Here is a 115343-nt window from a genome sequence, read left to right as displayed (position 1 = left end):
GAGCCCACAATGAAAGCAATTAACACCACCTTAATCTGCCTGTTTTGTTGTTCCATGTTATCTTATGGACAAAACATACAAGACATTATAAATCAGGTTGATATCGCCAGACTAACACAAACACTTAGTGAGTTTACTGGAGAACAAACTACTACTGTTGACGGTAATACAGTAACCATTTTAAATAGACAACAAGCTAACAATGGTCTTGCAGGCGATTATTTGGTAGAACAATTTGAAGCCTTAGATAATATAACCATTACAGATCAATCATTTAATACTAATGGACGCAATATTATTGCTACACAATTGGGAAAAACCAATCCAAATAATATCTATATCGTTTGTGCGCATTATGATACAGTAGATGATTATTGTGCAGATGATAATGCTTCTGGTACTGCTGCGGTACTGGAAATAGCAAGAATTTTATCGAAACAATGCCTTGATAATACAATTGTTTATGCACTCTGGGATGAGGAAGAAATTGGATTACGCGGTTCTGCATTTTATGCTAATCAGGCGGCTGCCAATGGAGATAATATTTTAGGTGTTTTAAACATGGATATGATGGGATATGATGGTGATGACCCTGGACAACCAGGTGATAATCAATTTGATATTGATTATAGAAACATAGCAGGTTCTGAGGCCATGAAAGACGATATCGTTGCGGTTTTGAATACTTATACTTTTGATCTTAGTGTTGTTGAGGTTAATCCAGGGACAACAGCAAGTGATCATGCTAGTTTTTGGTTTGCAGGAACGTTTCCAGATGATGCATTTTCGGCTGTTTTGGTTGGTGAGTCTTGGGAAACAAATGACGAAACACCTTTTTATCACACATCTGGAGATAGACTTGCTACTCTAGACATACCTTATTATCACGAAATGGTGAAATTGGTAACGGGTTATATGGTAACTAAAGCCAATCTTGTTGCTGTAGACAATACCGTAACACAATCAATGACAATGTTAACATCTAATCAGTCATCTGCATCTTATCAATGGTATGACTGTGATACTGATATGCCTATTTCGGGAGAAACTAATCAATCATTTACGCCATCATCAAATGGAAATTATGCCGTTGAAGTGATCTCAGGCGCTTGTACTGAGCGCAGTGAATGTCTTTCTTTTAATACACTTGGATTAGACGCTTTCTCGGAAGATGAAATTAATGTGTTTCCCAACCCAGTAAAATCTAACCTTAATATTGATGCTACTCTTGGAGTTCAAGATTTAAACATTAAGTTATATGATTTGTCAGGGAAACTAGTTTTAAATACAGTGTCTTCGGAAGCGTTAACCACGTTAAATGTTAAAGATCTGCCACAAGGTATTTATTTCTTGAATGTGTCGTCTTCTGATAAAACAGGAACTTATAAAATTGTAAAAGAGTAATTTTATTTATTATAAGGGGTTTCATTTATCCATCTAAACCCTCTAGATTTTAGGTTGAAATCATTTAAGTCTTTTCGCTTTAAAATGATTTTAAGAGTATCTCTTAAAAAGATCCCTTTTAATTTAAGGTCATCAGGATTTGAATGCTCATAGGTGAAGTTAAAGTCGTCATACTCTGAAAGTCCTCTGTATAATTTTATCTGCTGAGATGTGGAGTCTACGACAAAATCATAATGATACTTTTTGTCATTCATGGCTTTAACGGTCACTTTATCCTTATACTCTACAATTATATATTTCCAGCGGTTACGATCTGTAATTAATGGAGCAATGGTATCTCCGTTTTTTATAAAGTGTGATGTTTCCCAAATTCCATATAAAAATGGTTTTTCTCGGTTAGGACCTTGTTTTTGTTCGGCTTCATGTCCATAAATACCTACACCTATGATAATGATGCTAAGGACAATAGTCTTTATCCAAAAGATAGCTTTATGGTAGGTTTTATCCTTAACTGGATGGTAATAATTTAAGACTGTCGTACCTCTATTCTTAAAAAACACATTAACAAAACGTTGGCTATCAGTCATGAAAATAACTGTAGCCATAGCTAATAAATGGGAAGAAAGAAGTTTAACAGGAATGTCAAACATAAAGTTCATCATGGCAACATGGGTCATGACTCCCATAATTATGAATGCACCAAGCGTTTGTGTTCGTCGCGGAATAAGGAGAAGAGCTCCTAATACTTCCATGAATCCCGTAAACATATTAAATCCTTCAGAATATCCCATATAGGTCCATGCCAGTCCCATTGGAGAAAAATTACCTAATGGTTCTAATAACCTAATTAAACTGGGTTGCGGAAACTGAAGCTGAAAAATTTTTACCGACCCATACAGAAACATTGAAAGTATAAGTATGATTCTCAAAAGCGCCAGAAACCAATAGAGCAAAGTATTATAGCTTTTTCGTTTTCTGTCCATAAAAGTCCAGAAAACAACAATGAATACAGTTAATATAGCATTCATAAAAAGCGTGATATACGCGTAAGTATTATCACCACTACCTTCACCATTTACGTGATAATTGTAAGTGATATCGAGTATTGATTTCCCAATATATTTAAAGGGAGTCTCAAAAAAAGAACCCGTAAACCTAAAGAAAAGATAAAGAGAGAAGTAAGTAAAAATAAGCCTGAAGACAAGTTTACTCGAAAGACTCCAATATTCTTTATATTCTTGGGTTAACAGCATTTTACTGACTTAACTCTGTAAAATATTTATAAAATAGAGGAATAGTTTCAATACCCTTAAAATAATTCCAAACACCAAAATGCTCGTTAGGAGAATGAATAGCATCACTGTTTAAACCAAAGCCCATTAATATGGTTTTACTTTTTAGTTCTTGTTCAAATAGAGAAACAATAGGAATGCTTCCGCCACTACGTTGTGGGATAGGCGTTTTTCCGAAAGTATCGTTATAAGCCTTTGAAGCCGCTTGATATCCAATACTGTCAATTGGTGTTACATAGCCTTGTCCGCCATGATGAGGTGTTACCTTTACCTTTACGCCATGAGGTGCAATATTTTCAAAATGAGCTTTAAAGAGATTCGTGATGTTTTCCCAGTCTTGATTTGGTACTAATCGCATGGATATTTTAGCGAAAGCCTGACTGGCAATAACCGTTTTTGCACCTTCTCCAATATAACCTCCCCAAATACCATTTACATCTAAGGTTGGTCTAATAGAGTTGCGTTCATTTGTAGAATATCCCTTTTCACCATAAACAGCATCTATATCTAAGGCCTTTTTATAGGCTTCCAATGAGAAAGGCGCTTTGGCCATTTCTGCTCTTTCTTCTTCTGAAAGTTCTTCTACATTATCATAGAAGCCAGGAATGGTAATATGATTATTTTCATCATGCAAGGAGGCAATCATTTTGGTTAACATATTTATTGGATTGGCAACTGCTCCTCCATATAAACCAGAATGTAAATCTCTATTAGGACCTGTAACTTCAACTTCTACATAACTCAAACCACGTAGTCCAGTTGTAATTGATGGTACATCTTGAGCAATCATTCCTGTATCGGAAATCAAAATGACATCATTTTTTAATTTCTCTTGATTGTTTTTTACAAATTTTGAAAGATTAACACTACCAACTTCTTCCTCACCTTCTATCATGAATTTCACATTACACGGCAACTGGTTTGTTGTCGTCATGAATTCCATAGCTTTAACATGCATATACATTTGGCCTTTGTCATCACAAGCGCCACGAGCAAAAATAGCACCATCGGGATGAATATCTGTTTTTTTGATAACAGGTTCGTAAGGTGGAGAGTGCCATAATTCTAAAGGGTCGGCAGGCTGCACATCGTAGTGACCATATACTAAAACCGTAGGTAAATTTTTATCTATTATTTTTTCACCATATACAATAGGAAACCCTTCAGTTTCACAAATTTCAACATGATCACAACCAGCCTTCTCTAGACTTGTTTTTACGGCTTCTGCTGTTTTTATAACATCATCTGCATAGGCAGAATCTGCACTTACAGATGGGATTTTTAGTAGATCAATTAGTTCATTTAAAAACCGATCTTTGTGTTCTTCAATGTAAGATTGAATATGTTGCATTTGTGTCTGTTTTTTAAATTCATCCAAAAGTACAAAAATGAAGACTATTTTTTCCTAATTAAAGTTATTTGAATATTGAAAGTATTGTTTATATTTGCATCCCAATATTTATTGGAAAGTTGCAGGCGTGGTGGAATTGGTAGACACGCTAGACTTAGGATCTAGTGCCGCGAGGTGTGTGAGTTCGAGTCTCACCGCCTGTACATAGTAAAAAAGCCAACTCATTTGAGTTGGCTTTTTTTATTAAGGTAAAAAACATTACTCTAAACATCAAGTTTTTTCATAACTCCAACAATTTTAATGAACTCGCTGTAACCAGACTTTTCCTTTATAATTTGACAGTTTACCAATTCCCATCCGTTTTTACCTAATCGATTGAGGTAGCTATCAAGTTGAGAGCTATACTGATATGTGCCTTCGATAATCTCATATTTAAATGTTGTCATGTTGTTTGAATTTAATTTAAATAGCTAATAATGAAATACTTATCAATAAATATAGTAAAAATCAGCTACCCTTTTTCTCATTAATGAAATAAAAAAACCTCCAAACTTAATCGGAGGTTTTCTAGTCTAATTCAAATTGCTACTAATCTGTATTAAAGTTTAATAAGTTTAGATGTTAACGTTTCACCATTATTATTTTCAATTTTAACAAGATAAATACTCTGTGTTAAATCTGAAATATCATAGGTATCATTTTCGGTGAAATCACCATTAAATGATTTAACCAATTTTCCAGTGATATCAAATATTTGTAAACGACTTAGCGTTTTATTCGTTTTAAATGATGTATTTACTGGGTTAGGATAAATGCTAAATGTATTGATGTTAAAATCATTTGTACCTAAAGTAACGGGAGGATTGTTTCCAAAAATTCTAAATTGCCCAGGCGCTATGGTTACTGTTGAAGCACTATAGGTCGTTGTCCCGTTAACATCCATTAAATCATACCAAGCTCCAGCCGTAGGGAAACTTGTATTTACGGTCTGAGGGACCACATCGAAATTGGCGAGTATCACCACATTTCTTAAGTTAATGGTTGGAATGGTTGTATCAAAAATGTCTATTCTAGGAGTTAAATTACCAGATGTTATAGTATAATCACCTTCAAAGACAGGTTCATTAATTTTTAGATCGATGAGTCTTGCCCAATCATTATAAATTTGATTTCTATTGGTATTGCTCAACCAGTTTTCTGCCCATTGAGGTTGCGGTTTTGTATCTAGTTTACAGTTAGGATTATTAACACTACCATCTGGACAAGTAAATATAGAATTGTCCATACCTAATGCTCCAAAATGCCAAATCATTTTAGGACCAGGAACAGTTAAACTCATAGCACCCAATGCAGACATCCTAGACAAGGCCGTATTTAAATCTCTAACGTTATGTGACCCTGTAGAGTTATTTCCAAAGGTCAAGTTTTTATACATCAATCGTTCTTCATCATGACTTTCAGGATATCCCATAACACGAGGTCCATTAAATTGCGAACGAGATTTATGACCAATACCAGCGATATTATTATTAGAGTTAAAGCCCATAGTTAATTGATTATATGGGTCGGTCATTTTTCCCCACATCATAACCCCTTTGCCTTCACCTAAGCGATAATTAGCCCATTCTTTTTCTTCATTTTCTTGCCCTAAGTGCTCAAAAATAACATAATGATCAGCGTCTAATGCCCACGAATAATCTGCGTATTCTTTTAACACATCAACACGGTCTTGCTGGTAACTGTTAGTACAACCTTCGCTGTTTTCGCAGTTTTGAGTGAACCCTTTGGTTAAATCCCATCGTAAACCATCAATTTTAAATTCTTCAATCCAATGTTTAACGACGCGTTTCGTATAGTCTCTCGTAAGATCGCTTTGGTGATTAAAATCTGAACCAACATTATAACTGTGTTTAGGAACTTCATTAAAATAAGGGTTTTCACTACTTGGTTCTCCCCAACCATCATCATCTGGATCATCCATCCACATACGAACCATTGGATTTCTTCCGAAGGCGTGATTTAAAGCAACATCTAAAATCACAGCAATTCCTCTTTGATGACATAGATCGATAAATTCTTTGAGTTTGTTTTCTGTACCATAATATTTATCTAAGGCCATATGAAATGAGGTGTTGTATCCCCAACTTTCATTACCTTCAAATTCCATAACTGGCATTAGCTGAATGGCATTGATATTTAAATTATCAAAATAGTCTATTCTGTCTATTAAATCTTGGTAATTTCTGTCGATATCAAAATCTCTAACTAAAACCTCATACACTATTAGATCTTCCTCTTTCGGTTTGTTGAAGTTTGTTATTTGCCAGTTATAAGGTGTTTGGCCAGTTTGTAGTACAGTAACCTCTCGTTCCTGTCCAACAGGATATGTTGGTAGGTTGGGATACGTTGATGCTGGAATAAAAGGATCGTCAAAAGGCGAAAGCACCAAAGTAGAGTATGGATCGGCAGTTTTCACTAAAGCGGGAGAATCTGCGATAGGGTTTGTATCAAAAACCCAATATTGATAGGTTTCAATTTGGCCAGGAGTTAAGCCTGTAAGCTCTAACCAGTACTTTCCAGTTCCTGGATCACGTTTCATAACATGAGCGTTGGTTGGTGTGTAGTTATTAAAGCTACCCGCAACTTGTATGAATTCTTTGCCTGGTGCTGTTAAAACCAGTGTGGCTTTTGTTGCATCTGCTCCATAATTTATACCATCTTCAACATTGGCAGGGAGTGCTTGTTCAACAACTGTAGGAACAACAATAACATCAAACTCAGCCGAACTTGATTCTGAAGAAGATAAAGGAGATCCTTCAATTCTAACTGTGCCACTTGTGGTTATATTATTGATAACTCCTTGGTAGGTTGTGAACCCATTTCCTCCTGTTTGAAATACATTGTTATAGTATAATTCGAAAGCGCCAGGTGTTAAATTTCCTTGAAAGTTTAAACTGCTTCTTACGGTTAAGTTGTCGCCAGAATTTACAACAACTATTGAGCTTGTTGGCTGAATAATATTGATGTTTACAATTCCAACTCTTAAAATAAAGTCGTTACAGCCATTATCTTTTAATTCCTGAGAACCATCTTCATTTCTAAAAACAATACCCAGCTGTGTGGCATTGGCCGCTTGTGTAGCATCTAAGCCATAATATGTTTCGGGTGTTATTGTAATACTGTATGTGCCGTCACCGTTATTTGTCATTTGTCCAACCCCATCATCTTGACCCCAGTTTCCGATAACACTAAAGCCGAAGGCATTTGTATCATCTCCAATACCAGAATGCATATAAACTTTGGTAGGATTGCTAAAACCGTTACAGTCGCTATCTGTACTATTAATATCAACTGTGATTGTTATTTCTTGATTGACTTCAAAAGCTCCTGGGTTTAGGGTTATTTGAGCATTAATAGTCAATGAGAATAACACTAAAAATGCACATGTAATTTTTTTCATAGCAAATGATTTTTTTAAAAAAAGGCCATGTTATAACGACACAGCCTTTTTTAATTAACACCTATCTAAGATAGATATATTATTCTAAAGTTATAGTCTTAAGATTAGTATCTATAGTTAATAGATATGTCCCTGTGGTTCCAATAAAAGCAAAGTTAGAATCACCGTCCATAGCATTAACCAAGTTAGAATCAATTGTATATCCATCGTCTTCGTAGAATGGATAGTTACGACCAGATCCCCAATCTGTATTCACAGTAAAGAATCTAAAGTTGTTATTGTCTGCAGTATTTTGCAATGCTACATTACCAGAGTATACGCCATCACTTGAGCATAAAAGTTGAACAGGAGTGTCCCAAGACCAGCCTGCGTCAACTAAACCAGCACCAACACCGTATAATACATCAAATTCACATGTTCCAGTTGCCTGAGGAGCACCTAAAGTAATAGTTTTAGCATTAGTATCAACTTCTAGGTAATATAAACCTGTAGTTCCAATAAATCCGAAATTAGAATCACCATCCATAGCGTTTTCAAAGTCCGAGTCAATTGTATATCCATCATCTTCGTAGAATGGATAGTTACGACCAGATCCCCAATCTGTATTTACAGTAAAGAATCTAAAATTGTTATTATCCATTGTACTCTGGAAAGCAACATTTCCGCCGTAAACACCATTTTCAACACATGGTAATACTACAGGAGTATCCCAAGACCAACCAGCATCTACAACACCAGCTCCTACAAGATATAATTGTTCAAATTCGCAAACTGCAGCCGCTGCTTCTCCTTCTGGAAGTACCATTGTTAAAGATTGTACTGCTGAGAATGTTTCTAAACCACCTGTACCAGCAAATGCTCTTAATCTAAAAGCCACTTGCCCTGTGTTTGGAGCTTCTGTGTCTGGATCATTATCAAGACCAGCCTGAGCTGCATATCCTAACATATCACCAACAGTAATTCCAATTTCGTTTGATGTAGTAGATCCAACCGCAGAAGCATCTGTAAAATCACCTGTAATTGATCTCTGTAATTCGTATGTAAAATTTGTTGGTACACCTGCATCTGCAGATTCCCAAGTAAAACGTTCTGCTAAGTTACCTGCTGTAGCTGGTGTTAATACATATTCTGCTTGAAATGTATTTGAGAACGCAAGTTCAGATTCTTCTGCAATGAAGACAACATCATCTTCAGTTTCACAAGAGTTAAAGCCTAGTAAGGCAATAAATAATAAGGTTAAAAATTTAATATTTTTCATTTTAGTTATGTTTTAGTATCCTTCGTTTTGTTGTAAATTAGTGTTAACTCCTAAGTCTGATGCAGGAAGAGGCATAATATCTCTAAAGGCTTCTGTTGTAACGCCTTGTTGTACATTACCTTTCCATTGCCAGATACCTTGATCAGAGAATTGTCCGAAACGGATTAAGTCTGTTCTTCTATGTGCTTCCCAGAATAACTCGCGAGATCTTTCGTCAAGAATAAAGTCTAACGATAGGTCTCCTTCTGAAATATTACCACTAGTATCTCCGTAAGCTCTTTCTCTTAATTGGTTAATATAACCTGTTGCAGTAGACATACTACCACCTCCACCTCTTAGAGCTGCTTCGGCATACATTAAGTAGGCATCTGCTAATCTAAACATTGGAAAATCAGTGTCTGGGTGATCACCAGTTGAATCTGAACCAGCAACACCGTTTACATCTACATTTCTGAATTTTTCTACGGCAAAACCATTATTGAAAGGAGAGGTATCTAAAATGTCTTTTTCTTGACCATCTGTATAGAATAAAGCTCTACCATCGGCAGAATTTTCTTCTCCTGGAAACTGCTCTACAAAAGTAGGCGTTGTTCTAATACCGAACCATCCACCATTAATTCCGAAATCTGCAGGATTCATAGATCCGCCAACAGGAGCATGCACTAAGAACGTCATTCCACCAAACGATTGTGTGTTCAATCCATCAAAAGTAATAGGGAATATAACTTCTTCTTGAGCTCCATTTGTATTATTATCGGCTAAAAACAACTGATAGTATTCATTACCAGGAATTGAATAACCAGCTCCAATGATGTTGTTTGTATACGTGATTACATCTGTATATCTTGGTGTTCCTGTGTATACTTCTGAGTTAAGATATATTTTAGCTAAAAGCATCCAAACTGCAGCTTGATCGGCACGACCATATTCGTTTTGTCTAGCACCTACAATAGCACCTTCAATGTCTAGTAGTTCCGATTCGATATAATCAAATAAATCTGCACGTTGAATTTGTTCTGGCAAGAACGCACCAATAGGATCTTGTTCTGTAACAAAAGGTACGTTAGCAAATAAGTCCATGGCATGCCAATAACTTAATGCTCTCATAAAACGAGCTTCCGCTCTAAACTCTTGGATGTCTGCTCTTAGTTCGGCATCAACACCTCTAGCATCTAATTTATCATTAGTAGTTTGACGTAAAAACTCGTTAGTCAAGGCTACCTGATAAAAAATTCTGCTATACATAGTTCTGATAAATTCGTTACCAGAAGTCCAAGTTTGAGCATGTAAATCTTTAATTGTTCCGTCATTCCAACCAATAATGGCTTCATCAGTTGTAAGCTCTTGCATTTTCCAATAGAGTCTTAAGTAATTGGAAAAACCTTCATCCAAACCAGCTAAGTCGGGATTTCCGGCAGGTCCATCCTGTCCACTCAATGAAATTCCAGCATACAATTTCGCTAAAAATTGTTTGTAAGCTTCTGGATTTTCGAAAGCGGCATCTCCAGTAAGACGACCATCTTCTGGTTGTAAGTCTAAGTCACTTTCACAAGATTGCATAAAGAGTACAATTGTAAAAGCTGCAAAGACAAATTTTAATGTTCTCATCATAGCTTTGATATATTTATTAGTGTTCATCTTTCTTAAAATGTTAAATTAAGTCCTAATACATATTGTTGTGGTCTTGGATAAAAATTATTATCGATACCATTACCAATTTCAGGATCAAGCCCATCATACTCTGTAATTGTCAACACGTTTGTTGCAGTGAATGAAGCTCTTAGTTTTATCTTTTCAAAAGGAATTAAATATCCAATTGATATGTTGTCTAATTTTACGAAATCTGCTCTCTGGATATATAGATCAGAGAATAAGTTTTGGTTTTGGAAGTTGGTGTCCAATACACTTATATGAGCATTAGGGTAGTAATTACCTGGTGCATTTGTAACCGTTGATGTATTACCTCTATCTGAAGCAACATTATTGTACATGTAGTTTCCAAAACTTCCTCTAAATGTAAAGCTGAAATCAAAGTTTTTATAACTCATATTACTTGTAAAACCAGCATAGGCATCTGGAGTTGCCTTTTTGTATGCTTGTCTATCAGATTCTGTAATTTGATTGTCACCATTCACATCTACATAAGCGCCTTCAATTGGGTTCCCTTGGTTGTCGTATACTTGTCTAAATACGAAGAACGTTGTAGGATCAAAACCAGGTCTCCATAACTGAATGTTGTTACCAACACCACCTGAGATACCTCCTTGAGGAATAAAGAAATCTGGGTCTCCACTAAGGTTAAGATTTGTAATTTCATAATCTTGGAAGGTGATATTGAAACCTAAATCCCAGTTAAAGTTATCAGATTGTGCAACTTTACCGTTTAAACTAAATTCAATACCTCTACTGGTTGTATTACCAACATTAGTAAGTAACAAATCTGAAAGGTTAGAACCTGCGGCTGTAGGGATGGTTGCTAATAAATCTTCAGTTTCTTTGTAATAAGCATCAACAGTACCTGTTAATCTATCGTCAAAGAATCCAAAGTCTAAAGCGACATTATATTGTGTTGTTTCTTCCCATTTCAAGTTTTCGTCAAATTCTTCTGGACGTAAGGTCGCTAAGAATTCATCTCCAATTTGAACAGCAGCATCACCGGTTCCAGGAGTATAGAGTCCTAAAAATGCGTAGTTAAGACCAATTTCTTGCTGACCCGTAACTCCCCAACCAGCTCTAAGTTTTAAGTTTGAAAAGAAGGAATTTTCCATAAAATCTTCGTTAGAAATTTTCCATCCTACCGAAGCTCCTGGGAAACTACTCCAACGGTTATCTTCGCTAAACCTTGAAGAACCATCTCGTCTATAACTTAATGATAATAAGTATTTATCCGAAACATCAAAACTTGCTCTTGCAAAATATGATTCTAAAGAATTTCTATTGATACTTTCCATGCGCTCTACAAATATTCCAGTGTTTCCAGTATCTCTACCTCCAGATCGTCTGTAAAATTCTTGGTAAGCATGTCCAACGGTTAAATCTAAGTTTGTATCTATTGATTCTACATCTTTTTTGTAGTTGAAATAGAAATCTAATGCTGTATTTCTATCTAAACCATTATAGAGGTTCCTAAACGGAAAGGCATTTGGATTTGTTGGACTTGCAGCGCTAAATTGTCGACCATCATTTTCAGAATAATCAAGACCAGCGTTTAAGTTAAATCTTAAACCTTCTAAAAACCAGAGTTTGTAATCTACATTGAAATTAGAAATGAATCTTTTATTCTGTGATCTGTTATCATTATTCTCTAATAAAAATAATGGGTTAGTAGGCGCAAGTGTTTCACCAAAGTATTGAAAGAAACTTCCGTCAGGATTGTAAACAGGTTGCGTAGGATCAAATGCAATTGCAGAACCTATCGCACCACCATCCGCAAAATCATATTCATCAATAACACCTTTAGCGGTTAAGGTTAATTTTAAATCGTTATCTAAGAAACGCTTAACGAATGAGGTGTTAAGTGCATTACGTTCATATAAGCCTCCAGTTAATACACCTTCTTGAGAAGCGTGATTAAAGTTAACTCTGAAATTGAACGTTTCATATCCTTTAGATACAGTTAAATTATGAATGGCTCCAACAGCAGTGGAATAGATTTCATCTTGCCAATTAGTGTTAGAGTTTCCAATGAGGTTAGGGTCAAATCCGTTAGCGGTTTGAGCAATTGCCGTAAATTGATCTGCATTTAGTACATCTACAAAATCGCTAACATCTTGAATGGATGCTTTAAGATCATATTCAAATGTTAGTGGACTATTAGTTCTTCCTTTTTTGGTCGTAATTAAAATCACACCATTTGAAGCTCTAGATCCATAAATAGCCGTTGCTGATGCATCTTTTAAGATAACAAAATCTTCAATATCGTTAGGGTTGATGGCATTTAATTGCCCTCTAACACCTTGAACACCTCTTTGGTCTAAAGGAAGACCATCTACAACAATTAAGGGCGCATTTGTCGCAGAAAGAGAAGCTCCTCCACGAATTCTAATATCAGCACCTTCACCAGGAGCTCCACTATTAGAAGTGACTCTTACACCCGCAGATTTACCTGCAAGTAATTGTTCTGGTGCAACGATTGCTCCTTTGTTAAATTCTTCATCACCTACTTTTTCTACAGCTCCAGTAGCATCTTGCTTCGTTGTAGAACCATAACCAATAAGCACGACTTCATCTAATTGACCTGCGTCTTGAACTAAGGTTGCATTAAGTGGTGATTGTCCTGTATAAGTGATTTCTTTTGTCGTGTATCCCAAGTATGAAAATACTAAGATATCTCCTTGACTGACTGTTATTGAATAATTTCCATCAAAATCAGTCGATGCTCCAGTGGTTGTTCCTTTAACAAGAATGTTAACCCCTGGAAGCGGTAATGCGTTAGCTTCATCCGTTACTGTACCTGTTACCTTGGTTTGGCCAAAGCCAATTATAGGTAGTATAAAAAACAGTACTAATAAGCTATTTAAAAATGTCTTCATAAAATATTTTTAAAGTTAGTTGCTTTAGTTAATTGATTTATATTTTCACTTCTAGGGTTAAATCTATGTAAAATTTGGGTGTTTTTTTTGTTACGCCTTTGTTTTTGGGGTACGCAAACGTTTTCGTGTTGAAAACTTTTCAGATTTTAACAGTAACTAACTTAAAATGGCTAAAAATTATTGAATTTGTAATAAAATAATATCTTTATTGTCAACTTCGGAATTTAAAATAGACAATTTTAATAAGAAACACAAATATTTGTTTAATTTTAAAACTAATTTATTAAACAAAATAGATTAGTTGTAAACAGCTCTAATGAAACGAAAAATAACCCTAAAACAAATAGCAAAAGAATTGGATGTATCTATTTCAACGGTTTCAAAAGCACTAAGAAATAGTATAGAAATAAGCGAAGATACACGACAAAAAGTTCAGGCATTTGCTAAACTCTATAATTATAGACCCAATAATATTGCGTTAAGTTTAAAGAATAGAAAAACAAAAACGATTGGCATTATTATTCCTGAAATTGTCCATTATTTTTTCTCAACCGTAATTACAGGAATTGAGTTGGTTGCCAACAAGAGAGGTTATAACGTTATTGTTGGATTGTCTAATGAATCTTTTGATAAGGAAGTGATTAATATGCAAATGCTCGCCAATGGAAGCATAGATGGTTTTATCTTATCTATTGCCAAAGAAACATTGCAACAACAAGATTATCATCATTTCACTGAAACTATAAACCAAGGAATGCCTATTGTCATGTTTGATCGTGTTGTAAATGAAATTCCCTGCGACAAGGTTATTGTAGATGATATAAAAGGCGCCAAGAAGGCTGTTGAGAAATTGGTGTCTGGCGGTTGTAAAAACATTGCGATTATTACTACTAAAGATTATGTTAGTGTTGGTAAGTTAAGAACGCAAGGATATCTTGAAGCCTTAGAGGATTATAAAATGGAGGCGAAAGCATCTCTAATTTTAAAAATTGAAGATAAATTATTGTCTAATCATCATTTAGATGAATTGGAGTCAGAAATAGAGCAATTATTTAAATCCAACAAATCTATAGATGGCATTTTTGCAGTCAACGAGCTTTATGCCGTTACCGCAATTAAAGTAGCAAGAAAACTGGGTTTGGAAATTCCAAAATCGCTTCAAGTTGTTAGTTTTACTGATGGTGTGCTCTCAAAACATTCAACACCAAGTTTGACAACTGTGAGTCAGCACGGACAAGAAATTGGCGAGAAAGCAGCCGATTTGTTGATTAATAGATTAGAGATCGAAGAGGAAGATGAAGAGGCCGAAGAGATCTACGAAACTGTCGTTATTGAGACGAATCTTATTGAAAGAGAATCGACCAAATGAGAGATTTATCATGGATTAAATAAAAACTTTATTATATTTACACCCTAATCAAAACTTATATTTTCACTTCTACATTTAAGTTTTGATAAGTTTTATCGCTTGTCAATAGTATTAATTTAAACATACTATTATGAAAAAGCGCACGCTAGGTTTCTGGGAAATCTGGAACATGAGTTTCGGTTTCTTAGGGATACAAATGGGTTTTGCCCTCCAAAATGCCAACGCAAGTAGAATTTTACAAATTTTTGGAGCTGATGTTCATGAGTTATCATGGTTTTGGCTAATAGCACCTTTTATGGGGCTTATTGTTCAACCAATAATTGGTCATTACAGCGACAACACTTGGACGAAATTTGGACGTAGAAAACCATTTTTTCTCCTTGGTGCTGTATTAGCTTCAATTGGAATGATATTAATTCCTCAAGCAGATTTTATGATTGCCATTCTTCCAGCACTATGGGTTGGAGCAGGAATGCTGATGATTATGGATGCTTCTTTTAATATAGCCATGGAGCCTTTTCGTGCTTTAGTAGCAGATAATTTATCTGATGAGCAAACGACAAAGGGGTTTAGTATACAAACAGCTTTGATTGGTATAGGAGCAGTTATAGGGTCTTGGCTCCCTTGGATGTTGGCTAATTGGTTTGGAGTTCCTGAAATATCAGATGAAGGTACTGTGCCAGCTAATTTGTTGTGGTCATTTGTTATTGGAGCAATAGTATTAGTTGTGTCTATTTTAATTACCATTTTTACTACAAAAGAATATTCGCCAGAAGAATTAGCTCAGTTTGAAGCGGCTAAAAATCCAGAAGCAATTGATGACAATAGGAAAGAACGAAAGGCTAAGCTCGTTGATATTTTTGAGGATTTTAGAAAAATGCCTGAAACTATGAGACAATTGAGTTGGGTGCAGTTTTTTTCTTGGTTCGCTTTATTTGGGATGTGGGTTTTTGCTGTACCAGCAATAGCTCAGCATATTTATGGTTTGCCTCCTGAAGACTCAAGCAGTGAAACGTATCAACAAGCAGGAAATTGGGTTGGTATTTTATTTGGAATCTACAATGGTATTTCAGCAATATTTGCATTTCTTTTACCTGTTATCGCTAAGAAAATTAGCAGAAAAAAAACACATGCATACTCATTATTTGTAGGTGGTTTAGGGTTGATATTAATTTATTTTATGCCTAACGAGAATTGGTTGATTTTACCAATGGTATGCATTGGTATTGCATGGGCTAGTATTCTATCTATGCCTTATGCTATGCTGGCAGGATCTATTTCAGCAAAAAAGATGGGTGTTTACATGGGTATTTTCAATTTTTTCATTGTGGTTCCACAAATTATAAATGGAATAATTGGAGGGCCACTTGTAAAGTATGCTTATGATAATCAAGCAATTTTTGCATTAATGGTTAGTGGAATAAGTTTTATTCTAGCTGGATTACTATCCTTTAAAATAAAAGATAAAAAAGACATTGTAACAAATGCATAAAAAAGGATTCATATTTGACCTCGATGGGGTTATCGTTGATACCGCAAAGTATCACTTCTTAGCTTGGAAACAATTAGCCAATAGTATTGGTATTGATTTTTCCGAAGCACAAAATGAACAACTTAAAGGTGTAAGCCGAGTACGTTCATTAGAAAAAATATTAGAATGGGGAAATACATCCCTTTCAGAAGATGAATTCATGAGACTCATGGGTTTAAAAAATGATAATTATTTGAATTATATCAATGGTATGGATGAGTCTGAAATCTTACCAGATGTGACAAAAATATTAAATACGCTTATTGAAAAGGAGCAAGGCATTGCTTTAGGTTCGGCAAGTAAAAATGCCAGATCGATATTAACCAAGGTAAATCTGCTTGAAAAATTTCAATCTATTGTTGATGGAAATGATGTGTCTAAGGCAAAACCAGATCCCGAGGTATTTTTAATAGGAGCACAATTATTACAAATTAAACCAGAAGATTGTATTGTGTTTGAAGATTCTGTTGCAGGCATTCAAGCGGCAAATGCTGCTCATATGATTGCCATAGGAATTGGAGAAAATGATGTGCTTCATGAGGCAGATTTTGTATTTAAAAATTTTACCGAAATATCGATAACGTTTATTGAGGATATCATTTCAGGTAAGATTAAAAAAGAACCAAAAAATTTATCAATTGACAACTGATTTATAAACTAAAATGAATAATAATTATATACAACCAGATAACTGGTCAATTATAGAAGAAGGTTTTGATACCGAGCGCGTAAAATCTTCTGAGAGCTTAATGAGTTTAGGGAATGGAGCCATGGGACAACGTGCTAATTTTGAAGAGCACTACTCTGGCGCTACATTTCAAGGGAGTTATGTTGCAGGTGTTTACTATCCTGATAAAACGAGAGTAGGCTGGTGGAAAAATGGGTATCCAGAATACTTTGCAAAAGTATTGAATGCCCCAAACTGGATTGGTATTAATGTAACCATTAATGGTGAGATTTTAGATTTGGCCAATTGCAATAAAATTGATGATTTCCGTAGAGAGCTTAATATGAAAGAAGGATGGTTGTCGCGGAGCTTTAGAGCAACACTGCAAAATTTTGTTGAAATAAAAGTTGAAACCAAACGGTTTTTGAGCTTAGATATTGATGAGGTAGGAGCGATTGAGTATCATGTAACTCCTTTAAATAATGACGCTCAAATTGATTTTTCTCCCTATCTAGATAACGGAATTACTAATGAAGACTCTAATTGGGATGATACATTTTGGGATGTATTAAGCGTGAACCATGACAATGAGCAGGCGTTTATTGTATCTAAAACAATGAAAACACATTTTTATGTGTGTACTGCAATGAAAACACAAGTGGCATTGAATGGTAATGTGCTAAAACAAAATAAAACCATTAGCGATACCATTGATAGAATAGAGTTTACCTACCAAAATCAAGTTACGAAAGGAGATACCATAACACTTACAAAATTTGGAGGTTATACTACCGATAGAAATCATGATAAAAATGAGCTAATTTCAATAGCTAAAAACACGCTTAATAAAGTTTCTGAAATGGGATTTGATGCTCTCCTAGAACAACAAAAATTAGCTTGGGCTAAAATTTGGGATATGGCAGATATTACCATTGAAGGCGATGTAGCAGCACAACAGGGTATTAGATTTAATATCTTTCAATTAAATCAAACTTATCTTGGAAAAGATGCTCGATTAAATATTGGTCCTAAAGGTTTTACCGGAGAAAAATATGGTGGAAGTACCTATTGGGATACCGAGGCCTATTGCATTCCTTTTTACATGGCAACCAAAGATCAAAATGTTGCCAAAAGTTTATTAGAATATCGTTACAATCATTTAGGAAAAGCAGTTGAGAATGCCGAAAAATTAGGCTTTGTTAATGGTGCTGCTTTGTATCCAATGGTAACCATGAATGGCGAAGAATGTCACAATGAGTGGGAAATTACGTTCGAGGAAATTCATAGAAATGGAGCAATTGCCTTTGCAATTTATAATTATCATCGTTTTACAGACGACTATAGTTACATTCCTCAAAAAGGGTTGGAAGTTTTGATAGGTATAGCCAGATTTTGGCACCAGCGCGCAACTTTTTCTGAGGCAAAACAAAGCCATGTTATTCTAGGTGTTACTGGTCCAAATGAATATGAAAATAATGTCAATAATAACTGGTACACAAATTATATCGCAAAATGGTGTATAGATTATGCTATTGAAAACATTGATAAAATTGAAGCCGATTATAATTCTGATTTTACCAGAATTATGAATAAAACTAAGCTGTCTAAAGCCGAAATATCTCAATGGGGAAAAGTAGCAAGTAACATGTACTTTCCGTTTTCCGAAGATAAAAACGTCTATCTGCAGCAAGATGGATTCTTAGATAAAGAATTAATTACGGTCGCCGATTTAGATCGCTCACAACGTCCTATTAATCAGAAATGGTCTTGGGATAGAATTTTACGTTCACCATACATCAAACAAGCTGATATTTTGCAAGGATTCTACTTTTTTGAAGATCATTTTTCGATAGAAGAGTTAGAACGTCATTTTGATTTTTATGAACCTTTTACAGTACATGAAAGTTCATTGTCACCATGTGTGCACAGTATTCAAGCAGCAAAATTAGGTCGTATGGAACAAGCATATGAATTTTATTTACGAACTTCAAGATTGGATTTAGACGACTATAATAAAGAAGTAGAAGAAGGACTTCATATTACATCTATGGCAGGAACGTGGATGAGTATTGTTGAAGGTTTTGGCGGGATGCGTATTGTAGATAACACCTTGTCTTTCGAACCTAAAATACCTGAACAATGGGATGCGTATTCTTTTAAAGTGAACTTTAGAAACCAGATTATAAAAGTCAATGTTTGTAAAGGTCATACCTACTTTGAACTTGAAGGTTATAATGACTTAAATATTCTTGTTAATGGTGAATTGGTAACGATAAGTCCAAATAATATGGTTACTGTGTAAACAAAACGTAACACTTAAACTTTTTAATTATGAAAAAACACATCTATTTATTTTTCTTAGGTATCATTGTTTTAAGTGTGTCTTGTAAAGATTCAACCAAATCAAATAGTGTTGAAAGCGGTACCAAATCAGAGCTTATTAATCAAAATGATATTGATCGGATCGAGCCACCAAACTGGTGGGTAGGTTTTGAGAATGAGCAACTTCAATTATTGGTGAAACATGACAATATTGGAGGATATACACCTAGCATTTCTTATGAAGGTGTGACGATTGAAAAAGTAACTAAAGGAGATATTAGTAACAATTATTTGTTTATTGATTTGCTCATTTCAGAAGATACTAAAGCAGGAACCTTTAATATTAGATTTAACGACGATAAAGGCAATGAGCTTATACACACATATCAACTGAAAACACGTTTAAAACCTGCCGAAGATTTTATTGGTTTTGATAGCAGTGACGCTATTTATCTCATAACACCAGACCGTTTTGCTAATGCGAACCCAAATAATGATACACCAATAGCCAAGGAAGGGCAAGTTGCTTTGTTAGAAAATACCATTGATAGAAGTGATAGTTATGCACGTCATGGAGGTGATATTGAAGGTATAATAACGAACTTAGACTATATTTCAGATTTGGGCTTTACCGCTATTTGGCCACAGCCAATGTTAATCAATGATATGAAAGAAGGCTCATACCATGGTTATGCCATTACAGATTTGTACAAAATAGACCCTAGATTTGGAACCTTAGATGACTATCAAGAGCTATCTAAAAAGCTCAAAGATAAAGGCATGAAACTTATTATGGATCAAATTGCCAATCATTGCGGATTAGAACATTGGTGGATGAAAGACTTACCATTTAAGGATTGGATAAATCTTCAAGAAAATTACGAAAAAAACAAAGATAATTGGGATTGGAGAACAACAACACATTCTAATCATAGACGCACATCTAATCAAGATATCTATGCGGCTCAGCATGACAAAGATGGAAATTCTAAAGGATGGTTTGTGTCGGCAATGCCAGATTTAAATCAGCGTAATCCATTTATGGCAAAGTATATCATTCAAAATAGTATTTGGTGGATAGAAACGGCTCAATTAGATGGTATTCGCCAAGATACATATCCGTATCCCGATAAGGACTTTATGAGTGATTGGGCTGGAGCCATTATGACCGAGTACCCAAATTTTAATATTGTTGGAGAAGAGTGGAGTTATAACCCGTTACTTATTGGTTATTGGCAAGAAGGTGCGAATAACAGAGATGGCTATGATTCTAATTTAAAATCTACAATGGATTTTGCTATGCAAGCCAAAGTTGTTGAAGCCTTAAATGAGGATGAATCTTGGGATAAAGGTTTGGTGAAAATCTATGAAGGCTTAGCAAACGATTTTCATTATGCCAATCCAAAGAGTATCATGATATTCCCAGGAAACCATGATATGAGTCGTATTTTTACACAACTGAAAGGTGATGTTAACAATACAAAAATGGCTGTTGCAACCTATGCCATGATGCCTAGAATTTTACAAATGTATTACGGTACCGAAATTCTTATGGATGATTTTGAGAAGCCAGGAGATCATGGATTAATACGAACAGATTATCCTGGAGGATGGCAAGGTGATTCTGTGAATGCGTTCACAGGAGAAGGCTTGTCTTCACAGCAAAAAGACATGCAGGCCTTCGTTAAAAACCTACTGCATTATAGAAAAAACAGCAAGGCTATTCACGATGGAAAAACAGTTCATTTTTCACCATTTATGGGCACGTACTTTTTATTTCGAACTTTAGGAGATGAAACGGTTGTCTTGATTATCAACAAAAATGAAGAGCCTATAACTATAGATTTAAAGCGTTATGCTGAAATAGGGCTTCAAGGGAAAACACTAAAAAATATCATATCTGGAGATACTTTTGTTTGGGGAGATAATATCGAATTAAGATCCAAGGGTCCACTTTTATTAACTACTAAATTAAAATAGATATGAAAACATTTGTTTTAGCATTTTTATCGGTAGTAATGTGCAACTTAAGCTGCCAATCTCAAAGTAAGAGCCCATCCAAAACAAAGGACGTCTCGTTTGAACAACTTAAAGACGCTGTACTTTATGAAGGTAGTTTATACAGGGCTGAGGCTTTTCCTTCTCAATATATTAAGGCAAGACCTGTTGATGTTTGGCTACCAAAAGATTACTCACCCAAGAAAAAATATGCAGTGCTTTATATGCACGATGGTCAAAATTTATTTGATTCTACAACCACTTGGAATAAGCAAGAATGGAAAGTAGACGATTGGGCATCTAAATTAATGAATAGTAAAAAGACTAGAGATTTTATCGTGGTTGGCGTTCATAATATTCCACAAATAAGATGGATGGATTTATTTCCACAAAAGGCTTTTGAAAGTTTAGATAAAGAAACCATTCAAAAATTGTTTGAAAGAGCAGCTAATGCAAATAAGGATACTAAACTCAGTGGAGATAACTATCTCAAATTTATTGTAGAAGAATTAAAACCTATTATTGATAAAACTTACGCAACTATACCTACACAAGAGCATACGTTTGTAGCGGGTTCCAGTATGGGCGGTCTAATGTCTATGTACGCTATTTCGGAATATCCAGATATTTTTGGAGGTGCTGCTTGTATCTCAACGCATTGGGTTGGAGGTGCACCAGCAGAGTTTAACCCCTTACCTGAAGCTATATTCCAATATATGGAGGCAAATTTACCTTCGTCTAAAAATCACAAGTTATATTTTGATTATGGAAACAAGACTTTAGACCAGTTTTATCCGCAATATGCGCCAAGAGTAGACAAGATTTTAAAACAAAAAGGATATACCAAAACGAATGCTGTTAACCTATTTTTTGATGGTACAGACCACTCAGAAAATTCATGGAACAAACGATTTGATCAACCATTACTATTTTTATTAGGACACTAAATGAAGACATTTTTACTTACATTAATTACCATTTTCTGTGTTGCTATAGGGTTTAGCCAAAACCCTAATCGTCTATTTAAAAGTGCCGAAACACAAGGAACAAGTTTAAAAGTTAATGTGAGTGATGGGTACTATATGATTAAGCCTTTTTCTTCTGAAATTATAGAAACCACATTTGTTCCTCTTGAGGAGTCTTTAAATGAAAATTCACATGCTGTAGTATTAAAACCTGAAACCTCCAATGTTCAAATTACTGAACGAGGTGCCGATGTTTTGCTTAAAACTAATGGACTCTATGTCGTTGTTAAAAAATCACCATTTCAGATTGCATACTATTTCAAGGACAAACATATTATTTCTGAAAAGGCAGGCTATATTAAAAATGACAGTCTAGAAACCATACAATTTGAACTAACTAAAGATGAGGTCTTATATGGTGGAGGCGCACGTGCTCTTGGTATGAATCGCCGTGGTAACCGATTGCAATTGTACAATCGCGCTCATTATGGATATGAGACACATTCAGAATTAATGAATTATACATTGCCAATTGTGATATCGTCCAACAAGTATTTAATCCATTTTGATAATGCTCCAATTGGGTTTTTAGACTTAGATAGTAAAAGTGACAATACCCTGACCTATGAAACCATTTCTGGTCGTAAAACCTATCAAGTTGTTGTTGGTGAAACCTGGTATGATATCGTCGATAATTATACAGATTTAACAGGGAAACAACCAATGTTACCTCGTTGGGCTTTAGGTAATTTCTCAAGCAGATTTGGGTATCATTCTCAAAATGAAGTTATTGAAACCATCGATAAATTTAAAGCTGATAATATTCCTGTAGATGCTATTATTCTTGATTTATATTGGTTTGGGAAAGACATTAAAGGGACCATGGGAAACTTGGCATTTGATCGCGATTCATTTCCAAACCCAAAGCAAATGATTGCCGATTTAAAGGCTAGAAATGTGGAAACCATTCTTATTACAGAGCCTTTTGTATTAACAACATCTAATCGTTGGGATGAAGCGGTTAGAAAAGATATTCTGGCTAAAGATTCTTTAGGACAACCATTTACCTATGATTTTTACTTTGGTAATACAGGTCTAATTGATATCTATAGCAATAAAGGAAAGGAATGGTTTGATGCTATTTATAAAGACTTGTCTCAATTAGGTGTTAGTGGTTTTTGGGGAGATTTAGGAGAACCCGAAGTACACCCATCTGCTTTAATTCATGCTAATGGCACAGCCGACGAAGTTCATAATATCTATGGTCATGATTGGGCAAAATTGGTTTATGAATCTAGCTTAAAAGCCAATCCGAGTTTACGACCATTTGTTTTAATGCGCGCTGGGTATTCAGGCTCACAACGCTATGGTATGATCCCTTGGTCTGGTGATGTGAATAGAACTTGGGGAGGTCTACAATCTCAACCCGAAATAGCACTTCAAATGGGAATGCAAGGGCTAGCATATATGCACAGTGATTTAGGTGGATTTGCAGGTGCTAACCTAGATGATGAATTGTATGTGCGATGGCTTCAATACGGCGTATTTCAACCTATCTATCGCCCGCATGCGCAAGAAGATGTGCCAAGTGAACCGGTATTTAGAAGTGATAAAGTAAAAGCCTTAGCGAAACAGGCCATTGAATTACGGTATAAATTATTACCATACAATTACAATTTGATGTATGAGAATAATCAAACTGGAGCACCTTTGATGCGCCCTTTGTTTTTTGATGAACTGGATAATTTAGATTTATTTACGTATTCAGATGCATACTTATGGGGAAAGGACATCCTTGTGGCTCCAATCTTGAAAGCCGGACAAAAAGAAAAAGAAGTTTATTTTCCGAATGACAATATATGGTTTGATTTTTATACAGATGAGCGAATTGAAGGCGGACAAACAAGAACTGTAGCAACTAAGGAGAATTCTATTCCAACTTATGTGAGAGCAGGAGCTTTTGTTCCGATGACAGAAGCCATAAATAGTACAAAAAATTTAGACTCTAATAAAATTCAGTTGCATTATTTTCATGATGATTCGGTCACACAAAGTAAACGTAAAATGTATTCTGATGATGGTAAATCAACAGATAACATTCAAACAAAAGAGTATGAAATTTTAGAATTTCAGTCTAAAAGAAAAGGGAATAAATTAAGATTTGAACTAAGACATAAAATAAATATCAATTATAAATCTTCAAAACTAATTGTTCTGACAATTCATAATATTATAAAGAAACCCAAAAAAATTAAAATTAATGGGGAAACTGTATTGGTTGGTTGGAATGATGAAACCAAAATGATTACACAACCATTTATTTGGAATACTTCTGAAGAAGAAATAAAAATTGAAATAAAACTAAATAACTAATTCAATGAAAAACGTATTAACTATAGCTCTAATTGCAGTATTGGTCTGGTCTTGTAAAACAGATAAAAAAGATGAGCCTGTACTCATTGAAGACAAAACATCAGAGGATATTTTAGCACCAATTTCCGAAGATATTTTAGAAAGCGCAATAATTTATGAAGCCAATATTCGTCAATATTCACCCGAAGGCACGTTTCAAGAATTCACAAAAGATATCCCAGAGCTTAAAAAATTGGGTGTTAAGATTATTTGGTTAATGCCTGTGTTTCCAATTTCGGAAACGAAGCGAAAAGCAACTGGTGGTCGAGATAGTAAATTTGCTTCAGATTTCCCTGAAGATGAACAAAGCAAATATTTAGGAAGTTATTATGCTGTAACAGATTTCACAAAGATAAATCCAGAATTCGGGACGATAGAGGATTTTAGAGAACTCGTTAATATGGCTCGCAAAAATAGTATGTATGTTATCTTAGACTGGGTTCCTAATCATACAGGATGGGATCACGAATGGCTAAAAACCAATCCTGATTATTATACACAAAATGAAGATGGAGAAGTGATTCACCCAGAAGGGACAGATTGGACAGATGTTGCCGATTTAAACTATGATAATAAATCGATGCGTAAGGACATGCTAGACGATATGAGTTATTGGATTACCAAAGAAGGTGTTGATGGATTTAGATGTGATGTTGCAGGATCGGTACCATTAGATTTTTGGCAAGAAACAATTCCTGAATTACGTAAGCAAAAAGATATTTTTATGCTTGCTGAAGCCTGGGAACCAGAATTAATGAAAGGAAACGACTTGTTTGATATGGCATACGCATGGGATGGTCACCATTTATTGAATAGCTTGGCAAAAGGAGAAAAAAACCTCAAAGATTTTGAGGCCTATACCACCAAGATATTTAAAGACTATGAAACCAATGATATCCTCATGAATTTTGTAACTAATCATGACGAGAATTCCTGGAACGGAACAATTAAAGAGCGCATGGGAGACGCCTCAGAACTCATGACCGTTTTTAGTTATATGCAAAAAGGAATGCCATTAATTTACACAGGCCAAGAGTATGATTTGGCTCACCGACTTAAATTTTTCGAAAAAGATTCTATACCAAAAGTCAAAGGTAAGACATGGCAATTATTAGAAAAGTTAGCCGTACTAAAACAAGAAAATGAGGCGCTACATGGAGGTCGAAATGGAGCTGCCTTTGTGAGTTTAGTGAGTAATAATGAGCATGTGCTAGATATGGTAAGAAAAAAAGGAAAGTCAAAAATTAGATTTATTGGCAACTTTTCTAACAACGAACAAATGTTTAATAGCACAACATCAGGCACATTTGTAGATTTTATGACCGATAGCAACATAGAATTGAAAGCTGGAGAAGCGCTAACACTTCAACCTTGGGAGTATAAAATATTAATACAATAACCTATGAAGCATTTATTTTTGATAGTATGCAGTTTTACGATGATAATTTCTTGTCAAAAAACACCAAAAGAAGCGACAGATGTGAAACCTAAAACACCTTTTGTTTGGGAAGCTGCGAATTTGTATTTTTTGTTGACAGATCGATTTAATAATGGCGATACAGCTAATGATATTAACTTCGAAAGGACTAAAGAAACTGGAAAACTTCGTGGTTTTAAGGGTGGAGATCTTAAAGGGATAACCCAAAAAATAGAGGAAGGTTATTTTACAGATTTAGGTGTTAACGCTATATGGATGACACCAATTGTAGAGCAAATTCATGGAGGGACAGATGAAGGTACAGGTGTAACATATGGTTTTCATGGGTATTGGACAAAAGATTGGACTGCCATTGATCCTAACTACGGGACAAAAGAAGACTTAAAACAACTAGTGAAAGTGGCTCATGATAAAGGCATAAGAATTCTTTTAGATGCTGTAATTAATCATACTGGGCCAGTGACCGAACAAGATCCAGTTTGGCCAAGCGAATGGGTGAGAACCGAACCTCAATGTCAATACACTAATTACGAGAATACAATTACCTGTACTTTGGTAAAGAATTTACCAGACATTAAAACAGAAAGCAACGAAGCCGTTGAATTACCACCTCAGTTAGTAGAAAAATGGAAAGCAGAAGGACGTTACGAAGAGGAAATCGCAGAACTTAACGCGTTTTTCGAAAGAACGGGTTACCCTAGAGCGCCACGCTTTTATATCATGAAATGGCTAACAGATTATATTACCGAATTTGGAATTGATGGTTATAGAGTTGATACTGTAAAACATACCGAAGAATATGTATGGCAAGAGTTTAAAAATGAATGCGATTACGCTTTTAAAACGTGGAAACAAAATCATAAAAACGAGGTACTCGATAGCAACGATTTTTATTTGGTTGGCGAAGTCTATGGCTATGGAATATCTTCTGGAAAAGCTTATGATTTTGGAGATAGAAAAGTAAATTATTTTGATGACGCTTTTACGAGTCTGATTAATTTTGAACTAAAATGGAATGTTGCTCAGCAATCTAAGGAAGAGGTGTTTAAACGTTACTCAGATGAGTTACATACGAATTTAAAAGGCTACGGTATATTAAATTACTTGAGCTCACATGATGACGGACAACCTTTTGACCCAGAGCGAACAAAGGCATACGAAACAGGAACAATGCTCTTGCTTACTCCAGGAACATCTCAAATATATTATGGAGACGAATCGGCTAGAAATTTGGTTGTAGATGGTACAATTGGAGATGCGACCTTGCGCTCAATGATGAATTGGGATGACGTTAAAGAAAATAAAGTGCTAGAACATTGGCAAAAACTAGGACAGTTTAGAGTTAATCATCCTGCTGTTGGTGCAGGAGTGCACCAAATGATTACACAAGAACCTTATGTGTTTTACAGAAGTTTTTCTGACGGAAACTTTAAGGACTTAGTAGTTGTTGGATTAGATTTACCAAAAGGAAATAAAACAATAAATGTTTCTGAAATATATAAAGATGATGATCTGCTTCATGATGCGTACTCTAATCAAGACGTGACCGTGAAGAACGGAACAGTAACTATAGATTCAGAATTTGATATGGTTCTTTTAGAACAGAAATAATAAAGATATGCGAATAATTATCCCTTTAATCTTAACCTGTTTATTATTTTCTTGTAATGCTTTCGACGAGAAAAAAACCTTTGAAGCAGTGTCTTCAAATGGTCAACTTAAATTGAGTTTTAATCTTTCAGAAGAGGGTCAGCCGTATTATTTAGTAATGCGAGATGGTAATGTCATAATTGACACGTCGTATTTAGGTTTTGAGTTTAAAGATGCACCTGCATTTGATAAGAACTTTATTATTAAAAATTCTGAAACAAAAACGAATATAGAAACTTGGCAGATGCCTTGGGGAGAGCAGAAAGATGTTGTTAATAATTACAGGGAATTAAAAATAATGTTGCAAGAAAAAGTGTCTCCCGAGCGATTTCTTAATGTAGTGTTTAGAGTTTATGACGATGGTGTTGGATTTAGATACGAATTTCCAGAACAGGCTAGACTTAAGGCTGTTGAGATTTTAGAAGAACGCACACAATTTAATTTAACTCAAGATTATAAGACGTTTTGGATACCAGGAGATTGGGATATTTATGAGCACTTATACAGTACAACAAAACTTTCTGAAATTGATGCTTTAAAATATGTTGGTCATGTTAACTTGGCGCAGACTTATATTCCAGAAAACGCTGTCAACACACCTGTGACTATGGTTGGTGACGACGGTACACATTTGAGTTTTCATGAAGCAGCTTTAGTCGATTATTCTGGAATGACTTTGAAAGTTGATACAGACAATCTTAGCCTTGAAAGTCATTTAGTCGGTACAGAGAATAAGCCTTATAAAGTGAAGCGTACATTACCTTTTCACACGCCTTGGAGAACCATTCAAATTACAAATAATGCTCCAGATTTAATTGCATCTAATCTTATCGTAAACCTTAATGAACCAAATAAATTAGGAGATGTATCTTGGATTAAACCTATGAAATATACTGGTGTTTGGTGGGAAATGCATTTAGGAAAATCGTCATGGGATTATGGAATGGAAATGATTGATGGTCAATGGGTAGATACAGGGAAGGCTCATGGCAGACATGGAGCAACAACAGAAAATGTAAAACGATTAATAGACTTTTCCGCTCAAAATAACATTAAGGGTGTTTTGGTAGAAGGATGGAATACTGGCTGGGAGCGTTGGATTGGTTTTGAAGATAGAGAAGGTGTTTTTGATTTTGTAACGACTTATCCCGATTATGATATAGATGAAGTGGTGCGCTATGGAAAAGAAAAAGGTGTCTCCATTATTATGCATCATGAATCTTCTGCAGCAACAGAAACCTATACAAAACAGCAGGATGCAGCCTTTGCATTGATGAAAAAATATGGAATGCATGCCGTAAAAACAGGTTATGTAGGTAAAATTCTTCCGAAAGGAGAATATCATCATGGACAATATATGGTCAACCATTATAACAATACTGTTGAAAAAGCTGCTAAGTACGAAGTTGCGATTAATGCTCACGAGCCTATTAAAGCAACAGGTTTAAGACGAACATATCCAAATACCATTTCGCGAGAGGGGCTTCGCGGACAAGAATTTAATGCTTGGGCTCAAGATGGAGGAAATCCTCCTGAACATTTACCAATTGTGGCATTTACAAGGATGCTGGCTGGACCAATAGATTTTACACCTGGAATTTTCAATATAAAATTTGATGAATATAAATCTGAAAACCAAGTTAATACCACTTTAGCGCAACAATTAGCATTGTATGTTGTCATTTATAGTCCCATACAGATGGCAGCAGATTTAGTAGAGCATTATGAAGCCAATCCAGAGCCTATGCAATTTATAAAAGATGTTGGCGTAGATTGGGACGAAACAAGAGTTTTAAATGGAGAAGTTGGTGACTATGTCACAATTGCACGTAAAGAACGTGAAACAGGTAACTGGTTTTTAGGAAGCATAACCGATGAAAACGCTCGAGACATAGACTTGAGTTTTGACTTTTTGGAGCCTAACCAAGAGTATACTGCTACAATTTATAAAGATGGAAAAGATGCACATTGGGATAAAAACCCGCTTGCGATTACTATTGAAACCATTACAGTTAACCAAAATTCTAAATTAAAATTGAAATTGGCGCAAGGAGGTGGTGTAGCGATTAGTATCATGAAAAAGTAACGACCTTGGATCGTCAGTTTGATTTATTTTTTTGGGATATTTAGTCCTAAATGACCATGATAATTTTTACGAATCTAACTTTATAGAGAATAAATCTTACATTTTTAACATAAATTCTTGTAACATTCTGCCACGAGTGAAGTCTTAATTAATAACGATTTAACTATTAATTCGTAACTTTGCATGCAAGAAACAGTTGGTATGAGTGATATAAATGAGAATATAGAATCTCCATTTAAACTTAAGGTTAGTTTTAATAAACTACTTGAGCACTATGAAGAATTGGCAAAAAGTGAAGATGAATTCATTGCTGCTAAGGCTAGACGTGTCCTTAAAACAGCTGAAGGTTACCCTGAATTAAGTGAAGGGTTTAGCGATCCTTCTATCCTAAAAGAAAGAGAAAAAGAAATTAGTATTATTTTACAAGATTCTTTTAGCCCTGTATTGACAAAAAATGAAATCAAAACAGCGTCAGTTCCTTTCCATAACCTTATTTTTAATTCTTCTGAACGTTTTAAAACCATTATAGAAACGGCAGGTGATGATTTTGAATTAGAAATCAAAAACATGCCTAAGGATGATAAGTATATTATTGCATGTACTATTATCTTAGCATTTTGCTATGGTCACAATATTAATTTCAAAAGACCTTTTTATTATGAAATTCCAGATGCCAATGGTATTATGCAATTTTATAAAATATTATATAATGCAGATTTTACAGAAATTATTCCTGCAAAGAACGCACCAAAAATCACACAAGAAGATGTAGATGAATTATTAGATAATTTCGAGAACATGGCCTTGTGGAAGGAGAAGTTTCCACCTAACAGTTATACCTTTAAAGGATTTGTTATCTCTAATATTTTTAATGTTACAGACGATCAATCTATTTCCAATATCAAAACAACATTAATTGGTGAAGATAAAAGGAAAGACGAAGGATTTATGGAAGACTTTCAAGAAGTTTTTCGATCACTATTAGGCCTTAAAGATATTAAGGTTGGATTTTCAATTTATAATGATGAAGAAGATGCATTTGAACGTGTTTATGGCGTTGCTATGAATAGCTTCTTACTTAATAACTTAGAAGTTAATTCATGTAAAAATGCACTCTGTAGTATGTCTTATGAGACCTTACTTAGAGAAAAGAATTTCTATGCCATTTCTGATGTTGATAGGTATTATGAACTTTCAAAAGGTAAAGCACCTCAGTATAAAACATTGAAGGACCAAAATATTAAAAGCGCCATATTAGCTCCAATAGCTAATGATGAAGGTTTAATGGGAATTTTAGAAATAGTATCTGAACAACCTAAAGTTCTGAACAGTATAAATGCTAATAAATTGGTAGATGTTATGCCATTTATTGTATCTGCTGTTGAACGTTCAAAAAATGAAGAACAGAACCTAATTGAAGCTATTATTCAGCAAGAATGTACGTCTATACATCCTAGTGTAAATTGGCGTTTTGAAAAGGAAGCAAGACGATTTATTAAGGATCAACTTAATGGAAATGAACCTAGTTTTAATAAAATTGCTTTTGATAATATCTACCCATTATATGGTCAAATTGATATTAAAGGGTCGTCCAATGCAAGAAATTGGGCTACACAACAGGATTTAACTATTCAGTTGAATGCTATTAAAGCAATAATTGAAAATGCACTAAAAATTGAAAACTTACCAATTTACGAGCAATACTTATATCAAATAAATGATTATTTAGATGGGCTCAATACCCATTTTCAGGTGGATAGTGAGCAGCAAATTTCGGCATTTATACGAAAAGATATTGATCCATTATTAGAGCATTTTAAAAATGATAATGAGTTAAGAGGTCAAGTAAAATCTTACTTTGACAGCATAGACGATAAGGTCAATGTGTTGTATCAACATAGAAAGGATTACGATGATACCATTACTTTAGTAAATAAGGAAATGGCAGCACTTTTAGATAAAAAGCAAATAGATGCTCAGGCTATGTATCCTCATTATTTTGAGCGTTTTAAAACCGATGGCGTTGAGCATAACATGTATATTGGAGAGTCTATTACCAAAGAGGATAGTTTCAACCCAATCTATTTGTATAATTTGAGATTGTGGCAATTGCAGGTGATGTGTGAAATGGAGAATGCCTTTTATCTTATGCAATCTGATTTTCCTGTAAAGTTGGATGTAGCATCGATGGTTTTAGTGTTTAATCAACCTTTGTCTATTAGCTTTAGAATGGATGAAAAACAATTTGATGTAGATGGTACTTATAATGCCAGATATGAAATTGTAAAAAAACGTGTTGATAAGGCTTATATTAAAGGAACTACAGAACGGGTTACTCAAAAAGGAAAGATAAGTATTGTATATTCTCAAAAGCAAGACGAAAGAGAATATTTAAGATATGTGAAATTCTTACAATCTAAAAAGTATTTGGACGACGATGTGGAAATTGTAGAATTACAAGATTTACAGGCGGTTACAGGTTTAAAAGCAATACGTGTAAGTGTACTGTACCACACAGATCAAGACGATAAGTCCTTTTATACTTATGACGATTTAATGAAAGAAATTAAGGCCTAACCACTATTTTATTTAGGTTCAGATTTATTGCCCAGGATGAATTCCTGAGGTCTGAAAAGCAATACCAAAAGCAATTACACTCACAACAATACCTATCATAAAAACTGTGTACGTTTTGCGTAGTAAACTATATTTTCTATTTAAAACGAGACCTAAGAAATATAAATCTTTAGTAAGCGAACTGTAAAGATAATCTCTGTCTTGCATCATTTCGTTCATGGCCCATTCAAACTCATCAAGTTTCATTTTATGAAAGTTTCCGAAGAATAATAAATTAACTTTTTTATCGGCAACATCTTGTTTGTTAAACTTTCCTTGAGTAACGTTTGGTCTTGTGGCTAATACAGATAATACAATAGATGCAACGGTAAACCCAGCAAAAATTACTGTTGGCCAAATGAGGTAGTCGTTTGAAGGGTTATCAAGTTTAGATACTAAATTTGACAATACTAAAGAGATAATAATAGCATTTACAGAAAGCAAAATATTGGCTTTAGTATCGGCAATATCACTTAGAGTGATATGATTTCTTAGCGCTACTCTAAACATGGTTTCAATACCACGTTCTGGTAAATCTAACTTATGTTTTTTAAAACTTAGTTCTGCTTTTTTCTGTTTTAATTTTTCGGTATTTTCCTTAATCTTATTCTGACTTTGTAAAAGGTTAGCTAAGTTTTTTCCTTTTCGTTTTTCCCATTTACTTGCAGCTATGTCTGTATAAAATGTGTGATTGGTTAAAAATGAAATGTTATCATTAACCCAATTAGGTTTGGAAATAAACTTGTCTTGAGTTAATTCCCATTCTTTACGTAATAAAGAGGCAAATTCATCGTAGTTTTTACTAGATACATGAGCACAATCAGCATCTCTTATAATGCTTTCCAATTGGTTTTTTGGCTCATAACCCATTTGTGTAGCTAAAATAATATTAGAAATAAGCTCAATAGTAGTTGCTTCAACCTCTTTAGATTTTAAAAAGTGATCCGCAATTTGTACACTTTCTTTTTCATGACCTTCAATCGTTTTTGTAAATCCAGTATCATGAAACCAAGCTGCAATTACTAGAATGTGTTTTTCATCTTCTGAAAGATTGCTACTTTCAGTAAGCTCTTTTACCTTGGAAACTACACGTTGTGTATGTGCAAGATTATGATAAACAAATTTTGGATCTAAATTTTCATTTAAAAATCCTACAACATACTTTTCAGCTTCGAGAACTAAGGTTTCCATAAAGAGTATTGGTTTATTTAGTAAAAATACTAAACTTTAATTAATGCGCGTTTTGCAGTCTAATTTGTCGAAAATTAATGGATTACTTTCATCAATGGAAATAGACATATCTGCAATTTTTCATGGAATAACGTCGGTTGTTAAAATATATTACAATTGTATTCAATTTTTTATCACATAGATGTTTTTAAAAAATATAATGTAAGTTTACGGACGCTAGCTCTTTAATTTTCCAATTTAACCTCCACCAAATTTAGTGCACAATGAATTTTAGATACTCTAAACATCCCGAACAAGGAAACTTGGTCTTAACAGACTTTAATTGTGCTTCTTTTGAAAAGAGGCTCGGGGTAGGCGATTATTATAAAATTATATGGGCAAAGGATACAGCAATAAATATGGGTATCGATGGTTACTCAATTACACTTGAAAAAAATCAGGTGTTATTTTGTACGCCTTTTAATATGATTCAAATAGAGCCGTTTTCAAAAGGGGCTATTTCAATAATTTTTGACAGGGAATTTTATTGTATTAGAGATCATGACCATGAAGTGTCCTGTAACGGTTTTTTGTTTTTGGGATCTTCTGCTCCAGCCATTGTAGATTTAACCGAAAAGGAACGAAAGAGTTTTGAACTACATTTTATGTTCTTCGAAGAAGAGTTTGAAACCAAAGATCACGTTCAAGGAGAAATGTTACGAGTTTTACTTAAAAGATTACTTATTAAATCGGTAAGACTTTTAAAGAAGACAATTATCGATCCGTCAATGGAACAGTCTAAGGTTGATATAATAAGACAATTTAATTTACTGGTAGAAGCCAACTTTAAAGAAAAACATAAGGTGTCTGATTATGCCAATTTGCTAAATAAATCACCTAAAACAATCTCTAATCTTTTTACAAAATATAATAACAAAACACCTCTACAAGTCATCAATGATCGGATTATACTTGAGGCAAAGAAATTATTATTGCTTTCTGAAAAATCATCTAAAGAGATTGGATACGAATTAGGTTTTTCTGAAGCATCTCATTTTTCAAAATTCTTTAAAAATCAGGTAGGAACATCTCCTATCTACTTCAAGAAAAATACGTTGAACATCTACTAATTATGTTCTATTTGAGGAAAATCGCCATCTATTCAGGTAGAATGTTTAACGTTTAAGGAGGTCCTCATATCTAGTTTTGTGTATCTAAAAAGAGATACATAAATGCCATCAAAAATTGGATCGTTACATGATTACCCTTATATAGGCTTAAGAGCGTATAAAACAGAAGCGTTTACTATTGAAACTAGAGTAGCTTCAGTTTTGATATGGAATATTAACTGTAGTATAAGTTGCTGTATAAATGATCTGGATATGGTTATTCCGGCTAACACTGTTGTTCTCTTAGATGAAGGCTGTACATTTAGCTGTCAAAGCAATGCCATATCTAAACTAAAGTTAATAGAGTTTAATACCGATATTTTTTCACAATCGATATTACTTTCCTGTGGTTATATTAATAAACTAACACGTAAGGACTTTAGAAATCACACACTTCTATTTCTAGAAAACCGAGAAACGAGATTAATAGAAACTATGTTTTCACTCGTAGAACGTGAAATAACAAACCCTTGTATAGACATAGATAAATTGAAGACATCAATGTGTTCTACTTTAAAGACATCGTTGCTCGAGAAATTCGAGGATGATGACAATTACATAAATTATTTTGGAGAATTATTGGGCGCGCAGTTTAATATATTTCATAATGTTTCAGATTACGCTTCGCAATTGGATATTGAACCTAAAACCTTACTCAGGTTGTTTCAAAAAAACAAACTCAAAAATCCAAGTGACATTATTAAGGAAAAACTCTTACTCGAAAGTAAAAAACTAATTGTTTATACAAATAAGAGTATAAGGGAAATTTGTTTTGAAGTAGGGTTTTATGACCCAGCCTATTTCTCTCGGTTTTTTAAAAAACATCTAGGTGTTACAGCAAAAAAATTCAGACAACAATATGCAAAGTGTTAAGTCATAGTGTAATATGGAAAAAAGTGCAACATAATAGGATTTCAATAGGTTAATTTTAACATATTTTATTTATGGATTTAGTAAACGACAATACGATTAAAACATATGAAAATGACAATCAGGATTTGTTCTTTATGCTTCTTAAGAATCAAAAAATAGAAGAAGCTATTAATCGCTATATCGATGACTATCTAGAAGTAAATTATAATAACAAGCAACGTTTCATTCCAAAACAAACTTGGGTTAAATACATAAAGAAAACCATTTTAAATAATGCCACCGAGGTTGTTCAATTTAAAATTGAAAAAGCTAAAACTAAAAATGAAATGTACATGTTTAAGATTTTTATGATTTGCAAAAAAATGAAAGGAACATTCGATTTGACCGAAATTCAAATTGGTAACCTCTGGAATAATAATTACATCAATAAATTACATTTTAAACTTACTAATTACTAACCAAAAACAGATAAAATTATGCTTACAAAAACCTATAAAATATGTTTGCTCATTACCATGATAGCCGTAGTTACATGGTCATGTAAGAACGAAGGTGAAGGATATCAAGACATCTCCTATTTTACTATGAATAGCGCTGGAGATCTAGAACGACCACAAGATTACAGGTCTTGGGTGTATGTTGGGACTCCAGTTACTCCAAATGACATGAATGGAGGGAAAGCAGCTTTTCCAGAATTTCATAATGTCTATATTGATCCCATGAGCTATGACCATTGGAAAGAACATGGAACATGGAGAGAAGGAACAATTTTAGTAAAAGAACTGATAAGTGTTGGAGGCAAGTCTGCTGCAAGTGGTAGTGGTTATTTTATGGGAGAATTCATTGGGTTAGAAGCCACTATTAAAAGCAAAAAACATTTTCCTAACGAACCTGGAAATTGGGCATATTTCAGTTTTACAAATCCCGAGGGAGGAGATTTAGCCAATACAGGTAAAGCCTTTGAGACAAAAATGTGTAATTCGTGCCATAATACAAGTGCTGCAGACGATTTCGTATTTACACAGCACTATCCAATTTTGTCGGCAGCAAAGGCCGTTGGAGCAACAATTACTCCAGAGAATGCATCGGCTCGAATGGCGTCGGCTGAGGCAAAACCTAAAGTTGGAAAATGGGAAGCATCTGCTCCAACACCCGAAAACTTAACATTAGAAATTCCTTTAGGGAAAGCACAATTATTTGCCTATCTGAAATCGGGTAAATATAAAAGCTATACGAACCAAGAAAAAGAACTACATCCATCTTTAGGTCCACATCAAAAATTGGGATTACCAGTTAAAGTGTTTATAAATAACATCCTTGCTGAATCATTAGAAAATGGAAATGAAGAACACCCATTGGGTTCTGTTGTTATAAAGGAAATGTATGATGCCGATGAAAACCCTGCTGGCTGGGCAGTAATGGCTAAAACACACGATAAATCTGATGATGGAAATGGATGGTTTTGGTATGAAGTAACTGATTCCTCAGATGCCGATAAAATTGCCGCTATAGGTAACGGTGTTGAAGGTTGTGTAAGCTGTCATACTATTGGAAAAGATATGGTTAGAACAGCATTTCCATTACAATAATAATTAAAAACTAATTTCAAAAATGACTAAATTAAAGCACATACTAGTAGTAATGATGGTTATGATAATTATAACATCATGCAAAGACAATGACGCCTACGTAAAGGCCACATATTTCACAATGGATTCTAATGGTGAGTTAGTACGCCCTGTAGATTACAGAACTTGGATATATGTAGGAACACCATTAACTCCTAATGATATGAACAATGGCAAGGCGGCCTTCCCAGAGTTCCATAATGTTTACATTGATCCCATGAGTTATAAACATTATAAAAAGACAGGTGTTTGGAGAGAGGGCACGATTCTTATAAAAGAACTGGTTAGTGTAGGTGGTAAATCGGCTGCCAGTGGTAGTGGTTATTTTATGGGTGACTTTATTGGGTTAGAAGCCACTATTAAAAGTAAAGAGCATTTTCCTGATGAGCCTGGGAATTGGGCTTATTTCAGTTTTACCAACCCAACCGAAGGTACTTTAGCAGCCACAGGTAAACCTTTCAAAACAGCGCAATGTAATTCGTGTCATAATACGAGTGCTGCAGATGATTTTGTGTTTACACAACATTATCCAGTGTTAAGAGCAGCGAAAAATGTTGGCGAAGAGGTTACACCAGAAAACACGGCAAAACGTTAATAGCATACATTGGTTTATTGAACTATTTTCATAAATAGTTTTAGTGTCGCCCAAAAGCAGATAATGTGTATGCTTTTGGGCTTTTTTTAAGAGTTGATATATGGTAAAAAAAACAATCGTCCTGGTTTGTATAATGTTTATATGGCATTCAACAAAAGCCCAGGATCATAATATTAAAGAGCCTGGATTAGAATTGGTGCTTTCCGGATTATCTATTTACAATACCGAGACGGCCTTAAGTGATTTTGCAACTGAAATTCATCTTACACATTGGACTACCCATAAATGGGCTTTTGGTGTTGGATATACTTTTGTGTTTGAAGATAATCAAAGAGTTGGTCATGAGATTGCCGCATTGGTAAGTCATAAACCGTGGCCATTTTTAACTGTTAATACTGGGCCAAGTATATCATTGCCAAACTCTCATAAAGATACCGAATTATCGGGCTATTTAGAATCTGAATTTGCATTTACACTTGGAAAAATTCACTTAGGACCAACAGCTGGGGTATTAGTTGGGCAAGACTTTAGGGTTTTTGGTGGTTGGCACTTCAGTTATGAATTTTAAGGAAAAAAGTACAATTTGTTAGGAAAAATAGATACGCCAATTCGCCAAGTCGTACCTTAAATTTGTAGTATTAATAATTTAAAATAAAATCAAATGGAAAATCAAATTGAAAATAATCTAAAACATATTCATTCATTATTAGCTAAAGGTGAGTTTATAGAAGCTATGGAAACGTATTTACACGACGACGTACAATTGCGCGAAGGAAATGGAGAGCCAAAAATTGGAAAAGCATATTGTGTAAAGTTTGAAGATGACTTTATTAATAATGATTTAGAAGAGTTTATAGGTTATGAAGTTGGAAATTATGCTGTAAAGGGAGATCATTCATTCTATGACGCGATAATGACACTAAAACTTAAAGATGGAACGACAATGGTGTCTGAGCAAATTGTAGCTACCGAATGGAAAGATGGTAAAATATATAGAGAAAGATATTACCATTCATAAGGCAAGTTAACAACCATAACATTTACATAAACTTATACACAATGAATGACATTATACTTTATGGAGCAGATTGGTGTCCAGACTGTCGACGAGCCAAATCATATTTAAAAGAAAACAATATTGATTACACCTTTATAGATGTCGATTTGGATAAAGATGCGACGGCCAAAGTAGAGGCAATAAATAATGGAAAACGCATTATTCCAACACTAATCATTAATGAAAAATCGTATACCAATCCTGAAAATGTAGAATTGGCAGCAGTGTTAGGACTAAATGATCAAGGTCATGTACAATTATTTGGAGCAGATTGGTGCCCAGATTGTAGACGTGCTAAACGTTTTTTAAGAGATAATGGTGTTAATTTTCAATTTATAGATGTAGATGTACATGATTGGGCTACTCAAAAAGTTGAAGAGATTAATAATGGAAAACGTATTATTCCAACCATATTAATCGATAATCAACCTTATACAAACCCAGATAATGCAGAGCTCACAAAACTACTTTCCATAAATATGGAAAAGGAACATAAGGTTTTTGATACAATCATTATTGGAGGTGGAGCCGCAGGTCTAACAACTTCAATCTATGGACAACGAGATCGATTTGATACGTTGATTTTAGAAAAATCTACAATTGGAGGGAATGCTTTTTTAACAGAAAAAATTGAAAACTATCCTGGCTTTCAGTCTATATCTGGACCTAAATTAATGGAGAAAATGGAAGAGCAAGCCCAAACGTACGGAGCAGTTATTAAAACAGGGGAAGAAGTTATTGGCATTGAAAAACAAGACAATGTGTTTGAAGTCCAAACAAAAAGCACAACGTACTTAGGGAAAACAGTTGTTTTGTCGACAGGATCTACATATCGAAAGTTAGAAATACCTAATGAAGAGGAATTGATTGGATCTGGAATTCATTTTTGCGCAACATGCGATGGTGCCTTTTATCGAGATAAAGATATCATAGTTATTGGAGGAGGAAATTCGGCACTTGAAGAAGGTATATTTTTGGCTGGATTTTGTAAAAGCGTTAAAATTATTCATAGGTCGGAAGCGTTTAGTGCATCTGAAACCTATATAGAAAAGTTGAAATCAATGGATAATATATCAACTTTTATGAATAAAACAGCGCTCGAATTCACATCAAACGGAAATGATCTTTTTGAAGGTCTAAAGGTGAAGGATAATCTCACCAATGAAATATCAACTATCAAGGCAGATGGTGCGTTTATTTTTATTGGCTTAATCCCAAATACCCAATCGTTTAAAGATGTCGTTGAGTTAGACGAGCGTGGCTTTATAAAAACAACAAATTTAGCTGAAACATCTGTTGAGGGTATTTTTGCTGCCGGAGATTGTAGAGAAGGCGCAATAGCGCAGGTTGCAGCAGCAACAGGAGAAGGTGTGTTAGCCAGTTATGGTATTAGAAACTATTTGAAATAAAAAAGAATGGTGGTCTCAGTCAAAAGGAAAATTCTAATCATTTTAGCTCTTGGTTTTATTGGAATACAATTGTATAGACCTCATAAAAATGATCAATTAGCTGAAACTTTGGATGATTTCTTAATTAAAGAGAAGGCACCAGAAAACGTAAAGAAGCTCATCAAAAATTCGTGTTATAATTGTCATTCTAATGCTACTAATTATTTCTGGTATGATCATATTGCTCCCATAAGTTGGATTGTAGATAATCATATAAAAGAAGGTAAAGAACAGCTTAATTTTTCGACTTGGGCAACATTAGATAGCAGAGATAAACTTGGGGTTATTTCAGAAATTGCCGTGAACATAACAGAGGATAAAATGCCATTGCCATCTTATATTAAAATCCATAGCGATGCCAAATTGTCGGAAAATGAAAAGCAACAAATTTTAGAGTGGCTTTATACTATAGAATAGAACATTTTTATGCACTAAATTATGAACTGGTATTTACCAATTACGATTATTCCAGGATTAGGAATGTTAATCTTGTCTACAACCTCTCAAATGATGACTTTGAGTTCTGAGATTGGCAGCTTGCTGTCTAATAAGTGCTCCTCATATCAACATAAAATTTCTGAACGAAAAATTAAACAACTTGGATTGCTTACAAGAGCTAGTGCCTTGTTGTATCTTGCAACCGGTTGTTATGTGTTGTCTGGTATATTGGGAGTTGTTTTTGAAACCGAAGCGATATTGAGTGTCCCGAGTATAGCACTTTATGTAGGTACAGTATTGGTTTTTGTTGCCATCAGCTTGCTTATTATTTACGCCTTCAAAGCGGTTAAAATAAGAAGAGATCAATTTGAGAATAATCATAACTTAGAGTCTTAATTATTAAGATTAAAGTAACGTAACTTTGTTAAAGAAGAATTATGTAACTTATATGTGCATTGAATTAACATAAAATCATATCGCACAAGACGATGTGCTATACTATGAAACTAAATCTAAAACAGTCATTTATTCAAGAATTACCAGCCGATCCTATTCTAGAAAATTCTAGACGTCAGGTTAAAAATGCTTGTTTTTCGTATGTAACACCAAAGCAGACGAGCGCTCCCAAAATCCTTCATGTTTCAGATGAAATGTCTCAGGCTTTGGGAATTTCTGAGGCAGATATACAGAACGAAACTTTTGCTAATATATTTACAGGGAATAAAGTGCTAACCAATACACAGCCATATGCTATGTGTTATGGTGGTCACCAGTTTGGTAATTGGGCAGGGCAATTGGGAGATGGACGAGCGATTAACTTATTCCAAGTAGAGCATCATAACAAATTATGGACAGTACAGCTTAAAGGCGCAGGTGAAACGCCATATTCTAGATCTGCAGATGGGCTCGCAGTATTGCGGTCTTCTATTAGAGAGTATTTATGTAGCGAGGCCATGCATCATTTGGGAGTGCCTACAACTCGGGCTTTGTCACTAGCATTGTCTGGAGATGAGGTATTACGCGATATGCTATATGATGGCAATTCGGCCTACGAAAAAGGCGCCATAGTATCTCGTATTGCTCCGTCGTTTTTACGTTTCGGAAGTTTCGAAATCTTTGCTGCAAGACAAGATCACGAAACACTTAAAACCTTAACCAATTATACCATAAAACAGCACTTTCCAAACTTAGGAGATCCTTCTAAAGAAACTTATATTCAGTTTTTTTCGGAAGTAGCACAACGTACTCGAGATATGATTATACATTGGCAACGTGTTGGTTTTGTGCATGGTGTAATGAATACAGATAACATGTCTATTCTTGGTTTAACCATAGATTATGGACCTTATGGATGGTTAGAAGGTTTCGATTTTGGATGGACGCCAAATACAACAGATAAACAGCATAAACGATATCGTTATGGTAATCAACCTAATATTGGGCTTTGGAATTTATACCAATTGGCTAATGCATTATTTCCATTAATTGAAGAAGTTGAACCTCTTGAAGCTATTTTAGAACAGTATAAATCCGATTTTGAAAAAAAATCGTTGGCAATGATGAAGACTAAATTAGGTTTAGAGAAACAAGACGACAAAGATGATATATTAGTCCAAGATTTAGAAGATGCTTTAGTATTAAGCGAAACCGATATGACCCTGTTTTTTAGACTTCTAAGCCAATTTAAAAAAGGAGATGCTAAAGGAGGTTTGGACTTGGTAAAGGAGTCATTTTATGTGCCAAATGAAATATCTGATGCTGTGGCTCAGCAATGGCGTGATTGGTTTGAGCGCTACAATTCTAGGTTAATCAAGGAGGTGCTTTCTGACGCCGAAAGGCAGTCTAAAATGAATACCGTAAATCCTAAATACGTGCTCAGAAATTATATGGCGCAATTGGCTATAGATGACGCAAATAAAGGAGATTATGAACAAATTAACGAACTGTTTCAACTTTTAAAAAGACCATATGATGAGCAGCCAAAATACGAGAAATGGTTTGCCAAAAGACCAGATTGGGCGAGACATAAAGTAGGATGTTCTATGTTATCATGTAGTTCGTAATGAGTATTCTAAATCGTATAAAGTTGTTGCCAAAAGGTTATGTAGAGGTTCTTTTTCAAAAGAAAAAATATGGAGTTACAAGAGACGATTTTAATGAAGGGAAAAGTATAAAAGTATATGCAAAAGAGTTAGCTGGTAATGATGTAATCAGCTTAAATTATTATATAACATCGGAGAAAGAATTACTGAAGCCATGCGAAATGCCAAACCAGAAAGTAATTCAGTTTTTAAACAATTTTAAATTAATAGAAGATGAAAGCCATTTGGAATGATCAAATTATAGCAGAGAGTGACGATACTATCGTGATAGAAAACAATCATTATTTTCCACCCGAAAGTATTAAGAAAGAATTTTTTAAATCAAGTGAAACCCATACTACATGTGCTTGGAAAGGAGAAGCATCCTACTATACTTTGGATGTAAACGGAAAAGAAAATAGAGATGCGGCGTGGTATTACCCTGAGGTATCTCAGTTAGCTAAATCTATTAAAGGGTACGTAGCGTTCTGGCGAGGTGTCGAGGTTATTAAGTAATGATTGCAGATGAGAAAATAGGTTTAGGAGGCGGTTGTCATTGGTGTACTGAAGCTGTATTTCAGTCATTGAAAGGTGTTATTTCTGTAGATCAAGGTTATTTGGCCTCAACTGATGAATTTTCGAGTTTTTCTGAAGGCATAATTGTCACTTACGATCCAGATACGATTAACATTAGCTTGTTGATTGAAATACATTTATTAACGCATAAGAGTACCAAAAATCACTCAATGAGGTCGAAATATCGCTCAGCAATTTATACGTTTTCCGAACAGCAAAACACCGAAGTAAATCAGATTTTAACAACATTGAACAAAGAAAGAGATGGTGCGTTAATAACGCTGGTTTTAGAGTTTCTAAAGTTTAAACCATCTAGAGAAGAGATTACCAATTACTATTTTAATAACCCTAAAAAACCATTTTGTGAATCCTTTATAAACCCTAAGTTGATACTGTTGCTTAGGAATTATGCTAATGCCATTAAACAAGACAAATTAGACCATTTAAAAAAGGAGATAACAGCATAAAAAATAATAAATATGAGTAACGAGCGATTAAAAATAGAAAACAAAAAAGGCCATAAGTTACAGGCATATTTGGAGTTGCCAGCCAATCAAAAACCACATTATTTTGCCATTTTTGCACACTGCTTTACATGTAGTAGCGCATTAAACGCAGTAAAAAATATTAGCAGATCTCTTACTAATCATGGCTTTGGAGTTGTAAGATTCGATTTTACCGGTTTAGGACGAAGTGAAGGAGAATTTGCTGAAAGTCATTTTTCTGCCAACGTTGATGATCTCATTGCGGTTAATGATTATCTCGCTAAAAATTATAAAGCGCCTTCATTACTTGTTGGGCATTCACTAGGTGGAGCTGCAGTTTTAGTGGCGGCTTCAAAATTAGATAATATAAAAGCCGTAGCTACTATTGGAGCGCCTTCAACAGTGAGTCATGTAAAACATTTATTTTCTCATGGTATCGAGGAGGTAAAAGAAAAAGGTAAAGTTGAAATTAACATTGGAGGAAGGCCCTTTAAAATTGACGATGAATTTGTCTCTGACTTCGATAAAACCGATCTGCCTTCGATTGTAAAGTCTTTGAGAAAACCACTACTAATCATGCATTCACCTACAGACACCATTGTTGGTATTAAAAATGCAGAACAGTTATATCATAATGCACATCACCCTAAAAGTTTTATAACTTTAGATCATGCAGACCACTTGCTGTCTAACACAAGAGATAGCCTGTATGCTGGTAATCTAATAGGGAGTTGGGTGCAACGTTATTTTGAGCCTGAAGAAAACCTTATGTTAGATACTGATGGAGAACAATTGGTTGCTCATTTGAATCTAAAAGAAAATAATTTTACAACAACAATTCAAACAGCAAAGCACAATTTCATTGCAGATGAACCCGAAAGTGTTGGTGGTGATGATTTTGGACCTTCACCTTATGATTTTCTGAGTGCTGGACTTGCAGCTTGTACTGTAATGACTTTAAAATTATATGCAGAACGTAAGCAATGGGATTTACAAGAAGTGTATGCTCACATAACATATTCTAAGAAGCACAGTGACGATTTAATGTTAGATTTAGAAAAGCCTACAAGAATTGATCATTTATCTAAAAAGTTGACTTTTATTGGTAACTTAGACGATAAGCAAAAACAACGTTTAAAAGAGATTGCTTCAAAATGCCCTGTGCATAAAACACTACAAAATGAAGTGATTATTGACACAGAACTTATTTAATTTAAAACTTTCATCATCAATCAATGACATTAAAACATTCGTATATAGAAACACGACAGCGATTTATAACGTTATGCAGAACACTTAAAACTGAAGATTATTCTGTACAACCAGCTGTTTTTGTTTCACCTCCTAAATGGCATTTGGCCCACAGTACTTGGTTTTTTGAGCAGTTTGTGTTGTCGGCACATAAACCAAATTATAAAGTTTTCGATATAGATTTTGCCTATTTATTTAATAGCTATTATAACAATGCCGGAGAACGCGTATTGAGACCTAATAGAGGTTTAATGACACGACCAACGGTTGATGAAGTGTATCAGTATAGAGCCTATGTTGACCAACAAATGCTTGAGTTTTTGTCTGAAACTATTTCAGAAGGTATCAAAGCAATTATTGAACTAGGCTTACAACATGAACAACAGCATCAGGAGTTGTTTTATTATGATATCAAATATATTTTAGGAAATCAACCAACCTTTCCAACTATTGAGAATGCTATCCGACTTTCAGAAATTGACCAACCAGAAGAATGGCATAAAATAGATGAAGGTATTTATAGCATTGGACATGACGAAGATTCATTTTGCTATGACAATGAGCTTGGTAGACATAAAGTATATCTAAATGAGTTTGAAATCTCTAATCGATTAGTAACTAATGAAGATTATATCAACTTTATAGATGACCAAGGTTATACTAATTTTAATCTATGGCATGCCGAAGGGTGGGATTTTATACAACAACATGGAATTCAAGCACCAGAATATTGGCATAAAGTAGATGGTAAATGGCATCAATACACCTTACAGGGTTTTCAAGAAGTTAATCTTAAAAACCCAGTAAGCCATTTGAGTTTTTATGAAGCATATGCTTTTGCCGAATGGAAACAGATGCGTTTACCAACAGAATTTGAATGGGAAGTGGCATCAAAACAGTTCAACTATGGCGAACTTTGGGAATGGACTAATAGTGCCTACTTACCTTATCCTAATTACTCAAAAGCTCCTGGAGCGATTGGAGAGTATAATGGCAAATTTATGATTAATCAAATGGTGCTTAGAGGTGCTTCGGTAGCAACCGTAAATGGTCATAGCAGACCTACGTATCGCAATTTTTTTCACCCTGAAATGAGATGGCAATTTTCAGGAATAAGACTGGTAAAATAATATGAACAATACCTTTGCAAAAGACATAATAGAAGGACTAACCGCAGAACAAAAACATTTGTCTTCTAAATATTTTTATGATGACAATGGAAGTCGCATATTTCAAGAAATTATGCAGATGCCTGAGTATTATCTGACTGATGCTGAATTTGAAATTTTGTCGCTTCAAGCGCAACAAATAGTTGAAAATTTAGACTTTAATGAGCCTTTTAATATTATCGAATTAGGTGCTGGTGACGGATTTAAAACATTTAAGCTTTTAGAATATTTAGTAAATGAAAACGTCGATTTTAATTATGTTCCTATTGATATATCTCAAGAAGCTATTACGATTTTAACCCAAAAATTAAAGTCGCGATTACCACAACTGTCTATAACACCTAAAATTGGTGATTACTTTGAAATCCTTGATGAAACCTCAAAAACTAATACGCCAAGTTTGCTTTTGTTTTTAGGAAGTAATATTGGTAATTATACCCCAAGTGATACCATTAATTTGCTTAAACTTTTTAATCAAAATATGAGTATTAATGATAAATTACTCATTGGTATGGATTTGAAAAAAAATCCAATTACAATACACAATGCATATTATGACAAAACTGGTGTGACCAAACGTTTTAACCTAAACCTTTTACTTCGAATTAACCGCGAATTTGACGCCGATTTTAAGATCGATGATTTCGATTTTTATTGTCACTATAATCCTTTAAATGGCGAGGTTAGAAGTTATATTGTAAGCTTAAAAACGCAGACAATAGAGATCAAAAAATTGAATACAACTATCGCCTTTGAGCAAAATGAACTTATATGGACAGAGCTTTCAAAAAAATATGCTATTTCAGAAATAGAACAATTGGCTCAAAACACAGACTTTAGTGTTAAAAAACACTTTTTAGATTGCAAGCACTATTTTACCGATAGTCTATGGGAGAAATTATCGTAAGAATCAATATCTTTAAAAATGAAAACCATCCAAATGAAAATCTTCAAGAAATTAATAACATTAGTTGTTGTAGGGGCGCTTTTAAACGCCTGCGCAACATATAAGGCACAATATGATTTCACAAAGACACAGGAGACTGAGATCAGTGAAGACGTAAAAAAGTACTTTAATACCTATCCAGAGGGTAAAGAGATTGATCATACGTTTTACCTAATTGGAGATGCAGGGAACTCTCCAGAGGGAGAATTGTCAGAAAGTTTAAGTGCTTTTAAAAAGGAATTAGAAGGCGCATCGAAAAATAGTACAGCCATTTTCTTAGGCGATAATATTTATCCTAAAGGATTACCTAAAAAAGGAGAAGAATCTAGAGCATTTGCAGAATATCAACTTAATGCACAAACAAGTGTTGTTAAAGATTTTAAAGGAAAAACTATTTTTTTACCAGGGAACCATGATTGGTATAGTGACGGCGTTAAAGGTTTGAAACGCCAAGAGAGATATATTGAAGATAAGTTAGGAAAGAATACATTTTTACCAGAAAACGGATGCCCATTAGAAAAGGTTAATATCTCTGAAGATATTGTTATGATTTTGGTAGATTCTGAATGGTATTTAACCAATTGGGATGACCATCCTACAATTAATGATGACTGCGATATCAAGACACGAAATAAGTTCTTTGATGAATTCGAAAGTTTAATAAAGAAAGCTCGGGGTAAAACTACTATTGTTGCCTTACATCATCCTATATTTACTAATGGTTCACATGGAGGGCAATTTTCATTTGGAAGTCATATGAAGCCAATTCCAATTTTAGGAACCCTTAAAAATATCATTAGAAAAACAGGAGGGGTTACTACTGTAGATGTACAGAATAAATTGTATAACCAACTTAGAAAGCGCATTATCACTTTGTCACAAGAAAATGATAAGACTATTTTTGTTTCAGGACATGAACATAGTTTACAGTATATAGTTCAAGATAATTTACCTCAAATTGTGAGTGGGTCTGGTTCTAAAGTGTCAGCAACTCGAAATGTACAAGGAGGTCAGTTTTCTTATGGAACTCAAGGATATGCTGTACTCGATGTATTTAAAGATGGTTCTTCTTTTGTCCGTTTTATTAAAGCATCAAATGACGAAACTGTTTTTCAAAAGGAAGTACACGCTCCTGAAATAGAAGTAGCAAGTGTTAATTATAATGATAACATTGCTAAACAAGCAACAGCATCAATCTACACTAAAGAGGAAACCACAAAAGGAGGACTCTATAGAGCGCTTTGGGGAAAGCGATATAGAGACGAGTTTAGTCAAAATATTTCTGCACCAACAGTAAACCTTGATACACTTTTTGGAGGTTTAAGACCTACTCGAAAAGGAGGAGGACATCAATCAAAATCTGTTAGACTAGAAGATAAACAAGGTAGGGAATATGTAATGAGAGCACTGCGTAAAAACGCTGTTCAATACTTACAAGCCGTTGCCTTTAAAGATCAATATATTGAAGGACAATTTGATGATACTTATACCGAAAGTTTGCTTCTAGATGTTTTTACTGGATCTCATCCTTATGCACCTTTTACAATAGGAACATTATCTAAAGCAGTGGGTGTATATCACACGAACCCAGTGTTATACTATATTCCGAAACAAGACGCTTTAGGGATGTACAACGAAGAGTTTGGTGATGAGCTGTACATGATTGAAGAACGGGCTTCTGATGGTCATGGAGACAAAGCAATCTTTGGGTTTTCAAATGAATTGATAAGTACAGATGATCTATTAAAAGAACTACATGAAGATGAAGATCATATTTTGGATGAAGCCGCCTATATTAGAGCACGCTTATTCGATATGCTTATTGGAGATTGGGATAGACATGAAGATCAATGGCGTTGGGCCAAATTTAAAGAAAATGGGAAAACAATTTATCGACCAGTACCAAGAGATCGAGATCAAGCCTTTTCAATTATGGCCGATGGAACATTGCTAAGTTTTGCAACAACTGTTGTACCCGCTTTGCGCTTAATGAAGAGTTATGACGAAGAATTAAAAAGCCCTAAATGGTTTAATTTAGAACCCTATCCATTAGATATGGCCTTGATAAATGAATCTGATAGGGAGGTTTGGAATGCTCAAGTGCAACATATTGTTGCCAATCTTACAGATGATGTCATAGATGAGGCGTTTACATATTTTCCTTCGGAAGTTAATCAAGAAACTATTCAGACCATAAAACGGAAATTACAAGGAAGACGATCAAATCTGCAAAAAATATCGGATGAATATTATGAGCACATTAACATGTTTGGACTCATAAAAGGAACAGACAAAGATGATTGGTTTGATATTGAAAGATTACCAAATGGAAATACAAAAGTAACGGCTTATAGAATTAAAAAAGGTGAAAAATCGGATGTCTTTCACGAGCGAACCTATACCTGTGAAGACACCAAAGAGATTTGGATTTATGGTTTGGACGACGACGATGTGTTTAAGGTTTATGGTGAAGGAAATAAACTTATAAATATTAGGCTCATTGGTGGGCAGAATAAGGATAGCTATGATGTTCAAAATGGGAAGCGTGTAAAAATTTACGATTATAAGTCAAAAGAAAGCGAGTTTATTACCAAATATGGTCGCATTAAATTAACCGACGACTACGAAACCAATGTATACGATTATAAAAAATTAAAAAATAGTAGTAATCAATTTATACCAACATTGGGAGCAAACCCTGATGACGGTTTTAAAATTGGATTTTCAAATACGCTTACTAATTATGGATTTGAACGTAATCCATTTACATCTCAACATACGTTTTCGGCGGCTTACTATTTTGCAACAGAAGGATTTGATTTGGGTTATAATGGTGAGTTTGCTAATGTGGTAGGCGATATGAATTTAGGTATACAAGCACATTTTACAAGTCCTAATTATGCGGTTAACTTCTTTGGTCTTGGAAATGAATCTGTAAACCCTGAGGCTGATGAAGATGATGGCTTAGATGTGGATCTTGATTATAACCGTGTCAAAATAAGAACGTTTAAAATTGCGCCTTCATTAATTTGGAGAGGGAGACTAGGTGCTAGTTTTAAAGTTGGTATTAGTTACGAATCTAACGAGGTAGAGCGAACAGAAAACCGCTTTATAGCCTTATTACCTGCTAATAATGCCGTATTTGATAAACAAGATTTTTATGGTATAGAAGCAAAGTACCAATATGCAAATACAGATAATGCCGCTTTTCCAACGTTGGGAATGATGATTGCACTGGAAACGGGATATAAAAATAATGTAAGCACATCAAGTGGTTTTGGTTACATTATTCCGGAGTTAAGTTTCGATTATAAATTGGTGCCAAGTGGTCAACTGGTGTTGGCTACTAAACTTAAAGGACAAATCAACTTAGGTGATGATTTTGAGTTTTATCAAGGTGCCAACTTAGGAGCAAATGAAGGTCTTAGAGGCTACAGAAATGAACGTTTTATAGGAAATAGTGCTTTTGTGCAAAGTACAGATTTAAGACTCAACCTACGTAAGGTCAAAACAGGATTACTTCCATTAAATATTGGGTTTTATGGAGGTGTAGATTATGGTCGCGTATGGCTAGATGGAGAAGATTCAGATCGCTGGAACAATTCTTTTGGAGGCGGTATTTTTGCAAATGCAGCAGATATGATTACAGCTAATCTTTCAGCATTTAATAGTGATGATGGTTTACGTATTGCCTTTAAATTAGGCTTTGGGTTTTAACCATATAGACGTGAAGCCAAAAATTAGATGATAAAAACTTACATGACTTTAAAAGATAAAAACTGATGAAATAGAATTAAAAATAACAAACCTTTAAGAAATTGCTTATACTAAATTGGATAAAATGTAGTTTGCTCTAATGCAAAATCAAACTCTAACAAACCAATGCAATTTCATCAATTTTTAAATCTACCGTTTCATCATTTTCAATGCAAAAAAGAAAAATGGCTTTATATTATAAGCTGTAGTGTGTTCTTTATGCTATTCTTATTAGTGTATCAACCTTTTGGATTAAGCGCAGAAATAGAAAGTGGAGAACACTCACTTCTCCAAATTTTAGCCTTAATTATCTTTTTAAGTACTGTGGTTTTTATTGTGTTATATGTAAGTCAGTTTGTATTGCGAAAACGCTTTCCTAATACCAAGAACAATTTAAAGAGCTTTTTAAAATGGTTTTTAATAGACATTGCTTTAATTGTTCTATTAAGTGCTGCTGTAGAAATTACCTTTGATAATGAAGAGCTAAATTCGGTCAATGCTATATTAGATGAATTGGTTTTTGATGTCTTAATAACGTACCTGGCTTTAGTATTTGTGCTTTTATACCCTGTTTTGGGCTGTTCAATGTATGTCCATTTAAAACAATTGAAAAATGATAAGCAACAATTAAAAACCGATTTAGATGTGGTGACCACACATTATAAAATTGCTTCTGGCAATGAAGAACTCATTAAGATTTTGGACGAGAAGGGCGAATGTAAATTAACAATTCCCTTAAATAACCTCTATGCTATAGAATCTAAAAACCAATATGTGTCTATTAAGTATAAGCGCAATGATGCATTGATAGAACAAAATATAAGAACGAGGTTTTCAAAACTATTGAACGAACTTCAAGATATTCCGTCTATCTTCAAATGCCATCGTTCATTCGCTATAAACTTGATTAATGTTCAAGAGTTAAAATGCATCAATCAAAAGCCTAACGTAATTTTAGATGAAGCAAGTGTGTTAAAAGTTCCAGTATCTAAAACCTATATTAAAGATGTAAAATCTCTGCTCTCTAAGTATTAATTACATAAGAGATAAAGCGCATTAAAAAACAAACAAAATACGTGATGATTAGGTCTTAAATAGTTTTGCACTAGACCTTGTCTTAATCATCAAAATCTTCATGTCTTCGATATCACAAACAGGAAATTTAGAACATAAATTGATAAAATGTCTGACATTATATTTAGTTGAACTCACGATAAATTCCTAAGAAAACGTTAAACTAAAATCATTTCGCACCTAAAAAAGACATTCTACACCTAACTCAATAATACTCTGCACTTCGAGAGTATTTACACCGTTATATTTGGCGAATCTTAATCAAAAAACAACATTTATTTATGAACAAAACACTGATTTTTGGTACGCTACTTATCTCTTGGCTTGGCTTTGCTCAAGAAACATTTACGGTGAGTGGAACGCTTAAAGACCAAGCAAATGGAGAAACTCTTTTGGGAGCTACCATTTTATTAAAAAACACTTCAATAGGCGCTACAACAAACGAATATGGTTTTTATTCGCTAACAGCGCCTAAAGGGAACTATACTTTGGTGATTTCGTATTTAGGATACAAAACTATAGAAAGGCCAATTGTACTAGATCAAAGCACTAAATTTAACATCGAACTTGCAGAAGATGCTGGGCAATTAGATGAGATTGTTATTACAGCAGAAGAGTCTAAAAAAGTAAATCTACGAACACCACAGATGAGTATGGCTAAACTTTCTAGTCAAACCATTAAGCAAATGCCCGCAGTTATGGGCGAAGTAGATGTGATAAAATCCTTACAGATGTTACCTGGTGTTACCAATGCAGGTGAAGGCGCATCTGGATTTAATGTTCGTGGTGGTGCAGAAGACCAAAACTTAGTATTGTTAGACGAAGCCATTATCTACAATGCATCCCATTTATTTGGCTTCTTTTCGGTGTTTAATGCAGATGCTATTAAAGATATTAAACTATATAAAGGCGGTATTCCTGCACGTTTTGGAGGACGCGCTTCCTCTGTTTTGGATATCAGACAGAAGGATGGTAATAGTAAAAACTTCAAACTTTCTGGTGGTATTGGTGCTATTTCTAGTAGACTTACAGTTGAAGGACCAACGTTTAAAGACAAGGGGTCATTTTTACTGGCAGGTCGTGCATCATATGCCAACTTGTTTCTGGCTTTAGCAAACAATAACAATCGCGCTGGGTTCTACGACCTTAATTTAAAAACCAATTATCAGGTTAACGATAAAAACAAATTGTACCTGTCTGGTTACCTCGGAAATGATAGTTTTAAGTTATCTAATTTCTTTACCAATTCTTATGGGAATCTCACAGGGAATTTACGTTGGAACCACATTTTTAACGATAAATTATTTTCGAACTTGTCTTTAATTTATAGTAGGTATAATTATAACCTCGAAATCAATTCAGAAGGCATCGATTGGAAGTCTGATATCAATAATTATAATGTGCGTTATGATTTTGGATATTATATGAACGACAAACTGAAATTTGATTTTGGTGTCAGTGGTATTTACTATAATTTCAATCCAGGACAATTAAATCCATTAAATGAAAGCTCTGGGATTAACCCAATGAAATTGGATGATAAATTTGCTCTAGAAGCTGGAGCTTATGTTAGTTTAGAACATAAAATTTCTGATAAACTTACGGCTCAATATGGATTGCGTTACAGCTACTTTAATCGTATAGGAAAACAAACGTTAAATGAATATACCAACGGACTACCAGTAGTTTACAATTCGCAGTTAGATATTTATGAGCAAGCCGATCCAATTGGAGAGACCGAATATGGTAGAGGAAAGAGTATTGAAACCTTCGGTAATTTTGAACCACGCTTCGCCGTCTCTTATCAACTCAATGAAAATTCATCTATTAAGGCAAGCTATAATCGTATAGCACAATACTTACACCTAATCTCAAATACAACATCGGCGACGCCTCTAGATGTTTGGGCACCAAGTGGAAAATTTTTAAAACCACAAATTGCAGATCAATTCGCTGTTGGATATTTTAGAAATTTTAAAGACAATATGTTTTCTATAGAGGCAGAAGCGTATTATAAAACTATTGATAATCGCGTAGATTATATTGATGGTGCCGATTTGATAGCACAAAATACCATTGAAACGGAAATACTTATTGGTGAATCTAGAGCTTATGGATTAGAATTATTGCTTCGCAAGAATAAAGGTGATTTCACAGGATGGTTGGCCTATACACTTTCAAAATCAGAACAACGTACACCAGGAGGTGCGGCAGGAGGCTTAGGTATTAATAACGGTAACTGGTACAGTACACCTTATGATCGAACACATGATGTGTCGTTTACAGGAAGTTATAAGTTAAATGATAAATGGCGTTTTGGAACTAATTTCGCCTTTCAGACAGGACGACCTGTAACCTACCCAAACGGGCAATTTCAGTATAATGGCTTGTCGGTTGCAACCTATTCTGAACGAAATGCAGATAGACTTCCTGCTTATCATAGGTTGGATATTTCTGCTACGCTTACACCGCGAAAAAATAAAGATAGAAAATGGCAAGGTGAATGGGTGTTTAGTATTTATAATCTCTACAATAGAAGAAATGCTGCTTCCATTTCATTTGGACAAAACACAGATACTAGTGTCAATGAGGCTACACGTACTGCAATTTTTGGCATAATTCCTTCAATATCTTACAACTTTAAATTTTAGAACTATGAACTTTTTTAATGAAAATATCGAACATAGAAATACAAATAGTAATACAAGACATAAAGGCATAGCCTTGATTTTGATAATGATTGGTTTTTTTAATTCGTGTACAGACACGGTGGATGTGAATGTCCCAGATGGCGGTCCAAGATTAGTGGTGGAGGCTTCCATTAACTGGGAAAAGGGAACTTCGGGACAGACACAGACCATTACATTAAGTGAATCTACATCGTATTTTAGTAATAATCCAGATGTTCCTGTTACTGGTGCTTCTGTTGTTGTTACAAAAGATAATGATGGGATGCAGTTTGTTTTTGAAGATCAAAATAATGGTAATTACATCACTACTAATTTTGTACCTGTAGTTGATCAGTCCTATACTTTAGAAATTCTGTATAATGAACAAACTTATACAGCAACAGAAACCCTGATGTCTGTAACAGATATTAATGATGTAGAACAAACAATTGAAGGTGATGGTGATGAGGAAGAAATTCAACTTAAAGTATTTTTTGACGACCCAATCAATATTGATAACTATTATCTGGGTGAATTTAATTCATCTGTAAACCCTTTACTCACATTAACAGCATTAAGCGACCAATTTACTGATGGTAATGAGAACTTTATAGAATTTGATAATGAAGATTTAGTTGCAGAGGCAACCGTTGACATTAGTATTTATGGTACGTCAGAGAGATATTATAATTACATCAATATACTCATTGAGCAATCTGAAGGTGAAGGCGGTGGACCTTTTCAAACAACACCAGTGCAGTTAAAAGGAAATTGTATCAATATTAATAGTCCAGATGAGGAAGTACTAGGGTATTTTAGACTAGGGGAAGTTGTAAAAACGACTTATACTATTCTGTAACCGCAAAAAGAAAAAGTGTTGTAGACTGTCAACTTACCTAATGCATTAGAATAAAAGTTGGCAGTCTAACAACCACAACCAGTAATGGCGAAAAGAAACTAAGCATCTTTAAATACACAAAACTCGAAGTTTTTTTCGCAATAATGTGGTTTGTGTTGCTTTTTAATTAGGTTTAATCTTTAGAAATTCAACAATAAATTATTGTTTAGGTTGTGATGTATCGAAAAAGAATGTAAATTTAGATACTAACCTAGTCAACAAATGAAAAAGCAATTTATTTTATATTCATTTCTATTTTTAACCATTTGTTTATTTGCACAAAAAAAAGATTACAATATTGGTGTTCTTTTAGATAATAGAACAGAAGAAATGGAACCCTTACTCAAAACAATGCAAGATCAAATCATTGCTGTTGTTGGAGAAGATGCAAACATTATATTTTCAAAAGAAAACACTTTAGTCAACGATTATAATTTAAAAACTGCAGAGCAAAATTATAATACGCTATTATCTAATAATACAGATATTATTTTAGCTTTTGGCGTTGTTAATAATGAAATTATAAGTAAACAATCTATTCATAAGAAACCAACTATTTTGTTTGGAGCCGTTAATAGAGATTTTAGTCAAATAGATTTAAATAAAACAACATCCGGAATTAATAATTTCACATATTTAATTGAGTCTGAGTCTTATCAAGAAGACTTTGTGAAGTTTAAAGAACTTACCAACTTTAAAAGATTAGGAATCCTTGTGGAAAATCATATGGTAGACCTTTTACCTTTAAAGAAAACGTTCGATGAATCCTTTAAGTCCTTAGACGCTACCTATGAGTTGATACCTTATGAAACGATATCAGATATTACAACAAACCTTGGTGATGTTGATGCTGTATATTTAGCGAGTGGGTTTTTCCTAAAGGATGATGAAGTAAAATTACTGGCTCAAAACTTTATAACAAATCAACTACCATCTTTTACTTCTAGCGGAATTAAGCAAGTAAAACTAGGTTTAATGGCCACCAATCAATCTGATGATAATTTAGATCAATTTATTAGACGAATAGCACTCTCAGTAGAGGGTTATATAAACGGAACCAATTTGTCTGACATGCCTGTTTTTATAGACTATAATGGTAGGCTAACTTTAAACTTTAATACTGCAGATTTAATTGGAGTTCCTATTAAATATAGCCTCATTAATGATACTGATTTTGTAGGTGAGTTTAGAAATGTTATGTCTGAAAAACAGTATAACTTGGTTGATGTTATTAATACTGTACTTAATGAGAATTTATCGTTACAGTCTATTCAAAAAGATGTCGAGTTGAGTCAACAAGATGTGAAAACGGCTAAGAGTAATTACCTACCAAGTTTAACAGCTGCCGCTAATGGAACTTATACAGATCCTAATCTTGCAGAAATCAGTAATGGACAAAACCCGGAATTTCAAACCGCTGGAAATGTTACTCTACAACAGACTGTGTTCTCCGAAGCAGCTAATGCTTCCATTGCAATTCAAAAAAGCCTAAAGAACGCCCAGCAAGAAAATTTAAATGCAGAACAATTAAATTTAGTATTTGATGCATCTAATGCTTATTTCAATGCTTTAATACTGAAAGCTAACCTGCAAATTCAAGTTAGTAATTTAGAATTGACACGTCGGAATTTACAAATTGCCGAACAAAATTATGAAGTTGGAGAATCTGGAAAATCAGATTTACTGCGTTTTCGCAGTCAAATGGCTCAAAACACTCAAACCATGGTTGAGGCCATCAATCAATTAGAACAAAGTTTTGTGAGTCTAAATCAATTGCTGAATAATCCAGTAAATACTGAAATAGAAATTACAGATGTAGATTTAGATCAGGGATTTTTACAAAATTATAATTATGATAATTTTATAGATGTATTAGATAATCCAAAATTACGGGAGCCATTTATTGATTTTTTAATTCAAGAATCTAAAAACAACGCACCCGAATTAAAGGCTTTAGGTTATAACCTTGATGCTACTGAGCGTAACATACAATTAAATGGCCGAGGTCGTTTTCTGCCTACTATAGGTATTCAGGGGCAATACAATAGAGTCTTTGATAGAAGCGGAGTAGGTAGCACAGCTCCTCCAGGCACTTCTTTTTTAGATGATAACTATAATATTGCTCTTAACGTATCAATTCCAATATTAAATAGCAATCAAACTAACATTAATAGACAAACTGCTATCATTCAAAAAGATCAGTTAATGATTAATAAAGCAAATACAGAGCTGGCCTTGTCTGCGAATATTAGGAACGCCGTTTTAAATGTGATTAATCAAATCTCCAATATAGAGTTATCTAAAGTTTCAGAAGAGACAGCAAAGGAAGCGCTCGATTTAACACAGGCATCTTACTCAAATGGCGCTGTAAACATTGTACAATTAATAGATGCACAAAATAACTATATAGGCGCAAGATTAGCACGAGTTAGTGCAGTGTATAATTATTTAATTAATGCTTTACAAATGGAACGCTTTTTAGGGTACTACTTTTTGCTGAATAGCCAAGCCAAGAATGATGAATTTAACCAACGCTTTTTAGAATATTTAAACACAAGAAATTAGTATTATGATGAAAAATAGAATTAGTATTTACCTCCTTTTATTAACGGTGTTTCTTTCATGTTCTGAAGAAAAAAAGACTGTAGAAAAGTTTGTTCGCCCAGTTAAGTATCAAACTGTAGGTTATTTAGGTGGTGAAAAAATAAGAACTTTTAGTGGAACAGCACAAACGGATAAAATTATTAACCTAAGTTTTAGGAATTCGGGAATTATTACACAATATGATATAAAGCTGGGAAAAAAAGTAAAAAAAGGTGAGTTGTTAGCAAAGCTTGATAATGTGCAATCTCGATTATCATACGAACAAGCATTGACCGACTTAAATAGTGCAGCATCTCAAATGAATACAGCTAAGCTGAGTTTAAATCGCGTACGCTCTTTATACGAAAAAGGAAGTTCTTCATTAAGCGATTTTGAAGCGGCAAAAAATGCTTATAAAACAGCCCAGGAGAGTCACGAATCGGCTAAACGTGGAGTGGCAATACAACAGGAACAGGTTCGTTATGGATATCTCTACGCCCCTGAAGTAGGCGTCATTGCGGCTGTGATGTCTGAAATTGATGAAAATGTAAGTGCAGGCCAAGCCGTTGCAACACTTAATGCAGGGAATGAGATGGAGATTACTTTAGGGATACCAGAAAGTGTTATTAACGGAGTTACAACAGATATGATTGTAGACGTTAGTTTTACATCATTATCAGATAAGAATTTTAAGGCCAAAGTAACCGAAGTTTCACCTGCTGTAGACTCTAATACATCAACATATCCTATTCGCGTTACTGTGACCAATCCAAGTGATGAGATAAAAAGTGGAATGGCCGCTAATGTCACTTTTGATTTTGGAGACCATGAAGCTGACAATACAGTTTTAGTCGTTCCGGCCAATGCTGTAGGGGAAGATAGTAATGGGCGATTTGTGTTTCTTGTGGAAGACGAAGGCGGTGTTACCAAAGTAAAAAAACAACAGGTCACTATAGGTAGTTTAACTGGCGAAGGGTTTGAAATACAGTCTGGATTGAAAGAAGGACAAAAAATCGCTACTGCTGGTTTACAAACATTATTGGATGGACAAGAAGTAAGGCTTCAGTAATTCGAAATAACCAATCAAATGAATTTAGCAAAATTTTCAATAGATAAGAATAGAATTACGTTTATGGTGCTTGGTACCATATTAATTATGGGACTATCAATGTACTCAGGACTGTCTCGAGATAGTATGCCTCCATATACTGTAAGAGTAGCTACAGTAGTATCGCAATTTCCAGGCGCAGGACCAGAACGTGTTGAGCAACTCGTTACAGACAAAATAGAAAAATTAGCACAAGAATTGCCAGAATTAAAAGAGGTAAGTAGTACCTCGCGTTCAGGATTATCTGTGGTTAATGTGACACTTAAGGATGAAGTTACTCCTCAAAAAATGCAATCGGTTTGGGACAGACTCAGACGAAAATTGAATGCCCTACAAGGTTTGCCTCAAGGTGTTAATCCTTCTTTGAACGATGATGGTGTTGGCGATGTATATGGTATTGTAGTAGGAATAACATCAGATGGCTATTCTTATGCAGAAATGAAAACATACGCAGACGATATTAAAGATGCACTCATTAAAATTCCTGATGCTGCTAAAGTTGAAATGGGAGGGGAACAGGAAGAACGCATTTTTGTTGAGTTTGATAATTCTAGATTAAAAGAGTATGGATTATCCGCATCAAAGCTCCAACAATCAATAGCGTCTACAAATATTTTAAACTCTGGAGGGCAGATTAATTTAGGAGATGAACGCATTATTTTAGAACCTACAGGAAATTTTAATTCGGTAGACGACATTAAAAACATGCTCATTTCAGTTGGAAATGATAACGGCTCGCAGTTGGTTAAACTTGGAGATATTACAGCAATTAGTAAAGGGTATATAGATCCGCCAACCCAAAAAATACGTATCAATGGTAAGGACGCTATTTCACTACATATAAACCTAAAAGAGAATGCAAATGTTATTGCTTTAGGGGAAGAGGTTAATAAAGTGGTCAACGAATGGCAACAAAAATTACCAATTGGTCTGGAGTTGACTAGAGTCTCTTCTTTAGATTCATATATAGACGTTAAGGTAAGTGATTTTATTGTTAATTTAATGCAGTCTATCGCTATTGTATTATTGGTAATGCTCATTTTCTTAGGCGTTAGAACAGGGCTTGTTATTGCCAGCCTTATTCCTATTGTAACCATAATGACATTGATGATTATGGGTGTTATTAAGATGGGATTAAATCAGGTTACGCTCGCTGCTCTAATTATGGCTCTTGGAATGTTGGTTGATAACGCCATTGTAGTGGCAGAAACCATAATGGTGAAAATGGAGCAAGGCGTGGATAGAAAAAAAGCGGCTATTGAAGCGTTTTCAGAACTTTGGATGCCACTGCTTATTTCTACCTTAACAACATCTGCGGCCTTTTTAGCATTCTACTTGTCCCCAACAACAATGGGAGATATTGTAGGGCCAATTTTTGTAGTAATTACAATAGCTTTAATGTCTTCTTGGATTATTGCTTTAACCGTAATTACGTTGTTTTGTTATCTCTTTTTGAAAGTGAAGCCAAAAGGAGAACGAAAGCCTAGTATTATTGATCGTGTTATTAATAAGCTAAAAACCTATTATAAGGATTTGATATTAATGGCACTTACCAACAAATGGAAAGTGATTATTGGAATCTTTCTAATCTTTTTTGCGTCCTTATACGGATTTACTAAAATACCATTCATTTTCTTCCCTGATAGTGATCGTAATCTTATTACTATAGATATTAATCTACCCGAAGGGAATAAAATTGAGAGAACTACCGAAGTTGTGAAACGTATTGAAGGTTTTATGTTTGATTCTTTGCGAGTTAATGACTCTAAAACCAAAGGCATTTTAGACTGGTCATCCTATATTGGAGAAGGACCAGAATCTTATGACTTAGGATATTCTCCTGATGAATCGAATTCGAATTATGCACATATTTTAGTTAATACATCTTCGTTTAATGAAAACAATGATGTGGTCGCAAAACTAGACGATTTCACTTTTAACAATTTCCCAAACGCAGATATTAAGGTTGGAGCTCTTGGCGCTGGAGGAGGAGGAACGCCTATAGAAATTAAAATTTCGGGAAGTAACCCAGACGAATTATCTCGAATTGCAGAATCGGTTAAATTAAAACTTTCCAATATTGCAGGGACTAAGAATGTTAAGGATGACTGGGGACCAAAAAGTAAAAAATTCTTGATTGAAATCGATCAAAATCGTGCGCAAACGGCAGGTGTTACAAGCGAAGATATTGCTACGTCTTTACAAACTGTATTGGATGGTTTTCAAACTGGAGAATATCGTGAAGATGATAAATCTATTCCAATTTTGATGCGAAGCGATGAAAGTCAGCAACAGTCTTTAGCCTCATTAGAAACGTTAAATGTATATGCGCAGAATTCAGGAAGAAGTGTTCCTCTGTTACAAGTCGCTTCTATTGTTCCACAATGGCAATACTCTAAAATAAAGCGCTTTGATTTAAGACGAACAATTAATGTAACGAGTGAGCTTCGCGCTGATGGAAATGCTTCGGCAATTACAAATGAAATTACACCATGGCTTGATGAGCAAAAACAAAACTGGGCACAAGATTACGAATATGAATTTGGGGGAGATGCAGAGCAAACAGCCGAAAGTATGGGTTCTATTATAAGTTATTTGCCTATTGCAGGATTTATAATTATTCTTCTTTTGGTTATTCAATTTAATTCTTTCAGAAAAATGAGTATGGTGGTTTTAACCATACCTTTAGGAGTTATTGGGGTTGTAGTAGGCTTGCTAGTTTTTAGAGAGGCGTTCGGGTTTATGCCATTTTTAGGCTTGATTTCGTTAGCAGGAATTGTAATCAATAATGCCATTGTTCTTATAGATCGTATGGAAATAGAACAACGTGATTTAGGGAGAACAGAACACGATGCCGTAATTGCCGCTTGTCTCCAGAGGTTTCGTCCTATTCTGTTAGCTACATTTACAACTGTGCTTGGCTTAATTCCATTGTATATTTCAGGAGGAGAAATGTGGGAAGGAATGGCTATTGGGATTATGGTTGGTTTGTTGTTTGGAACAATAATTACATTACTGTTTATCCCATCTCTATATAGTGCATTATTTAAAGTGGATTACAAAAACTACAAATTCAATGAAACCTTGCTAGATGATTAAAGATTTATATAAGCATAGATTTGAAATTTTCTTCGGAACCCAGTTGTGCATATTATTTGGGTCATTACTGTTTCCTGGTGAGTTTTTTGAAAACATATTAACACCAATATTGTTTTTAGTAAATACAATAGCTGGAATTTTTTTGGTATCCAAAAAGAGAAAACTAATGTGGTTTTTAATTATTCTTTTTGGAATATCATTGGTTGTCTTTGGAAGCAGCATGATGAGCAGGCAGGCCGATTTTGAAGATAATTTTTTAATTAGATTAAGCGTTTATTTTGTTTTTTATATCCTTGTAACCCACCAAATAATACTACAAATTTGGAAAGCTAAACGCGTTAATAATCTTGTTGTTATCGGACTTATGTGCGGCTATATTTCTTTAGGTTTTATTGCTTTTTTCTTATTTACAACCATAGAATTGGTTGAGCCAAATTCTTTTCGGGGCATCGTTATTGATACAACCGACACATCTATGGGACTGGATTCTATCATGTATTTTGCTTATATCACGCTAATGACCATTGGTTATGGTGAAATTGTTCCAGTGACGCCCTTAGCGCAAAAGGCGGCAATCATAACAGGACTTATGGGGCAGTTTTATTTAGTGATTGTTACGGCAATAGTTGTTGGTAAATACATACAACATAATGCCAAATTTGATGATTAGTTAAGGTTGAAACGATAGATGTTTCCTCCCTCGTTTTTAGTTTTTTCATCTGTAATATAGAGCGTATTAGAATCTAGAAAATTTACACCTTCTTTTTGTGAGTCGTGATCAAATTTAATAACTTCAATTGTCCCATTGAAAAAATTATCTAATGTGTAATTTGTCAATTTCCATAGCTTATCATGAGTAAGTAAGACCACAGTTTTGCCATCTTCACTGATATCGGCTGAGGTTACTCTTCGGTGTTTTCCTTTAAGTTTATACTCCGAAATGAATTCGGCTACATGATCTCCAATTGTATTTGGAACTTTTATAAGTTTACATTTTTTATGTCCTTTACTAAATATATAGAACGCATTGTTATAGAGGAAGAAAGATTCAAAATCTTCAGATTCCATATCCTTCGGAAGTGAAAAACTAATCACTTCAGCTTTGGCAGATGTAGACGCGTCCTTGGGGTTTATGACTTTGTAGATTGCAAAGTTCTTTCGCTTTTTCGCATTGTTACCAAAATCACCAATGTAGATATTTCCCTGGCTGTCAGAAGTTAAATCTTCCCAATCAATGTTTTGAATATTCTCAAGATTAATATCCTTGACAATTTTTCCCTTAGTGTTTAATGCATACAAATTATTCTTATTTCCTGCATCTTCAATTACCCATAAAAGATCTGGGTTTTTGGTCATTTCAATTGCTGATGTTTCTTTTAAACTAGAAGGTAAATCGGCAATTACCGATAATTTGCCAGTGCTGCATGAACTTATAAGAAATGCAAAAAGAAGAAAAGTGCTGAATTGTGATGGCATAAGAATTTAATTTCAATTTAAATGTAAAACCTTTTTATCCAGAATCAAAAATCTAAACTCATAAAGATTTTATAAACTTAGTTTTGATGAGATTATTTGAGTATATTTTATACTTTTATGATCTATGCAAAACCCAATAAAAATTGGTCATAGAGGAGCCAAAAATCATAAAGTCGAAAACACATTAGAATCTATAGTGAAAGCATTAGAATTTGATGTTGATGGCATTGAAATTGATGTTCATAAATGTGCCTCTGGTGAATTGGTTGTGTTTCACGACTTCACATTAGATAGAATGACAAACGGTTCGGGAGAGGTCTCTAAACATACACTAAATGAACTGAAAACGCTAAAAGTTAACACGCAGTTTACTATTCCAACTTTAGAGGAAGTTTTAAATACAGTTAACAGAAAATGTATACTCAATATTGAATTAAAAGGAAAAGATACAGCTCTAGAAACATGTAAAGTCATCACTAAATTTGTCAACCAAAAAGGATGGGCAGTTGAGGACTTTATAGTGTCGAGTTTTCAAAAGCATGAACTTGAATCTGTTTTTGATACTAACAGTAATTTGCGTTTGGCTGTTTTAACCAAAGCAAGTGTTGCAGATGCACTAGAATTTGCCCATACGATTAATGCTTACGCCATACACCCAAATTTTGCATTATTAACTCGAGACAATGTAAAAACAGCACAAAATGCAGGTTACAAAGTGATTACTTGGACAGTCAATGACTTTGAAACTATTAAGCGTATGAAATCTTATGGTGTTGATGGTATAATTTCTGATAATCCAGATCGTTTATGAAGTCATATGATGTCATTATAGTTGGTGGTGGAGCGGCAGGTTTTTTTGCTGCGATAAATATTGCCGAACAGAATTCAAAATTAAAAATAGCCATTCTAGAACGCGGAAAAAGCGGACTTCAAAAAGTGAAAATTTCTGGAGGAGGACGCTGTAATGTGACTCATGCCGAATTTTTGCCGTCAGAATTAGTACGCAATTACCCAAGGGGAGAAAAGGAACTATTGGGACCTTTTCACAAATTTATGACTGGAGATACAATTGAGTGGTTCGAGAAGAAAGGCGTAGCACTTAAAATCGAAGAAGATGGTCGTATGTTTCCTATATCAAATTCTTCACAGACGATAGTAGATTGTTTTTTAAATGAAAGTAAAAAGCATCATGTAGATGTACACTATAATCATGCGTTAAAATCCTTAAAAACATATGATGACCACTGGGAATTACATACCTCTCAAGGCGATTTTATTGCACAAAAAGTAATGATGACCACTGGTAGTAATCCAAAAATATGGAAACTCTTAGAACAATTTGAACATACCATCGAACAACCAGTTCCTTCCTTGTTTACCTTCGATATTAAGGATCAGCGTATCGCAGATATTCCTGGAGTAGTTGCCTTAAATACTGAAGTGAAAGTTGTAGATTCTAATTTATGGAGCGAAGGTCCATTGCTAATCACACATGTTGGAATGAGTGCTCCGGCTATTTTAAAACTTTCGGCATTTGGAGCTATTGAGTTGGCTAAACGTGATTATAAATTTCAAATTGAAGTTAATTTTATTAAGAAATCGTATGAAGATTGTTTGTTGTTTTTAATAGAAATGAAACAAAGATCACCAAGGAAAGCTGTGGCCAATTCTGTACAATATGGTTTGCCTAAACGACTTTGGAAACGACTTGTAGAAGCTGTTGGGATTGATAAAACGATGAATTGGTCAGATTGTAGTAAGCCCTTTTTAATAGATTTAGCAAAAGCGTTAACATCTGCCATTTTTGATGTTACTGGAAAAAGCACCTTTAAAGAAGAGTTTGTAACAGCTGGCGGTATTAATCTGAAAGAAGTTAATTTTAAAACCTTTGAAAGTAAACATCATAAAAATCTGTACTTTGCTGGTGAAATTTTAAACATAGATGCAGTAACAGGAGGCTTCAACTTTCAGAATGCATGGACAGGAGCATACATTGCAGCAAAAGCAATAGCACAATCATGAATACCTACATCGTATTATTAAGAGGTATAAATGTTGGAGGGCATAAAAAAGTACCCATGGCCGAGTTACGTGAATTACTTTCGAAATGTGGGTTTAACGCCGTAAAAACATATATCCAAACAGGAAATATTATCCTTCAATCTTCCGAGGATAATCATAACAATGTTGAACAGATGGTCCATCAATCTATTTTAGATCATTTTGGTTTTGATGTTCCAGTAATTGCTAAAACAAGAGATCAGTTAATACAGGTTTTGGATGCTTGTCCTTTTTCAGAAATAAAAAAAGAGCAGTGCTATTTTGTCTTATTGAGTGCACTACCAGAATTAAAATCTCTGAAAGAAGTCGAACACATTTCTTATGATAACGAAGAGTATCAAATAGTTAATGACTGTCTTTATTTTTTTACAGCTGCAGGTTATGGCAAATCTAAGTTTAACATGAACATGTTTGAAAAGAAGTTAGATGTTAGAGCTACTTCCAGAAATTTTAAAACGATGGTAAAACTTATTGATCTTAGTACTGTAGTTTAATTAAACCAGTAACCTAACGACAATTGAAATAACAAAATGGACGTGCCTTCTGTATCGCCTGCATCTTTTTTAATAACATCTGTAAATGCATAATTGGCTCTGAACTGACCAAACCAATTCTTGTTAAAATTGTATGTGGCACCAGCAACAACTCCAGGGATAACAGTCTTTAATCGATCTACTGTTTCTAACTCTTCATTTCGACGTTGCTTTTGATCAAGTGTGATTGCAATTTTAGGTCCTGCCTCAAAACTCCAATGGTCTACGGCATATACTTGAGCGAGAATTGGAATATCTAATATAGTAAAACGTTTTATAGTCTTGCCATCGATAGCACTACCAATTCTAGAGAATTGAGGTTCTACTTGAATACCAAAGTTTAAACCTGTTGGAACTTTAATAATTGCGCCAATATGGAAATCTGCAAGGAAAGACTCGCTGCTTTCAACGTCGCCGTAGTTGTTAGAGAGGTTAAGACCACCATTAATTGCTATATTAAATTGAGAAGTTGATGTATCCTTATCTATAGTATCGTTTTGACCATAGGTACTTGTAGACCAAAATAATATAATAATTAAGACTGAAGTAAAATGTTGCGTTTTCATAATTGTTTGATGTTGTTTTACTAAACATCGTGCTTATTTTAATTTGTCATCATATCCATTTAAAAAATAATATTTATAGCCTTGAAGTTATTATCTTTGTCAGCATAAATTTGGCAAATGACTGTACAAGATTTTATTTCAAAACCATATCTTAAAACTTTAGAAACTGGACGTTTTACTTGGTCATCGCCAAGTAATATTGCTTTAGTCAAATATTGGGGAAAGAAAGAACATCAAATTCCAGAAAACTCGTCACTAAGTTTTACTCTAAATCAGTGTAAAACAATAACCTCACTTAGTTTCTTTAAAAAAGAAACTGATGAAGATTTTTCCTTTGAAATCTATTTAGATGGCGACAAAAAAGAAGATTTTAAACCCAAGATAGAAACGTTCTTTAAGCGCATTGAAGTCTATTTGCCATTTTTGAAGACGTATCATTTTAAAATAGAAACGTCAAATACGTTTCCACATAGTTCAGGTATTGCATCTTCGGCCTCTGGGATGAGTGCCTTAGCATTATGTTTAATGAGTATAGAAAGAGAACTTTTAGAAGACGTCTCAGAGGAATTCTTTAATAAGAAAGCATCATTCTTAGCACGTTTGGGATCTGGAAGTGCTTGCAGGAGTATAGAAGGGCCAATTGTAGTTTGGGGAGCACACGACATAATTAAAGGAAGTAGTGATTTATATGGCGAAAAATATCCCTATGCAGTACACGAAAATTTTGATAATTATCAGGATACTATTTTATTGGTAGATAAAGGAGAGAAGCAAGTAAGTAGTACTGTTGGTCACAATTTAATGCACGGACATCCATTTGCAAATGAACGTTTTCAACAGGCAGCGCAACATATGTCTAGACTTCAAATTACCCTTGAGACAGGAGATTTAGATGCCTTTATCAAGATAGTTGAAAGTGAGGCATTAAGCTTACATGCGATGATGATGACAAGCATGCCATACTTTATTTTAATGAAACCGAATACTTTGGAAATCATCAATAAAATTTGGCATTACAGGAAAGCAACCAACTCTAAGGTGTGTTTTACCCTAGATGCAGGAGCAAACGTTCATGTGTTATATCCTGAAAATGAAAAGGAAAGCGTGCTTCAATTTATTAATAATGAATTGGTTGCATATTGTCAAAACGGACATTATATTAGAGATCAAATTGGATTTGGAGCACAATTAATTTAAAGCCAATGTCAATAATTTACCATGGTCTTAACTATGGATTATAAACCAAATAGTATAATAATACGTATATTTGTTAAAGCCAATTGCTTAAATACATGAAAGGACCTCTTTTTTATTCAAAAATCTTACTGTTTGGAGAGTATGGAATCATTAAAGATTCTAAAGGTTTATCCATTCCATACAATTTTTATAATGGCGCCTTGAAGACCGATGAGAATCCGTCTGAAGAAGCCATCAAATCAAATGAAAGCTTAAAACAATTTGTGTCGTATTTAAAAGACATGGATGATGAATTAGTGACTTTTGATATGACGGCGTTAAATAGAGACGTAGAGGCAGGAATGTATTTTGATTCTTCAATTCCGCAAGGCTATGGCGTTGGAAGTAGTGGCGCGCTAGTGGCAGCGTTTTATGATAAGTATGCCCATAATAAGATTACAGTTTTAGAAAATCTTACACGTGAAAAATTACTAAAACTCAAAGTGATTTTTTCTGAAATGGAGTCGTTTTTCCATGGAAAATCTTCTGGTTTAGATCCATTAAATAGCTACTTAAGTATACCTATTTTAATCAACTCAAAAGATAATATTGAAGCTACAGGGATTCCTGCACAACAGGCAAATGGCAAAGGCGCTGTGTTTTTACTAGACTCTGGAATTATTGGTGAAACAGCACCTATGGTTCGTATTTTTATGGAAAACATGAAGCAAGAAGGATTTAGAAGTATGTTGAAAGATCAATTTATTAAACATACAGATGCTTGTGTTGAAGATTTCTTAAAAGGTGATATTAAGTCATTATTTAAAAACACAAAACAGTTGTCTAAAGTTGTGTTTAATCATTTTAAACCTATGATACCGAAACAATTTCATGAACTCTGGAAAAAGGGAATTGAAACCAATGAATACTACCTTAAACTTTGCGGTTCTGGTGGAGGTGGTTATATCTTAGGTTTTACTGAAGATATTGATCGCGCTAAGCAATCTCTTAAAGATTACAAATTAGAAGTGGTTTATAACTTCTAAAATTCCATTTATGTTTTCTCGTAGACAAAAACATATCTTGCTGAAATTTTTTAGCATGTTTTCTGTCGTTCGCGGTTATAATATTCTCATTGTAGTCATTGCCCAATATTTGACTTCTATTTATATTTTAGCCCATGATAAACCTCTCAAAGAAGTGGTTTTTGATATTAATTTATTGATGCTGGTTTTAGCGTCTGCAGCAACGATTGCGGCAGGTTATATAATTAATAATTTCTATGACTCTGAAAAAGACCTTATTAATAGACCTAATAAATCAAAACTCGATAAATTAGTAAGTCAGAACACAAAGCTTTCGTTTTATTTTGTGCTTAATTTTTCGGCTGTAATTATGGCAAGTTATGTGTCTTTTAAAGCCGTGTTGTTTTTCTCTATCTATATTTTCGGAATCTGGTTTTACTCACATAAATTGAAAAAACTTCCCTTTATAGGCAACTTAACTTCGGCCATATTAACGATTTTACCATTTTTTGCAATTTTCCTGTATTACAAGAACTTCGAATCTGTTATTTTCGTTCATGCCATCTTTTTGTTTTTAATCATTTCTATGCGTGAGTTAACCAAGGATCTCGAAAACATGAAAGGAGATTTATTGTTAGATTACAAAACAATACCTATTGTTTATGGAGAAAATGCTTCAAAAATAATGCTTACCATATTGGTTGTGCTTTCAAGTATACCAATTTATCTGTTACTTCATAGCTATCATGTAGGGCATATGTATTTGTTTTTTTACTTTTCTGTAATTTTACTCTTGGTTTTTCTACTATTGTTATGGAAATCTAAGACTAAAACACATTATTTAATACTTCATAATATTTTGAAATTTATTATTGTGGCTGGTGTGTTCAGTATAGTTTTAATTAATGTAAATGTTGTTTTAAATCGTATCTAATGAATCATACTCTTAAAGTGGCCTTGGCACAAATTTCACCAGTTTGGTTGAATAAAACAGAAACTCTGAAGAAGGTTGAACAAACAATTATTGAAGCTGGCGAGCAAAACGCAGAGCTTATTGTTTTTGGTGAAGGCTTAGTTCCTGGATATCCGTTTTGGTTGGCACTAACAGGTGGAGCAGAATGGAATACAAACGTAAATAAAGAACTACACGCCCATTATGTGAGTAACTCAATTACTATTGAAAAAGGAGACTTAAAGACTATTTGTGAATTAGCAAAACAATATGGTATTGCCATCTATTTGGGCATTATTGAACGTCCGCTTGATAGAGGAGGTCATAGTGTTTATGCATCGTTGGTTTATATTGATAATAGCGGAACTATTCAGTCTGTTCATCGTAAGTTGCAACCAACATATGATGAGCGTTTAACATGGTCTCCAGGTGATGGTAATGGACTACGTGTACATCCTTTAAAAGATTTTACGCTTGGCGGGTTAAATTGTTGGGAGAATTGGATGCCTCTACCTAGAGCAGCACTCTATGGTTTAGGTGAAAATGTTCATATTGCTGTGTGGCCAGGAAGTGATCACAATACGAAAGATATTACGCGATTTATTGCAAGAGAATCCCGTTCGTTTGTGCTTTCCGTATCTAGCTTAATGACTACTGATGATTTTCCAACAGATACGCCAAATTTAGATCAAATTTTAAAGAAGGCTCCTGAAATTTTAGCCAATGGTGGCAGTTGCATTGCAGGACCAGATGGCGAATGGTTAGTAGAGCCCGTCTTACATAAAGAAGGATTAATTTGTCACACATTAGATTTTAACCGTATCTTAGAAGAGCGCCAAAATTTTGATCCTGTTGGGCATTATTCTAGACCAGATGTTACCCAGTTATCAGTAAATCGCGAACGCCAATCTACGGTCTCTTTTAAAGATAAAACATCTTAAGTTGCCAGTGCTATTTTGGTAACTTGTTATTCAAACGCCCAGCTTACTTTTTTTAAACCAGACCAGTTGCTATAAAGGGGTACACCTGCTGTAATGTAAAGCAAATAAATATCATTATTGTGCATACCCATCCCCCAAGTGGCTTGTGTATCATCAAATACACCATAAGACTGCTTTAATGTTGGATTTTCTGGATTGGATACATCAAGAATAGACAAATCACTTCGGCCTGTGTTAACAAAGATAAGTTCGTTGGTAGCGTCAAAGGTCATTTGGTTGGCATGACCAGGACTATTAAACCATAGGTTTCCAAGAGTGTTACAATCCCAAGGATTCCACCATCCAATTAATTCTTCTTGTCCTAACGTTGTAATGTCCCATATTTCAAAACCACAATAATCTACGGCACAATAGGCTAAATTACCGCTAACAATAATGTTATTATAAGCCTTTGGTGTATTTTCGATAGCAGCAAAATTGTGAAAACTTCCAATTTCCATAGGAAACTCTTTATCGGAAATATCAATGATACGAATACCGCCAGCATCATAACATAAGTACATAGTATTTCCTACAACAGTCATACCTCTTGCGTTAGGTATTTGTAAGCCATCTGGATTTTCAACTGGGTAATTTAGATCTGGTGTATAGTTAGATTTTTCTGTAATCTGTTGTGGATTTTCAATATCAAGTATGAATATGCCAAACTCCATGGCGCCTAAGTATGCATAATTGCCTTGCACAGCTACTATGGCACTTCCACCAATTGTTGTATCACTTTCCCAGAGCCCTTCAACAACGGGGTTTGTAGGATTCTCTACGTTTATAATTGCTAACCCAGCTTTTGAACCATTGGCGCCATCAAAAAAATCACCTAACGCGATGTATAGATAATTTCCCTTTTGGACGATATTCATGGCATGAAGCATATAAAGATCCGTAATTGGAACTTGAGCCGCCTGAGTTGGTTCTTGATCGCCATTATCATTTAAAATTAATAATCCACCTCCTTTAGCGACTAAGAACAGAAATGGCCTGTCAAATTCATCATAAACCATAGCTTGTGGTAAAAATGTAGGTATTTCATCTTCCCATTTCAACGTTAATGCTATATCAGTACTTATAGGACCATCATCTGTTGGATTTGTATTTGAATCGTCTGATGAAGAACAGGAGGTAATTATTAAACATACAAAAATTAGAATAAGATGTTTCATAATGCTTTGATTTACAATGATGATAGCAAACAATTTACAAATTTAATACCAAAATAGGTTTTAACTTAAGGTTGAGGTATCTTTGCGCAAAATTTAGTCATTATGAGCAGACAACAAGGACGCGGTGGAAAAGGTAAAACTTCAGGTAGAGGAGGAGATAAATCGGAACATAAAAAATCAGGTAGAGGAGGTGACAAAGGTTTTGTTAGAGGTCAAACGTCTCAAAAGAAAAAAAACTCTACAGGGACAAAGAAGTCCAATCCAGATGAAATTAGATTAAACAAATACATTGCTAATTCTGGTATTTGCTCTCGTAGAGATGCCGATATGCATATTTCGATTGGAAGTGTTACAGTGAATGGAAAAGTAATTACCGAAATGGGTTATAAAGTTAAGCTAGATGATGAGGTGCGCTTTGATGGTGCTCGAATCAATCCAGAAAAGAAGACCTATGTATTGCTTAATAAACCAAAAGGTTTCGCTACAACAACGAGTGAGAGCAAAGGTCGAACTGTTATGGATTTGGTATCAAATGCAACTAATGCACGCATTAAGCCTATTGGGCGATTAGGAAGAAACTCTACAGGTTTGTTACTTTTTACAAATGATGATACTGTTGTTAAGAAATTTACTAATTCTAAAAATGGTGTGTCTAGATTGTTTGAAATAGAGCTCGATAAAAACTTAAAATTTGAAGACTTCAAAAAGATACAGGACGGGTTTAAAATTGAAGGGAAACTGATATCTGTTGAGGAGGTAAGTTATATAGATGGTCAACCTAAGACTAAGATTGGATTAAGGATTAAGAATACTGGAAATTCTATTTTACATACCATTTTTGACTATTTGAAGTATGATATAATAAAGGTAGATTGTGTGCAAATAGGTCACTTAACAAAAAAGGATTTACCACGTGGGCACTGGAAACATTTAACACCGCAGGAGGTAAATACCTTGCAGATGTTATAACTTTTGAAGTTGAATTTTTTCTTTTTTTGTTAGTTTAGAGACGACTAAACCGTAGGAAATATCGAGCCATTCATATAATAAGGTATTTGGAATGGATCCATCCATTATGACTTTACTCCAATGGTTTTTACTGAAATATGAAGGTTCTTGAAGTGAAGCATATTCCGCTCTTAAGTCATCAATGGTTTCTGGAACACATTTTATACTAAAACTAGAAAAAGTGTCAATATCTGTTGCAGTGAACATCTTCCCCATTACCTTAAATACGAGAATATTCTGAAGTTTTGGAAAAGGCAAGGATTCTGTAACACCTTTTTTTGATAGACAATATGTTCGATAGTCTTCTATATTCAACTTTTTACTTTTACTGTATATGTAGAAATTAGGTCGTCACCTATATATAAATGTACATCGTAAAAACCTGTAGTATCAAAAAGATGTTCTAAGGTTAATGATTTTTCATCTATCAATGTCGATGTGGGCTTTATCTTTTTATTGTTGTAACCATTGTCTATTAAAAAACGAATTTTATCAGGATCAACGTCCTGATGAAGTTGGTACTTAAATAGAACAGTGTCATTCTTCTGAATGATATGGTGCATTTTTTTTGGAGTTACATGTTCGGTTAAGTTGGTATAGGCCTTACCATAAATTACTGGTGCAGCCAAAAAATCTTCAAAACTAGGTTGCTCTCCTTCTAATAGTGTCCATTTAAGATCTAAAGGAAAGTGATTTACGGCAAATAACTGAGGATTGGTTAGAAACATACCATCGTTATATTGAAATTTAAATACATTAGTCTCTGGGTTTGGAATTCCGCTAGCCCATGTTGGATCACATAAATACCATTTGCCATTTAGTTGTATCGCATTCCATGAATGATTTGGAGCATTGAGCCTTTCAATATCGGTCATGCTTGTACGCCCAAAACCATGAACAATTTCGCAATCTAAGTTGGCTAATTTAGCAAGCTCCTGCACAATGTAGGCATAGCCCGTACAAATGGTTCGTTTTTGTTTTAAGAGCTTACGAAAGATGACTTTTTTAAAACGGTCATTCCATGCACTAAGTTTAAGACTGTCATTTTTAAATTTATAGCGTTTCCTTTTGTTTTTTAAATAGAGACTATAATCATTAGCTATATTAGTGCATACCCAAAGATAGATGGCTCTAAAACGTTCTACATCTGTATCTAAGTGAGACGTTAGCTTTTGTGTGAGTTGAGGTAAATTATAAAGCCCTTCATCCTTACAAGCCATTGCAGTACTATCTGCTTTTCGAAAATTGATATGATCAAAATCAGATAGTTGGGCATATGATGGCCATGCAACTATGAAGAGCAATACATATAGCCTTGTTTTCATTTAAACAATGCTATGTTTAGTTTTTAGAACGCTTAGATTTGTATGGTTTATCTGTAGATACGGCTCCCATAATTTCTACCAAATCAGACGATAATATTAAATTAATAAACGTCGTTTCTGCATCAATCTTAATTTCTTGTTTTTCATATCCTAAGAAACTAAATATCAAAGTGTCCCCTGGGTTTAATGCCCTCGGAAATGTAAATGCACCATTTTGATCTGTAACAGTACCAACTTTACCGCCTTTAAGCACGATATTAACTCCAAGTAATGGCCCTTTGTCATCGCTAACCTTACCTTTAACGGTTAATTGTTGATCAACAACAGAAGCAGTAACAGCGGCTTGTGTTTGAGCATACACAGGATTGGTGATTAGGGCAGCCATCATCACTATTCCCATGAGACCTAAAGCTTGTGTAATTCTTTTCATCTTTAGTGTTTTCATAATTATATTGTTTTGTTTACATCAAATCTAAACACTCTGTGTTTTACATTAAACTAGTATTGAGTGTGCGTAACACTCTGTTTAGCGAAAATACATTCTCATTGAGTGAAATTTTAATAAAAGTATGAAATCTAGAGTGTTTTAGGAAAAAGTAACTCAACTTTAACGTAAATCAACAGTCTATATTTAATCGAAATTTAATCTTCAATTTTTAAGTATTGACCAAAATAATATACTTTAGATTAAATTATTTTTATAATTTTAACTAGCTATTAATATATTCAAATTTAAAAAAGGGAATGCTATATCTTTAACTGCAACCTACTAGATATACGATTATGAATAAACGAGATAACCTAAAACGCGTTATTGTTGATTTTAAAAAATTAACACCAGAAATTTTAGCTTTATTAGTTGAAAAGTATCCGTATGGATATGATGATGGACATATTATATCGTTTACAAATGCTAATAAGGAAATTGTTGAGGCCGTTGAGGTGACTACCGAAGACACCAAATACTTGGTTAAGGTGAGTACAAAACTTGCGACAACAATGGAAAACTATGATGAAGAGGATTATGAAGCGTTCGATAATGATGACCCAGAAGCGGTTCAAGACCCAAAACATCACGATGATATAACTGATGATGACTAATAGAATGCTTCTTTATATAACTAAAGGCTAAGTAAGAAACCTTAGAATTGAGTTTTAATGAGATTATTTTGTTTCATGTTATGAGGCCAATATTGTTATGTCTTTAACAAAAATAGAGTGGTACACACGACTTAAATTTCACTTAATAATTGCGATCGATTTAATCTAAACCGTCGTGAGGAGCGTATATATTATATCCCACATGTAAGTCATCATGATGATATTACTAAAAGCGCTTTCGGACTTGAGGTGGCAAAATTCCGAAGAAAATAAAACAATTTTCAACGCTCAAAATCTATTAAAATGAAAAGAAAATCAATTGCCAGCCTACTTATTTTATGTTTCCTAACAGTTACCGCAATGTTACCAATGCAAGACACCAGAACTTTCGAAGGTGTCTATGATGGCTATAATGAGAATGGCTATAATTTTATTGGAATTAATACAGACGGAGAACAATTTACAATGACCTTTCAAAAGGTAGATGAATCACTTTTGAAATCGTTTGATTTAAGATCTGAAGTACTTATTGGTTCTAAATTTAGTGGTACATATAAGACACTTATAGAACCTAAACAAGACGAAGATGGTTATGAAGAAGAGGTGGAGATTCATACAATTATAGCCCTAAAAAAACTATAATTTTATTATCGATCTATGATGAGGCCAACTCTTTTGGGTTGGCTTTTTTTATGAAAACTTCCCAAATAAAAACACCATATACAATGACATACTCTAGCGTGATGATCCATAAATTTTCAGACTTATCGGCTTTATTAAGATTGATGTAGGCGAGATAACTTAATATAACTATAAAACTCCATACCACTGGGAATTTGTAGTTTGTGAATAAACCTAAAACTAATAATGTGGCTATATACCAAGGATGTACAGTTGTGCTTAAAAATAAGTAAAATGCAAAGGCAAAAAGCATGTGCTTAATAAGTGTTTTAGTGTCCATTGTTTTTTTATAAAACGCCAAAATCATTACAAACGAAAACACTAAAATTGGCAGTATTTTACCTATAACTGCAATTTCATTATAACCTCTAAACCAATAGCCTATTGTTCTGGCGAGATAATATATGCTTGCATTAAATTCGAATTTTTGAAACCAAAGACCTACTGTTTGGGCGTAGTTGTTTACAAATTCTAGAGAGAAAAAGGGTACAAATAATAGCATTGTAACACCCGCAATTATAGTATAAAACAATAGCAACTTTTTAAAATTAAAAATGGGCGTTGTTGTCGAATCGTTGGAAGATGTTTTATTAAACCACATAAAAAACAAGGGTAAAAACAATAAAGGAATCAATTTAACCGAAATAGATAGAGCAAATACAACTGCAGCCCATTTCCAGCGGTTTTTATGAAGTAAATATAAACCCCAAACGAGGAAGAATATCATAACGCCTTCAAAATGTAAATTACCTGTTAGTTCTATAATAATAAACGGGTTAAGTATATACCAAAAAATATTTTTTACTGGGATGTTTAATCTATCGAGCAAACGCTTTCCAAAGAATAATGTTCCAAAATCGGCCGCAATAATCAAAAGCCGCAAAACGAGTGCCGAACCTAAAACACTATGACCAGAAAAGAGGGCAGCAATTGTAAAGCATAGTTGATTAATTGGTGGATAATTGGTGTAGTGGCTTCCATTGAGTTCTCCCATACCAGCATACAAGGTTTCTGCTTGAGCAACGGGTAGGTCAATTCCTGTTTGAATATACGACTCTGGCGTTGTTAAGTACGGATTGAAACCTTCTAAAATCATACGGCCATCCCAAATAAATCTGTAAAAATCTTGAGACAAATTTGGAATCGCCAGAATAAAAACGGCACGACTTAAAAAAGCTAACCACGTTAAGAACTTTAACTGGTTTTTTGAGTATTTCAGAAGTAGAATAAAAGCCAGCCATAGCAAGCAATATAACACTATAAGTTTTGTATAGTTTGTTCTAACGAGATCGTATGCAAATAATAGATAAAGACATAAGCTAACAAAAGCAAGCACTAATGGAATCTTATACGCCTTCCAGAATTGCATTACACTTTAGATGTTAGAGATTTAAAAAAGACATAACCAAACCCAACAAATAACATAAGGTGAAAAGGAAATAATCCAAAATCACCACCTTGATCACCAACTACAAATGCGTAGTATAAACCAAATCCAAAGTAGAGCATAAGAAGGCCTTCTACTGCGACATTTAGTGATAGCTTTTTACGCAAATATTTATTGCCCTTCCAAGAATCTTTAATGGTACTAATATTAAATTTAGGTGTTCTTACAAATTCACTTCTTTTACCCATATGGCCTTCTAGAACAGCAATAGAATTGTGAAGAGAGAAGCCCATTGCTATTGAAAAAAATGTAAAGAACATACCAATATAACCAAAGAACCTTTTAAACCCGCTACCATAAATTTGTTTGTACATAAACCAATAACAAATAAAGAAGATTACGGTACTCATCACGAAGAAACTCATGAAATAAAAATAGAACCTCAGGTGTGCATATTCGTTTTTAATGTATAGCATTGGAATACTTAACACAGCAACTATAAATACATTTAAAAACATGGTACTGTTTAATAAATGAAGTAAGCCATGCACTTTGGTTTTTGTAGATATATTTTTAGACTTTATTACACGCCAGAGCATCTTTCTAAAATTCTCAGCACCACCTTTATTCCAGCGAAATTGCTGAGAACGGGCAGCACTAATAACCACAGGTAACTCTGCAGGTGTTTCAACATCTTCAAGATATTTAAATTTCCAGTTTTTAAGTTGGGCTCTATAGCTTAAATCTAAATCTTCAGTTAAGGTGTCACCTTCCCAATTTCCAGCATCGATAATACATGCTTTACGCCATACACCAGCAGTTCCATTAAAATTTATAAAATGACCTTTACTGTTTCGTCCCACTTGTTCTAAGGTGAAATGTGCATCTAAAGCAAAAGCCTGAATTTTGGTAAGAATAGAATAGTCTCTATTAATATGTCCCCATCGTGTCTGAACGACACCAATCTCTGGTTCCTTAAAATAAGGAATTGTACGTTTTAACCAGTTTTTCTTTGGAAGGAAATCGGCATCAAAAATGGCAATAAATTCGCCTTTAGCAATTTCTAAACCCTCTTTAAGAGCTCCTGCCTTGAATCCTGTTCTATCGGTTCTAGTAATATGCTTAATATCTAAACCTGTAGTCTTTAATTTCTCAATTTGGGCTCGTGTAGATTTAACAGTTTCGTCTGTAGAATCATCAAGTACTTGTATTTCTAGTTTATCTTTTGGATAATCAATAAGTGCAATATTGTCTAGAAGACGTTCCATAACATACATCTCATTATAAACGGGCAATTGTATGGTTACCAAAGGGACTTCATTAGGATTTGACAAATCAAAAGTCTCACAATCCGTATCTACTTTCTTTGATGATAAATAATTAAAGAGCAAATTAAGTTGTGCCAAGGCATACATAAAAATTAGTATGATAGCAATGGTATAAATGACAATTATAGTCGTTTCAAGAATCATTTTTTAAAACTGTATTTAAAAATCCAACCAAGAATTTTAACGCCTGCAAATATAGCACCTTTTACCGTACCTGAAACTTTTGAGACACCTATTCTATTTCTGTAATTTACAGGGATTTCTGTATAACTTAATTTTTTACGTAATGCCTTTAGTTGCATCTCAACTGTCCATCCGTAAGTTTTGTCTTCCATATTGAGTTCTAGGAGCTTACTATATTTAATGGCTCTAAAAGGACCTAGATCTGAAAATTTAGCTCTAAACAATAGCATCATAAGCGTTGTAGCTAACCAATTTCCAAAGATTTGAGGTAATGTCATTGATCCTTTTTCTCGTAATTTTTTTACACGAGCTCCAATAACAAAATCGATATTGTTATCTATAATAGGTGCAACTATTTTGGTTAACTCTTCAGGATAATCGCTGTAATCGCCATCTAAAAACACCACAATATCAGGTTGATTAGAGGTCTTGAGTTGAGCGATATAATCCATTCCTTTTAAACAGGCGTAGCCATAACCTCTTTTGTCCTCGCTAAGTACTGTTGCTCCAGCATTTTTCGCATTAATTTCAGTGTCATCGTTAGAGTTATTGCTTACCACAATTACCTCACTTACAATGTCTGGAACATCCTGTATAACATGTGCAATAGAATCTGCCTCATTATATGCAGGAATAATCACTTTGATATTGGTCATTGAAGATCTTTTAATCTGTTTTCTTTTCTAAATGAGCGATAATCTGTCCATTCCTTGATTTTTTTTCCCGCGGAAAATTTAACGGCAGAGATTAACTTCTCGTTTTTATACATGAGGCAATATCCGTTTTTTATATTATTTTCTAACTGACATTTATGATTTATTTTTTCATTAGAATCATAAAACAACCACCATTTGTTTTTCTTTCCATTAACATAATGACCTTCGCTTTTAATGGTTCCGTTAAATCGGTATTCTTTCCAATATTTAATTCTTTGACCTTTACCATAATGGCCTTCATCTTTTAACTTTCCATTGGTATGGTAAAATTTCCAATATTTAATTTTTTTATTATTGGCATAATGACCTTCACTTTCTAATCGACCATTGTTATGGTAGAATTTCCAGAAATCCACTTTTTGATTGTTATTAACCCATCCTTCAGAAGCTAAAGTTCCATTGTCAAAATAATTTTTCTGATAGTCTCTTTGGGCATAACAACTAAGGCTAAAAAAAACGAGAAATAAGATGGTTATGTGTTTCATGTGCTTAGAATTATTTTTGATTAACCAAATCCATAAGGTCAACATCATTTCCTAATAATACCTCAGTCGGATTAATTCTCCCTTTCATACTATCATTCTCTAATTTTAATACACCTCTTGGGCAAACAGCAGAACAAATTCCACATCCAACGCAACTTGAGCGTACAATATTCTCTCCTTTTTGAGCATAATGTCTTACATCTATTCCCATTTCACAACTGTTAGAACAATTTCCGCAAGAAATACATTGCCCACCATTAGTTGTAATTCGAAATTTAGAAAATAAACGTTGTTGGAATCCAAGAATTGCAGCCATTGGGCATCCAAAACGACACCAAGAACGACTTCCTAAAATTGGATAAAAACCTGTTCCAATAACTCCTGAAAAAATAGAACCAATATAAATACCATAAGCCGATCTTAAATTTCCTGCTTTTACATAAAATACGTTTTCATTAGTACCTGTTAGATGCATAGTGATTAATATAGCTATTACAGCAAATAAACCTATGGCACCATATTTCGCATCTTTGCCTAATTCTTGTCTTTTAAAAAGCATAACTCCTGCAAATACAACAGTCAAAAAGCCAATAACCAAAGCAATGAAAACACCTCTTGTTAACCAAAAGTCATTACTATCATAGCCTAAATAGGTGTAAACCATAGCTGTTGTCATGACTACAGAAAACACCAAAACAAGATGAATTAGCCAACGTTCCAATTTCCAAGCAGACATTTTTTTAGAGGATAATTGTCTAAATGAATCTCCTGCAGTTTCTGCCAGTCCACCACATCCACAAACCCAAGAGCAATACCAACGTTTTCCAAATTTATAAGTTAAAATTGGGGTGATAACAAATATGGAAATAATCCCAAATAAGATTAAGGCTAAACCAATACTTCCGTTTGATAAGAAGCCATTTACAGACCATTCGTCAAAAATATAATAGTTAAGCGGCCATACACTCTTTAAATCGTAGTATGGTAAGTCGTTATTCATAACATACATAAACTCCGGAATCAAAAAGGCAAAGCCTAATTGAAAGAACATCACAGAAACCGTACGTATTTGTTGATAGCGATTATGTCTGTATTTCAAGATAAATTTATAGCCAAATGCTAAAATAGCTACAGTATATAATGCTCCATATACAAACCATTGGCTTGCGTTTCTGCCGCTTAACAACTGACTTAATGGGTCAAATAAACTAACCAAGCCTGTGTTGTTTGCATGGTCCTTAGTTGCAGTATCTAAACCTAAATATTGTGGGTAAAAGTAAAGTACAATATAAAAGGTTGTTAGAATAACACCTACAATCCAGCCCCAAACACCTCGAGAAGAAATAGATTTAAACCAAACACCATCATTTTTAATACCTTCAAGTTTGGTTAAATAAGCATCTCTAGAATAGACTACTATTCCTATGGTTATTAAACCTAAAGCTAGTGTCAAGAACACGCCTTTATTAGGGAAATTTGTATTAAAAAGGGCCAATGCTAAAATAAATAGCCCAATGATGCCTATCGCTAATGCTACTTTTTGTTTTGTTGAAATATTAATGGCATCAGGTTTAGCTAATGACATACTATGATTTAATTTATTGCTCATGATTATGCGGTTTGTAGTTGGTTATTATAAGCCGATAGGACTTCGGTTTCATAATGGCTGTAAAATTCTGGGTCGAAATTGGCTTCAGAAAGATGGTTTATAACATAATCAACATCTCTATTTTCGGTAAGCCATGTGTCAAAAGTTTCATGTCGCATTCGTATTCCGAACGTGTTAATACCCACGAATTGGTTTGTAGAGATGTCGTATTCAATGGTAATGCACTTTGTGTCGTCGGCATGTCTCCAATGAAAATGAGCATGACCTTCTTTTGGTTTTGAGAACACCCAGCCGTAAGTTTGATATTCAATATCTAAAAATTTAGCCGAATTAAACCAGTGTCCTGGTTTGTATTGAATGCGATTTCCACAAATGGTTTGTGCTAATGTTTCTCCCATCATACGTCCTGTGTACCAAACGGCTTCAATAGGTCTTCGGTTTCCTATGGCTTCATGTTGTTCAGCGCAATCGCCAATGGCATAAACATCAGGCACATTAGTTTCTAAGTATCGATTAACTTTTACACCTCTCCCAGTTTCAATGTTCGATGATTTTATAAAGTCAATATTTGGTGATACACCTGCTGTTAATCCTACAACATCACATGCAATTTCCTCTCCAGTTTCTTCAATAATAACAGACTTAACTTTGCCGTTACTGTCACTTTTGATTTCTTTTAGATTAGTAGACAGTCTTAAATCTATATGATGGTTTTTAATATGTCTATTAATCATGACGCTTTCTCCTTCTGGTAACACGCCATTCCAAAAACTTGATTCGCGTACTAAAAATGTAACAGGAATATTTCTAGAATTTAACATTTCAGCAAGTTCGATACCAATGAGACCTCCACCAACAATAACAGCTCTTTTGCATACTTTGTTGTTTGGTGCATAGGCTTCTAAGTTTTCTAAATCTTGTTTATGGTACATGCCCATAACACCATCTAGATCTTGTCCTGGCCATCCAAATTTATTTGGTTTACTTCCTGTTGCTATCACTAATTTGTCATAGGTAAGGAGGTCACCATCATCAAGAGCTAGTGTTTTTTTATCGGTGTCTATATGTTGCACAAAGGCTTTACGAAGGTCTATGCGATTCTTTTTCCAAAACCAATCTTCATAGGGTTGCGTATGCTCAAACTTCATATGACCCATATAAATATACATGAGGGCCGTACGCGAGAAAAAATAATCTGTTTCCCCAGAAACTATTGTGATTTTTTTGTCGGAAAGTTTTCTAATATGCCTTGCTAAAGTAACACCAGAAATTCCATTTCCTATAATAACGATATGCTCCATAATTTTTTGGTTGTTATGACGATTCTGTCGTTACTAAAGATAAGAACTTAATCCTGCTTTCTAATTTATATCTGTTTTAAATTAAAGTCATCTTGTAAGGTTTTCTTCAAAAGTTAGACGCAGAAATTTTTTTAAAATCCTTGTAAGTAAAGGGTTTTTAAACGACTTAGCGATTGTAAAATTTTTAATTTAAGATAATCGAATCATGAAATATAAATTAGTTATTCTATCGTTTTTTGCGAGTTTAAACTTTGGTTTTTCTCAAAGTACTTCAGAATTTTTTAAAGCTGCAGATGCATTTTTTAAAACAAATGTTTCAAACGGAAAAGTGGCTTATTCTAAAATTAATAATAATAAAGAAGCCTTAAATACCTTGGCGACACTAGCCGAAACGGTTTCGGTATCAAAAAATGATGCTAAAACCTATCAAGCCTTTTGGATTAATGCTTATAATATTTCGGTAATTAAAGGTATTATAGATAATTACCCGATAAAATCGCCATTAGATAAAAAGGGTTTCTTCGATAAAACCAAATATAAAATTGCAGGTGAAACTATTACACTTAATGACATCGAAAATAAAAAGCTAAGAGCTCAATTTGGTGATGCACGCTTTCACTTTGTTCTTGTATGTGGAGCTGTTGGTTGTCCGCCATTAATTAATAAAGCATACCTGCCAAATACATTAGAAGCGCAGTTGCAAAAACAGACCGAAATAGCACTTAACAATTCTAGCTTTATTAAGGTTAAAAAAAATAAAGTTGAACTTTCAGAAATTTTCAAATGGTATAAAGAGGATTTCGTTAAAAAAGGAACTGAAATAGACTATATAAACACTTTTAGAACCGATAAAATTGCACCTAAATCTAAGGTGTCATATTACACCTATAATTGGAATTTAAACAAACAATAAAAAGAAAAATAAACAACCAAAAAAAATTGAAATGAAAAAAATAATCACATTAATAGCCATTGTAAGTATTGCGTTTTCTGGATTTGCTCAAGACGATCAGGATGCCGAAAAAAGTGTAATTCAAGAATATACACCTTCAAAATTATTAAATAAAGGACAATGGGATATTAAATGGTTTAATAACCTTTATACACAAACCGAAAGTACATTTTCTAATGGAGAAGAACCTAGACAGACGTTCTTTACATCAACATTAGATGTTTTTACTGGTATTTCTGAGCAGAGTAACTTTAATGTTGGACTACTATTGGAATTTCGTTCTAATGTTATTAACGATAGAAGTGCTTTAGATGTATTCTCATTTGACGGTGAACGAGGTACTGCACGTTCTGGTTTTACATCGTTTGCACCAGCAATTAAGTTTAATCCAATAAAAAGTGTGAGCAATTTTACAATTCAAACCGCTTTCCATATTCCTTTGGTAGATAATGAAACTGAAGACAATGTGTTTTTAGATCAGAAAGGATTTATATTTCAAAATAGATTTTTCTATGATTACACATTTCCTGGAGATAAATGGCAAATATTTACAGAGTTAAACACCGAGTATAACTTTGGTAAAAAAGAAGATAGCTTTGCTAATAATAGTTTGAATTTAACACCAGGCGTGTTTTTGAGTTACTTCCCAAGTCAGAAATTCACAATTTTAGGATTAGTGCAGCATTCGCAACGAATTGATACAGGTAATGATTTTGAGCAAGATTTCACAGCTGTTGGAGGAGGTGCCAAATATCAATTAAGTAAAGTTTTAAACATCGAAACCTTATATACCAACTTTGTTCGAGGAAATAATACAGGTCTCGGACAAACATTTAACATAGGCTTAAGAGCATTATTCTAGTCTTTAGCATTAAATTAGGAGTCTAAATTAAATCTTATGACACTATTTAGACTTCTAATTTTACTATGTATTGTTACTTCATGTAGCGCTCAGCCCGAAAAAATTAACGGTTTGAGTTTTGTAGCTTCACCCATTCCCATAGACGAAACCCATACAAAACCTGTGGTTAATGTAGGTGCTAATTATGCAGCTATTATGCCTTTTGGTTTTATCCGAAATTTAGGACACCCAGAGATTGTTCATAACACAGATAGACAATGGTTTGGTGAAACAAGATCTGGAGCCAAACAGTATATAGAGCAACTTAGGAAGAAACACATCAAAATAATGATTAAACCCCAAATTTGGGTTTGGCGCGGTGAATTTACTGGCTATATTAAAATGTCTAATGAAGCCGATTGGAAAACACTTGAAGAATCGTATTCCAAGTTTATACTAGAATATGCCCATTTAGCAAATGAAACAAAGGCAGAAATCTTTTGTATAGGTACAGAACTGGAAAACTTTGTGAAAGAACGACCAAATTATTGGCATAATCTCATTAAAAAAATCAAAACCATTTATAAAGGAAAGTTAACCTATGCCGCAAATTGGGATGAGTTTAAACGTACACCATTTTGGGGAGAGCTCGATTATATAGGTGTAGATGCTTATTTTCCAGTAAGTGATAAGAAAACACCAACTATCGAAGATTGTAAAGCGGGTTGGCAAAAACATAAAACAACTATCAAATCACTTTCAGAAACACATGCTAAACCTATTTTGTTTACTGAATATGGCTATCGAAGTATGGACTTTACAGGAAAAGAACCATGGGAAAGTGATCATACCATAAAATCGTTAAACTTTGAAGGACAAACCAATGCGACTCAAGCATTGTTTGAAGAATTCTGGAGCGAAGAATGGTTTGCCGGAGGTTTTATTTGGAAATGGTTTCATAATTATGAAGAGAGTGGTGGAGAAAAAGACAACCAATTCACACCTCAAAATAAACCCGTTGAAACGGTATTGCAAACATTTTATAAAACCGAATAAAAACACAAAAATTTACGTAAGGAAATGTGATGTAACCGACCAAAGAGTCTAACAACTATCACATGAAAACAGTAATCACTTTACTACTATTATTCGCTTCTACCTTAGCCTTTACTCAAGAAGCTACAGTAGCCGATTTAAAAGTACAAGGACATAAAAAATTGAAGGCGTCTTTTGTCAAAAAAATCTCAAATATAAAAGCAGGTTCAAAACTGGATTCTTTGGCTATTGAAGCCGATATTAAACTATTGAAACGTCTGCCATCAATTGCACATGCTTACTATCAAGTTTTTCCCGCAGATGAAGAAAATACATATAACGTATTTTATAATATTGAAGAGAATTTTACAATTATCCCATCTGCAAATGTCTATACCACAAATGATGATGAATTCGCGTATCGCTTAGGTTTATATGAGTTTAATCTCTTTGGTCAGAATATGACGTTTGGTGGATTTTACCAAAAGGATATTTACGACTCATATGCCTTAAATTTTAGAGCACCTTATTTGTTTTCGAGACAATTTGGACTAGCTGTTAACTACCAAAATTTAACAACACAAGAACCCGTGTTTTTTGATAATACAACATCAGATTATAAATACAATAATGAGTCTATAGAGTTTTTAGCATTGTTTCAGCTTAATTTTAATAACCGATTCGAGTTTGGATTAAACTATTTTACCGAAGATTATGAATATAAATCTGGTGCTACTAGTCCAAACGTGCCTCAAGAATTACGAGTGCATAAGTTGCTCTATAAACTAATTTATGAGTACAATAACTTAAACTACGATTATCAATACGTTGAAGGGTTTAGAAGCATTTTTAATTTTCAGTATGTTACTTCGAGAAATGAAGCACAGCTACCTGCCTTCTTAATAGGGTGGAATGATTTTCAATATTTTAAGCGCTTTGGTAATAAAGGAAATTGGGCGAGTAGATTACGTTTAGGTTTAGCAACCAATAACGACACACCTTTTGCTCCTTTTTCAGTAGATAATAATTTAAATGTTAGAGGCGTTGGGAATACTATTGATAGAGGTACTGCTGCTATCGTACTGAATACAGAATATCGTCATACACTCTATGAAAAAGACTGGTTTTCATTACAAGGAAATGCATTTATTGATGCCGGAAGTTGGCGTAATCCAGGAGGAGACTTTGGTGATTTTAGCGATTCACAAAATATACGCGTCTATCCGGGACTTGGTGTAAGATTTATTCATAAGAAAATCTTCAATGCTATTTTTAGGATTGATTATGGATTTGGAGTGACCAGCGACGCAACTCAAGGATTGGTTTTCGGAATTGGACAGTATTTTTAGTTTTATCACTATATTTGTGTTTATAATACACAAAATGTAATGGGGCTAAGTCAAGATATCAAAGTTGCAGTAGATGCTGTAGTTTTTGGTTACGAATCTAAAGGAAATTTATCTGTTTTATTAATTAAGAGAGGTGTAGACCCTTACAAAAACTCATGGGCTTTACCCGGTGGATTAGTATTGGAAAACGAATCTTTAGAAGCAGCTGTAAAGCGAGAGCTCAAGGAAGAAACAGGTGTTAAGATTGACTATTTAGAGCAGTTATATACGTTCGGAAAACCAAAACGAGATCCTCGAAATAGGGTCGTATCTGTAAGTTACTTTGCATTGGTTAAGCCAAATCACTTTAAGATTAAAGCCGACACCGATGCCGATGAAGCACAATGGTTTCCAGTTAGCAAACTTCCTAAGCTAGCCTTTGATCATAAAACAATATTTAATACTGCCGAAAAACGCTTAAAAGGAAAACTACTCTATCAACCTATTGGTTTTGATTTACTAAATGCCGAATTCCCCTTTTCAGATTTAGAACATTTGTATGCTACTATCCTTGGACGTGATATTGATAGAAGGAATTTTAGAAAAAAAATTAAGAGCTTTGGTTTTGTAGAAGAAACCAATAAAATGCACCAAGAAGGAAGCGGCAGACCTGCCAAACTTTTTAAATTCAATAAGAAAAAATATGATGCCTTAGTGGATGATGGTTTCCACTTTGATATTAAGTTTGTGTAATTTTTACACAAAATATTTTGTCGATTCACTTATTCCTTTTACATTTGTGTAAAATTGACGCAAATGATTTTAAATTTAGATCCTTTATTTACTCCTTTAGGACAAAAAAATGCTATTGAGTTTGATAGTTTTACGTTTTCTGGTGGAGAACCTCATATTAAAATTCAATCAGATTTGACTGAAATTAATGAGGTATTCATAACCACACGTATTCAGTCGTTTAATGATCTCGGATTTCTACTCATTACAGTTGATGCACTAAGACAAATTGCAGTGAAAAACATTCATTTGTTTTTGCCCTATATGCCTGGAGCTCGCCAAGATCGTGTCATGATTCCTGGTGAATCATTATCAGTTAAGGTATATGCAGACTTAATTAATGGCTTAAACCTAGAATCTGTTACTGTGTTTGATCCGCATTCTGAAGTTACTCCGGCTTTACTTAATAATTGTAAAGTGCTTAGTAATCATGAGTTTATAAAGTATGTAATTAAGGACATTGATACCGAAGTTATTTTAGTTTCTCCAGATGGAGGAGCATTAAAGAAAATTTATAAGGTATCAGAGTTTTTGGGTGGTTTAACGGTTGTAGAGTGCTCTAAAAAGCGAAATGTGAAAAATGGAAAACTCGAAGGTTTTAAAGTCTATAAGGATGATTTAAAAGGGCAACCTTGTTTAATTGTTGATGATATTTGTGATGGCGGCGGGACATTTGTTGGCTTGGCAAAAGCACTAAAAAAAACAAATGCAGGTGATTTATATTTAGCTGTTAGTCATGGGATTTTTAATAAAGGTACTCAGTTACTAAACGAACACTTTACTAAAATATACAGCACAAATAGCTTTAAGGATTTGAATGAAGAAACCGTCGAGCAACTTAAATTAAAAACACTATTGTGATGGCTTTAATAGTTAACAAACCTTATAGTAGTGGGCCTTATTCGGTTGTCGATTTTATTGCAGGCGGACATATGTTTTATTACATCTATGAATTTGTGTTAACCATTTTAGATCGAAAATATCTAAAACTAGAACCTCATATTATTGAAAACCGTTGGATGGATGATTTTGATATTAATCGCCTCAAAGACATGAGATCTAATCTAGTGTCATATGCTATTAACGAAAGAGGATATATGATGTTTTCAATTGGTGATGAAAACTATATGGGACGACTTACGAATAACGATACTCTGGTGTTCAGCGTGCAGGGTAAACAAGGATTATTTAGTAGATGTTATAGCTTAAAGCCAGAACAGAAAGGCTCATTAGAAAGTAATTCATGGCGGCATCAAAATGGTAGGAAATTTACATTGTAAATAGGATCCTATTGCCATGAGGATTATCAAATTTATAATAGAAAATAAAAATGAAAACAAGAACATTATATAGACCTATTGGAGAAAAAGAATTAATTCTTATTTCTGACAGTAACTTTACTAGATTTCCACCTAGATTGGAGTGGCAACCTATATTTTATCCTGTTTTAAATGAGGCTTATGCTAGTGAAATTGCATCGCAATGGAATACTAAAGATGAGTTTGGCAATTACCTTGGTTTTGTCACAGCGTTTGATATTTCCGAAGCAGAGTTTTTAAAATATAAAGTGGAAAATGTAGGCGGTAAAATTCATAACGAATTATGGGTGCCTGCTGAAGATTTGGAAACCTTTAATCAAGCAATTATTGGTTCCATAAAAATCACTAAAGTTTTTGTTGGATACCAATTTAAAAATTCAGAGCACCAAATTGTGAATGAATTTTTAGAAAAATTAAAAGAAGCATAACTAATGATAATTCAGGTTCAAAGAGGTGATATCACCAAAATAAAAGTTGATGCTATCGTCAATGCGGCAAATTCATCCTTGTTAGGAGGCGGTGGAGTAGATGGTGCCATTCATCGTATTGGCGGTCCAGAGATTTTTGATGAATGTCGAGATATAAGAAATCGACAAGGGAACTGTAAAACAGGTGAAGCAGTCATGACAACAGCAGGAAATTTACCCGCTCAAAAAGTGATACATACAGTTGGTCCTGTTTATAATGGAGGGAAACGTTTAGGGCAAGAAAAACAGGCTTTGGCAAATTGTTATATCAATAGTTTGAAACTCGCCGAAATGAACAACTTAAAATCAATTGCGTTTCCAAATATTAGTACAGGGATTTATAGATTCCCAAAAGATTTGGCCGCAAATATTGCTATTGAAACAGTATCAAACTTTAAAAGTGAGATTGTTGAAGAGGTAATTTTTGTATGCTTTGACGAAGAGAATTATAACATTTATAAAGCAAAATTAAAATGAAACTTAATATAAAACCATATATAGAACAACAAAAAGTATGGCCCAAAACAGGACATCATATTATGGCTCAGTATGATGAGTCTGAAATTATAGTATATCAATCTTATAGACCTGAAATTGGAAACTTTGCAAGCGACAATAACTATTTTGGAGGTGCTTTTAGCCTAAATAGAATGACATGGATTAAACCAAATTTTCTTTGGATGATGTATCGAAATGGATGGGCAACTAAAGAAGGACAGGAAACAGTTTTGGCAATTCATTTAAGGCGAGATGCTTTTGAGCGTTATCTCAACCAAGCCGTGTATTCTAGCTATCAATCAGATTTATATGAAACACGAGAACATTGGCAAGAAGAAGTGCAAAATTCATCAATTCGCTTGCAATGGGATCCAGATCACGATCCTTATGGCGCTAAGCTGGAGCGCAGAGCAATCCAAATAGGAATACGAGGAAATGAGGTAAAACAATACGCAAAAGATGATATTCTCGAAATAGAAGACATCACACCTTTTGTAAAGGAACAGTATAACCATGTTTTAAATAATCAACTTGATAAACTAATGGTTCCAGAGGAACACCCATTAATTTTAGACAGCGAGAGTTTAAAACAACAATTACGATTACAATGAAAACCAATACAATACATTCAGCATTATTTGGCTTAGCTGTTGGAGATGCACTAGGTGTCCCAGTCGAATTTAAAGACAGAGATTACTTAAAGCAATTTCCAGTAGTAGATATGATGGAGTATGGTTCGCATCACCAACCTAAAGGAACCTGGAGCGACGATAGCTCTTTGGCTTTTTGTCTGGCAGAGAGTTTATGTAAAAGATATGATATTAATGATATTGGTCAAAAATTTGTACAATGGGCTAAAGAAGAATTATGGACACCTCACGGACGTGTTTTTGATATTGGTATTTCTACTGATCGCGCCATCTATGCTATTGAAACAGGAACAAAACCAATACTTGCTGGTGGTTCGTCGGAAATGGATAATGGTAATGGGTCTCTTATGAGAATTTTACCTTTATTATTTTACATTAAAGACCTTAATATTGAAAAGCGATTCGATATTATTAAAGATGTGTCATCTATCACACATGCTCATATAAGAGCGGTTTTGGCTTGTTTTATTTATCTTGAATATGCGCGTCATATTTTGAATGGAAGTGATAAATGGAACGCCTATGCAGAAATGCAAAAGAGCGTTACTCACTTTCTAAATACAAATGCGATTTGTTCTCAAATAGAAATGGACAAGTTTCACAAAATTCTTGAACTTCAAATAGGAAAGTATGAACCTCAAGTTTTGCATAAATTGGAGGAAAGTGAAATCAGTTCTAGTGGGTATGTCTTGGATAGTTTAGAAGCTAGTTTATGGTGTATATTGACGTCAAATTCGTATAAAGAAACAGTTTTAAAAGCGGTTAATTTAGGAAGAGATACAGATACAACTGGAGCCATAGCAGGTGGACTAGCAGGCTTAATATATGGTTATGAAGCCATACCAGAAAAATGGTTAAACGTTATATCACGAAAAGAAGATATTATTCGACTTTGTGATAGATTATATAAAACATTATGAAATTAACAATACATGGCTATTCTACAGCATTATTTGCAACTTGGTACTTCATTGAAGAACTCGGGTTACTACTTGATGCTGGAGATGGACTCACATCTAATTTACTCGGTAAAACAGGAAAGATTAAACATGTTTTTATCTCTCATGCCGACCGAGATCATTTGGGAGGGTTATTGCAATACAATCAGTTGTTTTCGCATAGAAGGCCTCATATCTATTATCCAAAAGATGCCAATTCGTTTAGGTTTCTAGAAGACTTTACAGGACGTTTTGATCCACATACTTCCGGAACGATTTGGACACCACTTGAGGATGAGCAAATGATTGATATTAAAACGAATTATAAGGTTCAAGGGTTTGAAAATAAACACATTGATGTGCCAGGGCAACTCAAAAGTTTGTCTTATAAAGTCATAGAAACCAAAAACAAACTGAAACCAGAATTCGCTAAGCTGTCTTCTCACGATATTGTGGCTTTGAAGAAAGAAAAAGGAGATGGTTACATCAATGAACAGTTGCAAAAAAATGTGTTAATCTATTCGGCAGATACGCCCGTTTTTGACTATTCGAAATTTGATAACTGCGACGTTTTAATTCATGAAGCCACGTTTTTGAAAAAGGATGAACTAGAAAAAGGAAACGATAGAAACAAGCATAGTTCTTTAGAAGACGTGATGGAAATGGTCGCTAATATTTCAGTAGGACAATTAATTTTAGGGCATTTTTCGTCGCGATATGATAGCTCTGAAATAGATAAGAGTATTAAGAAACTCATTGCACATTACAACATTAAGATACCTGTGTTTAGAATACCAATTGGTGAAGTGTCGCGCGATATCTTAAACGGAAATCCATTAAACTAATGAACGACAAAGAGAAAAAACATATGAGTAAATTTTTGAGTTTGGTATTAAGACACAAACCAAAGTACATCAATTTAGAGTTGGATGAAAATGGATGGGCCGAAGTAGATGAATTGATTGAAAAAGCAAAGAGCAGACATATGCATTTTTCTTTCGATGAGCTTATTGAAGTTGTGACAACAAACGATAAACAACGATTTTCGTTTAATCCAAACAACACTAAAATAAGAGCCAATCAAGGGCATACTGTAAAAACAGTCGATTTAAAATTTGAACCAAAACAGCCACCTGAGTTTTTATATCATGGCACTGTTGGTAAATTCTTGGAGTCCATAAAAACATCAGGTTTAGATAAAAGACGTCGTCAACACGTGCATTTAAGTGAAGAAAGAGAAACAGCAATCAAAGTGGGAAGTCGAAGAGGTGTACCAATAATTTTAAGCATAAGAGCTTTAGAAATGCATAGAAAAGGTTATGAGTTTTACTGCTCAGAAAATAAGGTGTGGTTAACAGATCATGTACCTACTGAGTTTATAGAATACAATTTAAGTAGCTGCCCTAATTGTAAGGATAGTATTGAATATTCACCTATTTCAGATGTTTTCATGAAAGTTAAATTTAAGGACAAATCGGAAAAAAAGGTTTATAAAAAAAGGTGTGAAAACTGTGGAACTAATTTGGTTATGAATAAATATACTAGGAATCATTTAGCGTATTCTAACTATAGTAATTGGGAATTAGATTAAAAATGAAAAAAATAGAATTAGACCCGCACATCTTTTTAGTTGACGATTTTCTGTCAGCAAAAGAATGCTCAGATTTTATCGAAAAGTCTGAATTGCAGACCTTTGAAGAAGCCAAAATTAACATGGGCGGCAATCAGGTGATGATGAAAGGTGTTCGTAATAATGATAGGTTATTGTTCTTTGATGACAATTTAGCCCAAGAATTATGGTCAAAATTAAAACCTTTTGTGCCTAGTTCTTTTGGTGCAAGTAAAGCTATTGGGCTTAATGAAATGTTCAGGATTTATAGATATGAACCTGGACAACGTTTTAAAATGCATCGCGATGGAAGTTATGAGCGCAATGAAACCGAGTTTAGTATTCTATCTTTTTTAATTTATTTGAATGACGATTTTGAAGGAGGAGAAACTGAGTTTAGGAAAATTACAACAGTGAAACCAAAAACAGGAATGGCTTTGGTGTTTCATCATCCTGTACGACACGAAGGAAAAGAAATAATATCTGGGACAAAGTATGTGCTAAGGACTGATGTTATGTATAAATTAGAGAAATTATGAGAGCTATAACAAACATAATAAATGAAGGGTTAACAAGAGCACGCAGAAATAACATCACGTTTTTAACTGGGGCAGGTGTGTCTTCGGCAAGTGGCATACCTACATATAGAGGCGCTGACGGCATTTGGGTAAAGGGAACAAAGTTTTATAAACCAGAATCTTTTGGTACGTTCAAACATTTTTCAAACAATGCAGATGAGGTTTGGCAGTATACTTTTTTTAGAAAAAAAATGTTTGCAGAAGCTAAACCGAATGAGGCACATTTTAGTTTGGTGTCTATAGAGAAGGAACTCAAAGAGCGGTTTCATTTGATTACGCAGAATATAGATAATTTGCATCAAAGGGCTGGGTCAAAAAACATGTATGAAATTCATGGTAACCTCAGAGAAATGCGATGTTCTGATGAATGTTCTAAAGAGGTATATGATATTCCTCGTGAAATTCCGTTAAAAGACCATGAAGAAGATTTAACCTATGATGAAAAAGCCCTATTGGTTTGCCCTAGATGTGGAGAGGTGACAAGACCAAATATTTTGTGGTTTGATGAGTATTATAATGAACGAAATTTTAAAGTAGATACCACCTTAAGAATTGCAAAGAATACGAGTCTTTTAATGATATTAGGAAGCTCAGGAGCAACAAATCTTCCCAATGCTTTAGTGAGGCAAACCTTGCAATATGGAGGATCTGTTATTGATGTGAATTTGGAAGACAATGTTTTTACAGAGCACTTTAAAGATAAAAAACAATACTATTCATATAGAGGTTCGGTTGCAGAATTTTTGGACCTTTTTGAGAAACAAATAAAAATAAATGAAACAATATAGAACACTTGCCATAGGCGATATACACGGCGGATTAAAAGCCTTAAAACAACTTTTAGAACGCTTAGAATTAACGGCAGACGACAAACTAATTTTCTTAGGTGATTATGTTGACGGTTGGAGCGAATCTGCTCAAGTGATTAGCTACTTAATAGAATTGTCTAAAACCAACACATGCATATTCATTAAAGGAAATCATGATGCCTGGTGCGAGCAATGGCTGGCGTCAGGAATTGAAAATCAGGTATGGGTTTTTCATGGCGGAAAGGAAACTATGGAGAGTTATGAAGGGTTTTCTGATGAAGAAAAGCAAGAGCACCTTAACTTTTTTGAACGTATGGAATACTATCATATTGATTCTCATAACCGCTTGTTTGTGCATGCTGGTTTTACATCAATGCATGGTGTAGAGCAAGAAGTACATCCTGAGAATTTGTATTTTGATCGTACACTTTGGGAAACGGCATTAACGATGGATAAAACTATTTCGAGAGATTCAGAATTGTTTCCAAAGCGCCTTAAACATTATCACGAAATTTATATTGGTCATACGCCAACCATTCGTTTTGGTAGTGACCAACCAATCCATGTTGTTAACCTTTGGAATGTTGATACAGGCGCTGCATTTGATGGAAAATTATCTGCATTAGATTTAGAAACCAAAGCAGTTTTCCAAAGTGATGTTGTGATGTCATTATATCCCAATGAAAGCGGGAGAAATGCGAGTCCGTATCGCATTATAAAAGACAAACGTTTAGATAGAAATAGTTAGGCATGAGTACCATACAATATATAATTGGCGATGCAACAGAACCTATAGGAGCAGGCAATAAAATTATTGTACATGTGTGTAATGATATTGGTGGTTGGGGAAAAGGATTTGTGATGGCTATTTCTAAAAAATGGAGAACACCTGAGGTATCTTATAGAAAGTGGTACGCCTCCCGAGAGTTTTTTGAATTAGGAGAAGTACAATTTGTAAAAGTTGAACCACAGGTGTGGATTGCAAATCTTATTGGTCAACATAAAATTAGAAAGGATGAAGATGGAAATCCACCCATACGATATGAGGCCATCCTTATGGGGCTTCATAAAGTTGTAGAAGAAGCTGAAGATTTAAACGCTTCCGTTCATATGCCGAGAATAGGATGTGGTTTGGCAGGTGGAACATGGGATAAAATCGAGCCTTTAATAGAGAAAACATTACTTAAGAATAATATAGAAACAAAAGTTTACGACTTATAAATAGACATGAAGTATTCAAGAGAAAGTATTTCAAAACAGTATGATTCTGGAGAAATCTTGAAGTTCCTTTTGTTTTGGGGGCATCAACCAAGCAAGGATGGAGGCATTACGAGTAGCTGTTTAAGTCAGTGGTGGGTGTCTAGCTTTACCGATAATAAGTTTCAATACAAAACAGCCGAACATTATATGATGGCAGAAAAAGCACGACTTTTTGAAGATAAGGATGTGTTAGAAAAAATTCTTCTATCAGATCACCCACATGAGGCTAAAAAGTTAGGCCGACAAGTTAAGGGTTTTGACGTTTCAGTGTGGAATCAGCATAAGTATGAATTTGTGAAACAAGGTAATTATTATAAGTTTTCTCAAAATCAAGAATTAAAAAACTTTCTCATAAAAACAAGAAAACGAATATTAGTTGAGGCCAGTCCTATTGATAAAATTTGGGGAATCGGGTTGTCCTCAAATCATAATGATACTCAGAATCCAAATTTGTGGAGAGGCGAAAACTTACTGGGTTTTGCGCTTATGGAAGTGAGAGATCAATTGTAATAATTCTGAAAAACAGTAAAACATTATGATATACTACGGAACAGATGAATTGCCTTTAAAAGAAAGGAACTGTGATTACTATTTCTTAGCTGGCAGTATAGATTACAATGCATCAAACCCTTGGCGAGAATCCTTAATAAAAAAAGCTAAAGCATCAATTCACTTTTTTGATCCTACCAGACGAGATCATGATAGTTTAAGTCATGCTGAAATGCAGAATCACATACATTGGGAGTTAGAGGCTTTGGAGTTATCAGATACCATTGTTTTACATTTTTTACGAACTGCTAAATCACCAATCTCGTTAGTAGAACTTGGGTTATACGCTAGGTCTGGAAAACTTATTGTTGTATGTCCTAATACATTTTATCAAAGACGATATATAGAAGTCCTTTGCAAAAAGTATAGCATTGTACTATGCAATAGTCTTAATGAAGTTATAGTTTAAATTTGCGTAAATATTACGCAAATTATTTGGCTGGCGATTTGTATAAATGTATATTTGTGTAATAATTACGCAAATTAATATCATTATGAATCCATTATTATATACAGACGGTTATAAAGTTGATCACAGAAGACAATATCCAGAAGGTACCACTTTGGTATATTCTAACTGGACACCGCGAAAAAGTCGTATTGAAGGTGTTAATGAAGTGACCTTTTTTGGACTTCAATACTTTATTAAGAAGTACATGATAGACGACTTCAATACTAATTTTTTTAACCAGCCTAAAGAGGTTATTTGCAAACGCTATTCAAGACGCATCAACAATTACCTTGGTCCAAATCAAGTTGGTATTGCACATATTGAAGCGCTACACGATTTAGGTTACTTGCCAATGGTAATTAAAGCCCTTCCAGAGGGTGTACAGGTGCCTATTCGTGTTCCAATGGTGACTATGTACAACACAAAACCCGAGTTTTTCTGGCTGACTAATTATTTTGAAACCTTATTATCCACAACACTTTGGATGCCTTGTAATTCGGCTACCATTGCAAAACAATATAGAAACATACTAGACCACTATGCTCAAGAAACATCGTCTGTACCTGAGTTTGTGGATTGGCAAGGTCATGATTTTTCTATGCGTGGCATGGCTGGTCTAGAAGCTGCTGTTCTTTCTGCATCTGGACATTTATTGAGCTTTACTGGAACAGATACCATACCAACCATTGATTTTCTTGAAACGTATTATAATGCAAATTCAGATACTGAATTAATTGGAGGTTCTGTGGCTGCAACCGAACATTCAGTGATGTGTATGGGGACTAATTCTGGAGAAGAGGAAACCTTCAAACGTTTAATAACAGAAGTGTATCCAAATGGAATTGTGTCTATTGTATCTGATACCTGGGATTTATGGAAAGTCTTAACAGAGTACCTTCCAAATCTTAAAAACGAAGTGTTGCAAAGAGAAGGAAAAGTGGTGATTAGACCAGATTCTGGTGATCCTGTAGATATTATATGCGGAAATGAGAATGGCAAGACTTCCGAAGAGAAAAAAGGTGTTATAGAATTACTTTGGGATATTTTTGGAGGCACTATAAATGCTAAAGGCTATAAAGAACTCGATGCACATATTGGTGCTATTTATGGCGATAGTATCACCTTAGATAGAGCTACTCAAATTTGTGAAAGATTAAAACAAAAGGGGTTTGCATCTACAAATGTTGTTCTGGGTATTGGTTCATTTACTTATCAATACAATACGCGAGATACGTTCGGATTTGCAATGAAAGCAACCTACGGAGAAGTGAATGAAGAGGGTCGTGAGATCTATAAAGATCCTATTACAGATGATGGTACAAAGAAATCGGCTAAAGGTTTAATTAAAATTGAAAAACAAAATGGAAACTACATTCTTAAAGATCAAGTTTCTTGGAATGAAGAACGACAAGGAGAACTCAGAGAAGTGTTTCGTGATGGATCACTGGTGATTGATGAAAATTTAAGCGATATTAGAAAACGAATGAAATCTTAGCAAATATGCTTTTTGTAGTAAGCAAATAAATCATCTGCTGAGGCACCAAACCACTTTTTGACATATATCGTCCAGAAGTGATATTGTAATTTCCAGATGCCATGTTTTCGATAGAGTCGTGCTGAGGTTTCTATTTTTTTATTGATAACTACAAATTCTTTACGCTCATACAGTTCATTAATGAGGATGTTATCTTCATAAATGATATAATTTTCATCATAACCACCAATTTCATTATACAATGCTCTTGTAATAAACTGGCTTTGATCTCCTCCACGACAGGCTCTCCATTTAAATTGAGTAAGCCAGCTGGCCAATCGTAACCACCAATGGTTACTATCAAATTTTAGTCTAAAACACCCAGCATTATTTCCATTATTAACTTCGTTAATAATAAATTGATCATAACGATTTGGAGGAAACGAATCTGCATGTAGAAAATACAAAATAGAACCTCTTGCGACCTTAGCGCCAGCATTCATTTGCCGCGCTCTACCTTTAGACGAAGACAGCAGTTTAACATTTAAATCTAAAGATGTAATAATGTCTTGTGAACCATCAGTACTTCCACCATCAACAACAATGATTTCTGAAATGTTCTGCAAAGAGGCATTGTCTATTAAATGAAAAAGGAGTTTTTTAATAGTGTCAGCTTCATTCAGAACAGGAATTATAATAGAGATATTATTCATTTAAATTCCAGTTATAGGCTTTATAACTTTTTTTAGCTTTATCTGAAATGGTCACTGTCGAATATTGGTTTAAGAAGTCAATTAACGTGCTGCCATCACTTTTAAAATCACCTCCATACCATTTAAATATTCTTGAAAGTTTTATGGCATTTTCACTAAGCTCGTTTTTAGAAGTATCACTTAGAAATCCTCTTGTTAGCAAATCTAAATCGGCCTCCAAGTCTTTTTCGGTAAACGCTTTATTGTATAAACGCGGACAGGACACTGCAGCGCAAACTAGCGCAAAGTGAATTCTAGGTTCATCCATTTTACGAATAATTCTATGCTCAACATCATTTAACGTATACCATTTTTCTCCTATTCTAATAAAACGATGACTCCAAGGTCCTTTAATGTCTTTAATGCTCTTAATTGGGTAATTATCTAAGATGAGTTTTATGGTATAAGCGTTGTATACATTAATCCAATAGGCTAGGGTTTCGTCTTTACTCCAAGACTCTTGAGGAGGTAAATCTGAAAGCAAATTAAGATATCCATTAAATTTGGTTTTATCGGCTTGGAATCCTTTATAATCAACATTGCCTTGATTGGACACGTGCGCTTGTAGTAATTCATTCCAAACGGCATGATCAACTTTAGCTCTTATTCCATTAGTATCGTTAGTCATAGGATCTTCTAACACAACAGGAGTGGCTACAATGTTTTCATTAGCAGTTGTATCGGGGGTTTCGTCTATGGTATCTTCAGTGTTTTCTATAATCTCAATTTCTGTTTCAGTTTCAGTTTCAGTTTCAATTTCTGTTGTAGGTTCAACCATGGCTGTCTCTTTTTTTGTAGTGTTAGAAGTGGCCGTTTTTGTAGAGCAACAACCATAAATGTTAATCACTATAGCTAATACTAATATATATTTTATGCTGTTCATATTAAAATTTTTAATTGACATAATAAACACTCGAGATTGTTGCTAATTTTTAGTTTTAAGTGGATATAATTCTTGTTGTAAAAAATCTTTAGGAAATTGCTCATCACCTTTAAAGCCAAGTTCTATATCACGTCCACTATGCGGAACATAATCCGTTTTAAAAATATAATCCCAAATACTTAAGGTTAGTCCGTAGTTAACGCCAAACCTAACATGTTTTGGAAGTTCTTTTGCGTGATGCCAAATATGCATCTTTGGATTGTTAAAAATATATTTGAAGATACCATAATCCCAACCGAGGTTAGCGTGGTTGAGATGTCCAATGGCAATAGCAAAGAAATAGACAATAGCCACATCTTGAGCGCTATAATTTGCGATAATTGCTAAAGGAATATAGCGAATAGAATTATATACAACAGGTTCCATCCAATGGTAACGTAGGTGCGCCGCAAATCCCATTTCTTTGACACTATGATGGACTTTATGAAAATTCCAAAGCCAAGGAATACGATGTAGTAAGCGATGCGTATTCCATTGAACAAAGTCATTTACCAAAAAGAAAATAAGTAATCCTAACCACTTTGGTAAGTCATTAGAATCAAACAATTGAAAGTTTGAAAGTGAAAGACCTATGGCGCCCAGTATGTCATTAAAAAATTCGGCAGCGGTATTTGATAAGGCAATTAGAACAATTAAATTGAGAAGGAAAAAGTTGAAAAACATGTAAAAGGTGTCTAACCAAAAATCCTTTCTAAATATACCTTGTTGTTTTCGCCAAGGAAATGCAATTTCTAAAACCCAAACAAGCAGGGAAATAATAATTAGTCCATAAAAATAGTTATCCCAATTGTTTTGAAGAAGAATTTCATTTTTAAGGTAATTCCAATATCCTGAATAGGAATTTGATATAATATCAATGTACTTTTCGATAGGCCAAAATTATGTGAGTGTTTCTAACATTTTAAATAATAAACCACTAACAATTGCTGCCATTGGAAGGGTTAGCAACCAAGATAATAATATTTTACCAATCATTTTATAATCTGCTTTTTTAGTAATCGTTCCAATACCAAAAATAGAACCGACAGAAACATGCGTTGTAGATACAGGTAACCCATGTACACTAGCTGTTGTAACTAATAAACCTGTGACCATATTTGCTGTAAACCCTTGTCCTGAGTTCATAGGTGTGATTTTTTTACTCATTGTTATCCCAACTTTTTTAGAATTAATTAGTCCACCAACTGCCATTACAATAGCAATGATAATCATGCTCCATTTGATATCAATGGCATTGATAATTAATAATAAACCAACAATTTTTGGCGTGTCATTTAAACCTCTAGCAAAGCTTACAATACCAGCACTTAGATAATGCAAACTGTCCAATACCTTTTGCGAACTTAACCCTAGAATCTGTCCGTTATAGGTCTCTATTTTATTTTGAATGGTCGCTTCAATCGTCTTTTTTGTTTTTAAGGTTGCCACATTATCCATGTTGAACGAAGCTATAGAGGCTGTTTCTTTTTCATGAATATTCAAGCTGGTTTTTTTTGTAATACCAAGACGTTTTCTGAAATATCTAAAAATGAGGTAAGCGATTAAACTTATAATGGCTGCCATGAGCGGACTTACAATTAGAGGCATTAAAAATGTACCTCCAAGTTTTTCAAAGTTAAACTGTGAGCCAACAGCCATAACGCCTGCGCCAAATAAAGCGCCTACCAAGCTGTGCGTTGTTGAAATAGGCATGCCAATTTTTGTAGCAATAAATACAGTTAAAGCAGCACCAAAAGCAATTGAGATAGCAAAAATAGGCATAGTTATCAATTCATTAGGAACGAGTCCTTTTCCCGAAAAGTTCTTTACAAGTTCATTGGCTAAGAAAATAGCGGCAACCGAACCTGAAAAGGTAGTGATTGTAGCCCAATTTATAGCTTTTTTAAAATTGGTTGTTCCACTTCCAAAAAGTGTAGCCACACCTTTGAAATTATCATTGGCGCCATTACTATAGGCTAAAAAACATGCTGAAATAAATAATAAGATAAGTATCATAAGGCGAGATTTGTTGTGGTTTTGACGAATTTTAAAACAACTACTTACGTTGTTTTTTACATTTTATAGATTTTTTTTCATCCTTGATGTAACCTTTTTGTAATTTATAGGTCTTCATACCAAACAACCATCAAAATAGATTGAAAAAGCTAACTGACGAAGAATTAATGCTCGATGTTTCTAGAGGAAATTTAGATGCTATGGCTCATATTTTTGAACGCTATAATAAAAGGCTATATAATTTTTTCTATCAAATGATTAAGGATAAAGATGTTTGTGAAGATATGACGCAGACCGTATTTTATAAAGTTATGCGTTATCGATCTTCATATAAAGGAGGGCAATTTGTGTCATGGATTTTTAAGATTGCAAGAAATGTATTTTCAGACCAATATCAAAAATCTAAAAAAACCTTAAACAATGAAAATCTAGAGCTTATAGCTCATAAAAATGGAGAAAGTAAGGAAGAGAGGAATGACGATGTTGCCCATTTACACAATGCTTTAAATACATTAAATAGTCAGGATAGAGAGCTTATTGTTTTAAATCGATTTCAAGGTATAAAATATGATAAGATCGCAGAGATTGTCGGAAGTAGTGAAGGCGCTGTAAAAGTGAAAGTTCACCGTATTATGAAAAAATTAAAAACCGTTTATTTAGAAACCATATAACCATGGATTGTAAAGATATTGAACAACAGATAGTAGATTATTTAGATGGACAATTGCCTGTCGAAACATCGCAAAAAATTAAGAGCCACATAACTACATGTGATGATTGCCAAGTTGTTTATAAAGAAACAAAGTCACTCTTCTTAGCTTTTAGCAAGGTTGAAGAAGAACAACCAAGTGATAACTTACGTCACGAATTTTACAAACTCTTAGAAGAAGAAAAACAGCTTCAGAATGACAAGGTAGTAGAGCTTTCAAAACCAGAGAAGGATTTTCCATGGAAACAAGCCTTTCAAATTGCTGCGTCTATTTTATTTATGATTGGAGGGTACTTGTTGGGAAGCCACAATAGTAAACAAATGGCCAGCCATGAAATATCGGCCTTGCAAAAACAAACAATCGAGTTAAGAGAAGATATGATGTTAGCGATGATTGAAAATCAATCACCAAGCAAACGTATCCAAGCTGTAAATTTTACTGAAAGTTTTGTAAAACCAGATACTAAAATATTAGAAGCCTTAATACAACGTATGGAATACGATGGAAATATGAATGTGCGATTGGCTGCAGCAGAAGCATTATCAGAATTTCCAGAATCGTCAATTGTAAAAGATGCGTTCATTGCGGCTCTAACAACCCAGAAAGACCCAAGTTTACAAATTGCAATTATTCAATTTTTGGTAAAAATTCAGGAGAAGCGCGCAATAGCTCCTATGCAACAATTATTAGAGCATTCGGATACGCCAGATTTTGTAAAAGAGCAAGTAAACAGTGGTATTTCTCAAATTATTTAAATGAATCAATTAAAAAATAACAAATGAAACGAACAGGAATTATATTAAATGTTATAGCATTATTAAGCTTTGTTTTTACATATGCTCAAGAAGACTATACAAAAAGTTTGAATGGTATTACTAAAGTGAAAATTGAAACAAACACTAAGGTGAAAATCATTGTAGGATCTTCTAATGAATTAAAATTTAGCAAATACGAATTAGACAATCTTGATCATGATCATGACAATTGCGACCACGAACACGATGCTGGAGGCTTTAATGAAAAAGAAAATGATAGAGCTAAAGGATTAAAACCAGTTTATGCTGGAGGGACTGATAATACCGGATTTGGGATGTCTATTGAACAAGAAGGAAATGTGCTTCGCATCAAAGATTTAAAAACATGGATGCAACGAAGCGGATTGCAAATTTATTTACCTAAAACAATGGACATTCATTTAGATTGTGGTAATATGGGAAGAGCAGTAATTAAAGGATTTTCTTCAGAAATTGAGGTGAATACGAATATAGGAAACATTGATCTTATAGATGTTACCGGTCCAATTACGGCTCATACAAATACAGGAACTATTGACGTCGATTTTGCTAGTGTCAATCAATCTTCTCCAATTACTTTAAGTAGTTCTACAGGCGTAGTAGATGTATCGCTTCCTGCAAACACAAAGGCAGATTTAGAATTGCGTTCAACAATGGGATCTGTCTATACCGATTTTGATTTACAAAAACCTTCTGAAGATGATATGAAGGTTGTTGGAGCCAATAGAAAAATAGAAAGTAAACTCAATAATGGAGGCGTAAAAATTGTATTGAGATCATCTACTGGAAATGTGTATTTAAGAAAAAAATAATCAAATGAAAAAACTAATTATACTAGCATTGTTGAGTGTAACAACACTCCATGCGCAACGAAATGTTGAAGCGAAAGAACGCTTATCAAAAAACCAAGATGTGTATCTTAACCTTAAGTTTGCTCAAGATATAAGAGTAGAACACGGCAACACTGATGACGTTTTAATAAAAGCTTCAGTAATTATAGACGACGGTAAAGGTAATGACGCTTTCAGTATTAAAACAGAAAATACGGCTGGGCAATTGAAATTGTATTCTGATTTTGGAGATTATTTCAAAAAGAAATGGGATGATAAGAACAGACATGATTACAATAGTACTACAGAGATTAATTATGTTGTCATAATTCCGAAAAACATCAACCTAAAAATTAAAAGTATTTCAGGAAGTGTATATATGGATAATTATGATGGTGATTTGGTTACCGATTTAATTTCTGGAGATGTCACCATAAAAAAATATAATGGTGAATTGCGTTTAAAAACAATAAGTGGAGCATTAGATGTTACAGTAAATAAGGCACAATTAAATGCAAAGTCACTTACAGGAACCATATACTCTAACCTAAATTTTGAAGCTAATACAGATAAGAAGTATCATGGAGCACATAATAAAGTGTCAAAACAAATAAATGGAGGAACACTTCCTTTAGAAATGGAAACCATTTCTGGAAATATTTATATTCGAAAGGGATAGGAATAAAACCTAATAAAAAAAGGCTTTACAATTTGTAAAGCCTTTTTTTATTATAAATCTGTAATTAACGCTTTAAATAGAGTAATCATATCGGGTTCAGCTTTTGCTGCCATGGCAATAATTTCGCCAATATCAACAGGTTTAAGATTATCTGGATCACACTCATCAGTTAATACAGAAATTGCTGCTGCTTTAATATTTAAATGATTGGCGACTATAATTTCAGGCACAGTACTCATACCTACAGCATCTGCACCTATAATTTTAAGCATTCGATACTCGGCTCTTGTTTCTAATTGAGGTCCAACAACACTTGCATAAACACCTTCGTGTAGTTTAATATTATGATGCGTCGCAATCGCTTTAAACTTTGCGTTGATTTCAAGGTTGTAAGGTGCACTCATGTCGGCGAAACGTTCACCTAATTCTTCAACACCTTTAAATGCTAATGGAGAACTTCCCTGTAAATTAATGTGGTCGTCAATAAGCATTAATTCTCCTTTTTTGAATTCTAAATTAATCGCACCTGATGCATTAGAAACTAACAAGGTTTTTATGCCAAGTTTTTCCATAACACGAACAGGGTAAGTAACATCTTGAAGAGAATAGCCTTCATAAACATGGAAACGACCTTGCATTACAACAACCTTTTTTCCTGCGAGCCATCCATAAATTAGTTTTCCTTTATGGAATTCTACTGTGGCTGTTGGAAAGTTTGGTATATGGTTATAACTTACTTCTTGAATGATATCAATTTCATCGGTTAATAATCCAAGACCTGTTCCTAGAATGATTCCAATTTCAGGATTGTCAAACCCTTTTGATTTTAAATAATCTGAAGATTCGGTAATATATTTAATCATGAGTATTATAAAATTGTTTAAGTTGATGGTAATGTTTCATATCATCAAAAGTATCAATATCATTTAATTCTTTTAGTAAATGGACATTACCATTTTGTAAATCTTTTAGCGTGTCTTGACGAACAGTTTCAGTACCCCAATCTTTATTTTTAAAGAGTTTTGGATACATTTTTTTTAAGCCTAGTAAATAATATCCACCATCTTCGGCAGGACCAATAACCACGTCATGATAATCTAACGCAGATGATGCCTCTGCTATGACGCGTTCGTTTAAATCTAATAAATCGCTCCCAATAATAATAACTTTCTTATAACCTAAATTTAAAAGTTCATTAAAAGCATTAAGCATACGCATACCAAGATCACTGCCATTTTGAAGTTTTTTGTTAAAAAAATCATTACTCCAAATATCATTGTAATTAATGCTCTCAGAATAAAAAACATAACGATCAGCTTCAGTTTTTTTAGCAATATTAACTGTATGCTGAAGGAGGTATTTATAAATATCCAAAGCCGATTGATCACCTAATGTTTTGGCCAATCGTGTTTTACATTTGCCTAATTCTGGGTTTCTGGTAAATATTATTAATGCGCTTTCAGTCATTAGTTTTCGGATATACTTTTTTTCCTTTTTTTAACCACTTACCCCAAAAAGGAGAACAAACATGTACACTATCTGTTGTGGCATTTTTTGTGTTGTAAACATCAAAACTGTTGTTCTTCCATTCTATGATACCACCAAAAAGGTTTTTCACGTTGGTATATCCAGCTTTTTTTAACTTATTAGCTATAACTTCAGACCTTACACCCAATGTACAATACACAACTATGGCTTCATCCTTATTAGGAATTTGCTTTTCAACTGTACTTAGTTTAAATGTGTCATATCCAACATAAATAGCATTTTTAAGATGACTTACATTAAACTCATCCTGTTCTCTTGCATCTAAAACTATAGCATTGGTTTTAGGCATAGCCAATTCTTGTACTGAAATATACGGGATGTTATTTTTGTTATAGCGCTTCAACAAATCATCAATAGTTTCTTGAGCGCCTACAAAGGGCATCATGAAACATAATGCAATGAAAAATAAATATGTTTTTTTCATAAATTACGAAGCTACTTTAATTAATAAATTCTGTTTATTTAATTAGCAACAGCCTCCACCATCGTAATGAAAAGTAGACTCACTAATAAAAATATCTTGTCTTCCAAGTTTAGCAAGATCAGACGCTGTTTTATCACAAATTGCTAAAGGCTGATTCTTTAAAAGAACATGACCTTTCTTGTCGTCGAAATAATCGTCTTTACCAAAATAGATAGCTGCTTTTCCAGTAAAAATGCAAGGGCCATCCTCTGGCATTGGATCTTTAATTGCAGCAACTTCTATAGATTCTATATAGATTAATTCATCGGTTGGATAGTCTTCTGGGTTTAAAATTCTATAAGGCTTACGCGCTCTAATTTCAATAGTACCAAAACCTACATCTGTTAACGCTTTTACATAATCTGCAATAGGAAGGCTTCCACTTAAACACAACGCACGCAAGCGGTCGTCATTTCTAAGTGTTTCATTCATTGGTTGCTCACAAGTAGGGTCGCTCATTACCAATCTTCCGTGAGGTTTTAATACACGATACATTTCTTCAATGGCTAGTTTTAAATCTTCTGCTTTAAAAATATTAAAAAGGCAATTTTGAGCAGCCACATCAATACTGTTGTCTTCTACAGGGAGATTAAGGGCATCTCCTTTTTTAAGATCTACATATTCACTTTTAAACCAACTATTTTGTTCTTCGGCAATTTTAAAGTTTTCACGTGAGGCTTCTAACATTTCATCAACAACGTCAACGCCAATTACCCCATGTTTTTGTCGATTAAAATAAGAGAATTGTAACAACTCCATACCACCTCCAACACCAACATAGAGCATTTTTGGGTTATTAGATAAATCTCTTGCATGCACAGTACTACCACAACCATAGTTCATTTCTTGCATAATTCTCGGGATTTTTAATCCTGGTAATTCCCAAATAGGGTTTGTTGTACAACATAATCCAACATCTGGAGTCAAAGCTGCTTCTTTATAAACGTCGTGCGTGGTTTCTAGGTAACTCATAATTCAATTGTATTTTTATTGGGTATTAATCCCAAATTGTATTTATAATTATTTAATCGCTTTTTCTTCGTTAAAAAAGAGCGATATTTTAGTAAGTAAAAGGTTTGATGTTTTTAGAATGAATAAGGAGATCCTTTATTAAAATAAGTGTCTCTACTTAATATTGAAATAAAATGTATTGAAGTGTTATAGATCTTCTTTTCTACTGAAATATACGTATTCAAAAGCTGCTTAATCCATACTGAAATAGCTCTGAAATTATCAATTACAGCTTTTATATCTGAAACGGTATCAATGTCTGACAAGGCTTCTAAATAAGACAATTGTATGTCTTGTAAAAGGACTAATCTTGAAATACTTCGATGTAATCGAGACGTCTGCCATGGTAATTTTAAAAAGGTCTCGGTATTATAATGAGATTGTTTTAATCCCATTAAGTAGAATCCACCGTCTTTTGAAGGACCTAAAACTATATCATTTTGCTCTAAGGCATGTACTGCCTGAAAGATGTGATTTGTTTGTAAATATGGAGTGTCGTTGCCTATAGTAATAACGGCATCAAATCCCTTTTTATACACCGACTCAATAGCATTGGTAAAGCGTTCACCAAATGTTGAGCCCACTTGATTTTTTTCAGAAGAATGAAAATAAGGTAAGCCAGAGCGCTGTACAATCTTTAATGTTTGAGCGTTTAGCGCATCAAATAAAGTTTCCGAAGATTGAAACGGTTTTTTAACGGCTTCAAATTCGGCAGTATTTGCAAAGATTAATATGGCTGTTTTAGTATTCATATATTATGCTACCACACCTTGACAGCTACTTCCTGCACCAGCAGTGCAACCATAGCAATGTTGAGAAATTACAATGTTCCGACCTTCTAATAATTCTTCGTTAAATTCTGAAATATGCTTGGCCTTACTATTTACGGGCAATTCTAGCATTTGATTAAAATCACAATCATATAAATAACCATCCCAACTTACCGAAAGTGTATTGGTACACATAACATTGGCAACAGCTGAAGGGTTGTAAGCATCAACAAGTTGATACATATAATCTTCATAGTTTTCTGAAGCAATTAAATAATCAAGAAATCTTGAAATAGGTAAATTCGTAATGGCAAATAAATTATGAAATTGAATGCCAAAATCTTCCATTAAGGCTTTTTTGAAATCTTTTTCCATGGCCATTTGGTCACCAGGTAAGAATGCACCAGAAGGATTATAAACTAAATCTAGTCGTAAATCGCTGTCAGGCATACCATAACCAACGGCATTTAATTCTTGCAATGCTTTTATCGATTTGTCAAAAACACCATCACCACGTTGTTTGTCTGTTTTTCCACGTGTCCAATGTGGCATAGAACTCACAACATGAACATTGTGTTTTTTAAAGAAATCAGGTAAGTCGTAATATTTTTTATTGGCACGAATGATTGTTAAATTAGATCGTACAATAAAATCTTTAATACCAACTTTAGCAGCTTCTTCTACGAACCATCTAAAATCTGGGTTCATCTCAGGAGCACCTCCAGTTAAATCTAAAGTATGAGCTCCAGAATTTTTTATGACGTTTAAGCATTGTTGCATGGTCTCACGCGTCATTATTTCTTTACGATCTGGTCCAGCATCAACATGACAATGTTCGCAAACTTGATTACACATATAACCAACGTTAATCTGTAAAATTTCAAGTTTTTTAGCTTTTAAAGGAAACTGACTTGTTTCTGAAATTTTATCTTTAAATGTAGGTAACTCTCCATTTTGGAAAATTCCATTAGACAAAATTTCTAACTGTCTATTACTTTGCGCTAGGTCGCTTCCTTTCTTTTTTAAGGATTGGGTTTTTAATTTCGTCATCTGCAATTAGCCGTCTAGTTTATTTACTTTATTCATCATTTGCACACCATGTACAAGAGTTGCGCCACTTTTAATCGCAGCTCCAACATGAATGGCTTCCATCATTTCTTCTTTTGTAACACCTCTTTGCAAGCCATCTTTTGTATAGGCGTCAATACAATATGGGCATTGCTCTGTATGAGCAACAGCTAGGGCAATCAAAGACTTTTCGCGAGCTGAGAGTGCACCTTCTTCAAAAACTTTTCCGTAATATTCAAAGAATTTATTACCTAATTCTTCGCTCCACTCTGTGATTTTTCCAAATTTCCTTAAATCTGCTGGATCGTAATATGTTTTTGACATGTTATAAAATTTCAAAGGGTTATTGTACTGTACTTAAAAATAGATGCCGAATTTTAGTCGCTATTAATTATCAAACTTAACAGAAAATTTAGCAGAATGCTAATTTATTTTTGAAGACCACATCTAAATATGGTTTACTCTAAAAAAGTCTTACTTTTAGAGCCTCCTTTTAATTAGAAAATGAAGAACTGGATTGCATTATTATCAGTGTTTAAAGAGCGACAAGAGCCCATTGCTTTGGTAACCGTTACTAAGTGCTTAGGGTCAACACCTTGTGAGGTTGGTTCTCGAATGATTATTACCAAGGATAATGTTGTTCATGGTACTATAGGAGGTGGGAAATTGGAGTTCTTGGCTATCGATGAAGCCATTAATGCTCTACGCGAGAATAAAATTATCGAATCGAGTTACACCTTAGGGCCTGAGTTTGAACAATGCTGTGGAGGAAAAGTTGAATTTATTATAGAACCTATGAATCAATCACCAGAATTATTTTTATTTGGAGCAGGACATATTGGACATGAAATTGCCAAGATATTAGTAGATACACCTTTTGAAGTTCATCTTATTGATTCGCGACATAATTGGTTTGAGCATTCAACTTTGGATAAAAGTATTCATCTAAAACAAGTTAATATTGACGATTTCAAGACGTTTAGAGATGTAGTAAAATGGGGAAAGAATTGTTATGTATTAATATTAACACATGATCATTCTATAGATTTTGAGATTATTGCTATGGCTTTGCAACATAAAACAAAGTTTTTGGGCTTAATAGGTAGTAAAACTAAACGTGTTCGCTTCAATAATATGCTTATTAAAGATATGAATATAAAAGAAGGTATGAGTAATGTGGTGTGCCCAATAGGATTACAAGTTGGAGGTAATACACCTAAAGAAATAGCAATAAGTGTTGCTGCTCAGTTATTACAAGTGCATTACAACAATGAGTAATAATATCATTTTGTAATGCACTCGTACTATATTACTTCAATTTTGCACGCCTGTCTTTTAAAATTTTCGCAAACGATCGCGTTCTAATCTCATCTAAAGTTAAACCTGTAGCCAAAACTTCATCTATAGAAATAGCGCCGCTATTTAAAGCCTTTAAAAAGTAATTTAAGAGACCTTGTCCCGTCGCTGCATCGTCAAATGTATCACCAATTAATGTGGCTTGAGCTGCTTTTTCGACGAAGGTTTTTAAACGTAAAACGGCATCATCATAGCTTTCTAGAAAAAAGGCATAAACAGCTGTATATCGCATTGGTAATTGCGCTGGGTTTAAATCCCAACCTTGGTATAAACCTTTGTATAGAGAATGACGAATATGTCCATAACCCTTAAGCCAAGCACGATGCACAACGTCTTTGTTTTCTTGCTCTTGTTCTTCGCTTAAGTCACCACGATGAGGTCCAATAGGCATTGTGTTAGTAGCGCCATCAGATAACCATATTCCTGTATGGGCTAAGGCTACTTTAGTGGTGTAATGTGCATAATCACAAACGTCATGATCCATCTCCTGGTAAGATGCAGTAATATTGTTAGAAGCTGTGTAATCATAAGTTCCAAAGTGGGTGGCAATACATCTACCCTTGCTAGCAGCGATAAATCTAAATAACGGATTTGTTCCATTATGATCCATAATGGACTGCGTGGTTTCTACCATCATTTCCATTTTTAGAGTGCCAGATTCTAAGTTAAAAACACCCTCTATAACTTCAAAAAAGGAAACTAAGGCTATGATTTGCTCAGGAATAGTCACTTTAGGCAACATCACCACAAAATTATCTGGTAGTTTTCCGTTAGTTTTAGTAAGTAGTGTTGTTAAGAATAAATCGAGTGTTCTTTGGCCACGGTGTTTTAATTCTTCAGTGAATGGTTTGATACGTATACCAATAAATGGCGAAAGCGTGTTGTCTTTCATACCTTGTGCGACTTGCTCAGCTGCAAAAATAGCAGTTTCATCTTCTTCTTTATCAGAACGATTTCCAAAGCCATCTTCAAAATCAATTCTGAAATCTTCAACACCTTCACGCTCTAACTTAGCAATAACCTTCTGATAGATTCTATATGAAAATCCAGCAGGATGTTGTTTTAATTCATCTGGCGTTAATCCTTCTAGTTTTTTAATGAGTTTTTCTTGCTTTTTAGCCTTTGAAGGCAATTTTTTATTTCCTTTTAACTTAAAGGCTTTTCCAAATTCGATAAAATTAGGAGCATAATGCAATAGTGAATTTAAAGCAATACTACCCAGAACCTGAGTGGTGTTAGACTTAAAAAGATTTGCGCCACCATAAACTGTATGAATGGGCTGCCTGTCTTCTCTATCACCACGATAAATATTATTAAATGTCAGGTTAGCTGTTTTTAAATCGTCAAAAATATGTGCTTTTTTATCTTCTGAAATACTTAAATTCATAATAAATGTTTAATACTAACTCCCTCTGTAAGTTGAATACCCAAAAGGATTAATTAATAATGGAATATGATAATGACTACCATCGGTAACTTCAAATTGTATTGAAGCCTCAGGATAAAAGCCATTTTGATTATTGTTTTTATAATAGTTACCTGTGTTAAAGGTCATCGTATAAATGCCAGGAATTAAAAATCTACCAGGTGGTAACACATCTGAAATACGACCATCATTGTTAGTGATACCTATACTCATAGGTTTCCATTGATTATCACGTAAACCTTTTAGCGCGATGAGCATATGGCTTGCAGGAATACCAATAGATGTATCTAAGGCGTGTGTTGTTAAATGACTCGTTAAATTAGCATTCTGAGGAACACTTTCTATAAGTTTCGCCAAACGAATTGCTGTGATTTTATGTTGTTCATTCATTGCAACATAAATTTCATCATCCGGCTTATGATCCAATCTCGCATTTATGATGGCTAACATTTCTTCGGCAGATTTTCCACTAGCGCTTACTATGAAAATATATCCATACTTGTTTTCATAATCTTCATTAGCTTTAGCCAATGCTTCAATGACGTCTAAACTAGCTTCAGATACTTTAGATTGTTCGTTTCCAGCCCAAGCTGAAGTGTGCGCAAATTTTTCTTTTAAACTGTCTATATTTCCAATTTTTGGATGACCAGTAAAGGCTTCTTTAAAATCATCTATAGAACAGTGGTTGTACCAAATTGAAGCCGCTGTTTCAATAAGTTCATTTTCCGAAGAAAAGGGTCTGCTTTGGAGCATTTTATTAACCCAAGTTTTAGAAACGCAACATTGTTCTAGTTTAGAAAATGCTTCCTGATCTGAAAGTGAATTAAGTTGATTTAGTGTTATCATAATCTTTATTTTGGTGCGCCTTGATTGATCCAACAATTTATCATATCGCGTTCTTCTTGTGTCATACCAGTTTGATTGTTGTTAAACGGCATATTTTTACTCACTACTACACGTTGGAAGATTTTGTCTCGCAAACTATAAATCTGTTCAGCTGTATCATATTTTACACCATTAGGCGCTACTTTCCAAACGGCATCTGTTGGGTTTGATGAATGGCAAGTAGTACACCTGTTGTTAATAATAGTTTGAACTTCTGTAAAGGAAACAATTTCTTGGCAGTTTTCATACTTTGGAGGTGTTGGAGCGGTCATAAAGGCAACGCCAAACAAAATAACTACTGCAATTGGCATGATCCAAACAGAAAGCTCCCCCTTTTCTCTAAGATTTAAATAATGTTTTACGCCAGCAGTTCCTAGGGTGATGCCAATAAGCACGATCCATTGATAAGTGTTTCCAAAAGTACTGGGAAAATGATTGCTAATCATTACAAACAATACAGGAAGTGTAAAGTAATTATTAGTATAAGAACGTAGAAATGCCGCTTTACCATCAGCAGGATTGGGCATTTGTCCTTTTTTCGCAGCAGCCACCATGCGTTTCTGTCCGGGAATAATGACAAAAAATACGTTTGCTGCCATCAAAGTTCCAAGAAAAGCTCCAAAATGAATATATGCTGCACGACCACTAAATACTTGTGCATAAAACCATGCAAACAAAAATACCAATGCTGTTATTGCCAAAGTAAATACGACCTTATTATTGCTAAGTCGTTTACAAATTTGATCATATAATATCCAGCCAATAATTAAAGAACTAATGCTAATTATTATCGCTGTAGATGGTAAAATATCTAATACTTCTGGATCAATTAAATACGAGGTTGCATTAAAATAATAGACGATAGAGAGTAAACAAAATCCAGATAACCAAGTAAAGTAAGCCTCATATTTAAACCAGTGCAAGTGCTTAGGTATTTTTTTAGGAGCCAATTTGTATTTTTCAACATAATAAAAACCGCCACCATGAACAGCCCAAAGATTACCGGCTAACTCGTCTCTTACATTTTCTGTTCTATTCAAGGCATTTTCTAAGAATACAAAATAAAAA

The 115343-nt window shown here is 34.2% G+C and carries 105 protein-coding genes, 1 tRNA gene and 1 pseudogene (1 of these 107 cut by a window edge); 73 read left to right on the top strand and 34 right to left on the bottom strand.

Going from position 1 to position 115343, the window contains the following annotated elements:
* The first annotated feature begins 9 nt into the window (after positions 1-9).
* The gene (locus Q0787_RS02350; RefSeq protein ID WP_298900606.1) at positions 10-1404 is read left to right on the top strand and encodes a M28 family peptidase; all 1395 of its coding nucleotides are present in this window, start codon (positions 10-12) and stop codon (positions 1402-1404) included.
* A gap of 2 nt (positions 1405-1406) precedes the next feature.
* On the opposite strand, the gene Q0787_RS02345 is transcribed toward Q0787_RS02350, so the two are convergent.
* Positions 1407-2657 carry a DoxX family protein gene (locus Q0787_RS02345; protein ID WP_298900605.1) on the bottom strand — a complete coding sequence of 417 codons (1251 nt, stop codon included), beginning with the start codon at positions 2655-2657 and terminating at the stop codon, positions 1407-1409.
* A gap of 1 nt (position 2658) precedes the next feature.
* On the bottom strand, positions 2659-4047 hold the full coding sequence (locus tag Q0787_RS02340) for a dipeptidase (RefSeq protein WP_298900604.1): 1389 nt from the start codon (positions 4045-4047) through the stop codon (positions 2659-2661).
* Positions 4048-4168: 121 nt separating this feature from the next.
* Between Q0787_RS02340 and Q0787_RS02335 the strand changes: the two genes are divergently transcribed.
* A tRNA-Leu gene (locus Q0787_RS02335) sits at positions 4169-4250 on the top strand.
* A 60-nt stretch (positions 4251-4310) separates the two neighbouring features.
* Here Q0787_RS02335 and Q0787_RS02330 read toward each other — a convergent pair.
* The 5 genes from Q0787_RS02330 to Q0787_RS02310 form a co-directional block, all read right to left on the bottom strand.
* Positions 4311-4493, bottom strand: a complete 183-nt coding sequence (locus Q0787_RS02330) for a DUF4177 domain-containing protein (protein WP_298900602.1) — start codon at positions 4491-4493, stop codon at positions 4311-4313.
* 152 nt (positions 4494-4645) lie between these two features.
* Positions 4646-7507 carry an alpha-amylase family glycosyl hydrolase gene (locus Q0787_RS02325; protein ID WP_298900601.1) on the bottom strand — a complete coding sequence of 954 codons (2862 nt, stop codon included), beginning with the start codon at positions 7505-7507 and terminating at the stop codon, positions 4646-4648.
* A gap of 79 nt (positions 7508-7586) precedes the next feature.
* Positions 7587-8765 (bottom strand): SusE domain-containing protein, encoded by a 1179-nt coding sequence (locus Q0787_RS02320; protein WP_298900600.1) that lies wholly within the window; start codon positions 8763-8765, stop codon positions 7587-7589.
* Between the two features lie 12 nt (positions 8766-8777).
* Positions 8778-10376 carry a RagB/SusD family nutrient uptake outer membrane protein gene (locus tag Q0787_RS02315; protein ID WP_298901512.1) on the bottom strand — a complete coding sequence of 533 codons (1599 nt, stop codon included), beginning with the start codon at positions 10374-10376 and terminating at the stop codon, positions 8778-8780.
* Between the two features lie 32 nt (positions 10377-10408).
* Positions 10409-13297, bottom strand: a complete 2889-nt coding sequence (locus Q0787_RS02310) for a SusC/RagA family TonB-linked outer membrane protein (protein ID WP_298900599.1) — start codon at positions 13295-13297, stop codon at positions 10409-10411.
* Positions 13298-13613: 316 nt separating this feature from the next.
* Between Q0787_RS02310 and Q0787_RS02305 the strand changes: the two genes are divergently transcribed.
* From Q0787_RS02305 to Q0787_RS02255, 11 genes are all read left to right on the top strand, one after another.
* Complete coding sequence (locus Q0787_RS02305; protein ID WP_298900598.1) at positions 13614-14666, top strand: LacI family DNA-binding transcriptional regulator; 1053 nt, start codon at positions 13614-13616, stop codon at positions 14664-14666.
* 130 nt (positions 14667-14796) lie between these two features.
* A complete protein-coding gene (locus tag Q0787_RS02300) occupies positions 14797-16158 on the top strand; it encodes an MFS transporter (RefSeq protein WP_298900597.1) in 1362 nt (453 codons plus the stop codon).
* Complete coding sequence (pgmB, locus tag Q0787_RS02295; protein ID WP_298900596.1) at positions 16151-16846, top strand: beta-phosphoglucomutase; 696 nt, start codon at positions 16151-16153, stop codon at positions 16844-16846. Before Q0787_RS02300 ends, pgmB begins: the two co-directional genes overlap by 8 nt.
* Positions 16847-16859: 13 nt before the next feature.
* Positions 16860-19166, top strand: coding sequence for a glycoside hydrolase family 65 protein (locus Q0787_RS02290; protein ID WP_298900595.1), 2307 nt, complete (start codon positions 16860-16862; stop codon positions 19164-19166).
* A gap of 29 nt (positions 19167-19195) precedes the next feature.
* Positions 19196-21166 (top strand): glycoside hydrolase family 13 protein, encoded by a 1971-nt coding sequence (locus Q0787_RS02285; protein ID WP_298900594.1) that lies wholly within the window; start codon positions 19196-19198, stop codon positions 21164-21166.
* A 2-nt stretch (positions 21167-21168) separates the two neighbouring features.
* Positions 21169-22131, top strand: a complete 963-nt coding sequence (locus tag Q0787_RS02280; protein WP_298900593.1) for an alpha/beta hydrolase-fold protein — start codon at positions 21169-21171, stop codon at positions 22129-22131.
* Positions 22132-24522, top strand: a complete 2391-nt coding sequence (locus tag Q0787_RS02275) for a TIM-barrel domain-containing protein (protein ID WP_298900592.1) — start codon at positions 22132-22134, stop codon at positions 24520-24522.
* Between the two features lie 4 nt (positions 24523-24526).
* The gene (locus Q0787_RS02270) at positions 24527-25960 is read left to right on the top strand and encodes an alpha-amylase family glycosyl hydrolase (protein WP_298900591.1); all 1434 of its coding nucleotides are present in this window, start codon (positions 24527-24529) and stop codon (positions 25958-25960) included.
* Between the two features lie 3 nt (positions 25961-25963).
* Positions 25964-27610, top strand: a complete 1647-nt coding sequence (locus Q0787_RS02265) for an alpha-amylase family glycosyl hydrolase (protein ID WP_298900590.1) — start codon at positions 25964-25966, stop codon at positions 27608-27610.
* A gap of 7 nt (positions 27611-27617) precedes the next feature.
* On the top strand, positions 27618-29735 hold the full coding sequence (locus Q0787_RS02260) for a glycoside hydrolase family 97 protein (RefSeq protein WP_298900589.1): 2118 nt from the start codon (positions 27618-27620) through the stop codon (positions 29733-29735).
* A 183-nt stretch (positions 29736-29918) separates the two neighbouring features.
* A complete protein-coding gene (locus Q0787_RS02255) occupies positions 29919-32312 on the top strand; it encodes a GAF domain-containing protein (protein ID WP_298900588.1) in 2394 nt (797 codons plus the stop codon).
* A 24-nt stretch (positions 32313-32336) separates the two neighbouring features.
* Here the strand turns inward: Q0787_RS02255 and Q0787_RS02250 are convergent, their stop codons facing one another.
* Positions 32337-33542, bottom strand: a complete 1206-nt coding sequence (locus Q0787_RS02250) for a Pycsar system effector family protein (RefSeq protein ID WP_298900587.1) — start codon at positions 33540-33542, stop codon at positions 32337-32339.
* 263 nt (positions 33543-33805) lie between these two features.
* Here Q0787_RS02250 and Q0787_RS02245 point away from each other — a divergent pair, with 263 nt between their 5' ends.
* The 25 genes from Q0787_RS02245 to Q0787_RS02125 all read left to right on the top strand — a co-directional run bounded on the left by Q0787_RS02245 (position 33806) and on the right by Q0787_RS02125 (position 63094).
* The gene (locus Q0787_RS02245; RefSeq protein ID WP_298900585.1) at positions 33806-34651 is read left to right on the top strand and encodes a helix-turn-helix transcriptional regulator; all 846 of its coding nucleotides are present in this window, start codon (positions 33806-33808) and stop codon (positions 34649-34651) included.
* 102 nt (positions 34652-34753) lie between these two features.
* Positions 34754-35563: a helix-turn-helix transcriptional regulator gene (locus Q0787_RS02240; protein WP_298900583.1), complete on the top strand. Its 810-nt coding sequence runs from the start codon at positions 34754-34756 to the stop codon at positions 35561-35563.
* A gap of 71 nt (positions 35564-35634) precedes the next feature.
* Complete coding sequence (locus Q0787_RS02235; RefSeq protein WP_298900581.1) at positions 35635-36021, top strand: hypothetical protein; 387 nt, start codon at positions 35635-35637, stop codon at positions 36019-36021.
* An 18-nt stretch (positions 36022-36039) separates the two neighbouring features.
* Positions 36040-37152, top strand: coding sequence for a cytochrome P460 family protein (locus Q0787_RS02230; RefSeq protein WP_298900580.1), 1113 nt, complete (start codon positions 36040-36042; stop codon positions 37150-37152).
* Between the two features lie 22 nt (positions 37153-37174).
* Positions 37175-37786, top strand: a complete 612-nt coding sequence (locus Q0787_RS02225) for a cytochrome P460 family protein (RefSeq protein ID WP_298900579.1) — start codon at positions 37175-37177, stop codon at positions 37784-37786.
* Positions 37787-37886: 100 nt separating this feature from the next.
* Positions 37887-38354, top strand: coding sequence for a hypothetical protein (locus Q0787_RS02220; RefSeq protein WP_298900578.1), 468 nt, complete (start codon positions 37887-37889; stop codon positions 38352-38354).
* A 93-nt stretch (positions 38355-38447) separates the two neighbouring features.
* Positions 38448-38804 carry a hypothetical protein gene (locus tag Q0787_RS02215; protein WP_298900577.1) on the top strand — a complete coding sequence of 119 codons (357 nt, stop codon included), beginning with the start codon at positions 38448-38450 and terminating at the stop codon, positions 38802-38804.
* A 41-nt stretch (positions 38805-38845) separates the two neighbouring features.
* A complete protein-coding gene (locus Q0787_RS02210; protein ID WP_298900576.1) occupies positions 38846-40252 on the top strand; it encodes an FAD-dependent oxidoreductase in 1407 nt (468 codons plus the stop codon).
* 6 nt (positions 40253-40258) lie between these two features.
* On the top strand, positions 40259-40708 hold the full coding sequence (locus Q0787_RS02205) for a heme-binding domain-containing protein (RefSeq protein WP_298900575.1): 450 nt from the start codon (positions 40259-40261) through the stop codon (positions 40706-40708).
* 21 nt (positions 40709-40729) lie between these two features.
* Positions 40730-41125 carry a hypothetical protein gene (locus Q0787_RS02200; RefSeq protein WP_298900574.1) on the top strand — a complete coding sequence of 132 codons (396 nt, stop codon included), beginning with the start codon at positions 40730-40732 and terminating at the stop codon, positions 41123-41125.
* A 104-nt stretch (positions 41126-41229) separates the two neighbouring features.
* Positions 41230-42792, top strand: a complete 1563-nt coding sequence (locus Q0787_RS02195) for a YdiU family protein (protein ID WP_298900573.1) — start codon at positions 41230-41232, stop codon at positions 42790-42792.
* A complete protein-coding gene (locus tag Q0787_RS02190; RefSeq protein ID WP_298900572.1) occupies positions 42792-43064 on the top strand; it encodes a peptide methionine sulfoxide reductase in 273 nt (90 codons plus the stop codon). Before Q0787_RS02195 ends, Q0787_RS02190 begins: the two co-directional genes overlap by 1 nt.
* Entirely contained in the window at positions 43045-43326 is a 282-nt protein-coding gene (locus Q0787_RS02185; RefSeq protein WP_298900571.1) for a DUF427 domain-containing protein, read from the top strand. Before Q0787_RS02190 ends, Q0787_RS02185 begins: the two co-directional genes overlap by 20 nt.
* Positions 43326-43853, top strand: coding sequence for a peptide-methionine (S)-S-oxide reductase (locus Q0787_RS02180; RefSeq protein WP_298900570.1), 528 nt, complete (start codon positions 43326-43328; stop codon positions 43851-43853). Before Q0787_RS02185 ends, Q0787_RS02180 begins: the two co-directional genes overlap by 1 nt.
* 12 nt (positions 43854-43865) lie before the next feature.
* Positions 43866-45083, top strand: coding sequence for a bifunctional alpha/beta hydrolase/OsmC family protein (locus Q0787_RS02175; RefSeq protein ID WP_298900569.1), 1218 nt, complete (start codon positions 43866-43868; stop codon positions 45081-45083).
* Positions 45084-45106: 23 nt separating this feature from the next.
* The gene (gene egtB / locus Q0787_RS02170) at positions 45107-46252 is read left to right on the top strand and encodes an ergothioneine biosynthesis protein EgtB (RefSeq protein ID WP_298900568.1); all 1146 of its coding nucleotides are present in this window, start codon (positions 45107-45109) and stop codon (positions 46250-46252) included.
* Between the two features lies 1 nt (position 46253).
* Positions 46254-47198, top strand: coding sequence for an L-histidine N(alpha)-methyltransferase (locus tag Q0787_RS02165; protein WP_298900567.1), 945 nt, complete (start codon positions 46254-46256; stop codon positions 47196-47198).
* A gap of 33 nt (positions 47199-47231) precedes the next feature.
* Entirely contained in the window at positions 47232-50954 is a 3723-nt protein-coding gene (locus tag Q0787_RS02160) for a metallophosphoesterase (protein ID WP_298900565.1), read from the top strand.
* Positions 50955-51212: 258 nt separating this feature from the next.
* Complete coding sequence (locus Q0787_RS02155; RefSeq protein WP_298900564.1) at positions 51213-52028, top strand: LytTR family DNA-binding domain-containing protein; 816 nt, start codon at positions 51213-51215, stop codon at positions 52026-52028.
* Between the two features lie 320 nt (positions 52029-52348).
* The gene (locus Q0787_RS02150; RefSeq protein WP_298900563.1) at positions 52349-54718 is read left to right on the top strand and encodes a TonB-dependent receptor; all 2370 of its coding nucleotides are present in this window, start codon (positions 52349-52351) and stop codon (positions 54716-54718) included.
* A 4-nt stretch (positions 54719-54722) separates the two neighbouring features.
* On the top strand, positions 54723-55595 hold the full coding sequence (locus Q0787_RS02145) for a DUF4249 domain-containing protein (RefSeq protein WP_298900561.1): 873 nt from the start codon (positions 54723-54725) through the stop codon (positions 55593-55595).
* 261 nt (positions 55596-55856) lie between these two features.
* Entirely contained in the window at positions 55857-58199 is a 2343-nt protein-coding gene (locus tag Q0787_RS02140; protein WP_298900560.1) for a TolC family protein, read from the top strand.
* A gap of 4 nt (positions 58200-58203) precedes the next feature.
* The gene (locus tag Q0787_RS02135; RefSeq protein WP_298900559.1) at positions 58204-59286 is read left to right on the top strand and encodes an efflux RND transporter periplasmic adaptor subunit; all 1083 of its coding nucleotides are present in this window, start codon (positions 58204-58206) and stop codon (positions 59284-59286) included.
* A gap of 18 nt (positions 59287-59304) precedes the next feature.
* The gene (locus Q0787_RS02130; RefSeq protein ID WP_298900558.1) at positions 59305-62424 is read left to right on the top strand and encodes an efflux RND transporter permease subunit; all 3120 of its coding nucleotides are present in this window, start codon (positions 59305-59307) and stop codon (positions 62422-62424) included.
* Complete coding sequence (locus Q0787_RS02125; protein WP_298900557.1) at positions 62417-63094, top strand: ion channel; 678 nt, start codon at positions 62417-62419, stop codon at positions 63092-63094. Before Q0787_RS02130 ends, Q0787_RS02125 begins: the two co-directional genes overlap by 8 nt.
* Here Q0787_RS02125 and Q0787_RS02120 read toward each other — a convergent pair.
* Entirely contained in the window at positions 63091-63900 is an 810-nt protein-coding gene (locus Q0787_RS02120; RefSeq protein ID WP_298900556.1) for an SdiA-regulated domain-containing protein, read from the bottom strand. The two genes, Q0787_RS02125 and Q0787_RS02120, sit on opposite strands and share 4 nt — an antisense overlap.
* A 124-nt stretch (positions 63901-64024) precedes the next feature.
* Between Q0787_RS02120 and Q0787_RS02115 the strand changes: the two genes are divergently transcribed.
* Genes Q0787_RS02115 through Q0787_RS02105 form a run of 3 tightly spaced genes read left to right on the top strand, consistent with a single transcriptional unit; the run spans position 64025 to position 66455 of the window.
* The gene (locus Q0787_RS02115) at positions 64025-64711 is read left to right on the top strand and encodes a glycerophosphodiester phosphodiesterase family protein (RefSeq protein WP_298900555.1); all 687 of its coding nucleotides are present in this window, start codon (positions 64025-64027) and stop codon (positions 64709-64711) included.
* A complete protein-coding gene (locus Q0787_RS02110; RefSeq protein ID WP_298900554.1) occupies positions 64708-65922 on the top strand; it encodes an NAD(P)/FAD-dependent oxidoreductase in 1215 nt (404 codons plus the stop codon). Before Q0787_RS02115 ends, Q0787_RS02110 begins: the two co-directional genes overlap by 4 nt.
* Positions 65919-66455, top strand: a complete 537-nt coding sequence (locus Q0787_RS02105; RefSeq protein ID WP_298900553.1) for a DUF1697 domain-containing protein — start codon at positions 65919-65921, stop codon at positions 66453-66455. The genes Q0787_RS02110 and Q0787_RS02105 overlap by 4 nt, the downstream gene beginning before the upstream one ends.
* Here Q0787_RS02105 and Q0787_RS02100 read toward each other — a convergent pair.
* Positions 66452-67060, bottom strand: a complete 609-nt coding sequence (locus tag Q0787_RS02100) for a porin family protein (protein WP_298900552.1) — start codon at positions 67058-67060, stop codon at positions 66452-66454. The two genes, Q0787_RS02105 and Q0787_RS02100, sit on opposite strands and share 4 nt — an antisense overlap.
* Positions 67061-67177: 117 nt before the next feature.
* Between Q0787_RS02100 and mvaD the strand changes: the two genes are divergently transcribed.
* The 4 genes from mvaD (at position 67178) to Q0787_RS02080 (ending at position 71154) form a co-directional block, all read left to right on the top strand.
* Positions 67178-68257, top strand: a complete 1080-nt coding sequence (mvaD, locus tag Q0787_RS02095; RefSeq protein WP_298900551.1) for a diphosphomevalonate decarboxylase — start codon at positions 67178-67180, stop codon at positions 68255-68257.
* Between the two features lie 95 nt (positions 68258-68352).
* Complete coding sequence (locus tag Q0787_RS02090; RefSeq protein WP_298900549.1) at positions 68353-69282, top strand: mevalonate kinase; 930 nt, start codon at positions 68353-68355, stop codon at positions 69280-69282.
* A 10-nt stretch (positions 69283-69292) separates the two neighbouring features.
* On the top strand, positions 69293-70195 hold the full coding sequence (locus Q0787_RS02085) for a geranylgeranylglycerol-phosphate geranylgeranyltransferase (RefSeq protein WP_298900548.1): 903 nt from the start codon (positions 69293-69295) through the stop codon (positions 70193-70195).
* Positions 70195-71154, top strand: coding sequence for a carbon-nitrogen hydrolase family protein (locus Q0787_RS02080; protein WP_298900547.1), 960 nt, complete (start codon positions 70195-70197; stop codon positions 71152-71154). The genes Q0787_RS02085 and Q0787_RS02080 overlap by 1 nt, the downstream gene beginning before the upstream one ends.
* 26 nt (positions 71155-71180) lie before the next feature.
* Here the strand turns inward: Q0787_RS02080 and Q0787_RS02075 are convergent, their stop codons facing one another.
* Positions 71181-72371, bottom strand: a complete 1191-nt coding sequence (locus Q0787_RS02075; RefSeq protein ID WP_298900546.1) for a hypothetical protein — start codon at positions 72369-72371, stop codon at positions 71181-71183.
* Between the two features lie 102 nt (positions 72372-72473).
* Between Q0787_RS02075 and Q0787_RS02070 the strand changes: the two genes are divergently transcribed.
* Positions 72474-73340 carry a pseudouridine synthase gene (locus Q0787_RS02070; protein WP_298900545.1) on the top strand — a complete coding sequence of 289 codons (867 nt, stop codon included), beginning with the start codon at positions 72474-72476 and terminating at the stop codon, positions 73338-73340.
* Here Q0787_RS02070 and Q0787_RS02065 read toward each other — a convergent pair.
* From Q0787_RS02065 to Q0787_RS02055, 3 genes are read right to left on the bottom strand one after another with little or no spacing between them, the layout of a single operon-like run.
* Positions 73335-73694, bottom strand: a complete 360-nt coding sequence (locus Q0787_RS02065; protein ID WP_298900544.1) for an MmcQ/YjbR family DNA-binding protein — start codon at positions 73692-73694, stop codon at positions 73335-73337. The two genes, Q0787_RS02070 and Q0787_RS02065, sit on opposite strands and share 6 nt — an antisense overlap.
* On the bottom strand, positions 73691-74704 hold the full coding sequence (locus tag Q0787_RS02060; RefSeq protein ID WP_298900543.1) for a transglutaminase domain-containing protein: 1014 nt from the start codon (positions 74702-74704) through the stop codon (positions 73691-73693). Before Q0787_RS02060 ends, Q0787_RS02065 begins: the two co-directional genes overlap by 4 nt.
* A gap of 16 nt (positions 74705-74720) precedes the next feature.
* Positions 74721-75149: a carboxypeptidase-like regulatory domain-containing protein gene (locus tag Q0787_RS02055; RefSeq protein ID WP_298900542.1), complete on the bottom strand. Its 429-nt coding sequence runs from the start codon at positions 75147-75149 to the stop codon at positions 74721-74723.
* 338 nt (positions 75150-75487) lie between these two features.
* On the opposite strand from Q0787_RS02055, the gene Q0787_RS02050 reads away from it, so the two are divergent.
* Together Q0787_RS02050 and Q0787_RS02045 are read left to right on the top strand one after the other, a co-directional pair.
* On the top strand, positions 75488-75805 hold the full coding sequence (locus Q0787_RS02050) for a hypothetical protein (protein ID WP_298900541.1): 318 nt from the start codon (positions 75488-75490) through the stop codon (positions 75803-75805).
* Positions 75806-76108: 303 nt separating this feature from the next.
* On the top strand, positions 76109-76447 hold the full coding sequence (locus Q0787_RS02045) for a hypothetical protein (protein ID WP_298900540.1): 339 nt from the start codon (positions 76109-76111) through the stop codon (positions 76445-76447).
* A 13-nt stretch (positions 76448-76460) separates the two neighbouring features.
* Here the strand turns inward: Q0787_RS02045 and Q0787_RS02040 are convergent, their stop codons facing one another.
* From Q0787_RS02040 to Q0787_RS02015, 6 genes are read right to left on the bottom strand one after another with little or no spacing between them, the layout of a single operon-like run.
* Entirely contained in the window at positions 76461-77855 is a 1395-nt protein-coding gene (locus Q0787_RS02040; RefSeq protein ID WP_298900539.1) for a mannosyltransferase, read from the bottom strand.
* Positions 77855-79345: a cellulose synthase family protein gene (locus Q0787_RS02035; protein ID WP_298900538.1), complete on the bottom strand. Its 1491-nt coding sequence runs from the start codon at positions 79343-79345 to the stop codon at positions 77855-77857. Before Q0787_RS02035 ends, Q0787_RS02040 begins: the two co-directional genes overlap by 1 nt.
* Positions 79342-80040, bottom strand: a complete 699-nt coding sequence (locus Q0787_RS02030) for a glycosyltransferase family 2 protein (RefSeq protein ID WP_298900537.1) — start codon at positions 80038-80040, stop codon at positions 79342-79344. The genes Q0787_RS02035 and Q0787_RS02030 overlap by 4 nt, the downstream gene beginning before the upstream one ends.
* Positions 80037-80585 (bottom strand): hypothetical protein, encoded by a 549-nt coding sequence (locus Q0787_RS02025; RefSeq protein ID WP_298900536.1) that lies wholly within the window; start codon positions 80583-80585, stop codon positions 80037-80039. Before Q0787_RS02025 ends, Q0787_RS02030 begins: the two co-directional genes overlap by 4 nt.
* Positions 80586-80595: 10 nt before the next feature.
* The gene (locus Q0787_RS02020; RefSeq protein WP_298900535.1) at positions 80596-82194 is read right to left on the bottom strand and encodes a 4Fe-4S dicluster domain-containing protein; all 1599 of its coding nucleotides are present in this window, start codon (positions 82192-82194) and stop codon (positions 80596-80598) included.
* 2 nt (positions 82195-82196) lie between these two features.
* On the bottom strand, positions 82197-83495 hold the full coding sequence (locus tag Q0787_RS02015) for an FAD/NAD(P)-binding oxidoreductase (protein WP_298900533.1): 1299 nt from the start codon (positions 83493-83495) through the stop codon (positions 82197-82199).
* A 205-nt stretch (positions 83496-83700) separates the two neighbouring features.
* Between Q0787_RS02015 and Q0787_RS02010 the strand changes: the two genes are divergently transcribed.
* The 20 genes and pseudogenes from Q0787_RS02010 to Q0787_RS01915 all read left to right on the top strand — a co-directional run bounded on the left by Q0787_RS02010 (position 83701) and on the right by Q0787_RS01915 (position 99066).
* On the top strand, positions 83701-84408 hold the full coding sequence (locus Q0787_RS02010) for a DUF547 domain-containing protein (protein ID WP_298900532.1): 708 nt from the start codon (positions 83701-83703) through the stop codon (positions 84406-84408).
* A 31-nt stretch (positions 84409-84439) separates the two neighbouring features.
* Positions 84440-85309, top strand: a complete 870-nt coding sequence (locus Q0787_RS02005; RefSeq protein ID WP_298900530.1) for a hypothetical protein — start codon at positions 84440-84442, stop codon at positions 85307-85309.
* Positions 85310-85345: 36 nt separating this feature from the next.
* Complete coding sequence (locus Q0787_RS02000; RefSeq protein WP_298900529.1) at positions 85346-86344, top strand: glycoside hydrolase; 999 nt, start codon at positions 85346-85348, stop codon at positions 86342-86344.
* Between the two features lie 62 nt (positions 86345-86406).
* On the top strand, positions 86407-87672 hold the full coding sequence (locus Q0787_RS01995) for a POTRA domain-containing protein (RefSeq protein WP_298900528.1): 1266 nt from the start codon (positions 86407-86409) through the stop codon (positions 87670-87672).
* A gap of 39 nt (positions 87673-87711) precedes the next feature.
* Positions 87712-88404: an NUDIX domain-containing protein gene (locus Q0787_RS01990; RefSeq protein WP_298900526.1), complete on the top strand. Its 693-nt coding sequence runs from the start codon at positions 87712-87714 to the stop codon at positions 88402-88404.
* A gap of 63 nt (positions 88405-88467) precedes the next feature.
* Positions 88468-89304 (top strand): ribose-phosphate diphosphokinase, encoded by an 837-nt coding sequence (gene prs, locus Q0787_RS01985; protein ID WP_298900525.1) that lies wholly within the window; start codon positions 88468-88470, stop codon positions 89302-89304.
* Complete coding sequence (locus tag Q0787_RS01980) at positions 89304-89723, top strand: hypothetical protein (RefSeq protein ID WP_298900524.1); 420 nt, start codon at positions 89304-89306, stop codon at positions 89721-89723. The genes prs and Q0787_RS01980 overlap by 1 nt, the downstream gene beginning before the upstream one ends.
* Positions 89724-89773: 50 nt before the next feature.
* Positions 89774-90190, top strand: coding sequence for an ADP-ribosylation/crystallin J1 (locus Q0787_RS01975; RefSeq protein ID WP_298900523.1), 417 nt, complete (start codon positions 89774-89776; stop codon positions 90188-90190).
* A 3-nt stretch (positions 90191-90193) separates the two neighbouring features.
* A complete protein-coding gene (locus tag Q0787_RS01970) occupies positions 90194-90706 on the top strand; it encodes an O-acetyl-ADP-ribose deacetylase (protein WP_298900522.1) in 513 nt (170 codons plus the stop codon).
* Positions 90703-91338: a DUF4291 domain-containing protein gene (locus tag Q0787_RS01965; RefSeq protein ID WP_298900521.1), complete on the top strand. Its 636-nt coding sequence runs from the start codon at positions 90703-90705 to the stop codon at positions 91336-91338. The genes Q0787_RS01970 and Q0787_RS01965 overlap by 4 nt, the downstream gene beginning before the upstream one ends.
* A complete protein-coding gene (locus Q0787_RS01960) occupies positions 91335-92297 on the top strand; it encodes an ADP-ribosylglycohydrolase family protein (protein ID WP_298900520.1) in 963 nt (320 codons plus the stop codon). The genes Q0787_RS01965 and Q0787_RS01960 overlap by 4 nt, the downstream gene beginning before the upstream one ends.
* Positions 92294-93160: an MBL fold metallo-hydrolase gene (locus tag Q0787_RS01955; RefSeq protein ID WP_298900519.1), complete on the top strand. Its 867-nt coding sequence runs from the start codon at positions 92294-92296 to the stop codon at positions 93158-93160. The genes Q0787_RS01960 and Q0787_RS01955 overlap by 4 nt, the downstream gene beginning before the upstream one ends.
* A pseudogene (locus Q0787_RS01950) lies at positions 93160-93696 on the top strand (RNA 2'-phosphotransferase); the annotation flags it as partial. The gene Q0787_RS01955 and the pseudogene Q0787_RS01950, both read left to right, overlap by 1 nt.
* Before the next feature lie 212 nt (positions 93697-93908).
* A complete protein-coding gene (locus Q0787_RS01945) occupies positions 93909-94463 on the top strand; it encodes a 2OG-Fe(II) oxygenase (protein WP_298900518.1) in 555 nt (184 codons plus the stop codon).
* The gene (locus Q0787_RS01940; RefSeq protein WP_298900517.1) at positions 94460-95290 is read left to right on the top strand and encodes a Sir2 family NAD-dependent protein deacetylase; all 831 of its coding nucleotides are present in this window, start codon (positions 94460-94462) and stop codon (positions 95288-95290) included. Before Q0787_RS01945 ends, Q0787_RS01940 begins: the two co-directional genes overlap by 4 nt.
* Positions 95277-96059 (top strand): metallophosphoesterase family protein, encoded by a 783-nt coding sequence (locus tag Q0787_RS01935; protein ID WP_298900516.1) that lies wholly within the window; start codon positions 95277-95279, stop codon positions 96057-96059. Before Q0787_RS01940 ends, Q0787_RS01935 begins: the two co-directional genes overlap by 14 nt.
* A gap of 2 nt (positions 96060-96061) precedes the next feature.
* A complete protein-coding gene (locus tag Q0787_RS01930) occupies positions 96062-96532 on the top strand; it encodes a macro domain-containing protein (protein WP_298900515.1) in 471 nt (156 codons plus the stop codon).
* A 6-nt stretch (positions 96533-96538) separates the two neighbouring features.
* On the top strand, positions 96539-97081 hold the full coding sequence (locus Q0787_RS01925; protein ID WP_298900514.1) for an NADAR family protein: 543 nt from the start codon (positions 96539-96541) through the stop codon (positions 97079-97081).
* Positions 97082-97106: 25 nt separating this feature from the next.
* Positions 97107-97529, top strand: a complete 423-nt coding sequence (locus Q0787_RS01920; protein WP_298900513.1) for a nucleoside 2-deoxyribosyltransferase domain-containing protein — start codon at positions 97107-97109, stop codon at positions 97527-97529.
* Positions 97530-97614: 85 nt separating this feature from the next.
* A complete protein-coding gene (locus Q0787_RS01915) occupies positions 97615-99066 on the top strand; it encodes a nicotinate phosphoribosyltransferase (protein WP_298900512.1) in 1452 nt (483 codons plus the stop codon).
* Here Q0787_RS01915 and Q0787_RS01910 read toward each other — a convergent pair.
* From Q0787_RS01910 to Q0787_RS01895, 4 genes are read right to left on the bottom strand one after another with little or no spacing between them, the layout of a single operon-like run.
* Entirely contained in the window at positions 99063-99758 is a 696-nt protein-coding gene (locus tag Q0787_RS01910) for a TIGR04283 family arsenosugar biosynthesis glycosyltransferase (RefSeq protein ID WP_298900511.1), read from the bottom strand. The two genes, Q0787_RS01915 and Q0787_RS01910, sit on opposite strands and share 4 nt — an antisense overlap.
* On the bottom strand, positions 99751-100680 hold the full coding sequence (locus Q0787_RS01905; RefSeq protein ID WP_298900510.1) for a DUF547 domain-containing protein: 930 nt from the start codon (positions 100678-100680) through the stop codon (positions 99751-99753). Before Q0787_RS01905 ends, Q0787_RS01910 begins: the two co-directional genes overlap by 8 nt.
* 42 nt (positions 100681-100722) lie before the next feature.
* Positions 100723-101610 (bottom strand): sterol desaturase family protein, encoded by an 888-nt coding sequence (locus Q0787_RS01900; protein WP_298901511.1) that lies wholly within the window; start codon positions 101608-101610, stop codon positions 100723-100725.
* A gap of 9 nt (positions 101611-101619) precedes the next feature.
* A complete protein-coding gene (locus tag Q0787_RS01895) occupies positions 101620-102735 on the bottom strand; it encodes an inorganic phosphate transporter (RefSeq protein ID WP_298900509.1) in 1116 nt (371 codons plus the stop codon).
* Between the two features lie 140 nt (positions 102736-102875).
* Between Q0787_RS01895 and Q0787_RS01890 the strand changes: the two genes are divergently transcribed.
* Genes Q0787_RS01890 through Q0787_RS01875 form a run of 4 tightly spaced genes read left to right on the top strand, consistent with a single transcriptional unit; the run spans position 102876 to position 105748 of the window.
* Complete coding sequence (locus Q0787_RS01890; protein ID WP_298900508.1) at positions 102876-103406, top strand: sigma-70 family RNA polymerase sigma factor; 531 nt, start codon at positions 102876-102878, stop codon at positions 103404-103406.
* Between the two features lie 2 nt (positions 103407-103408).
* Entirely contained in the window at positions 103409-104200 is a 792-nt protein-coding gene (locus tag Q0787_RS01885) for a HEAT repeat domain-containing protein (protein WP_298900507.1), read from the top strand.
* A 23-nt stretch (positions 104201-104223) separates the two neighbouring features.
* Positions 104224-105051, top strand: a complete 828-nt coding sequence (locus Q0787_RS01880; protein WP_298900506.1) for a DUF4097 family beta strand repeat-containing protein — start codon at positions 104224-104226, stop codon at positions 105049-105051.
* A gap of 4 nt (positions 105052-105055) precedes the next feature.
* The gene (locus tag Q0787_RS01875; protein WP_298900505.1) at positions 105056-105748 is read left to right on the top strand and encodes a hypothetical protein; all 693 of its coding nucleotides are present in this window, start codon (positions 105056-105058) and stop codon (positions 105746-105748) included.
* Between the two features lie 50 nt (positions 105749-105798).
* Here Q0787_RS01875 and Q0787_RS01870 read toward each other — a convergent pair whose 3' ends face one another.
* The 7 genes from Q0787_RS01870 to Q0787_RS01840 all read right to left on the bottom strand — a co-directional run bounded on the left by Q0787_RS01870 (position 105799) and on the right by Q0787_RS01840 (position 110932).
* Positions 105799-106611: a purine-nucleoside phosphorylase gene (locus tag Q0787_RS01870; RefSeq protein ID WP_298900504.1), complete on the bottom strand. Its 813-nt coding sequence runs from the start codon at positions 106609-106611 to the stop codon at positions 105799-105801.
* Positions 106604-107215 (bottom strand): TIGR04282 family arsenosugar biosynthesis glycosyltransferase, encoded by a 612-nt coding sequence (locus Q0787_RS01865; RefSeq protein ID WP_298900503.1) that lies wholly within the window; start codon positions 107213-107215, stop codon positions 106604-106606. The genes Q0787_RS01870 and Q0787_RS01865 overlap by 8 nt, the downstream gene beginning before the upstream one ends.
* Positions 107208-107720: a rhodanese-like domain-containing protein gene (locus Q0787_RS01860; RefSeq protein ID WP_298900501.1), complete on the bottom strand. Its 513-nt coding sequence runs from the start codon at positions 107718-107720 to the stop codon at positions 107208-107210. Before Q0787_RS01860 ends, Q0787_RS01865 begins: the two co-directional genes overlap by 8 nt.
* A 42-nt stretch (positions 107721-107762) precedes the next feature.
* Positions 107763-108731, bottom strand: a complete 969-nt coding sequence (arsM, locus tag Q0787_RS01855; RefSeq protein ID WP_298900500.1) for an arsenosugar biosynthesis arsenite methyltransferase ArsM — start codon at positions 108729-108731, stop codon at positions 107763-107765.
* Between the two features lie 113 nt (positions 108732-108844).
* Positions 108845-109522: a DUF2064 domain-containing protein gene (locus Q0787_RS01850; protein ID WP_298900499.1), complete on the bottom strand. Its 678-nt coding sequence runs from the start codon at positions 109520-109522 to the stop codon at positions 108845-108847.
* Between the two features lie 3 nt (positions 109523-109525).
* A complete protein-coding gene (gene arsS, locus Q0787_RS01845) occupies positions 109526-110590 on the bottom strand; it encodes an arsenosugar biosynthesis radical SAM (seleno)protein ArsS (RefSeq protein ID WP_298900498.1) in 1065 nt (354 codons plus the stop codon).
* Between the two features lie 6 nt (positions 110591-110596).
* A complete protein-coding gene (locus Q0787_RS01840) occupies positions 110597-110932 on the bottom strand; it encodes an arsenosugar biosynthesis-associated peroxidase-like protein (RefSeq protein ID WP_008270413.1) in 336 nt (111 codons plus the stop codon).
* Between the two features lie 180 nt (positions 110933-111112).
* Here Q0787_RS01840 and xdhC point away from each other — a divergent pair, with 180 nt between their 5' ends.
* Positions 111113-111886 (top strand): xanthine dehydrogenase accessory protein XdhC, encoded by a 774-nt coding sequence (xdhC, locus tag Q0787_RS01835; protein ID WP_298900497.1) that lies wholly within the window; start codon positions 111113-111115, stop codon positions 111884-111886.
* Positions 111887-111917: 31 nt separating this feature from the next.
* Here xdhC and Q0787_RS01830 read toward each other — a convergent pair whose 3' ends face one another.
* The 3 genes in view from Q0787_RS01830 to Q0787_RS01820 are tightly spaced (at most 15 nt apart) and all read right to left on the bottom strand, a layout consistent with a single transcriptional unit that may run on beyond the window.
* On the bottom strand, positions 111918-113351 hold the full coding sequence (locus tag Q0787_RS01830) for a hypothetical protein (RefSeq protein ID WP_298900496.1): 1434 nt from the start codon (positions 113349-113351) through the stop codon (positions 111918-111920).
* A gap of 15 nt (positions 113352-113366) precedes the next feature.
* Positions 113367-114236: a 2-oxo-4-hydroxy-4-carboxy-5-ureidoimidazoline decarboxylase gene (gene uraD / locus Q0787_RS01825; RefSeq protein WP_298900495.1), complete on the bottom strand. Its 870-nt coding sequence runs from the start codon at positions 114234-114236 to the stop codon at positions 113367-113369.
* A gap of 5 nt (positions 114237-114241) precedes the next feature.
* On the bottom strand, positions 114242-115343 hold the 3' portion of the coding sequence (locus tag Q0787_RS01820; RefSeq protein WP_298900494.1) for a urate hydroxylase PuuD. 302 nt of this gene lie beyond the right edge of the window; the window shows 1102 of its 1404 coding nt (coding positions 303-1404); the start codon falls outside the window, past its right edge — the gene reads right to left on this strand; its stop codon occupies positions 114242-114244.

The organism is uncultured Psychroserpens sp., from assembly GCF_947492715.1.
Classification (GTDB): domain Bacteria; phylum Bacteroidota; class Bacteroidia; order Flavobacteriales; family Flavobacteriaceae; genus Psychroserpens.
The sequence above is the reverse complement of the archived record's forward strand: the minus strand, read 5'-3'. Positions and strand labels throughout refer to the sequence as shown.

Coding starts and splice junctions, on each gene's coding strand:
- Q0787_RS02350 (WP_298900606.1), top strand. CDS start 10: ATGAAAGCAATTAACACCACCTTAATCTGCCTGTTTTGTTGTTCCATG.
- Q0787_RS02345 (WP_298900605.1), bottom strand. CDS start 2,657: ATGCTGTTAACCCAAGAATATAAAGAATATTGGAGTCTTTCGAGTAAA.
- Q0787_RS02340 (WP_298900604.1), bottom strand. CDS start 4,047: ATGCAACATATTCAATCTTACATTGAAGAACACAAAGATCGGTTTTTA.
- Q0787_RS02330 (WP_298900602.1), bottom strand. CDS start 4,493: ATGACAACATTTAAATATGAGATTATCGAAGGCACATATCAGTATAGC.
- Q0787_RS02325 (WP_298900601.1), bottom strand. CDS start 7,507: ATGAAAAAAATTACATGTGCATTTTTAGTGTTATTCTCATTGACTATT.
- Q0787_RS02320 (WP_298900600.1), bottom strand. CDS start 8,765: ATGAAAAATATTAAATTTTTAACCTTATTATTTATTGCCTTACTAGGC.
- Q0787_RS02315 (WP_298901512.1), bottom strand. CDS start 10,376: ATGATGAGAACATTAAAATTTGTCTTTGCAGCTTTTACAATTGTACTC.
- Q0787_RS02310 (WP_298900599.1), bottom strand. CDS start 13,297: ATGAAGACATTTTTAAATAGCTTATTAGTACTGTTTTTTATACTACCT.
- Q0787_RS02305 (WP_298900598.1), top strand. CDS start 13,614: ATGAAACGAAAAATAACCCTAAAACAAATAGCAAAAGAATTGGATGTA.
- Q0787_RS02300 (WP_298900597.1), top strand. CDS start 14,797: ATGAAAAAGCGCACGCTAGGTTTCTGGGAAATCTGGAACATGAGTTTC.
- pgmB (WP_298900596.1), top strand. CDS start 16,151: ATGCATAAAAAAGGATTCATATTTGACCTCGATGGGGTTATCGTTGAT.
- Q0787_RS02290 (WP_298900595.1), top strand. CDS start 16,860: ATGAATAATAATTATATACAACCAGATAACTGGTCAATTATAGAAGAA.
- Q0787_RS02285 (WP_298900594.1), top strand. CDS start 19,196: ATGAAAAAACACATCTATTTATTTTTCTTAGGTATCATTGTTTTAAGT.
- Q0787_RS02280 (WP_298900593.1), top strand. CDS start 21,169: ATGAAAACATTTGTTTTAGCATTTTTATCGGTAGTAATGTGCAACTTA.
- Q0787_RS02275 (WP_298900592.1), top strand. CDS start 22,132: ATGAAGACATTTTTACTTACATTAATTACCATTTTCTGTGTTGCTATA.
- Q0787_RS02270 (WP_298900591.1), top strand. CDS start 24,527: ATGAAAAACGTATTAACTATAGCTCTAATTGCAGTATTGGTCTGGTCT.
- Q0787_RS02265 (WP_298900590.1), top strand. CDS start 25,964: ATGAAGCATTTATTTTTGATAGTATGCAGTTTTACGATGATAATTTCT.
- Q0787_RS02260 (WP_298900589.1), top strand. CDS start 27,618: ATGCGAATAATTATCCCTTTAATCTTAACCTGTTTATTATTTTCTTGT.
- Q0787_RS02255 (WP_298900588.1), top strand. CDS start 29,919: ATGCAAGAAACAGTTGGTATGAGTGATATAAATGAGAATATAGAATCT.
- Q0787_RS02250 (WP_298900587.1), bottom strand. CDS start 33,542: ATGGAAACCTTAGTTCTCGAAGCTGAAAAGTATGTTGTAGGATTTTTA.
- Q0787_RS02245 (WP_298900585.1), top strand. CDS start 33,806: ATGAATTTTAGATACTCTAAACATCCCGAACAAGGAAACTTGGTCTTA.
- Q0787_RS02240 (WP_298900583.1), top strand. CDS start 34,754: ATGCCATCAAAAATTGGATCGTTACATGATTACCCTTATATAGGCTTA.
- Q0787_RS02235 (WP_298900581.1), top strand. CDS start 35,635: ATGGATTTAGTAAACGACAATACGATTAAAACATATGAAAATGACAAT.
- Q0787_RS02230 (WP_298900580.1), top strand. CDS start 36,040: ATGCTTACAAAAACCTATAAAATATGTTTGCTCATTACCATGATAGCC.
- Q0787_RS02225 (WP_298900579.1), top strand. CDS start 37,175: ATGACTAAATTAAAGCACATACTAGTAGTAATGATGGTTATGATAATT.
- Q0787_RS02220 (WP_298900578.1), top strand. CDS start 37,887: ATGGTAAAAAAAACAATCGTCCTGGTTTGTATAATGTTTATATGGCAT.
- Q0787_RS02215 (WP_298900577.1), top strand. CDS start 38,448: ATGGAAAATCAAATTGAAAATAATCTAAAACATATTCATTCATTATTA.
- Q0787_RS02210 (WP_298900576.1), top strand. CDS start 38,846: ATGAATGACATTATACTTTATGGAGCAGATTGGTGTCCAGACTGTCGA.
- Q0787_RS02205 (WP_298900575.1), top strand. CDS start 40,259: ATGGTGGTCTCAGTCAAAAGGAAAATTCTAATCATTTTAGCTCTTGGT.
- Q0787_RS02200 (WP_298900574.1), top strand. CDS start 40,730: ATGAACTGGTATTTACCAATTACGATTATTCCAGGATTAGGAATGTTA.
- Q0787_RS02195 (WP_298900573.1), top strand. CDS start 41,230: ATGAAACTAAATCTAAAACAGTCATTTATTCAAGAATTACCAGCCGAT.
- Q0787_RS02190 (WP_298900572.1), top strand. CDS start 42,792: ATGAGTATTCTAAATCGTATAAAGTTGTTGCCAAAAGGTTATGTAGAG.
- Q0787_RS02185 (WP_298900571.1), top strand. CDS start 43,045: ATGAAAGCCATTTGGAATGATCAAATTATAGCAGAGAGTGACGATACT.
- Q0787_RS02180 (WP_298900570.1), top strand. CDS start 43,326: ATGATTGCAGATGAGAAAATAGGTTTAGGAGGCGGTTGTCATTGGTGT.
- Q0787_RS02175 (WP_298900569.1), top strand. CDS start 43,866: ATGAGTAACGAGCGATTAAAAATAGAAAACAAAAAAGGCCATAAGTTA.
- egtB (WP_298900568.1), top strand. CDS start 45,107: ATGACATTAAAACATTCGTATATAGAAACACGACAGCGATTTATAACG.
- Q0787_RS02165 (WP_298900567.1), top strand. CDS start 46,254: ATGAACAATACCTTTGCAAAAGACATAATAGAAGGACTAACCGCAGAA.
- Q0787_RS02160 (WP_298900565.1), top strand. CDS start 47,232: ATGAAAATCTTCAAGAAATTAATAACATTAGTTGTTGTAGGGGCGCTT.
- Q0787_RS02155 (WP_298900564.1), top strand. CDS start 51,213: ATGCTATTCTTATTAGTGTATCAACCTTTTGGATTAAGCGCAGAAATA.
- Q0787_RS02150 (WP_298900563.1), top strand. CDS start 52,349: ATGAACAAAACACTGATTTTTGGTACGCTACTTATCTCTTGGCTTGGC.
- Q0787_RS02145 (WP_298900561.1), top strand. CDS start 54,723: ATGAACTTTTTTAATGAAAATATCGAACATAGAAATACAAATAGTAAT.
- Q0787_RS02140 (WP_298900560.1), top strand. CDS start 55,857: ATGAAAAAGCAATTTATTTTATATTCATTTCTATTTTTAACCATTTGT.
- Q0787_RS02135 (WP_298900559.1), top strand. CDS start 58,204: ATGATGAAAAATAGAATTAGTATTTACCTCCTTTTATTAACGGTGTTT.
- Q0787_RS02130 (WP_298900558.1), top strand. CDS start 59,305: ATGAATTTAGCAAAATTTTCAATAGATAAGAATAGAATTACGTTTATG.
- Q0787_RS02125 (WP_298900557.1), top strand. CDS start 62,417: ATGATTAAAGATTTATATAAGCATAGATTTGAAATTTTCTTCGGAACC.
- Q0787_RS02120 (WP_298900556.1), bottom strand. CDS start 63,900: ATGCCATCACAATTCAGCACTTTTCTTCTTTTTGCATTTCTTATAAGT.
- Q0787_RS02115 (WP_298900555.1), top strand. CDS start 64,025: ATGCAAAACCCAATAAAAATTGGTCATAGAGGAGCCAAAAATCATAAA.
- Q0787_RS02110 (WP_298900554.1), top strand. CDS start 64,708: ATGAAGTCATATGATGTCATTATAGTTGGTGGTGGAGCGGCAGGTTTT.
- Q0787_RS02105 (WP_298900553.1), top strand. CDS start 65,919: ATGAATACCTACATCGTATTATTAAGAGGTATAAATGTTGGAGGGCAT.
- Q0787_RS02100 (WP_298900552.1), bottom strand. CDS start 67,060: ATGAAAACGCAACATTTTACTTCAGTCTTAATTATTATATTATTTTGG.
- mvaD (WP_298900551.1), top strand. CDS start 67,178: ATGACTGTACAAGATTTTATTTCAAAACCATATCTTAAAACTTTAGAA.
- Q0787_RS02090 (WP_298900549.1), top strand. CDS start 68,353: ATGAAAGGACCTCTTTTTTATTCAAAAATCTTACTGTTTGGAGAGTAT.
- Q0787_RS02085 (WP_298900548.1), top strand. CDS start 69,293: ATGTTTTCTCGTAGACAAAAACATATCTTGCTGAAATTTTTTAGCATG.
- Q0787_RS02080 (WP_298900547.1), top strand. CDS start 70,195: ATGAATCATACTCTTAAAGTGGCCTTGGCACAAATTTCACCAGTTTGG.
- Q0787_RS02075 (WP_298900546.1), bottom strand. CDS start 72,371: ATGAAACATCTTATTCTAATTTTTGTATGTTTAATAATTACCTCCTGT.
- Q0787_RS02070 (WP_298900545.1), top strand. CDS start 72,474: ATGAGCAGACAACAAGGACGCGGTGGAAAAGGTAAAACTTCAGGTAGA.
- Q0787_RS02060 (WP_298900543.1), bottom strand. CDS start 74,704: ATGAAAACAAGGCTATATGTATTGCTCTTCATAGTTGCATGGCCATCA.
- Q0787_RS02055 (WP_298900542.1), bottom strand. CDS start 75,149: ATGAAAACACTAAAGATGAAAAGAATTACACAAGCTTTAGGTCTCATG.
- Q0787_RS02050 (WP_298900541.1), top strand. CDS start 75,488: ATGAATAAACGAGATAACCTAAAACGCGTTATTGTTGATTTTAAAAAA.
- Q0787_RS02045 (WP_298900540.1), top strand. CDS start 76,109: ATGAAAAGAAAATCAATTGCCAGCCTACTTATTTTATGTTTCCTAACA.
- Q0787_RS02040 (WP_298900539.1), bottom strand. CDS start 77,855: ATGCAATTCTGGAAGGCGTATAAGATTCCATTAGTGCTTGCTTTTGTT.
- Q0787_RS02035 (WP_298900538.1), bottom strand. CDS start 79,345: ATGATTCTTGAAACGACTATAATTGTCATTTATACCATTGCTATCATA.
- Q0787_RS02030 (WP_298900537.1), bottom strand. CDS start 80,040: ATGACCAATATCAAAGTGATTATTCCTGCATATAATGAGGCAGATTCT.
- Q0787_RS02025 (WP_298900536.1), bottom strand. CDS start 80,585: ATGAAACACATAACCATCTTATTTCTCGTTTTTTTTAGCCTTAGTTGT.
- Q0787_RS02020 (WP_298900535.1), bottom strand. CDS start 82,194: ATGAGCAATAAATTAAATCATAGTATGTCATTAGCTAAACCTGATGCC.
- Q0787_RS02015 (WP_298900533.1), bottom strand. CDS start 83,495: ATGGAGCATATCGTTATTATAGGAAATGGAATTTCTGGTGTTACTTTA.
- Q0787_RS02010 (WP_298900532.1), top strand. CDS start 83,701: ATGAAATATAAATTAGTTATTCTATCGTTTTTTGCGAGTTTAAACTTT.
- Q0787_RS02005 (WP_298900530.1), top strand. CDS start 84,440: ATGAAAAAAATAATCACATTAATAGCCATTGTAAGTATTGCGTTTTCT.
- Q0787_RS02000 (WP_298900529.1), top strand. CDS start 85,346: ATGACACTATTTAGACTTCTAATTTTACTATGTATTGTTACTTCATGT.
- Q0787_RS01995 (WP_298900528.1), top strand. CDS start 86,407: ATGAAAACAGTAATCACTTTACTACTATTATTCGCTTCTACCTTAGCC.
- Q0787_RS01990 (WP_298900526.1), top strand. CDS start 87,712: ATGGGGCTAAGTCAAGATATCAAAGTTGCAGTAGATGCTGTAGTTTTT.
- prs (WP_298900525.1), top strand. CDS start 88,468: ATGATTTTAAATTTAGATCCTTTATTTACTCCTTTAGGACAAAAAAAT.
- Q0787_RS01980 (WP_298900524.1), top strand. CDS start 89,304: ATGGCTTTAATAGTTAACAAACCTTATAGTAGTGGGCCTTATTCGGTT.
- Q0787_RS01975 (WP_298900523.1), top strand. CDS start 89,774: ATGAAAACAAGAACATTATATAGACCTATTGGAGAAAAAGAATTAATT.
- Q0787_RS01970 (WP_298900522.1), top strand. CDS start 90,194: ATGATAATTCAGGTTCAAAGAGGTGATATCACCAAAATAAAAGTTGAT.
- Q0787_RS01965 (WP_298900521.1), top strand. CDS start 90,703: ATGAAACTTAATATAAAACCATATATAGAACAACAAAAAGTATGGCCC.
- Q0787_RS01960 (WP_298900520.1), top strand. CDS start 91,335: ATGAAAACCAATACAATACATTCAGCATTATTTGGCTTAGCTGTTGGA.
- Q0787_RS01955 (WP_298900519.1), top strand. CDS start 92,294: ATGAAATTAACAATACATGGCTATTCTACAGCATTATTTGCAACTTGG.
- Q0787_RS01945 (WP_298900518.1), top strand. CDS start 93,909: ATGAAAAAAATAGAATTAGACCCGCACATCTTTTTAGTTGACGATTTT.
- Q0787_RS01940 (WP_298900517.1), top strand. CDS start 94,460: ATGAGAGCTATAACAAACATAATAAATGAAGGGTTAACAAGAGCACGC.
- Q0787_RS01935 (WP_298900516.1), top strand. CDS start 95,277: ATGAAACAATATAGAACACTTGCCATAGGCGATATACACGGCGGATTA.
- Q0787_RS01930 (WP_298900515.1), top strand. CDS start 96,062: ATGAGTACCATACAATATATAATTGGCGATGCAACAGAACCTATAGGA.
- Q0787_RS01925 (WP_298900514.1), top strand. CDS start 96,539: ATGAAGTATTCAAGAGAAAGTATTTCAAAACAGTATGATTCTGGAGAA.
- Q0787_RS01920 (WP_298900513.1), top strand. CDS start 97,107: ATGATATACTACGGAACAGATGAATTGCCTTTAAAAGAAAGGAACTGT.
- Q0787_RS01915 (WP_298900512.1), top strand. CDS start 97,615: ATGAATCCATTATTATATACAGACGGTTATAAAGTTGATCACAGAAGA.
- Q0787_RS01910 (WP_298900511.1), bottom strand. CDS start 99,758: ATGAATAATATCTCTATTATAATTCCTGTTCTGAATGAAGCTGACACT.
- Q0787_RS01905 (WP_298900510.1), bottom strand. CDS start 100,680: ATGAACAGCATAAAATATATATTAGTATTAGCTATAGTGATTAACATT.
- Q0787_RS01895 (WP_298900509.1), bottom strand. CDS start 102,735: ATGATACTTATCTTATTATTTATTTCAGCATGTTTTTTAGCCTATAGT.
- Q0787_RS01885 (WP_298900507.1), top strand. CDS start 103,409: ATGGATTGTAAAGATATTGAACAACAGATAGTAGATTATTTAGATGGA.
- Q0787_RS01880 (WP_298900506.1), top strand. CDS start 104,224: ATGAAACGAACAGGAATTATATTAAATGTTATAGCATTATTAAGCTTT.
- Q0787_RS01875 (WP_298900505.1), top strand. CDS start 105,056: ATGAAAAAACTAATTATACTAGCATTGTTGAGTGTAACAACACTCCAT.
- Q0787_RS01870 (WP_298900504.1), bottom strand. CDS start 106,611: ATGATTAAATATATTACCGAATCTTCAGATTATTTAAAATCAAAAGGG.
- Q0787_RS01865 (WP_298900503.1), bottom strand. CDS start 107,215: ATGACTGAAAGCGCATTAATAATATTTACCAGAAACCCAGAATTAGGC.
- Q0787_RS01860 (WP_298900501.1), bottom strand. CDS start 107,720: ATGAAAAAAACATATTTATTTTTCATTGCATTATGTTTCATGATGCCC.
- arsM (WP_298900500.1), bottom strand. CDS start 108,731: ATGAGTTACCTAGAAACCACGCACGACGTTTATAAAGAAGCAGCTTTG.
- Q0787_RS01850 (WP_298900499.1), bottom strand. CDS start 109,522: ATGAATACTAAAACAGCCATATTAATCTTTGCAAATACTGCCGAATTT.
- arsS (WP_298900498.1), bottom strand. CDS start 110,590: ATGACGAAATTAAAAACCCAATCCTTAAAAAAGAAAGGAAGCGACCTA.
- Q0787_RS01840 (WP_008270413.1), bottom strand. CDS start 110,932: ATGTCAAAAACATATTACGATCCAGCAGATTTAAGGAAATTTGGAAAA.
- xdhC (WP_298900497.1), top strand. CDS start 111,113: ATGAAGAACTGGATTGCATTATTATCAGTGTTTAAAGAGCGACAAGAG.
- Q0787_RS01830 (WP_298900496.1), bottom strand. CDS start 113,351: ATGAATTTAAGTATTTCAGAAGATAAAAAAGCACATATTTTTGACGAT.
- uraD (WP_298900495.1), bottom strand. CDS start 114,236: ATGATAACACTAAATCAACTTAATTCACTTTCAGATCAGGAAGCATTT.